Source organism: Acinetobacter sp. YH12145 (genome assembly GCF_013418335.1).
In the GTDB taxonomy this organism is placed as follows: domain Bacteria; phylum Pseudomonadota; class Gammaproteobacteria; order Pseudomonadales; family Moraxellaceae; genus Acinetobacter; species Acinetobacter amyesii.
This window is the reverse complement of sequence record NZ_VPCE01000013.1, coordinates 1-115,343: the sequence shown is the minus strand read 5'-3', so window position 1 is coordinate 115,343 and position 115,343 is coordinate 1. Positions and strand designations below refer to the sequence as shown.

At 41.3% G+C, this 115,343-nt stretch carries 99 protein-coding genes, 7 tRNA genes and 1 riboswitch (1 of these 107 running past the window's edge); of the genes, 57 read left to right on the top strand and 49 right to left on the bottom strand.

Features of this window, described 5'->3' with window-relative positions; translation table 11 throughout:
• The 3 genes from FTU80_RS13350 to radC form a co-directional block, all read right to left on the bottom strand.
• A protein-coding gene (locus FTU80_RS13350; RefSeq protein WP_180039851.1) for a hypothetical protein crosses the window boundary here: on the bottom strand, positions 1 to 696 show its 5' portion. 354 nt of this gene lie to the left of the window's left edge; 696 of the gene's 1,050 nt are visible here — the first part of the coding sequence; its start codon is at positions 694 to 696; the stop codon falls past the left edge of the window.
• 77 nt (positions 697 to 773) lie between these two features.
• A complete protein-coding gene (locus FTU80_RS13345; RefSeq protein ID WP_078191309.1) occupies positions 774 to 1,685 on the bottom strand; it encodes a bestrophin family protein in 912 nt (303 codons plus the stop codon).
• 63 nt (positions 1,686 to 1,748) lie between these two features.
• Positions 1,749 to 2,462: a DNA repair protein RadC gene (gene radC, locus FTU80_RS13340; protein WP_180085579.1), complete on the bottom strand. Its 714-nt coding sequence runs from the start codon at positions 2,460 to 2,462 to the stop codon at positions 1,749 to 1,751.
• Positions 2,463 to 2,574: 112 nt separating this feature from the next.
• On the opposite strand from radC, the gene coaBC reads away from it, so the two are divergent.
• On the top strand, positions 2,575 to 3,846 hold the full coding sequence (gene coaBC / locus FTU80_RS13335) for a bifunctional phosphopantothenoylcysteine decarboxylase/phosphopantothenate--cysteine ligase CoaBC (protein WP_180085577.1): 1,272 nt from the start codon (positions 2,575 to 2,577) through the stop codon (positions 3,844 to 3,846).
• Positions 3,847 to 4,235: 389 nt separating this feature from the next.
• Positions 4,236 to 4,757, top strand: coding sequence for a hypothetical protein (locus FTU80_RS13330; protein ID WP_180085575.1), 522 nt, complete (start codon positions 4,236 to 4,238; stop codon positions 4,755 to 4,757).
• Between the two features lie 118 nt (positions 4,758 to 4,875).
• Here the strand turns inward: FTU80_RS13330 and dusA are convergent, their stop codons facing one another.
• Complete coding sequence (gene dusA / locus FTU80_RS13325; protein WP_180085573.1) at positions 4,876 to 5,907, bottom strand: tRNA dihydrouridine(20/20a) synthase DusA; 1,032 nt, start codon at positions 5,905 to 5,907, stop codon at positions 4,876 to 4,878.
• Positions 5,908 to 6,191: 284 nt separating this feature from the next.
• Between dusA and FTU80_RS13320 the strand changes: the two genes are divergently transcribed.
• The 3 genes from FTU80_RS13320 to FTU80_RS13310 all read left to right on the top strand — a co-directional run bounded on the left by FTU80_RS13320 (position 6,192) and on the right by FTU80_RS13310 (position 8,946).
• Positions 6,192 to 7,607 carry a methylenetetrahydrofolate reductase C-terminal domain-containing protein gene (locus tag FTU80_RS13320; protein ID WP_180085571.1) on the top strand — a complete coding sequence of 472 codons (1,416 nt, stop codon included), beginning with the start codon at positions 6,192 to 6,194 and terminating at the stop codon, positions 7,605 to 7,607.
• Between the two features lie 186 nt (positions 7,608 to 7,793).
• Positions 7,794 to 8,204: a hypothetical protein gene (locus FTU80_RS13315; protein ID WP_180085598.1), complete on the top strand. Its 411-nt coding sequence runs from the start codon at positions 7,794 to 7,796 to the stop codon at positions 8,202 to 8,204.
• 97 nt (positions 8,205 to 8,301) lie between these two features.
• Positions 8,302 to 8,946, top strand: a complete 645-nt coding sequence (locus tag FTU80_RS13310) for a HEPN domain-containing protein (RefSeq protein WP_180059445.1) — start codon at positions 8,302 to 8,304, stop codon at positions 8,944 to 8,946.
• Positions 8,947 to 9,000: 54 nt separating this feature from the next.
• On the opposite strand, the gene FTU80_RS13305 is transcribed toward FTU80_RS13310, so the two are convergent.
• Together FTU80_RS13305 and FTU80_RS13300 are read right to left on the bottom strand one after the other, a co-directional pair.
• On the bottom strand, positions 9,001 to 10,197 hold the full coding sequence (locus FTU80_RS13305) for an MFS transporter (RefSeq protein ID WP_180085569.1): 1,197 nt from the start codon (positions 10,195 to 10,197) through the stop codon (positions 9,001 to 9,003).
• Positions 10,198 to 10,320: 123 nt separating this feature from the next.
• Positions 10,321 to 11,238, bottom strand: a complete 918-nt coding sequence (locus FTU80_RS13300) for a DMT family transporter (RefSeq protein WP_180085567.1) — start codon at positions 11,236 to 11,238, stop codon at positions 10,321 to 10,323.
• A 939-nt stretch (positions 11,239 to 12,177) separates the two neighbouring features.
• Between FTU80_RS13300 and FTU80_RS13295 the strand changes: the two genes are divergently transcribed.
• From FTU80_RS13295 to FTU80_RS13275, 5 genes are all read left to right on the top strand, one after another.
• Positions 12,178 to 13,305: a Re/Si-specific NAD(P)(+) transhydrogenase subunit alpha gene (locus FTU80_RS13295; RefSeq protein WP_180024569.1), complete on the top strand. Its 1,128-nt coding sequence runs from the start codon at positions 12,178 to 12,180 to the stop codon at positions 13,303 to 13,305.
• An 11-nt stretch (positions 13,306 to 13,316) separates the two neighbouring features.
• Positions 13,317 to 13,637 (top strand): proton-translocating transhydrogenase family protein, encoded by a 321-nt coding sequence (locus tag FTU80_RS13290; RefSeq protein WP_078191287.1) that lies wholly within the window; start codon positions 13,317 to 13,319, stop codon positions 13,635 to 13,637.
• A gap of 3 nt (positions 13,638 to 13,640) precedes the next feature.
• The gene (locus tag FTU80_RS13285; protein WP_180085565.1) at positions 13,641 to 15,095 is read left to right on the top strand and encodes an NAD(P)(+) transhydrogenase (Re/Si-specific) subunit beta; all 1,455 of its coding nucleotides are present in this window, start codon (positions 13,641 to 13,643) and stop codon (positions 15,093 to 15,095) included.
• Between the two features lie 347 nt (positions 15,096 to 15,442).
• Positions 15,443 to 16,774, top strand: a complete 1,332-nt coding sequence (locus FTU80_RS13280; RefSeq protein ID WP_180085563.1) for an ammonium transporter — start codon at positions 15,443 to 15,445, stop codon at positions 16,772 to 16,774.
• A 13-nt stretch (positions 16,775 to 16,787) separates the two neighbouring features.
• The gene (locus FTU80_RS13275; protein ID WP_180085561.1) at positions 16,788 to 17,405 is read left to right on the top strand and encodes a hypothetical protein; all 618 of its coding nucleotides are present in this window, start codon (positions 16,788 to 16,790) and stop codon (positions 17,403 to 17,405) included.
• 92 nt (positions 17,406 to 17,497) lie between these two features.
• Here FTU80_RS13275 and rsfS read toward each other — a convergent pair whose 3' ends face one another.
• The 5 genes from rsfS to FTU80_RS13250 form a co-directional block, all read right to left on the bottom strand.
• The gene (gene rsfS / locus FTU80_RS13270; RefSeq protein WP_086178424.1) at positions 17,498 to 17,890 is read right to left on the bottom strand and encodes a ribosome silencing factor; all 393 of its coding nucleotides are present in this window, start codon (positions 17,888 to 17,890) and stop codon (positions 17,498 to 17,500) included.
• Between the two features lie 73 nt (positions 17,891 to 17,963).
• A complete protein-coding gene (locus tag FTU80_RS13265) occupies positions 17,964 to 18,761 on the bottom strand; it encodes a hydroxypyruvate isomerase family protein (RefSeq protein ID WP_078191282.1) in 798 nt (265 codons plus the stop codon).
• 42 nt (positions 18,762 to 18,803) lie between these two features.
• The gene (locus tag FTU80_RS13260) at positions 18,804 to 19,673 is read right to left on the bottom strand and encodes an NAD(P)-dependent oxidoreductase (RefSeq protein WP_180085559.1); all 870 of its coding nucleotides are present in this window, start codon (positions 19,671 to 19,673) and stop codon (positions 18,804 to 18,806) included.
• Between the two features lie 32 nt (positions 19,674 to 19,705).
• On the bottom strand, positions 19,706 to 20,494 hold the full coding sequence (locus tag FTU80_RS13255; protein ID WP_180085557.1) for a crotonase/enoyl-CoA hydratase family protein: 789 nt from the start codon (positions 20,492 to 20,494) through the stop codon (positions 19,706 to 19,708).
• A gap of 111 nt (positions 20,495 to 20,605) precedes the next feature.
• Positions 20,606 to 23,413, bottom strand: a complete 2,808-nt coding sequence (locus FTU80_RS13250; RefSeq protein WP_180085555.1) for an ATP-binding protein — start codon at positions 23,411 to 23,413, stop codon at positions 20,606 to 20,608.
• A gap of 153 nt (positions 23,414 to 23,566) precedes the next feature.
• Here FTU80_RS13250 and cysM point away from each other — a divergent pair, with 153 nt between their 5' ends.
• The 5 genes from cysM to FTU80_RS13225 all read left to right on the top strand — a co-directional run bounded on the left by cysM (position 23,567) and on the right by FTU80_RS13225 (position 29,805).
• Complete coding sequence (cysM, locus tag FTU80_RS13245) at positions 23,567 to 24,487, top strand: cysteine synthase CysM (RefSeq protein WP_078191278.1); 921 nt, start codon at positions 23,567 to 23,569, stop codon at positions 24,485 to 24,487.
• A 32-nt stretch (positions 24,488 to 24,519) separates the two neighbouring features.
• The gene (locus tag FTU80_RS13240) at positions 24,520 to 25,338 is read left to right on the top strand and encodes a 3'-5' exonuclease (protein WP_180085553.1); all 819 of its coding nucleotides are present in this window, start codon (positions 24,520 to 24,522) and stop codon (positions 25,336 to 25,338) included.
• Positions 25,339 to 25,344: 6 nt separating this feature from the next.
• Complete coding sequence (gene rlmD / locus FTU80_RS13235) at positions 25,345 to 26,742, top strand: 23S rRNA (uracil(1939)-C(5))-methyltransferase RlmD (RefSeq protein WP_180085551.1); 1,398 nt, start codon at positions 25,345 to 25,347, stop codon at positions 26,740 to 26,742.
• A gap of 24 nt (positions 26,743 to 26,766) precedes the next feature.
• A complete protein-coding gene (locus FTU80_RS13230; RefSeq protein ID WP_078194183.1) occupies positions 26,767 to 29,073 on the top strand; it encodes a bifunctional (p)ppGpp synthetase/guanosine-3',5'-bis(diphosphate) 3'-pyrophosphohydrolase in 2,307 nt (768 codons plus the stop codon).
• 81 nt (positions 29,074 to 29,154) lie between these two features.
• Positions 29,155 to 29,805: a hypothetical protein gene (locus FTU80_RS13225; RefSeq protein WP_180085549.1), complete on the top strand. Its 651-nt coding sequence runs from the start codon at positions 29,155 to 29,157 to the stop codon at positions 29,803 to 29,805.
• 62 nt (positions 29,806 to 29,867) lie between these two features.
• Here FTU80_RS13225 and secF read toward each other — a convergent pair whose 3' ends face one another.
• The 8 genes from secF to queA all read right to left on the bottom strand — a co-directional run bounded on the left by secF (position 29,868) and on the right by queA (position 38,128).
• Positions 29,868 to 30,830, bottom strand: coding sequence for a protein translocase subunit SecF (secF, locus tag FTU80_RS13220; protein WP_180085547.1), 963 nt, complete (start codon positions 30,828 to 30,830; stop codon positions 29,868 to 29,870).
• A gap of 10 nt (positions 30,831 to 30,840) precedes the next feature.
• Complete coding sequence (gene secD / locus FTU80_RS13215) at positions 30,841 to 32,739, bottom strand: protein translocase subunit SecD (RefSeq protein WP_111885819.1); 1,899 nt, start codon at positions 32,737 to 32,739, stop codon at positions 30,841 to 30,843.
• Between the two features lie 54 nt (positions 32,740 to 32,793).
• Entirely contained in the window at positions 32,794 to 33,123 is a 330-nt protein-coding gene (gene yajC, locus FTU80_RS13210) for a preprotein translocase subunit YajC (protein WP_078191271.1), read from the bottom strand.
• Positions 33,124 to 33,229: 106 nt separating this feature from the next.
• Positions 33,230 to 34,360 (bottom strand): tRNA guanosine(34) transglycosylase Tgt, encoded by a 1,131-nt coding sequence (tgt, locus tag FTU80_RS13205; protein WP_078194179.1) that lies wholly within the window; start codon positions 34,358 to 34,360, stop codon positions 33,230 to 33,232.
• Between the two features lie 80 nt (positions 34,361 to 34,440).
• Positions 34,441 to 35,337 (bottom strand): DUF4303 domain-containing protein, encoded by an 897-nt coding sequence (locus tag FTU80_RS13200; RefSeq protein WP_180085545.1) that lies wholly within the window; start codon positions 35,335 to 35,337, stop codon positions 34,441 to 34,443.
• 79 nt (positions 35,338 to 35,416) lie between these two features.
• Complete coding sequence (locus FTU80_RS13195; protein ID WP_078191268.1) at positions 35,417 to 35,983, bottom strand: LemA family protein; 567 nt, start codon at positions 35,981 to 35,983, stop codon at positions 35,417 to 35,419.
• A gap of 54 nt (positions 35,984 to 36,037) precedes the next feature.
• A complete protein-coding gene (locus tag FTU80_RS13190) occupies positions 36,038 to 37,066 on the bottom strand; it encodes a hypothetical protein (RefSeq protein WP_078194176.1) in 1,029 nt (342 codons plus the stop codon).
• A 21-nt stretch (positions 37,067 to 37,087) separates the two neighbouring features.
• Positions 37,088 to 38,128, bottom strand: a complete 1,041-nt coding sequence (gene queA / locus FTU80_RS13185) for a tRNA preQ1(34) S-adenosylmethionine ribosyltransferase-isomerase QueA (protein WP_180085543.1) — start codon at positions 38,126 to 38,128, stop codon at positions 37,088 to 37,090.
• Positions 38,129 to 38,306: 178 nt separating this feature from the next.
• Here queA and FTU80_RS13180 point away from each other — a divergent pair.
• Positions 38,307 to 38,393, top strand: a tRNA-Leu gene (locus tag FTU80_RS13180).
• A 123-nt stretch (positions 38,394 to 38,516) separates the two neighbouring features.
• On the opposite strand, the gene FTU80_RS13175 is transcribed toward FTU80_RS13180, so the two are convergent.
• The gene (locus tag FTU80_RS13175) at positions 38,517 to 38,954 is read right to left on the bottom strand and encodes a hypothetical protein (RefSeq protein ID WP_180085541.1); all 438 of its coding nucleotides are present in this window, start codon (positions 38,952 to 38,954) and stop codon (positions 38,517 to 38,519) included.
• 161 nt (positions 38,955 to 39,115) lie between these two features.
• Positions 39,116 to 41,350, bottom strand: a complete 2,235-nt coding sequence (locus FTU80_RS13170) for an NADP-dependent isocitrate dehydrogenase (protein ID WP_180085539.1) — start codon at positions 41,348 to 41,350, stop codon at positions 39,116 to 39,118.
• 1,122 nt (positions 41,351 to 42,472) lie between these two features.
• Here FTU80_RS13170 and FTU80_RS13165 point away from each other — a divergent pair.
• The 8 genes from FTU80_RS13165 (at position 42,473) to FTU80_RS13130 (ending at position 52,932) form a co-directional block, all read left to right on the top strand.
• Positions 42,473 to 43,732: a sensor histidine kinase KdpD gene (locus tag FTU80_RS13165; RefSeq protein WP_180085537.1), complete on the top strand. Its 1,260-nt coding sequence runs from the start codon at positions 42,473 to 42,475 to the stop codon at positions 43,730 to 43,732.
• Positions 43,733 to 43,851: 119 nt separating this feature from the next.
• Positions 43,852 to 46,611, top strand: a complete 2,760-nt coding sequence (glnE, locus tag FTU80_RS13160; RefSeq protein WP_180085534.1) for a bifunctional [glutamate--ammonia ligase]-adenylyl-L-tyrosine phosphorylase/[glutamate--ammonia-ligase] adenylyltransferase — start codon at positions 43,852 to 43,854, stop codon at positions 46,609 to 46,611.
• Positions 46,612 to 46,629: 18 nt separating this feature from the next.
• On the top strand, positions 46,630 to 47,556 hold the full coding sequence (locus FTU80_RS13155) for a branched-chain amino acid transaminase (protein ID WP_078191262.1): 927 nt from the start codon (positions 46,630 to 46,632) through the stop codon (positions 47,554 to 47,556).
• An 83-nt stretch (positions 47,557 to 47,639) separates the two neighbouring features.
• Entirely contained in the window at positions 47,640 to 48,533 is an 894-nt protein-coding gene (locus FTU80_RS13150) for a mitochondrial fission ELM1 family protein (RefSeq protein WP_180085532.1), read from the top strand.
• Positions 48,534 to 48,620: 87 nt separating this feature from the next.
• Positions 48,621 to 50,099: a phosphoethanolamine transferase gene (locus FTU80_RS13145; protein ID WP_180085530.1), complete on the top strand. Its 1,479-nt coding sequence runs from the start codon at positions 48,621 to 48,623 to the stop codon at positions 50,097 to 50,099.
• A gap of 181 nt (positions 50,100 to 50,280) precedes the next feature.
• Complete coding sequence (locus tag FTU80_RS13140) at positions 50,281 to 51,300, top strand: glycosyltransferase (protein WP_180085528.1); 1,020 nt, start codon at positions 50,281 to 50,283, stop codon at positions 51,298 to 51,300.
• Positions 51,284 to 51,928, top strand: a complete 645-nt coding sequence (locus FTU80_RS13135; protein ID WP_180085526.1) for a YrbL family protein — start codon at positions 51,284 to 51,286, stop codon at positions 51,926 to 51,928. Before FTU80_RS13140 ends, FTU80_RS13135 begins: the two co-directional genes overlap by 17 nt.
• Positions 51,929 to 51,939: 11 nt before the next feature.
• The gene (locus FTU80_RS13130; RefSeq protein ID WP_180085524.1) at positions 51,940 to 52,932 is read left to right on the top strand and encodes a glycosyltransferase family 4 protein; all 993 of its coding nucleotides are present in this window, start codon (positions 51,940 to 51,942) and stop codon (positions 52,930 to 52,932) included.
• Between the two features lies 1 nt (position 52,933).
• On the opposite strand, the gene FTU80_RS13125 is transcribed toward FTU80_RS13130, so the two are convergent.
• Positions 52,934 to 53,827, bottom strand: coding sequence for a hypothetical protein (locus FTU80_RS13125; protein WP_180085522.1), 894 nt, complete (start codon positions 53,825 to 53,827; stop codon positions 52,934 to 52,936).
• A gap of 100 nt (positions 53,828 to 53,927) precedes the next feature.
• Between FTU80_RS13125 and FTU80_RS13120 the strand changes: the two genes are divergently transcribed.
• On the top strand, positions 53,928 to 54,812 hold the full coding sequence (locus FTU80_RS13120; protein ID WP_180085520.1) for a polysaccharide pyruvyl transferase family protein: 885 nt from the start codon (positions 53,928 to 53,930) through the stop codon (positions 54,810 to 54,812).
• A gap of 60 nt (positions 54,813 to 54,872) precedes the next feature.
• On the opposite strand, the gene FTU80_RS13115 is transcribed toward FTU80_RS13120, so the two are convergent.
• The 4 genes from FTU80_RS13115 to FTU80_RS13100 form a co-directional block, all read right to left on the bottom strand.
• A complete protein-coding gene (locus tag FTU80_RS13115; RefSeq protein WP_168378747.1) occupies positions 54,873 to 55,091 on the bottom strand; it encodes a hypothetical protein in 219 nt (72 codons plus the stop codon).
• A gap of 125 nt (positions 55,092 to 55,216) precedes the next feature.
• Positions 55,217 to 56,083, bottom strand: coding sequence for a lysophospholipid acyltransferase family protein (locus tag FTU80_RS13110; RefSeq protein ID WP_180085518.1), 867 nt, complete (start codon positions 56,081 to 56,083; stop codon positions 55,217 to 55,219).
• Positions 56,084 to 56,398: 315 nt separating this feature from the next.
• Positions 56,399 to 58,183 (bottom strand): aspartate--tRNA ligase, encoded by a 1,785-nt coding sequence (gene aspS, locus FTU80_RS13105; RefSeq protein ID WP_180085516.1) that lies wholly within the window; start codon positions 58,181 to 58,183, stop codon positions 56,399 to 56,401.
• 148 nt (positions 58,184 to 58,331) lie between these two features.
• The gene (locus tag FTU80_RS13100; protein ID WP_180085514.1) at positions 58,332 to 59,123 is read right to left on the bottom strand and encodes a DUF4184 family protein; all 792 of its coding nucleotides are present in this window, start codon (positions 59,121 to 59,123) and stop codon (positions 58,332 to 58,334) included.
• 146 nt (positions 59,124 to 59,269) lie between these two features.
• Between FTU80_RS13100 and znuD the strand changes: the two genes are divergently transcribed.
• Positions 59,270 to 61,354, top strand: coding sequence for a zinc piracy TonB-dependent receptor ZnuD (gene znuD / locus FTU80_RS13095; RefSeq protein WP_180085512.1), 2,085 nt, complete (start codon positions 59,270 to 59,272; stop codon positions 61,352 to 61,354).
• Between the two features lie 109 nt (positions 61,355 to 61,463).
• Positions 61,464 to 62,930, top strand: coding sequence for a phospholipase D family protein (locus FTU80_RS13090; RefSeq protein WP_180085510.1), 1,467 nt, complete (start codon positions 61,464 to 61,466; stop codon positions 62,928 to 62,930).
• 87 nt (positions 62,931 to 63,017) lie between these two features.
• On the opposite strand, the gene FTU80_RS13085 is transcribed toward FTU80_RS13090, so the two are convergent.
• Positions 63,018 to 63,476 (bottom strand): hypothetical protein, encoded by a 459-nt coding sequence (locus FTU80_RS13085; protein ID WP_111885397.1) that lies wholly within the window; start codon positions 63,474 to 63,476, stop codon positions 63,018 to 63,020.
• A gap of 183 nt (positions 63,477 to 63,659) precedes the next feature.
• Between FTU80_RS13085 and FTU80_RS13080 the strand changes: the two genes are divergently transcribed.
• Positions 63,660 to 64,124 (top strand): RcnB family protein, encoded by a 465-nt coding sequence (locus tag FTU80_RS13080; protein ID WP_373685226.1) that lies wholly within the window; start codon positions 63,660 to 63,662, stop codon positions 64,122 to 64,124.
• Positions 64,125 to 64,192: 68 nt separating this feature from the next.
• Here FTU80_RS13080 and FTU80_RS13075 read toward each other — a convergent pair whose 3' ends face one another.
• Positions 64,193 to 64,690: a phosphate-starvation-inducible protein PsiE gene (locus FTU80_RS13075; protein ID WP_078194156.1), complete on the bottom strand. Its 498-nt coding sequence runs from the start codon at positions 64,688 to 64,690 to the stop codon at positions 64,193 to 64,195.
• Between the two features lie 155 nt (positions 64,691 to 64,845).
• On the opposite strand from FTU80_RS13075, the gene FTU80_RS13070 reads away from it, so the two are divergent.
• The 3 genes from FTU80_RS13070 to FTU80_RS13060 are packed head-to-tail and all read left to right on the top strand — an operon-like array spanning position 64,846 to position 66,039.
• Positions 64,846 to 65,478, top strand: a complete 633-nt coding sequence (locus FTU80_RS13070; RefSeq protein WP_180085595.1) for an FMN-binding negative transcriptional regulator — start codon at positions 64,846 to 64,848, stop codon at positions 65,476 to 65,478.
• Positions 65,479 to 65,492: 14 nt separating this feature from the next.
• Positions 65,493 to 65,822, top strand: coding sequence for a GNAT family N-acetyltransferase (locus FTU80_RS13065; protein ID WP_180085508.1), 330 nt, complete (start codon positions 65,493 to 65,495; stop codon positions 65,820 to 65,822).
• Positions 65,815 to 66,039, top strand: a complete 225-nt coding sequence (locus tag FTU80_RS13060; protein ID WP_257221521.1) for a GNAT family N-acetyltransferase — start codon at positions 65,815 to 65,817, stop codon at positions 66,037 to 66,039. Before FTU80_RS13065 ends, FTU80_RS13060 begins: the two co-directional genes overlap by 8 nt.
• Before the next feature lie 111 nt (positions 66,040 to 66,150).
• Here FTU80_RS13060 and FTU80_RS13055 read toward each other — a convergent pair whose 3' ends face one another.
• From FTU80_RS13055 to FTU80_RS13045, 3 genes are all read right to left on the bottom strand, one after another.
• Positions 66,151 to 67,932, bottom strand: a complete 1,782-nt coding sequence (locus tag FTU80_RS13055) for an acyl-CoA dehydrogenase C-terminal domain-containing protein (RefSeq protein ID WP_078194153.1) — start codon at positions 67,930 to 67,932, stop codon at positions 66,151 to 66,153.
• A 193-nt stretch (positions 67,933 to 68,125) separates the two neighbouring features.
• On the bottom strand, positions 68,126 to 69,928 hold the full coding sequence (locus FTU80_RS13050; protein WP_078194152.1) for an acyl-CoA dehydrogenase C-terminal domain-containing protein: 1,803 nt from the start codon (positions 69,926 to 69,928) through the stop codon (positions 68,126 to 68,128).
• A gap of 318 nt (positions 69,929 to 70,246) precedes the next feature.
• On the bottom strand, positions 70,247 to 70,876 hold the full coding sequence (locus FTU80_RS13045; RefSeq protein ID WP_180085504.1) for a hypothetical protein: 630 nt from the start codon (positions 70,874 to 70,876) through the stop codon (positions 70,247 to 70,249).
• A gap of 134 nt (positions 70,877 to 71,010) precedes the next feature.
• On the opposite strand from FTU80_RS13045, the gene baeS reads away from it, so the two are divergent.
• The 4 genes from baeS to FTU80_RS13025 all read left to right on the top strand — a co-directional run bounded on the left by baeS (position 71,011) and on the right by FTU80_RS13025 (position 77,322).
• Complete coding sequence (gene baeS / locus FTU80_RS13040) at positions 71,011 to 72,681, top strand: sensor histidine kinase efflux regulator BaeS (protein ID WP_180085502.1); 1,671 nt, start codon at positions 71,011 to 71,013, stop codon at positions 72,679 to 72,681.
• A 12-nt stretch (positions 72,682 to 72,693) separates the two neighbouring features.
• Positions 72,694 to 73,380: a response regulator gene (locus FTU80_RS13035; protein WP_111885370.1), complete on the top strand. Its 687-nt coding sequence runs from the start codon at positions 72,694 to 72,696 to the stop codon at positions 73,378 to 73,380.
• A 243-nt stretch (positions 73,381 to 73,623) separates the two neighbouring features.
• Entirely contained in the window at positions 73,624 to 75,318 is a 1,695-nt protein-coding gene (locus FTU80_RS13030; protein ID WP_180085500.1) for a carboxypeptidase regulatory-like domain-containing protein, read from the top strand.
• Between the two features lie 648 nt (positions 75,319 to 75,966).
• The gene (locus FTU80_RS13025) at positions 75,967 to 77,322 is read left to right on the top strand and encodes an amino acid permease (protein ID WP_180085498.1); all 1,356 of its coding nucleotides are present in this window, start codon (positions 75,967 to 75,969) and stop codon (positions 77,320 to 77,322) included.
• Positions 77,323 to 77,489: 167 nt separating this feature from the next.
• Here the strand turns inward: FTU80_RS13025 and FTU80_RS13020 are convergent, their stop codons facing one another.
• The 7 genes from FTU80_RS13020 to FTU80_RS12995 all read right to left on the bottom strand — a co-directional run bounded on the left by FTU80_RS13020 (position 77,490) and on the right by FTU80_RS12995 (position 84,374).
• Positions 77,490 to 79,409, bottom strand: a complete 1,920-nt coding sequence (locus tag FTU80_RS13020) for an acyltransferase family protein (protein WP_180085496.1) — start codon at positions 79,407 to 79,409, stop codon at positions 77,490 to 77,492.
• Positions 79,410 to 79,573: 164 nt separating this feature from the next.
• A complete protein-coding gene (locus FTU80_RS16335; protein WP_218949054.1) occupies positions 79,574 to 80,044 on the bottom strand; it encodes a transposase family protein in 471 nt (156 codons plus the stop codon).
• On the bottom strand, positions 79,992 to 80,402 hold the full coding sequence (locus tag FTU80_RS16330) for a transposase family protein (protein ID WP_218949049.1): 411 nt from the start codon (positions 80,400 to 80,402) through the stop codon (positions 79,992 to 79,994). The genes FTU80_RS16335 and FTU80_RS16330 overlap by 53 nt, the downstream gene beginning before the upstream one ends.
• Before the next feature lie 120 nt (positions 80,403 to 80,522).
• Entirely contained in the window at positions 80,523 to 80,894 is a 372-nt protein-coding gene (locus tag FTU80_RS13010; protein ID WP_218949048.1) for an MmcQ/YjbR family DNA-binding protein, read from the bottom strand.
• A 34-nt stretch (positions 80,895 to 80,928) separates the two neighbouring features.
• Positions 80,929 to 81,534 carry a murein L,D-transpeptidase family protein gene (locus FTU80_RS13005; protein ID WP_180085494.1) on the bottom strand — a complete coding sequence of 202 codons (606 nt, stop codon included), beginning with the start codon at positions 81,532 to 81,534 and terminating at the stop codon, positions 80,929 to 80,931.
• A gap of 112 nt (positions 81,535 to 81,646) precedes the next feature.
• Entirely contained in the window at positions 81,647 to 83,092 is a 1,446-nt protein-coding gene (locus FTU80_RS13000) for a YdiU family protein (RefSeq protein WP_180085492.1), read from the bottom strand.
• Positions 83,093 to 83,213: 121 nt separating this feature from the next.
• On the bottom strand, positions 83,214 to 84,374 hold the full coding sequence (locus FTU80_RS12995) for an acyl-CoA desaturase (RefSeq protein ID WP_078191233.1): 1,161 nt from the start codon (positions 84,372 to 84,374) through the stop codon (positions 83,214 to 83,216).
• Positions 84,375 to 84,564: 190 nt separating this feature from the next.
• On the opposite strand from FTU80_RS12995, the gene FTU80_RS12990 reads away from it, so the two are divergent.
• A complete protein-coding gene (locus FTU80_RS12990; protein WP_180085490.1) occupies positions 84,565 to 85,098 on the top strand; it encodes an META domain-containing protein in 534 nt (177 codons plus the stop codon).
• A gap of 66 nt (positions 85,099 to 85,164) precedes the next feature.
• Here FTU80_RS12990 and FTU80_RS12985 read toward each other — a convergent pair whose 3' ends face one another.
• The 3 genes from FTU80_RS12985 to FTU80_RS12975 all read right to left on the bottom strand — a co-directional run bounded on the left by FTU80_RS12985 (position 85,165) and on the right by FTU80_RS12975 (position 88,548).
• Positions 85,165 to 85,878 carry a glycerophosphodiester phosphodiesterase gene (locus tag FTU80_RS12985; RefSeq protein ID WP_180085487.1) on the bottom strand — a complete coding sequence of 238 codons (714 nt, stop codon included), beginning with the start codon at positions 85,876 to 85,878 and terminating at the stop codon, positions 85,165 to 85,167.
• Positions 85,879 to 86,063: 185 nt separating this feature from the next.
• Positions 86,064 to 86,648 (bottom strand): cob(I)yrinic acid a,c-diamide adenosyltransferase, encoded by a 585-nt coding sequence (locus FTU80_RS12980; protein WP_180085485.1) that lies wholly within the window; start codon positions 86,646 to 86,648, stop codon positions 86,064 to 86,066.
• 46 nt (positions 86,649 to 86,694) lie between these two features.
• Positions 86,695 to 88,548 (bottom strand): TonB-dependent siderophore receptor, encoded by a 1,854-nt coding sequence (locus FTU80_RS12975; RefSeq protein WP_180085482.1) that lies wholly within the window; start codon positions 88,546 to 88,548, stop codon positions 86,695 to 86,697.
• A gap of 236 nt (positions 88,549 to 88,784) precedes the next feature.
• A riboswitch (cobalamin riboswitch) is annotated at positions 88,785 to 88,941 on the top strand.
• A 125-nt stretch (positions 88,942 to 89,066) separates the two neighbouring features.
• Here FTU80_RS12975 and FTU80_RS12970 point away from each other — a divergent pair.
• The 6 genes from FTU80_RS12970 to FTU80_RS12945 all read left to right on the top strand — a co-directional run bounded on the left by FTU80_RS12970 (position 89,067) and on the right by FTU80_RS12945 (position 95,497).
• Positions 89,067 to 90,887, top strand: a complete 1,821-nt coding sequence (locus tag FTU80_RS12970; RefSeq protein ID WP_180085479.1) for a TonB-dependent receptor domain-containing protein — start codon at positions 89,067 to 89,069, stop codon at positions 90,885 to 90,887.
• Between the two features lie 160 nt (positions 90,888 to 91,047).
• Positions 91,048 to 91,689: a phosphoribosylanthranilate isomerase gene (locus tag FTU80_RS12965; RefSeq protein ID WP_180085477.1), complete on the top strand. Its 642-nt coding sequence runs from the start codon at positions 91,048 to 91,050 to the stop codon at positions 91,687 to 91,689.
• Positions 91,673 to 92,899: a tryptophan synthase subunit beta gene (gene trpB, locus FTU80_RS12960; RefSeq protein ID WP_180024528.1), complete on the top strand. Its 1,227-nt coding sequence runs from the start codon at positions 91,673 to 91,675 to the stop codon at positions 92,897 to 92,899. The genes FTU80_RS12965 and trpB overlap by 17 nt, the downstream gene beginning before the upstream one ends.
• Positions 92,900 to 93,093: 194 nt before the next feature.
• A complete protein-coding gene (locus FTU80_RS12955; RefSeq protein WP_180085475.1) occupies positions 93,094 to 93,819 on the top strand; it encodes a CPBP family intramembrane glutamic endopeptidase in 726 nt (241 codons plus the stop codon).
• A 21-nt stretch (positions 93,820 to 93,840) separates the two neighbouring features.
• Positions 93,841 to 94,365, top strand: coding sequence for a DUF1543 domain-containing protein (locus tag FTU80_RS12950; RefSeq protein WP_180085473.1), 525 nt, complete (start codon positions 93,841 to 93,843; stop codon positions 94,363 to 94,365).
• A 139-nt stretch (positions 94,366 to 94,504) separates the two neighbouring features.
• A complete protein-coding gene (locus FTU80_RS12945; RefSeq protein WP_180022405.1) occupies positions 94,505 to 95,497 on the top strand; it encodes a DUF2804 domain-containing protein in 993 nt (330 codons plus the stop codon).
• A 50-nt stretch (positions 95,498 to 95,547) separates the two neighbouring features.
• On the opposite strand, the gene FTU80_RS12940 is transcribed toward FTU80_RS12945, so the two are convergent.
• Positions 95,548 to 96,423, bottom strand: a complete 876-nt coding sequence (locus FTU80_RS12940; protein ID WP_078191325.1) for a metal-dependent hydrolase — start codon at positions 96,421 to 96,423, stop codon at positions 95,548 to 95,550.
• 145 nt (positions 96,424 to 96,568) lie between these two features.
• On the opposite strand from FTU80_RS12940, the gene FTU80_RS12935 reads away from it, so the two are divergent.
• Positions 96,569 to 97,597, top strand: coding sequence for an AraC family transcriptional regulator (locus tag FTU80_RS12935; RefSeq protein WP_180085471.1), 1,029 nt, complete (start codon positions 96,569 to 96,571; stop codon positions 97,595 to 97,597).
• An 85-nt stretch (positions 97,598 to 97,682) separates the two neighbouring features.
• Here the strand turns inward: FTU80_RS12935 and FTU80_RS12930 are convergent, their stop codons facing one another.
• The gene (locus tag FTU80_RS12930; RefSeq protein WP_180085469.1) at positions 97,683 to 99,017 is read right to left on the bottom strand and encodes a Na+/H+ antiporter NhaC family protein; all 1,335 of its coding nucleotides are present in this window, start codon (positions 99,015 to 99,017) and stop codon (positions 97,683 to 97,685) included.
• Positions 99,018 to 99,380: 363 nt separating this feature from the next.
• On the opposite strand from FTU80_RS12930, the gene trpA reads away from it, so the two are divergent.
• Genes trpA through FTU80_RS12910 form a run of 4 tightly spaced genes read left to right on the top strand, consistent with a single transcriptional unit; the run spans position 99,381 to position 103,331 of the window.
• Positions 99,381 to 100,184 carry a tryptophan synthase subunit alpha gene (gene trpA, locus FTU80_RS12925; RefSeq protein ID WP_180009060.1) on the top strand — a complete coding sequence of 268 codons (804 nt, stop codon included), beginning with the start codon at positions 99,381 to 99,383 and terminating at the stop codon, positions 100,182 to 100,184.
• A complete protein-coding gene (accD, locus tag FTU80_RS12920; RefSeq protein WP_111885388.1) occupies positions 100,181 to 101,077 on the top strand; it encodes an acetyl-CoA carboxylase, carboxyltransferase subunit beta in 897 nt (298 codons plus the stop codon). The genes trpA and accD overlap by 4 nt, the downstream gene beginning before the upstream one ends.
• The gene (gene folC / locus FTU80_RS12915; protein WP_180085467.1) at positions 101,074 to 102,357 is read left to right on the top strand and encodes a bifunctional tetrahydrofolate synthase/dihydrofolate synthase; all 1,284 of its coding nucleotides are present in this window, start codon (positions 101,074 to 101,076) and stop codon (positions 102,355 to 102,357) included. Before accD ends, folC begins: the two co-directional genes overlap by 4 nt.
• Positions 102,354 to 103,331, top strand: a complete 978-nt coding sequence (locus FTU80_RS12910) for an SPOR domain-containing protein (protein WP_180085466.1) — start codon at positions 102,354 to 102,356, stop codon at positions 103,329 to 103,331. The genes folC and FTU80_RS12910 overlap by 4 nt, the downstream gene beginning before the upstream one ends.
• A gap of 20 nt (positions 103,332 to 103,351) precedes the next feature.
• Here the strand turns inward: FTU80_RS12910 and FTU80_RS12905 are convergent, their stop codons facing one another.
• The 3 genes from FTU80_RS12905 to FTU80_RS12895 form a co-directional block, all read right to left on the bottom strand.
• A complete protein-coding gene (locus FTU80_RS12905; protein WP_180085464.1) occupies positions 103,352 to 103,951 on the bottom strand; it encodes a dual specificity protein phosphatase family protein in 600 nt (199 codons plus the stop codon).
• Positions 103,941 to 104,768 (bottom strand): MBL fold metallo-hydrolase, encoded by an 828-nt coding sequence (locus tag FTU80_RS12900; protein WP_180085462.1) that lies wholly within the window; start codon positions 104,766 to 104,768, stop codon positions 103,941 to 103,943. Before FTU80_RS12900 ends, FTU80_RS12905 begins: the two co-directional genes overlap by 11 nt.
• A 294-nt stretch (positions 104,769 to 105,062) precedes the next feature.
• Positions 105,063 to 105,698, bottom strand: a complete 636-nt coding sequence (locus tag FTU80_RS12895; protein ID WP_078194127.1) for a peroxiredoxin — start codon at positions 105,696 to 105,698, stop codon at positions 105,063 to 105,065.
• A gap of 336 nt (positions 105,699 to 106,034) precedes the next feature.
• On the opposite strand from FTU80_RS12895, the gene secA reads away from it, so the two are divergent.
• The 10 genes from secA to FTU80_RS12845 all read left to right on the top strand — a co-directional run bounded on the left by secA (position 106,035) and on the right by FTU80_RS12845 (position 112,689).
• On the top strand, positions 106,035 to 108,758 hold the full coding sequence (secA, locus tag FTU80_RS12890; RefSeq protein WP_111885392.1) for a preprotein translocase subunit SecA: 2,724 nt from the start codon (positions 106,035 to 106,037) through the stop codon (positions 108,756 to 108,758).
• Between the two features lie 144 nt (positions 108,759 to 108,902).
• Positions 108,903 to 109,259 (top strand): hypothetical protein, encoded by a 357-nt coding sequence (locus FTU80_RS12885; protein WP_078194125.1) that lies wholly within the window; start codon positions 108,903 to 108,905, stop codon positions 109,257 to 109,259.
• A 160-nt stretch (positions 109,260 to 109,419) separates the two neighbouring features.
• Complete coding sequence (gene argJ, locus FTU80_RS12880) at positions 109,420 to 110,640, top strand: bifunctional glutamate N-acetyltransferase/amino-acid acetyltransferase ArgJ (protein WP_180085460.1); 1,221 nt, start codon at positions 109,420 to 109,422, stop codon at positions 110,638 to 110,640.
• 153 nt (positions 110,641 to 110,793) lie between these two features.
• Complete coding sequence (gene nadA / locus FTU80_RS12875; protein WP_180085458.1) at positions 110,794 to 111,861, top strand: quinolinate synthase NadA; 1,068 nt, start codon at positions 110,794 to 110,796, stop codon at positions 111,859 to 111,861.
• Positions 111,862 to 112,015: 154 nt separating this feature from the next.
• Positions 112,016 to 112,092, top strand: a tRNA-Pro gene (locus FTU80_RS12870).
• 45 nt (positions 112,093 to 112,137) lie between these two features.
• Positions 112,138 to 112,214: transfer RNA gene (locus FTU80_RS12865), tRNA-Arg, on the top strand.
• Positions 112,215 to 112,258: 44 nt separating this feature from the next.
• Positions 112,259 to 112,334, top strand: a tRNA-His gene (locus FTU80_RS12860).
• A gap of 3 nt (positions 112,335 to 112,337) precedes the next feature.
• A tRNA-Pro gene (locus FTU80_RS12855) sits at positions 112,338 to 112,414 on the top strand.
• Positions 112,415 to 112,519: 105 nt separating this feature from the next.
• Positions 112,520 to 112,595, top strand: a tRNA-His gene (locus tag FTU80_RS12850).
• 17 nt (positions 112,596 to 112,612) lie between these two features.
• Positions 112,613 to 112,689: transfer RNA gene (locus FTU80_RS12845), tRNA-Pro, on the top strand.
• Positions 112,690 to 112,803: 114 nt separating this feature from the next.
• Here FTU80_RS12845 and FTU80_RS12840 read toward each other — a convergent pair.
• The 3 genes from FTU80_RS12840 to FTU80_RS12830 are packed head-to-tail and all read right to left on the bottom strand — an operon-like array spanning position 112,804 to position 115,006.
• Positions 112,804 to 113,283 carry an OmpA family protein gene (locus FTU80_RS12840; RefSeq protein ID WP_111885395.1) on the bottom strand — a complete coding sequence of 160 codons (480 nt, stop codon included), beginning with the start codon at positions 113,281 to 113,283 and terminating at the stop codon, positions 112,804 to 112,806.
• A gap of 8 nt (positions 113,284 to 113,291) precedes the next feature.
• Positions 113,292 to 114,509 carry a diguanylate cyclase domain-containing protein gene (locus FTU80_RS12835; RefSeq protein ID WP_180085456.1) on the bottom strand — a complete coding sequence of 406 codons (1,218 nt, stop codon included), beginning with the start codon at positions 114,507 to 114,509 and terminating at the stop codon, positions 113,292 to 113,294.
• The gene (locus FTU80_RS12830; RefSeq protein ID WP_180024517.1) at positions 114,506 to 115,006 is read right to left on the bottom strand and encodes a YfiR family protein; all 501 of its coding nucleotides are present in this window, start codon (positions 115,004 to 115,006) and stop codon (positions 114,506 to 114,508) included. Before FTU80_RS12830 ends, FTU80_RS12835 begins: the two co-directional genes overlap by 4 nt.
• Between the last annotated feature and the right edge of the window lie 337 nt (positions 115,007 to 115,343).

Below are 115,343 nucleotides of genomic sequence, written 5' to 3'. Positions count from 1 at the left end.
GGGTTGATCTTCTTCACGAACGGCATGAATTTCCGATAAATAAGGTAAATCCAACGTAAGCCGTGTTGGAATCTGCTCAAAATAGATATTCCCCGTATAGGGCATGGCAAAGTAGTTTTTCATTTGATGAAAATCATCAAGCTGATCATGCGCATATAACTGCACGATGGTGCGCGTACGTGCCAAATAATGCACCCAAATCTGTTGCCCAATGAGGGCAGAATTCAATTGCACATGAATGTTTAAAAACAAAGTACTCGCAAAGACTTGATGGAGATCGACGCTAAACCATTTCGCCTCTTCAAGTTCATTGAGCTTTAAGAGCAATTGTTGCTGTTTGCCTTGCCACCAATGTTCACGCACCTCTCGATAATCCACAATCACAGCATCTGAACTGCGTAAGGCGTGTTCTTTTAAATCCAAAGCCAATTTGGGATCAATCAAATGCTGTTGAATCCAAAATGGAAATTTGATTCTTTGCGATTTGTCACGAAATATACTGATGACCAATAGAGCACTCATCAGGAATAAGAATTGCCAATTGCTTTGCCATGATGTGAATAATATGCCTTGCCATGCTAGGAGTAATGCGATGCTAAACAGCAACACAACGAACATGAAAATCACAGCAAGCGCTTTGCAAGGATGCAGAATCGGTTGTGGCTTATAAGTGAAAATCCGTTTTTTTATTTTCATGATTTTTCCTTATTATGGGTGTTGTATGGATCATGGATCTGAATGCGATCCGTGCATTCAGGCGAAACGCATACCAATTATAATAAATTATGATCTTTAGCTTGAATCGGTGGTGGGGTGGGTTTTCCTAAAGTTCCAAGTAGCTCAATTTCAATAGTTCGAACCATTGAGTCCAAAGGAAGGTCATTGCTTTGTGTACCAAAGGGCTCTTCAATCTCTGAACTCAGCGCATCTAAGCCTAAAAAGGTATAGGCCAAAATCCCGACCAAAAGGGGGGTCGCAAGGCCTAAAGTAGAACCCAAGCTAAAGGGTAAGACAAAACAGAAAAAATAAACGGTTCGATTCAGCAAGACCGAATAAGCAAACGGTAATGGCGTGGTGGCAATCCGGTCACAGCCTGTTTGTACGGTGCTGAGTTCCATCACATGCTGATTCATCTGGGTATAAATAATATCTGAAATTTCACCATCTTTAAGCGCCTGCATTAGCTCCCATTGAATCAAACTCAACGTGTACTGCGGTGCATTGGCTTGTTGGTATAACTGAGTGATGGCATTCGCGCTCATGCCGCTGGTTTCAACTAGTTCAGTGGGGTTGGCGGTTTGATGGCGGAGTCGGTCACGCAAAACATTGGCAAACACAATCACATGTTGGATCACACGTTCACGACGGCCTTGACTGAGTAAACGGCAGTCACGGTCAAAATGGCGTGCATTGGCAATCAAAATGCCCCATAAACGCCGAGCTTCCCACCAACGGTCATAGCAGGCTGAGTTTTTAAAGCCTAAAAAAATCGATAGCACGACACCAATTAGGGTAAAGCCGACCAAAGGAAATTCGGTAAAATGGAAGATATCGACATAGGATAAGCCGCCCACAATGGCAGACAGCAACATAACGATCCCGAGCGGTGGTAAAACCTTAGGTAAAATCGTTCCTCGCCAAGAAAATAGCAGTTTAAAAATACTCGGTTGGTCACGGACGATCATGTTCGAATGATAATTTCTAGTTTTAAAAAATTATGATGATCTTCGGGTTTGCTCAAGCACTTGTCAATAACTGTTTGATGCAGATGAGTGTGCTTGGAGCAAGCCATGTTCAGCAAAGGAAAAACTCCCTTCTGTGGAGATAATGCAATGATCGATCAGTCGAATTTCCACCAGCTGACAAGCCTGCTGAATGAGTCGAGTCAATTCCAGATCGGCAGCAGAGGGTTCTGCACGACCGAAAGGATGATTATGTGCAATGACGATACTGCTGGCGTGTTCAGAAATGGCATAACGCAGCAGTTGATTGATGGAAATTTCACAGGTATTGAGGCTGCCATAAAAAAGTTTTTTAAAGTTTATTTTTCTTAAATGCGCATCTAGACAAAGCACGCCAAAGACTTCTTGACGTTCCGCTAAAAATTCAAAGCGAAGAAAGTTTTGCAATTGTTCAGAATGTTGCAAGTGCAAGGCTTCATTTTGAAAATGTTGACTCACATAGCGTTTACCGAGTTCTTTTACCGCCATGAGCTGCGCATATTTACTATTTCCGATGCCATGAAACTGGCGTAAATCCTCAAGTGACGCATCCATTAGCGCTTGCAACTGACCAAAATGTTGAATCAGGACTCGTGCAAGTTCGACAGCAGAGTGCTGCTGGGAACCAGAGCGTAGGAAAATAGCCAGTAGCTCAGCATCGGATAAACTTTGTGCGCCTTGTTGAATCAGGCGCTCACGTGGGCGCTCTTGTTCAGGCCAATTTTTAATTGAATTATTCATTATTCTTAGACTTTTTTATTATCAGTCAATCGGCTTTTTCACAGCAGATTGTTGGGTCAGTGCATATTTAATGCTATTGTGAGCGCCACTGCAACAGATAGGTAGCCTGTTCGTGAGCTTTGATTTAAGTGTAATGCCCACAAAAAATATTCTTTTAGGTGTCACTGGTGGTATCGCAGCCTATAAAAGTGCCATTCTTGTCCGTCGGTTAAAAGATGCCGGATTTGATGTGCGCGTGGTGATGACTCAAGGTGCGCAAGCCTTTGTGACCCCGCTAACGTTTCAGGCGCTTTCAGGCAACCCTGTGCATACCGAATTACTCAATCCCGAAGCGGAAGCGGGCATGGGGCATATTGAATTGGCACGTTGGGCTGATTTGGTATTGGTTGCTCCTGCAAGTTGCGACACGCTGGCAAAATTTGCGGCGGGTTTAGCAGATGACCTTCTTTCTACACTTTATCTTGCAACAAAAGCACCCGTTTGGGTTGCCCCTGCGATGAATCAGCAAATGTGGGCAGCCAAAGCGACACAGCGTAATTTAAATACACTGGTTGAAGATGGCGTACATGTGATCATGCCCGATGCCGGTTCTCAAGCCTGTGGTGATGTGGGCTTAGGACGCATGCCTGAGCCTGAAGATCTAGCAGATCAAGTGACGGCCTATTTTCATCAAGCACAGCGAGCTATTGCTGAAAAATTTGGCATGCTTGCAGGCAAACATGTGGCGATTACAGCCGGTCCAACACGTGAGTCGATAGATCCTGTTCGTTATATTTCCAACCACAGCACAGGTAAAATGGGGTTTGCTCTGGCAGCGGCTTGTTATGCAGCTGGGGCTAAAGTAACGCTGATCGCAGGACCCGTAAGTTTAGATACACCAAATGGTGTACGACGGATTAATGTGCAGTCTGCAATTAAAATGTTAGACACCAGTTTGCAAATGTTAGATGAAGGCTGTGATATTTTTATTGCAACAGCAGCCGTTGCGGATTATCGCGTGGCAGAAGTTGCAGAGCATAAAATCAAAAAAGCTGGTGATGAACTCAATGTGGCATTAATTAAAAATCCAGATATCGTTGCAACGATTGCGCAGCAGTCAAAACGTCCATTTATGGTTGGATTTGCTGCCGAGACACGCAATGTCGAGGAGTATGCCGCAGGCAAACTTGTGGCGAAAAAACTCGATATGATCGCGTGCAATGATGTCTCACGTAAAGATATTGGTTTTGCTTCTGATGAAAACGCCATGACCGTGTTCTTCGCAGATCAATATCAAATGGACAAGCGTGATTTAGAGAAAGCGTCAAAACAAGAAATTGCACAGCAATTGGTGGAAGCCATACATGATGCGCTACATCATGAGCCTGAAACGGACGATGAATAATTTCAGTTGATTCCTCAAAATCCCCGCACTGTTCGGGGATTTTTTATGGCGCATTTAAGATGTTTTATTTCAGGATTTATATTGAATAAATCACAATAGGATCGATTTCATATTGAAAATTTGAAGGCTAGGAAACCACTACCAAAATGGTCATTTTCAACAAAAATATGTCAGCAAAAGACCAAGGCTGTCAGTGTTTTAAAACAGTAAAAATGCAATTTAAGTGATTGATATCAAAATTAAATATAAAATTGAGAAATCTTGATAATTTGGCTTGTACTGTGTGTTTTATTGGCTATTATGAAGCAAACAATGAGGAATGTTTGGATCGGAATCTGTGATCGGTCTGACTTTTTCATCAAGAATAAATGCATCATGGGGGATGCAATATGTTTCGATGGCTCACCATTTTTTTACTGTTGAGTTTGACTGGTTGTAGCTATTTTGTCTCGACAGATGAATTATCTCGGCAGATTGAGCAGCAGATGCAGCACGAGTTTGATCAGAATCCAAATTATCGGCAGTACCATTTACGGATTCAAAATATAAAAGTATTAGAGCGTAAGGGATTAAGCTTTAAGGCTCAGGCGACGTTGCAATACGATGGTCAGCCTTACACTGTTTTGGTTGAGATTTACAAAGATTTGCAAGGCTATGCATGGAAAATAGATGAAGAACAATTTGCCTTCATTGACGAAGCTGAAATTGCAAAATATCAGGCGCAGTTAGATCAAGAGTTGAATCATTTGGTTGAAGAATTGGAACAACCAACCGAGGAAATTGAACCTGTTAAATCGACGCCTGAGAGTTACGTGGGTTTGCGTGAGGAAGAAGATCCATCCGATTATCAATGGACTGGCTATGATGATGAACCTTTTCCCAAAGGGAACATTACGGTCAATAGTCATTGAGCAATGATGTGACTGTTTAGATGATTTAGCTGAGTTGTGACGATGTTGCTAAACACGTACTTTGTGAGGCATGAAAATAAAAAAGCCCGCAAAATAGTGGGCTTTTACTTTTAGAAGATTAATCTTCTAAAACGACTTTAGGATGATCACGTAAATAGTCTTCTGTGCGTTGCATTGCATCCTTAATATTTTGGATGGCATTTTCCACATCGGCAAAGGTTTTGGCATTGCCACCACTTAAAGCCTGACGCCATTTTCGAGCACCCGGTAGGTTTTGGAATAAACCTAAAATATGACGGGTAATGATAGAAAGTGGCGCACCTTCTTCCATGCGTTTAGCAATATATGGCAGCATCTGCTCGATAATATCGAAACGGTTAGGTAATTCGAGATCCCAAAGCTGACCGATCTCAGCCAATAAGTATGGGTTGTGATAAGCCTCACGGCCAATCATCACGCCATCAACATGTTGTAAATGTTGCTGTGTCTCAGCAAAGGTTTTCACCCCACCATTAATTTCGATCAATAAATTTGGACGTTCTTGTTTCAGACGATAAACATCTTCATAACGTAAAGGTGGTACATCACGGTTTTCTTTTGGCGACAAACCTTGCAGCAGGGCAATACGCGCATGCACGATAAAATTGTTACAGCCAGTCTTTGCCACGGTATCGACAAAATGTAGCATTTCTTCATAAGACTGCATGTCATCAATCCCGATGCGGTGTTTCACGGTCACTGGAATATCAACAGCATTTCGCATTTCAGTAATACATTCTGCCACCAAATCAGGCTCTGCCATCAAGCATGCGCCAATTTTATTGTTCTGAACGCGGTCACTCGGACAGCCGACATTGAGGTTCACTTCATCATAGCCCCAGTCCTGTGCCATCTTGGTACAGGTTGCTAAATCTTTAGGATTTGAACCGCCAAGCTGTAACACAATCGGGTGTTCTTCGTTGTTATAGTCCAAATGACGATTCGCACCACCAAATAAAATCGCACCTGTGGTGACCATCTCGGTGTAGAGAATCACATTAGGGTTAAACAAACGTGCAAAGAAACGATAGTCACGAGTCGTCCAATCCATCATTGGCGCAACACTGATTCGTGGTTGAAGTTTATTTTCAATGGGTTGGAGATCAGTCATTAAAAAAACACGCCTTAAAAGAACAAGATGGAAGAACGAAATGGAAAATGGTGAAGAAATACCAAAAGCTGTCTGAAATACGATGAAAAAAACCGCATTTCAAGACGCGCGCAATATTAGCATAAATTGTGGTTTGGGGCATGGTCTTGCTAGCGTGACATATTCAAGGTCAGGCTAGAAAAAGTCGGAAGTGTGGCTTAAGTAATTTAAATTTTTATGTGATTAATCTATAATTTTATAAACTTTATTGTATGGTTTCTCAGCAGATTTAACTGCCTGCCTTTATGTCTTTATTTTCCCAATATCTATTGCAACGCCAGTTTTGTATCTCGTTTGAATATCTAACGACGCAAAAAACGCATCTGGTCCCAACGACATTTGCAGGCTTTCCTGTGTGCATGACATTGACTGACCGAGTACAAAGTGACACGGATATTGCTCCTTTAGAAGCAATGCAAGACTACCCTCAAAGCATTGAAAAAATTCTGCATTATTCGGGGAAAGGTCGAGATATCTCAGATTTTCAAACTTTTCTGAAAGATGCTCAGCAGCACGGGGTAGAGAATTTACTTTTGCTCAGTGGTGATAAACTCAAGCAGCATCAGGATGGGGCAAATGATCCGACTCTACGGAGCCGTTATTTAGAGTCGGTCAATCAAGTCATGGCAGCCAAAGACTTTGGCGGGTTTTATTTAGGGGTAGCATTTAATCCTTTTAAATATGCAGAAGCAGAAAAGGATGCGCAGTTTTTTAAACTGGATAAAAAAATTCAAGCTGGCGCAGACTATGTGATTACACAGTTGGGCTTTGACATGGATGTGTTGAGCAGTTACCAACACTATATGCAGCAATACTATCCACATGTACCTGTATTGGCTTGTGTCATGCCGCTGACCTTTACCCGTGCCCGCTTTATGGCCAAGCAAAAAGTCGCAGGCATCGTGCTTTCAGCAGATGTATTAAATTTTTTGCAACAAGAACAGCAAACTGACGCCATACAAGCTGAACAAAATGTCTATGCCCGCTGCGCTTTACAAATATTAATGTGTCAGCATTTGGGCTATGCAGGGGTTCATTTATCGGCCTGTCATAAAGCGGAAGAACAAGAGAAGTTGCAAAAAGCAATTTTGCAATTTGCCACATTAACGTTTGAACAATGTTTAGCAAAATGGAAAATGCTTTGGCGCTCTAGTGTTGAGGTGAACTTCCAACCGACGGGCGCAAATAACCATAAGGCTCCAGTTGAACAGGTTTTGAAATATAAAAGTATGCATGTCATGCATGAGTTATTTTTTAGTTCAAAACTGGCCAAAGGGGCTGGATCTTATATTTTTTCGGCAAAATTATGGCAAAAACCGAAAGCCGATGCGGCCTTGCTGAAAACAGAATTTATTAGTAAACATGGCATTGTGGGCTGTGAAAGTTGTGGACAATGTCGTTTAGGCGAAACCTTATATATTTGTCCTGAAACCTGTCCCAAAGGATTAGCCAATGGACCCTGTGGTGGCTCCAACCTTGACCGCTGTGAGTTTGAAGACCGTGAGTGTATACACTCGGTCAAAGCGCGGTTGGCGAAAGCCGTCGGTCAAGAAAAAATGCTGAAGCAAGAGCTCATCCCTACCGTTGCAATTGAAACTCGGCACAGTAGTTCTTGGAAAAACTGGTTCGTTCCACTGACATCGCCACCAACAGAACATTGATTCACTTAAAGCATTATTCAGTCTGAAACTTTATAAATGTGAATCTTTCAGGCGCTAATCATTCTAAAAATCAGACGAATAGTCGTATAAAAAAATGAAAAAGATGAAAGAAACAATTAAGATCAACAGCAGATGAAAATCAAAAATTAAAAATAGAAATGTGAAGAATTTGGGGAATACCACATGATGAAAAAGACCTGCTTAGGAATAGCTTTAGTTTTTACATTGTCAGGCACAACAGGCTGTTCAGTTGTCATGGCAAGCAAGCAGCCAAACAAGAAAAATACCGAAATGATTCAACAAGGGCTATCTCGTAACTTGGTGATTGCTGAATTTGGTGCACCAATCACCTCTGAATATAAAAATGGCAAACGACATGAAATTTATACTTTTACCCAAGGTTATTCGACTGCCAGTAAAGTCGGACGTGCATTTTGGCATGGTGCTGCAGATGTGGCGACCGTGGGGTTATGGGAACTTTTAGGAACACCTGCCGAATCCGTTTTTAATGGAAAGAAAATGTCCTATGAATTGATTTTTGATGAAAATGATCTGTTAGAACGTTATACCTATCTTACACAAGATGAAACCAAATAGTTGAATACAGAGATATTTTGATTGCATGCCGGTAAACAATTGCGCTAAGTTCAAATGGTAGAAAAATAAACGAATTATCCATTGGAATTTAGCAGGCATGATGCTACTTGAAGAAATATTCAAAAGTAAAAAGTCGGAACATACCGACCAATTTAATTTACGCATTCATCGAGGTTTAAGTTGGCTGAAAAAGTCGATTGATCTTCAAGATGACCTCGATTTGCAATTTATCAGTTTGTGGGTGTCCTTCAACGCAATATATGCGCAAGACTTACAGATTGCGCAGGACAAGCAAAGCTTAAGACAGTTTTTATATGTGATTTGCCAAAAGGATGCAGAGCATAAAATCTATAATATTTTATGGGAGCGTTTTAGCCAGCCGATACGGTTATTTTTAGATAATCCCTATGTTTATCAAGGTTTTTGGGATTATCAAAATCAAAAAATTAGCCATGACGCATGCAAAGAGGGCTTGGCGCATGAAAAACAAAAAGTACTACGCGCGCTTAAAGAAAAAGATTCCGTTGATATTTTAATGGTGCTGTTCAATCGCATGTATACGCTACGCAATCAAATGGTTCATGGCGGCGCGACCTATAAAAGTTCGGTCAATCGCAAACAACTTCAAGATGGCTGCACAATACTGTCGGCACTCTTACCAGTATTTATGGTGATTCTTTTGGAAAATGCAGAAACCTTGGATTTAGGCAAACCCTTTTATCCTGTGGTGCAAGTCAGTTAATTTCAAAAACATAAAGCCACAGTAATGTGGCTTTAGAGTAATGATCCATACAGTTCATTGTGGATATTTTAGTTGCCGTGCAGTATAGAGTTGATCGATCAATACAAAAAATCCAGCAGTAATCACTAAGGCAATCCCTGTCATGCAGGTGGTGGTCCAGCCGCCATGATGCCATGCAAATACGCCCAAAGCTGAGCCACATGCACCACCGACAAAATAAAAAGTCATGTAAATTGAATTGATTCGAGAGCGTGCAATCGGGTTGAGTTGGAAAATAATATTTTGATTACAGCTATGCACCATTGCCAAACCGAGGTTGATTAGACCATAGCCCAAAATATAAAAGGCAAGAGACGATCCACCCATATACAGCAGTCCCCAACTGAGGGCTAAGATGCTGCAACCGAGCCAAGTTAATTTTCTATTGAAACCCAAATCCGCCCAACGCCCGATCCACTGTGTTGATAGGGCACCAAACACACCAACTAAAGTCACGACACCGACCCAAACATCTGCCAAATGAAAAGGTGGCTCAGTCAGTAACATGGCAATGGTGGAAAACAGCATACTCATCGCAGCAAAGACACAGCCCCCAATCAGAGATCGGAAAATTAACCGTGGCTCATGTTTGAGTAATGCACCCATGGACTGGAAAACTTGGCTGTAGGGCATCCGTGTGATGCTGACCACGGGCAAACGTTTTTTGAGTAAGACGGCTAATACCAACATCAAGAGCGCACTGAGGATGTAAATCGATTTCCAATGAAACAGATAGGACAATAAGCCAGAGAGACTGGTCGATAACAGAATGCCGACCAATAACCCACTCATTAAAAAGCCAACAACAGCACCAATTTTTTCGGGTCGTATCGCAACAGTGACCAAAGGGATAAGAACCTGAGCAGCTACGGAAAATAGCCCGGTGATAATGGTTCCGGCCCAAAGCATGTATAGATTGGTTGAAAAAGCACAGAGGGCTAAACCGACAGTTGCACCAAGCATGAGCAGAGGAATAAATTTGGCTTTATTCACAATATCGCCAATCGGCACAATAAACAGTAGACCCAAAGCATAAGAAATTTGCGCAAAGGTGACGGTTAGCGCCACCTCTGATTGTGGAATTTGAAAGCTTTGTTGGATAGAAGCGACTAAAGGTTGGCAATAATAATTGGCACCCGCACATAAACCACATGCAGCAGCCATAAGCCACAACAAAGTTTTATCATGGCTAATGTCGATCGAGGCTTTCATAAATTTTCCAGATTTTGGGCGGAAGCGTATGCAAAGAATTTGCTGCCACGCTGTTGTGGTCACTATAAGGAAAATCAAACAGGTCTTAAAGTGTTTCTCTGTGAATAGTATCCAAGTAGGGGTTTAGGATTTCTTACTGAGACTGATCATCAAGACACCCAGCATATTCAGACCGCAACCGACCCATTGCCATAGGTTTAAATGTTCATTCAACAACGCGACAGCCAGTAAAATCGTTAAAATGGGCCCGATAGAGGCAATCATAGCCGATTGTGCAGCCCCAAGTCGGACGATACTTTGCATCATCAAAATGGTTGGAAGTACGGTAACCAATAGTCCGAGCGCTAAACCATACAGCCAGACATGACTCGGGAGTTGTTGAAGCAAAGCAATGGGCTGCGATGTTGCAAATAGAAAATGAATAATCGTCCCAACGCAGGCAATGCTCAGGGCTAGACCGGTAAAGTGTAAAGAACCAAACTTTTGCATGAGGCCAGGCGTGAGCAATAAGTAAATTGCAAATAGCACGGCGCTGGCAAAAACCAAACTACATCCGAGCCAAAAGTACTGATCATGTGGTGTGGCATTTTGTTCTTGTAGCATCACTAACAATGTCCCGCCATAACTTAAAATCAGGGCAAGGATGGTTTTAAAACTCAGTGGCTTTTTGAATAAAACAGCGGAAGCCAGTACGGTTAATGTGGGATACAGGAAAAGTATAATTCGTTCAAGCGAAGCACTGATATACATCAAGCCACGGAAGTCGAGCCAACTCGAAAAGTAATAGCCGATTAATCCTGAAATGAGCAAGAGCACCCAATCTTTTCGTTGAATCGTTTGATAGGAACGTCGACTCAGCCATGCAATGACCAAGAAAAACGGCAATGCACTCATCATGCGTAAAGCCATGAGGACAGTGGCATCGACAAGAGGAGAAAGTGCATAGGCTTGCTTAATAAAAATCGCTTTGGTACTAAACAAGAAGGCAGCAATCAACGCAAAAATTGCACCGATGAAGTGCGGACTAAGGTTTCTTGACATAAGTTAAGGTGTGCCTCATGACGACTGAACGAATTCGACAGCATTGTTTCGATAAATTTGAACTGTCATTTTGATTATAAAAAATGCATCGTGTGAGTAAAAATGCAAAAAAAGAATAGGACTTATTCCTTTATGCATAAGGGATTGCTAGATCAAACATGAAAAACAGCGGAAGAAATGACCAATTTGGTTTTGAATTTTTTAATCTCAACATGACTCGGCAGGTCAAATATATCAGGCTGAAACATTTAAGGTGAAAATTGCACATAAATGGTGCAATAGTGTTTTTTTGGGATAGAAAGTCAGTAGCGATATCATGATGCTAAATATTCAAAAAATTATTTTTTTAGCTAAAAAAGGCAATTCTAAGTTAAGGCGAAGCATCAGGTGGGGAGAGCAAGATCTCAATAAACCCGAAATGTGCGCAAAAATCCATCGGATATTCAAGCTGACCGATTTGACGAGACTGTGGCAGAAAAAATTCAGTTTTCAATGCAGGTCAGCACGTCAAAACTGTCAAATGAGTCAACGAGCTGATGCAGTCTGCATGAAAGAGTGGCTTTACCTGACTTAAGTCGATTTTTCACGACACGTTCAGGTCATTAGTTGTCGAATGAAAATGTCACAATGATCAACGCACTGAAACAATCTGCACTAAAACCAGCGAAATTATTTATGTTTTTGGTCTTAAGTAATATTAAAAAGTTATAAATAGGATAAAAATGAGTAATAAATCGACAAATAAAACTGAATAAATGAAATATCGCACTATTCTTTTCATGAATCATGAGTTCAAAATATGGGTATTTATTAAATAAATATTGGGTAGTATTTTAAAAAAGTTCAATTAGAATCCAAAAATTGTACAAAAACACATCCTGAGGGGAGACATCGCGGATTGCGATGTTTACTTAAGAAAAATTAGCTTGAGGAACGCTCATGCAGATCGGAATTCCAGCCGAAACTGTTGTCGGTGAAAATCGCGTCGCTGCGACGCCTGAAACAGTAAAGAAGTTGATCAGCGCTGGTCATAGCGTCGTTATTGAACGTGGAGCAGGGGTAAACGCTGCTTACATCGATAGTGCCTATGAACAAGTTGGTGCCAAAATTACGGATGATGCCTATACCGGTAGTCAAATGATTTTGAAAGTTCGTGCGCCTAAAGGTGACGAAATTCAAAAACTCACAGCGGGTACCACCGTTGTGGGGATGTTTGACCCTTACCGCAACACCGAACTTGACCAATTTGCGTCACAAAACGTGTCTGCATTTGCATTGGAACTTTTGCCACGGACCTTATCTCGTGCGCAAAACATGGACGTACTTTCATCTCAAGCCAACCTTTCAGGTTATAAATCTGTGCTTTTGGCTGCGGCAGAATATCAACGTATGTTCCCAATGTTGATGACAGCAGCAGGTACAGTAAAACCTGCACGTGTTGTGATCATGGGCGTAGGTGTTGCAGGCTTACAAGCCATTGCAACAGCGAAACGTTTAGGTGCCGTAGTTGAAGCAACTGATTTACGTCCTACAGCACGTGACCAAGTTGAATCTTTGGGTGGTAAATGGTTAGACGTACCAATGTCACCAGAAGAGCAACAAAAAGCAGCCGATGCTGCGAAAAATGGTTATGGCTGGATGCCGGGTGAAGACTACATTCGTGATCAAGCGATTATTGTTGATAAAGCCGTATCGAATGCTGACATCGTGATTACGACTGCATTATTGCCGGGTCGTGACGCACCACGTTTAATCAAAGCAGAAACTATTGCCAAAATGAAACCGGGCTCAATCATTCTAGATATGGCGGTTGAAACTGGCGGGAACGTTGAAGGTTCTGTCTGCGGCGAAAATGTTGTGACTGCAAATGGCGTGAAAATTCTCGGTATTCCAAATATTCCTTCAACAGTTTCGACTGAAGCGTCGGCACTATACGCACGTAACGTTTTGAATTTCATTGAAACCCTGTTTGATAGCGAAAAGAACTTCGCAATTAACCCTGAAGAAGAAATTCAAAAAGCACTACTTGTCACTCATGGCGGCCAAGTGCTGCTGAAACGTGGTTAAGGAGAATCATCATGGTTGAAACGATTACTATTTTTGTCTTGGCAATCTTTGTTGGTTACTACGTGGTTTGGGGGGTAACACCTGCACTACATACACCATTAATGGCTGTAACCAATGCTTTGTCATCGATCATTATCGTTGGTGCGATGATTCAAACCGTTGGTATCCCAGGTATTGTGGATGCAAGCGTACAGTTCCAAAGCATTAACGTGGTGAGTATTTTAGGTGCGATTGCCGTTTTCCTTGCAAGTATCAACATTTTTGGTGGCTTTGCGGTGACTGCACGTATGCTTGAAATGTTCAAACCTAAGCAAAAGAAAAAAGAGGGTTAATCCATGGAATTCATTAAAGAATATGCGGATTGGTTCTACCTGATTGGTGCCGTTCTTTTTATCTTAACGTTGCGCGGTTTGTCTGGTCCAAAAACTGCGATTCAGGGTAACCGTTACGGCATGATCGCAATGGCGATTGCTGTAATCACCACATTCTTTGTCGCAGATCATCCCGTGATTTGGATGATTGTGGGTGCAATGGTGTTGGGTGCAGTCGTTGGTATTGCACGTGCAAAAACAGTTCCGATGACGCAAATGCCTGAAACTGTGGCACTGATGCACTCATTGGTCGGTTTGGCTGCGGTACTGATTGCGATCGCTGCGATTCTACACAATAACCTATTGACTGCGGCATTCGCGGAGAATGAAGCGGTATTAACAGCAGCGGGTGTAGAACATGCCCACATGAGCAAAGTTCATTTATTTGAATTGTTTGTAGGCTGTTTCGTTGGTGCGATTACATTCACAGCGTCGGTATTTGCTTACGGTAAATTGGCTGCGAAGAAATGGGCAAAAACCATTTCAGGTGGATGGGTAAAACCTGTTCAAGCCTTAATTTTCCTTGCGATGTTGGCGTGTGGTATCTACTTCTTCACTACTGGCAACATGAATGCTTTCTGGGCAATGACTGTTCTTGCACTTGCATTTGGTTGGGTATGGATTGCGCCAGTAGGCGGTGGTGATATGCCAGTGGTGGTATCGCTACTGAACTCGTTCTCAGGTTGGGCTGCAGCAGGGATTGGTTTCACGCTTGAAAACAACATGCTGATTGTTGCAGGTTCACTGGTTGGTTCATCAGGTGCGATTCTGTCTTACATCATGTGTAAAGCCATGAACCGTTCAATCATCAACGTTTTGTTTGGTGGTGCAATGGGTGGTACCGCAGTAGCTGCAGCGGATAATGGTGAAAAAGCACAGCGTAATCACCGTTCAGGTTCTGCAGACGATGCTGGCTTCTTGATGTCAAATGCGGACAGCGTGGTGATCGTACCGGGTTATGGTATGGCGCAAGGTCGTGCACAAAATGCCGTGAAAGAATTGTGTGAAATCTTAAAAGAGCAAGGTGTAAAAGTTCGTTTTGCGATTCACCCAGTGGCAGGTCGTATGCCGGGTCACATGAACGTACTTTTAGCTGAAGCTGATGTTGCATACGAAGACATTCTTGAAATGGACGAGATCAACTCAGACTTCCCAGCAACAGATGTAGTACTGGTGATTGGTGCGAATGACGTTGTGAACCCAGCGGCAAAAGACGATCCAAGTTCTCCAATTTACGGCATGCCAATCCTTGAAGCACATAAAGCACGTACCATTATGGTGATCAAACGTTCTATGGCTACAGGCTACGCAGGTCTAGATAATGACTTGTTCTATAATGATAAAACGATGATGATCTTCGGTGATGCGAAGAAAGTTGTGGAAGATATGACAAAAGCCATTAATGGCGGCGGTCATTAATTCATATTGCCAAAGTCCCGCTGTGATAAAGCGGGATTGAGGAAGATTTAAAACCACCTTCGGGTGGTTTTTTGTTTTCTTTGCTTTTATTTTCTTCGCTTTTGATTAATGGATGCTTCACACTAAAAGTGCACAAATATTTAGCGCATCAGGTGCTTGAATCAAATTGATGCGTATTTTGAAAACAAGGTGCAGATCGATGCGCTGTTTTGTTTCATTAAATTCAATCTCAGTGATTCAGAACATCGTTGCGAACTGATTTTGTGATGCAATGCATTGAAAAATAATTAATTGTCTGAAATTTGGTATTCTTTTTGCACAGCATGGTTATTCTTGGGGGAGTAATCATGAAAAAAACATACTTGATGGCACTGTTTCTGAGTGTTCTGACATCGACTGCATGGGCAGTTGACCCGCAAATCGCCAGTAATATTCAAGACATTCGTATTTCACTCGACAGTATTTGGGTGGTACTGGGCGGTATCTTGGTGTTCTTTATGCAAGCCGGATTTGCCATGATCGAAAGTGGTTCAGTTCGCAGTAAAAATACCGTGAACGTACTCATGAAAAACTACATGGATGCCTGCTTGGGTGGTCTGGTGTTTTGGCTGGTGGGTTTTGGTCTGATGTTTGGGGTTAATACCACGGGCTTGTTTGGCTTAAGTCATTTTGCACCCGATCAACTGGATGATTGGCAATGGAACCTTCTATTTTTCCAAATGATGTTTGCTGCAACGGCAACCACTATTGCCAGTGGTGCGATGGCAGAGCGGATTCATTTTGTCGCTTATGTGGTGAGTGCGGCCGTTGTATCCGGTTTGATTTATCCTGTCTTTGGTAGTTGGGCATGGGGCAGTTTATTTGGCGGAGACGGTTGGTTAAAAGCACTCGGGTTTATCGATTTTGCAGGTTCGACCGTGGTGCATTCGATGGGTGGCTGGGTGGCCTTAGCGGGCATTATCGTATTGGGTCCACGTTTGGGACGATTTGGACGCAATGGGCAAAGCCATTATTTACCGGGGCATAACTTACCATTAGTGGCATTAGGTGGTTTTATTTTATGGTTAGCATGGTTTGGTTTTAATGCAGGCTCGACCATTAATGCCAATGTCAGCGTAGGACGTATTGCTTTAAATACGCACCTTGCAGCGTGTGCTGCAGCGGTTGCATATATGTTGCTCTGTCTCATCCGATCTAAAGCCATTTTGATCCGCAGCACGATCAATGCCTCACTGGGTGGTTTAGTTGCCATTACGGCAGGCTGTGCAACGATGTCTCCACTGTATGCGGTCATCACCGGTTTATGTGCAGGTATTATGGTGACCTTCCTACCAATGCTCATGGAAAAAATGAAACTGGATGATGTGGTGGATGCGGTGACGGTACATGGTTTCTGTGGCGCATGGGGAACATTGGCTGCAGGGATCTTCCTTGAAAATAATATGTTTAATGGCGATGTCATCGCAATACAAGGGCTTGGGGTGATTGCAGCCTTTTTATGGGGCTTTGGTGTTGCGTTCATTGTATTTAAGGTCTTGGACAAATTGTTGGGTGGCTTACGTGTGAGTAAGCAACATGAACAACGTGGTTTGGATTATACCGAACATGCTGAATTGTCTTATCCCGAGTTTCAAAAAGATGTGACTTTTGAAACGGATGATATGACCAAGCGTCATTAACAGGAGTAAAGCAATGAGCACCGAACTGTTAAATTTGGCACAACGCCGCGAAGCTTTAGAAAAAGGCTTACAACAATTTATTCATGGGACTTTACTCGACAGTGCGCTACGGCACTGGGAACAGCAGTACAGCATGAAACCGTCATTTGTATTGAATCGCTTCTTAAATGATATCTGTACTACAGAAGAGCTACGCTTTTATCGTAAAGATATGCTGAAGCAAGTTTTGTATGAGTTATCTACCTTAGAAAAGCAGGAACTGTTAAGGGTTGAAAAACCGCAGGAGCAGGAGCAAGAAGACGAGCTCATTGCAGAGACCATTAGCGAAGCTTTTTTAGGCTTTATCGAGTCAGTCATGCTGACGGTGAAATCTACAGATCAGGCTGATTTCACCCAAGATGTGATTGAGCAATTAGAAGAAATCGGGCTGGCAATTGCGGCAAATGCACAAATAAATACGGCGAATTTTGTCGAGTTTTTGCCCTTGACCAGTTATGCCAAAGTTTTAACGAGCATTTATGAAGTGTATTGTGACTTTTATGGTCCGATGCGTGCGGACCAAGTTTATGCTCAAACCAAGCTGAAAATTAAAGCCAATTATCCTGAGGTAGATTTACATCAACTGCTTTAGTGTAGGGGGTAAAACACCATGAAGCTGATTGTCCGTGTATGAAATCAAGGGATAAAAAAAGCGACCTAATTAGGTCGCTTTTTTCTGGAAGCTTAAGCTACAGTTTCTGGAGCTGTACGCCATAAGCTTTCTAAATCATAGAATTTACGTGCTGTAGGTAACATCACATGTACCACTACAAAACCGAGATCAATCAGGATCCATTCTGCATCACGTTCGCCTTCAACGCCAATCGGGCGGAATCCAGCTTTACGTGCTTCTTCTGCCACGTTGTCTGCAAGAGACTTAATGTGACGAGTTGAAGTACCGCTCGCAATAACAATCGCATCTGCGACATTGCTGATTGCTTTGATATCAAGTTCAACAATATCTTTGGCTTTTACATCTTCAAGTGCTTCACGTACAACAGCTAAACAAGCTTGTACATCTTTGATATTTGCGAGATCGTGAGAATTAGAAGCGCTGGGCGATGGTTCTAAATTCATAGAGGGTATGATTTCCTGACAATTTTACATGTTCTAATATAGCGGTTTTGTTGATGAATTTCAAATCAACACGTCATTGACCATTGGCTAAATGAGGGAAGTATTTGTCTTTCCACGCAAAAGAATGTGATGAGTTGCTTCGTGGTCGGTATTCAGCCGCGATGTAACCTGTATATTGGCTTTGATCTAACCATTTAAAAATCTCTGCAAATGGAATCTGCGCTGAGTCAGGTTCATGTCGCCCCGGACAGTCAGCAAACTGTATGTGACCGATATCCTGAATATTTTCTGCCAAAGTACTGAGGATATCTTCACCCATCATCGCCATGTGGTAGCAGTCATATTGCATCTTCAAAGTAGAGTGTTGTACAGCTTCAAGCATTTCCTGAGCTTGGGCAATATTTTGCACCAAAAAGCGCGGCATATCAGTGCCATTAATCATTTCAAATACCGGTTGAATATGATGTTCAGACAACATGTGGCACGCCAGTTTGAGGTTGCTCGACAGGGTATTTAAACATGGGAGCAAGTCGGCATCTTGTGGCTGTTTTCCGGCTAAAATATTGACACTCGGTACATTTAACGCAGTGGCATAGCGAATGCATTGTTCTAAAGCCTGATGAAATTGATTTTCACGCCCCGGAACTCCCGCAAGACCATCACCGCCTTGCATCAAATCACCCGCAGGGACATTGATTAAACACAGGCTTAAATCATTGATGGTGAGTTGGGTTTGGATCTGCTCAATACTCAGCTCATACGGAAACTGAATTTCTACATGCTTAAAACCGTGTTCACGAGCCAAAGCAAAACGCTCTAACAACGGCACTTCGGTAAAAATCATGGATAAATTAACCGCGAGCTGTGTCATGTATATCGTCCTTGAAGCAATTCACTTCTAAAGTGGGAGTTGTTAGTTTTGTTCGACATGTTGAATGATGGTGGCTAAATCTTTTTCTGCAAAACCATTGTCCTGATGGGCTTTGAGTTGCGATAAAGCAAGGCTGGCAACAGGGATGCTTAATTCAAACTGGGCAGCCAGTTGAACTGCATTATTCAGGTCTTTAGATAAAGTTTGAACTTTCCATTGCACGGGTTCGAACTGATGCGTTGCCATACGTGGGGTTAAAATCTGAAAAGGTTTTGAGTCTGCAAATCCACCGGCAAGCGCTGGCGCTAATAAAGAGGTGTCTACACCTGACTTCTCGGCCAATGCGACAGCTTCTGCGATTAACGTGCTATTGGCAGCGACGATCAGCTGATTACAAATTTTGGTGGCTTGACCTGTACCTGAGTCGCCCATGCGAGTAACACGTTGAGATAAAACATTGTAGATCAGACTCAAATCTTGAATCGTTTGAGCATCACCACCGGCAAAGATGACCAAAGTGCCTTGTTCAGCACCTGCTGTGCCTCCAGAAACAGGAGAGTCAATCCAAGTGACTTGTTTCAACTTTGCAGCATGAGCCAATTGATGAGTTTGATTCACAGAAAGACTCGAAAAATCGACAATAATTTGTCCTGCCGCTAAATGATTTTCGATGCTTGCATATACCGCAGCAACAGCAGCATCGTCTGCGAGACAAGATAAAACCACAGGATAATGGGCAATCTTCTCCAATTGAAGCGCTGTCGCGCCAATCGCAATCAACTCATCACACGCAGCAGCAGTTCTGTTCCACACCGCAACTTCAAATCCTGCCTGAATGAGACGCGTGGCCATACGGCTACCCATCAGCCCCATACCTAGAAATGCAATTTTTGTATTACGATCAAAAGCCATATGCGGTACTCAATCTATCCTGTGTGACTATTTTACTTATATTGGCGTGGTAAAAACTGAACCTCTGGGTTCTTGTCTTTTTTACGTGCCAATTGGCTGTTTTTGCCGAGCAGTAATTTTAATTGCCAGATTTTTTCTAAGCGTAAAGATCGTTTTGGACTATGTTCCATGGCATCTAGCACTTGTTTTGCCGCTGCCAAGGCATCTGGTGAACGTTGTGATAATTCTTCGGCTAACTGCTGCGCTTGAAGCAAAGGCTGTTCATTTAAATGCGTCACTAAGCCAATATCCTTGGCATATTCTGCGTCAAAAATACGTGCTGTTAAGGTTAATTCTTTGGCTAAATCCAGTCCAATCACACCTTTGAGCGAGCGAGTTAAGCCCATATCAGGGACTAAACCCCAACGACTTTCCATAATCGACATTTGCGTTTTCGGGTGGGCAATACGGATATCGGCAGCCAAGGCAAGTTGCATGCCTGCACCAAAACAAAAGCCTTCAAGTGCGGCAATCACCGGCACAGGAAGTTGTTGCCAAATCAGAAAGGCTTTTTGAAATAAACTTTGACCGGGCTTTAACAGTTCCCACGCGGCGTAGGCACGATTTTTCGGATCATTTAGGTCAGCCAAATCAATGCCAGCACTAAATACATTGGCTTCACCCGTTAAAATGACACAGCGTAAGCTACGATCTTTTTTTAATTTTTCAGCGGTGCTGACCAATTCTTTGAGCAATGCAAAGCTCATTGCATTACGTTTTTCTGGACGGTTTAAGTAAACCGTTGCAATGCCATTATTTTTTTCTACACGTAATAAAGCCATGGTAATTACTCTTGTTGTTTCTGCGCCCGAGCATAGCATGCACCCTGACAGGATACATGACAGTGCAGTCACAACAGAAGCTAGACGGCACTGACTTTAGTCGGACTGCGCTTAATTATTTTGTTTGGCTAAGATTTGTTGAGCTGCGTGTTCAACTTGCGCCATGACATTTTTTAACTCATCAAAACGGTTCAGGGTTTCTTGGACAAAAGCGTCATCTGCTTTACGGCGTTCCTTACGTAAAGTCGAAACAAATTGCTCAAATTGACCTGAAACCTCTTGGAGGGTTGGAGCGCCCACATAGCGGGTTGCGCCATAAAGCCGATGTAGTACATGCTCTAATTGTGGGAAATCTTCATCTTCGATGAGCTGTGCCATTTCATGGATTTCTTGCTCAAAGCTATCGACGAGCATTTTCAGTAAATCGACTGCAAGATCTTCTTTATTCGCGGCCAACTGCAAGCTTTGCTGCCAATCTAAAATACTTGGCTCTAGGGCTTCAATCACCGAACTGCGCTCTAAAACCGGCACTTTCTTAAAGTTATCGGTAGTCCACTGGGTCAAGATTTGAATAATTTGATCCATTTGAATGGGCTTGGTGACATAGTCATCCATACCACTTTGCAGAAGCTTTTGTTTTTCATCAGAGAGCGCATGTGCCGTCAAAGCGATAATCGGAAGGCGCTTATGATTTTCAAAAGTCGACTCAAGTGAACGAATGGCACGCGTGGTATCGACACCTGACATCACTGGCATTTGAATATCCATAAAGATGAGGTCAAAAGCTGTCAAACCTTGCTCTTGGCGAGCTTGAATGATTTCAATGGCTTCTTGTCCACTCAAAGCCTTGGTGGTTTTCACATTCAACTCAGAGAGCAGGGCCTCAAGCACAATCAGGTTTGGTAAATGGTCGTCGACTGCCAAAATATGCAGACCTTGACCATTAAATTCTTCATGTTGCTCCTGATCAAACCACGGCTCATTACTCAACAACTGAATCAGCGCTGTACGGCTGAGCGGTTGATGCAATGGACGTGCACGGTACTCGTTCAACATGTTTGGATCGAGCATCATTTGGTAGCCATAAACTGCTAAGTTACCGCTATAACGATGACGAATTTCTTTCAGTAAGGCTTCGGAGTCACCACTGTGATCGACGATCAACCAGGTATTTTCATTGGTTTTTAGCTGATTGAGTCGACTAAATAAATCAAGGATCGACTGCGTTTCAATATGTTCAACATCATAATTTTCTAAGTAATGACGCAGGACATTGGCGGTTGCTGGATGTGCTAAGTAGGAAACGACTTGTAGATTGCTAAATTGTGGATGCACAATTTCAATTTCTTCATCGACCACAAAGCGCGCAGTAAACCAGAAGGTTGAACCTTTTTCCGTTGGGGCACGTTCTTGGTTATCTTCAAAACCAATTTGTCCATGCATCAGGCTGACCAATTGTTTGGAGATGGCAAGACCTAAACCTGTACCACCAAATTGACGGGTAACAGATGCATCACCTTGCGAGAAGGATTCAAACAGTTTCTTACGGTCGGTACCGCTTAGGCCGATACCACTGTCTTGCACACTAAAGTGCAGCAGACATTGACCGATGTCATCATGCTCCATACGGACACGGACAATAATTTCACCATCTGGAGTGAATTTAATTGCATTTGAAATTAAGTTGGTCAAAATTTGCTTGAAGCGTAGGACATCACCAACCACAAATTTCGGCACATTGTCCGCATAGTAGAAGGTCATATCGATGTGTTTTTGTGCTGCCAATGGCGACAACATATCCATCACATCAAAGACGGCTTCTTCTAAGTCGAATTGCGCAGTTTCGAGTTCTAGTTTGCCTGCATCGATTTTCGAGAAATCAAGCACGTCATTAATTAAAGCCAATAAATGCGCAGAAGATTTACGAATCGTTTGTAGATATAAATTTTGTTCATTACTGAGGTTGCCTTGGCGCAGTAAAAGATGAATAAAGCCATCAATACTGTTCAGCGGTGTGCGCAGTTCATGGGAAATATTGGCCAAAAACACTGATTTTGATTGGTTGGCTTGAATTGCTTGGTCACGTGCTTGACGGTAGGTAATATTTTGCACTTCTAAAGTATCAAGCGTGCGTCTTAAGTCATCTTCCGTTTGTTCGGTATGTTCACGTAGCTCTAAGAAACTGAAATGTAAGCGTTTAACCACATTGGCTATATCACGCTGTAATAACCGGAGTTCTCCAGTACTGTTAATGATCATGTGCTGATCTAGAGTGTCGGCATTTAAACGTTGTAACTGCATGCGAATTTCGTACATTGGTGCGATCCAACGACGTGAATAAAAATTCAAACACAGCAAAAGTAATAGGAGCGTCAATAAACCCGTTGCAATCAACACGATTAACACGCGATAGCGGGCAATTTGCAACGGTTGATTGTCCAGTTCAATGCTTAACCATGCTGGGGTCTGGGTTGAATCTGAAATTTTCAGGGCATAAATATGGTTACCCTGATGTGCAATCGGTCCAATAAAAGATGCTTTACTGTTTAAAGCAGGCCAAATATCTTGATCTTGAAAGCCAATGCTCAGGCGGTTGTTGCCTTTGAGATCTAAAATCGCGGCACGAATCAAATGTTTTTCGTTCAACATGCTTTGCATGGCATTACGAGCTTGATCAAACTGCCAAGGGTAATGATTCAGCAAATCAATCGCAGATTCTGACGTGGGTTGATAGCGTGTCAGAATCGCGACAGCCATTTGTTTTTGTTGTGCTTTGGCTGCATTGGAGGTTTCTGTTATTACCAACATCGCACCGACACAAGCCAAAATGGTGATCGGCACGAAAATAAGTGCAATCAACTGACCATAGGCATGATTTAAGTGTAGGCGTTTAAAAAGCTTTTTGTTGATATTTGACATGGTTTAAGCAGTTTATTCCTTATGCCCCGAATATTAGCATGGATTATTTAAAACTGATTGTGCTTTAATCACTTTCGCGAAAAAGCGAGGCAAATGGGTGCAGGCAAAGGCATTTTTTCATACAATAGGCGCACCTCGATATAGGTGTGAATAATGAGTAATACAACCCCTGATTTTCAAGCAGACGATTTTTTATTAGACCATTACGTCGGCAACACGCCGTTAGTGCGTTTACAGCGTCTGGCAAGTCATACTCAAGCAACAGTATTAGCCAAGTTAGAAGGCAATAACCCAGCGGGTTCGGTCAAAGATCGCCCTGCATATAACATGATTATGCAAGCGGAAAAGCGTGGTCAGATTAAACCGGGTGATACGTTGATTGAAGCGACGAGCGGAAATACAGGGATTGCTTTAGCTATGGTTGCAGCAATGCGTGGCTATAAAATGACCTTGATCATGCCTGCAAGTTCTAGCCAAGAGCGTAAAGATGCCATGCGTGCCTACGGTGCTGAACTGATCGAATCTGAAAACATGGAAGAAGCACGTGATCTTGCCCTTCAAATGGAAAAAGACGGCAAAGGTTTAGTCCTAAACCAGTTTGGTAACCCGGACAATGTGGAAGCACATTACCTCACTACGGGGCCTGAGATTTGGAAACAAACAGGCGGTAAAATTACACATTTCGTCAGCTCAATGGGAACCACTGGGACCATTATGGGGATTTCGAAATATTTAAAAGAACAAAATCCGGATATTCAAATTGTCGGTTTACAACCGTCTGAAGGCTCAAATATTGCTGGTATTCGCCGTTGGCCACAAGAATATCTTCCTACGATTTTTGACCCTTCACGTGTTGATCGCATTATGGATATTCCGCAAATTGAAGCGGAAAAAACGGCTCGTCGTTTAGCACGTACAGAAGGTATCAGTGCAGGTACCTCATCGGGTGGTGCGGTATGGGCTTCAGTTAAATTGGCTGAAGAAAATCCGGATGCCGTGATTGTTTGCATCGTATGTGACCGTGGTGACCGCTACTTGTCTACTGGTCTATTCTCTGTTGTTGATCCTGAATAATTACAGTGGCCGATCGGCACTGGTGAGTACTTATGCGTTTACCTGTTTTAATTTTTGATATCGAAACACTGACAGATTTGAAGTCAGGTGCGCATTTGTATGGACTGGATCTGCCTGAGGTGGATTTAGATGCAGCGCTGACTAAACTGCGTCGCCAAGAGGCGGGCACGGATTTTCAGCGTTTGGCCTTGCATGAAATTGTCTGTATCTCTGGACTATGGATTGATGAAAAGGGCATGAAGTTGTTTTCATTTAGCCGTGAAGACAATAGCGAAGCGGAAATTTTAAAAAAATTCGTTTCTATTTTTGAAAAGCGTCATCCGACCTTGGTCAGTTGGAACGGTTCGCAGTTTGATTTGCCTGTAATTTTGTTCCGTGCCATGTATCACGGACTATCTGCACCAAGTTTGTTCGATCAGGGCGAGATTGATACGCAAAAGCGCTATAATAACTACCAGAATCGTTATCATCATCGTCATGTAGATTTGATGGATGTCATGGCCATGTTCCATGGTCGTCATTTTCAAAAACTTGACGATGCAGCACATTTACTCGGTTTCCCCGGTAAACGTGGTGATGGTGGCTACCATGTGCCTGAATATGTACGCGAACAACAGTGGACGGAACTGACCAGCTACTGTGAAGGTGATGTGCTCAATACATGGTTGATTTATTTACGCTGGCTGTTGCTGAAAGGACAGTTATTGTTAAATGATCATCAGCACCTGATTCAAAGTACGATTCAATATTTACAAACTCAGCCGCAACACGCTGACTTTTTATCGGTATGGCAGCAAACCTCGCAGCGCACCGAATTCACCCAATCTGATTTCCTATCTTCCACACATTAGGTACGCATGAAACACAAAGCCAAACCCCAAAAAGCCCAACAACCCATTTATACATTTCAGGTTGAATCGCTTTCACATGAGGGGCGAGGCATAGCGCACTTTGGGACGCATCCAGATCATCCTGCAGAAAAACACGGTAAGAAAGTCTTTATCCGTTATGCCTTGCCGGGTGAAACCGTGCGTGCGCGTATTACCAATGTCGTTAAGCGCCTTGAAGAAGCAGACAGTCTGGAGTTGCTGAGTGAAGAGTCTACACTACGAGTAAAACCGGCCTGCCCACATTATGGGGTCTGCGGTGGTTGTAGCATGCAACATATCCATCCCGACGAGCAAATTCGTTTAAAACAAGATGTTTTACAATCACATTTGCAACATTTTGCTGGGATACAACCTGATCAATGGTTAGCTCCTTTACGTTCATTGCGTGAAGATTACCGTCGCAAAGCACGTATTGGTGTGCGTTACCTATCTGCAAAAGATAAGCTTGTGGTTGGCTTTCGTGAAAGCCAGTCAAATAAACTGACTTCGATTGACCGTTGTATGGTGTTGGATCGTGAGTTTGGCTCCATCACCACACTCAAACAATTGTTACAAAGTCTGCAAGGTAAAGCAGATATTGGGCATATGGAACTGGCCATGGGAGATCAAGAAATTGCCCTCCTAATTCGTCATACGGCGGAACTTTGCGCGGAAGATGTCAACCAATTAGTAAAATTTGCGTTACATAAAGAGTGGCAACTGTACTTACAACCTGAAGGGCCAGACAGCTTACATCGTGTGGATCATCCCGATGCACCGATGCGTCTGCACTATGGTCTAAGTGACTTTGCTGTGGAATTTGGCTTTAATCCTCAGGACTTCACACAAGTGAATTCCACGATTAATCCGCAAATGGTGAAACTGGCATGTGAATTGCTTCAGTTACAACAAGGTGAGCGAGTTCTAGATCTGTTTTGTGGCTTAGGAAACTTTTCTTTACCACTTGCTCAATGTGTGGGTTCAACGGGTCAAGTCATTGCAGTTGAAGGGAGTGAAGAAATGGTTCAGCGTGGTGCAGAAAATGCACAAAACAATGGCCTTTCGCAACTGAAATTTTATTCACAAGATTTAACAAAAGATTTTTCGCATCATTCTTGGGCAAAACAAGGATTTGATGCATTATTGATAGACCCACCACGTTCTGGTGCAGAAGAAATAATGCGTTATGTGCCCAAATTTTGTGCAAAAAGAATCGTTTATGTGTCATGTAATCCTGCAACACTAGCACGCGATGCTGGAATGCTGGTACAACAAGGCTACCGTTTGAAAAAAGCGGGTGTCATGGACATGTTTACCCATACAGGGCATGTCGAATCGATTGCTTTGTTCGAAAAAGAAAATCAGATAAACGATCAAAAGTTATGAAGCGTAGAAAACTAGGAGTAGGGTATGGTCACAGTACGTGAACAATTACCTGGACGTCTCAATGAGTTGTCACAGGAAACGACTGTAGAACATGCCGAGCAAGCACAGCATGATCTAGCTGAATGGCTAGAACGTGTGAGTGGCATGTTTGACGGGGCTCCTCTAAAGCAACTCGAAGAAGTTGCCCATCTGACCTTACAGAATGAACTTGAAACAACGGTCAACCATCGCTCGAATACCTTCTATACGGGTATTGAAATGGCGGATATTCTTGCTCATCTGTATGCGGATGAAGATACGTTATCAGCTGCCATGCTGTATCGAAGTGTTCGTGAAGGCGTAACCAGTTTAGAAGAAGTCCAAAGCAAATTTGGCGATCAAGTGCATGCTTTGGTGAAAGGCACGCTTGCCATGGGTAAGTTGTCTGACCTGATCGAGCAAAATAAACGTTTAGAAGATCATTTTAATAATAATCAGCGTGAACATTTGACCGGCATTTATAAAATGCTGATCTCTGTGACCGAAGATGTTCGTGTTGTATTAATCAAACTTTCTGAACGTACCTATGCATTACGTGAGTTGGCGCACTCAACCAAAGAGCGTCAAGAGCGTGTCGCACGAGAAATTTTAACTATTTACTCGCCGCTTGCGCACCGTTTAGGAATTGCACAGCTTAAGTGGGAGCTTGAAGATCTTGCTTTCCGTTATCTTGCACCTGAACGCTATAAAGAAATTGCCTCTTTACTGAATGAAAAACGTTTAGAGCGTGAACAATATATTCAGTTCGTGACAGAAAAGTTGCGTAAAGAACTCTTAGATCATGGCATTGAGGCCGAGATTAATGGACGGGTGAAACACATTTATTCGATTTATCGAAAAATGAAGAGTAAGAACCTGAGCTTTGATCAGCTTTATGACATTCGAGCAGTTCGCGTTTTGGTGGATAATGTACCTGAGTGTTATCACACACTGGGGATCGTTCATCAGATTTGGCGTCATATTCCGCATCAGTTCGATGATTATATTACCAACCCGAAAGCCAATGGTTATCGCTCACTGCATACGGCCGTGATTGCAGAGAACAAATCTTTAGAAGTGCAAATTCGTACGCACAATATGCACGAAGAAGCTGAACTCGGGGTGTGTTCGCACTTTAACTATAAAGAGGGTTCTAAAACCACAGATTATTCATTTAATCATCGCTTACATTCTTTGCGTGCAGTGCTTGAACATTATCAAGAACGAAATGATGCTAGCGCCCATAAAGAAGATGAGGCTTCTGAAAACTTCGAACAAATCCAAGAGTTTGAGGATTTTGAGAAAATCTATGTGTTCAGTCGTGATGGTGATATCAAAGAATTACCACGCGGTTCGACCGTGCTTGACTTTGCCTATCATGTGCATACTGAAGTGGGCAACAAGTGCTATGCAGCACGGGTGAACCAACGTTATGTACCTTTAACCTATACCCTAAAAACTGGGGAACAGGTCGAGATTTTAACCAAGAAAGATCGTGAGCCTAACCGAGATTGGTTGGTAAACTCGCTGGGTTATATCAAGACGGCTCGTGCACGTGATAAGTTGCGTCATTGGTTCCGTCAGCAAGACCGTAGTAAAAACTTGGAAGTGGGACGTGAGATTCTGAATAAAGAATTGTCACGTTTGGCGATTCACCCGAAAAGTATCGATTTGAATGATTACTGCAATCATTTTAATGTGAAATTGGGTGAAGATATATTGATTGGCTTGGTGAGTGGTGACATTAGCTTGCATGCTTTAATCAATCAGGTTAACCGTCATATGCACCTCGATCAGGATGAGCCTGAACTGGTGTTAAAACCAACCTTGAACCCACGTGCAAGTCATACGCTTTCGGCGCATGGTATTTTGATTGATGGTTTGGACAATGTAGAACTACACATTGCTCAGTGTTGTCAGCCTGTGCATGGTGAATCGATTGCCGGTTATATCACACTGAATCGTGGCGTAAGTATCCATAAGGTCGCATGTCCGGATTATATCCGTATGATTGGGCAAGAGCCTGAACGTGCGGTTGAAGCGGATTGGGAAATGCAGCCAACTCGTGGTCAAAGTGTGCAAATCGTGGTGGAAGCTTATGACCGTCGTGGTTTGCTTAAAGATCTGACTCAAGTGATTTTCTCAGACCAAATCAATATTCGTCAGGTGAATACCATTTCCGAGAGTGATGGTATTGCCAATATGAAGCTGTTGATTGAAGTGAAAGGCTTGGCGCAGTTGTCGAAACTGTTGGCACGTTTAGAGCAACAACCAGGCATTATTAGCGCACGTCGATTGGTACAAGGTAGCTAAAAATAAAGTTGTATAAAAAACCCGCTGCGCGCGGGTTTTTTTATTATATTGGGGGGAGAGAAATTATAAAATTGAGTGCTTATGCTGCCTTCAGAGCTTTTTGAAAAGCGTCGACAGAATTTAACACGAGCTATCGATCATTGGGTGTCAATTGGCCCTTTTAAAAATGGTAAAGCCGTATGTGAACATTTTGGCTTATCAGTTCCTTTAATTTCCCAATTATTAAATAGTCATCGGCAGATTGGAGAGAAATTTGCACGTGAATTAGAGTCACAATTGGGACTCATTAAGGGAAGTTTAGATCATGAAGTTCAGTTTATAGAACAAGACAAGTGCACTGAGGAGCAAGCAAGCTTGGTCCTTTTTGAAATGCAGGTGGTTGAGACACAGGCATTTTCGTTAAAACCGATTTCAAATGATTCATCTCAATATTCAGCATTATTTAAAAACACTCAAGACCTGTATTTCATTCGCATCACAGCGTCGTATTATACCCCTGTATTACAAGAGGGTTGGCTTGTGGTCTGTGATGAACGGCGAGGGGTAGAGAGATCGGATCTAGCCTGTGTATATTTGCGAAATGGCTTAAATTTAATTTTAAACGCGATACAGCAAACAGATGATACATGGCAATTTGCAAGTCTAGATCAAAAACGACAGGTAGAATTCCTGCAATCCGATATTAAAAAGTTACATCCTATTATTGCGATTTTGCCTAGCTCATTTATTTAAGGTAGTCGCATAAAAAAACCCATCCGAAGATGGGTTTTGATCTGAACTATAAGTTGAAAAGCTTAAGGAATCTCTTCTTCTTCAAATTCAGGCTTCACTTGTACAATGAAGTCTTGACGGTTCAGGCCACGCCATAACGCGAAGGCTGTACCAATGTAGATTGATGAATATGTACCCACAAATACACCAACAAACATTGCAACAGAGAACCATTTCAGACCATCACCGCCCAGTACCATCATCGCTACAACAACCAGTAATAGTGTCATTGAGGTATGAATGGTACGGCGAAGTGTTTCAGTTAATGCACTGTTGACAACTTCGAGAGGCTCAGCACCACGAATCTTACGGAAGTTTTCACGAATACGGTCAGATACAACGATGTTATCGTTGAGCGAGAAACCGATAATCGCGAGTAGCGCAGCCAAAACTGTTAAGTCAAACGGCCACTGCATCATGGCAAAGATACCAATGGTCACCACGATATCGTGGAATAAAGACAGTACAGCACCTATCGCAAGTTTGAATTCAAAGCGAATAGTGACATAAACCAGCATGAGCAGTAGGGCAAGACCTACAGCGCCAGCAGAACGCACGTAGAGTTCATTACCGACTTGACCGCCAACCACATCAACTTTATGTACTTCTGCTTTATTGCCCGGCAATTGAGCAGCAGTCGTAATGGCTTTGGTTAGGTCTTCAGCTTCAATGTCTTTTTGAACTGGCATACGAACCATCAGGTCGCGGTCAGATCCTAAGGTTTGTACCACAGGGTCTTTAAAACCAGCTTTTGTCAGCGCTGAGCTCACATCGGTAGATTTTACTGGTTGACTATAGTTCAACTCTGCTGCCACACCGCCAGTAAAGTCCAAACCGAGGTTTAGACCTTTGGTGCAAATAAAAAAGATACTTGCGAGCGTTAAAATAATCGATATCAAGGCTGCCGGTTTGGCAATCTTCATAAACGGAATAATGCGCTCGTTGTCAGGACGGCCGTATTGTTTCGGTTGAGTATTTTCAGTCATCTTAGATCTCCTAAATGCTCAACTTCTTCAGGTTACGTTTTTTACCATAAATGATTTGTACGATTGCACGTGTCACAGTAATTGCTGTGAACATTGAGCAGACAATACCAATCATTAGGGTAACCGCGAAGCCTTTAATTGGGCCTGTACCAATTGCGAACAGAATGAAAGCAACCAAGAATGTGGTTAAGTTGGAGTCAAAGATGGTGTTATACGCACGATCATAACCCGCAACAATCGCCTGTTTCGGCGAGGCACCCCATTTAATTTCCTCTCGTATCCGCTCACAGATCAGTACGTTGGCATCGACCGCCATACCAATGGTAATTACGATACCTGCAATACCCGGAAGGGTGAGGGACGCGCCAATCCAAGACATGATGGTTAAAATCATGGCAAGGTTAACCACGAGTGCAAAGTTGGCAATCAAACCGAACACACGGAAGAAGACGACCATCCAAATCGCAACCAATAAGAAACCGATTTGAGTTGATAATACGCCTTTGTCGATGTTTTCTTGACCGAGACTCGGACCAATCACACGTTCTTCCACGAAGTACATTGGCGCTGCCAAAGCACCTGCACGTAACATCAATGCAAGTTCAGATGCTTCTTGAGGTGAATCTAGACCGGTAATACGGAACTGAGAACCCAATACAGCTTGAATAGTTGCCGCATTGATGACTACAGATTCGGTATAAGGTGTACGAACTTCAGTTTGTGTACCTGTTGCAGGATCTGCAACATAACTAATTTTTTGTTTGTTCTCGATGAACAAAACAGCCATTCGTTTGCCTACAGCATTACGAGTAGCTTCAGACATCAACTTACCGCCCGCAGTATCTAAAGTAATATTTACTTCAGCACCACCTGTATCTTGGCTAAAGCCTGATGACGCATTTTGTACACGTTCACCTGTTAAGATACGGTTACGGTTAAGCAATAATTGACGACCGCTGTCCAAAGATTCATAAGCAAATGCTTCTGTACCTGGCGGTAATGAGCCTTTTGCTTGACCTGTGTAAGGATCGATATATTGATCATTTAAGTCAGAAACTAAGCGGAACTCAAGGTTTGCAGTACGACCAAGTACACGTTTTGCTTCAGCAGTATCTTGTACACCCGGTAATTCAACCACAATACGGTTGCTACCTTGGGTTTGTACCAATGCTTCCGCTACACCTAACTCGTTAATACGGTTACGTAAAGTCGTTAAGTTTTGGTTGACAGCATAAGACTGAATTTCTTGTTTACGTGTATCTGTGTAGCTTAAACGCAGTGTTGAACCTTCAGTTGTTGCAACCGCTTGTTGAGTATATTCATTGCCGTTACGACGAAGGAAATCCATAGCTGCAGAACGGTCATCATTATTTGCAAATTGCATCGTAATGGTGTTGTTGTTCAAAGATAAGCTATTGAATTTTAATTTATTGTCGCGAAGTTGGCGACGTAAGTCAGCCGCAGACGTTTCCATACGTTGTGAAATGGCTTTATCCATATCCACTTCGAGTAGGAAATGTACACCACCACGTAAATCCAGACCCAGCTTCATTGGTTTAGCACCAATTTTTTGTAGCCATTCTGGCGTAGTAGGCGCAAGGTTCAGTGCGACGACATAATTTTCACCGAGCCCACGACGCAGTGCTTCTTTTGCTTTTAATTGTTGTTCGCTCGAATCAACACGTAATAAAGCGGCATTATTGGTGAAGCTATTGTCATGGCTGGCAATATTTTCAGATTTTAAAATCTGCTCTGCTTTTTGTACGATGCTTTGGTCAATCTGGGTACCGGCTTTGGCACCTGAAATTTGAACAGCAGGTTCATCAGGATACAAACTTGGCAGGGCATATAATGTACTGATGACTAGTACCACTAGAATCAGTAGATATTTCCATGCTGGGTAACGCATTCGTTTTCTTCTTAAAATGAAAAAAGCCGTGCGGGTGCACGACTTATTTTTTGATTAAAGGTTATTTAGAGTGCCTTCAGGCAGAACTGAAATCACACTTGCGCGTTGTACTTTTACTTCTACGCCACGGTTCAGTTCAACAACTGCAAAATCACCTTCGATTTTTGTGATTTTACCCATTAAACCGCCCGCAAAAACAACTTCACTACCAACACCTAGGCTTTCAATTAGTGCACGATGTTCTTTTGCACGTTTTGATTGAGGGCGCCAGATCAAGAAGTAGAAGATTGCGACAAATACCGCAATCATCAACAGGTTTGCCATCATGCTTGGTTGCTGTGCAGCTTCACCTGCCGCGTGAGCAGTAGAAATAAAAAGGCTCATTTCATTTTCCTAAACTAAAAAAACTGGTTATCAATACTTTGATAAATAAATTGGACTTGTTCAGCAATTTACCTTGTCTTTTTCTTCAGCGCAAATACTGAAAGAATTAATCTTGAGGACAAGGTGGCACTTCCATGCCGCGACGACGATAAAAGTCTTCAACAAACTCATCAAAAGTGCCATGATCGAGAGCATCACGCATCGCTTCAGTTAGACGTAGGTAATAACGTAAGTTATGAATAGTACCGAGCATCGAACCGAGCATTTCGCCGCATTTCTCAAGATGGAAGAGATAAGATTTGGTGAAATTTGTACAGGTATAACAGTCGCAATGTGGGTCAAGCGGACTTTGATCATGACGATATTTGGCATTGCGAATACGCACTAAACCGTCAGTCACAAAATAATGACCATTACGTGCATTTCGTGTTGGCATTACACAGTCAAACATATCGACACCGCGACGAACTGCTTCTACGATATCTTCTGGTTTACCGACACCCATCAAGTAACGTGGTTTATCCGCAGGCATTTTCTCTGGAAGATAATCCAATACTTTGATCATTTCTTCTTTAGGTTCGCCAACAGACAAGCCACCAATGGCATAACCATCAAAATCAATTTCTTTCAGACCATTTAAAGATTCATCACGTAAATCTTCATACATGCCGCCTTGGATAATACCAAATAGTGCATTACGGTTTTTCAGCACGTCATGATGTTGAGTCTTACAACGTTTCGCCCAACGCAATGAAAGCTGCAGTGATTTTTGCGCTTCTTCATGTGTCGCAGGATAAGGCGTACATTCATCAAAAATCATAACGATGTCTGAATTCAGTGTGTGCTGAATATCCATCGAAATTTCAGGAGATAAAAAGACTTTAGAGCCATCAATCGGAGAGCGGAAAGTCACGCCCTCTTCTTTAATTTTTCGCATAGCGCCAAGACTGAAGACTTGGAAACCGCCTGAATCTGTCAAAATCGGGTTATTCCATTTCATGAATTGGTGTAAACCACCATGTTCACGAATGACATCTAGGCCTGGGCGAAGATATAAATGGAAGGTATTGCCCAAAATAACTTGGGATTTAATTTCTTTAATGTCACGTGGGAGCATGCCTTTTACAGTACCGTAAGTACCGACAGGCATGAACATAGGTGTTTCAACAACACCATGTTCAAGGGTTAAACGGCCGCGACGAGCACGGCCCGATTGCGCCAATTTTTCAAACTTCATACAAGGTCCAGATCAAGGCGAAAAAACAGTTCGCTGATGGTAAGAGTGCTAAAAGTGCTCTATTTTCCTTGATTCTGCGGTTAAACGCTAGCTTTGTCGGGTGTTAAGTCTGTAAATTTATAGATTGCGTCTTGTGACAAGGCTTCATCTGAACTCTTGGCATTAAAATAGAACTGGTTAATTCGCTGCAAAATTTCTTCTTTTTCCATCGCAAATGTGCCTTTCGGGTCCGATGTCATGGCCACGATACTGTCAATAAGCTTTTGAATATAAGGATTCGTGGTTGCATAGCTTTTTTCTAAGCTTAAAAGATAGACTTCATTAGCTACATGTAAATAGTTATAAGGTTGTATTTCAACGATTTGTGCTAAATCAATCAGCAGGTCTTTATCATACTGAGACAGCTTCATACGCTTGGGTAAACTGTCGAGCTTGAGGGGGTGTTTGGATTTGAGAAAATCGTCAAGTTGTGTACTTGGAGGATTTAAAACCTGAGCTGAATAAATTTCTATTTCGGGCTGTGTCGGGACCGTGATAAAAAACAGAATATTGTCCAGTTCTATGCCGTAGGACTGAACCAAGTCGAATTTTGTTTGTTGTATGGCATTGAGCAAGATTGAAAGATGGTTAGCCGATTCAGACTTTATCGTAATTTTTATAGAAGATGGATCAAGGTTTAAATGGCCCACTTCATTTACAGATGTCAGTTTAAACTGCGCCAAGTCTTGACTTAAAGCCAGTAGGCTACGATAGCGCCATTTCGACACATTCCATCGATCATGCGCTGCAAGATATTGAGCAGAATCTTCATCTTCGGCAAAAATACTACGCTGCGTAGAGACTGCGATATAGTCCATGGAAAAATAGGGATTGAACACCAACGTACATGCGTAAATATGGTCGTCTTGGTGCTGCTCATAGAGTTTGAAAAACGCCTGAATCAGCACATTTTTCAGTGCATTAATTTGATTTTGCATATTTTATTTTTCTTTCTAGTTTTGGAGGTACTTGAGCACCTCATCATTATTTTTTACTTTTGTGCATTAAAGCCCGAACTTAAAAGTTCGGACGATAATCAAAATTTTGGCTGGCAGCTTGATCGCGGAAAGGGCGAACCGCTTTTTTACTCAGCAATAGCGTATTAATAATATTGTTAGGAAACACTTGAATGTGGTTGTTGAACAACTCAACGTTGCGGTTAAAAATAGTAATCGCCGCACCGACATTTTCGTTTTGTTCTTCAATTTCATTCATCATTTTCAGATAAATATCATTGGCTTTGAGCTCTGGATAGTTTTCAACCACAACATTCAGGCTGCGCATTAGATCTTGATTTAAGGCTTCAATACGCTGTAATTGGCTGACATCGGTACTGTTTACGTTCAAATTCATAATGTTTTGACGGAGTTCAGTGACTTTTGCCAAAGTCCCTTGTTCAAAATTGGAATATTGCTCAACCAAAGGCTGTAATCCATCTAAAATTTTGATTTTTTGACGTTCATAGCTAGCTACATCTGACCATGCACGAATGGTTGCATTGTGATGTCGGACAATATTGTTGCGAATCATGATTGCACCAATCACCAATGCAATGATGATTAAAACAAAGATCAAAAGCCCCATAAAATTTTATCCTCAAGATAAAAGGTCGTAAGTTAAAACATTATTGTATGAAATCTATTTTAAAAACTGCGTTAAATCGTTTTTCAAATTTTCTAAAGCATTTAATTTAAAGGTTCTGAGATGTCCACGCAATGCCGAAACATCCTGAATTCGTTTTGCTTTACTACTGACTTTAAATAAATCTGTAGAGCCAAGATAGCACATTATGCGGTGGCTCGGATGAAATAGCAGATCACCTTCACGGTTTTGAAAAAAATCCGCTAGTCGGAGGACAAAGCCCGGGCTGAGCAATTTAGCGATTTCCATTTGGTTCTCGCCATAAAACTTTAATTTTTGATTGGTTTGAATGTCACTGCTGTGCCAAGGAAAACTATAGGGATAGCCAAAGTTTTTGCCTGTTGCAGATACGGCTAGTCCATGGATGCCAATATCAAAAACAAATACGCCCCACAGGTCTTTATGAATTTCTTTAACCGTGACTTCATCACCGTCTTTGTCACGTACTTTCAGTTCATTCACATAGTGATAATGAAAGACCATGACTTGATGCTGTTGCTGATTTTCATCTTCCCAAACGGTGCTCGCGAAGGTCTGAATATCATTCGAAAGGCTGCCTTGCTTAAATACGGGGAACATACGTTTAAGATTGCCAATAAATTGTAGATTATTCAGCGGCATTGAAATGTATTGAGGCTGTCGGTTAAAAGCCAGTTGGTATTTTTTTGCGATGCATTCGGTTTCTAAAAACGCAATAACATCTTCGAGCGGGTCATCTTTTTCATAGCTGATATAGGCCCAGAACACCATGGCCAACCCCGCAGCAAAGCAGAGCTGTGCCCAGCCATGATCGGGCTGAATCACAATAAACAGCATGAAGCCGATACCCAGCGCAGCTAAAGCTAAGGGGAGTAAATTTTCAAATTTGAGCGTAATGGGTGCATTCCATGGATGCAGCCCATCGAGGAGTTCTTGGTGAGTTTTGGCGTTTCGGCCTATATCCCAGAGCCGAGCGATATTCTGAAAAACCACAGCATTCTTTTTTCGACGAATATGGATGGAGTGCTTTACAGAATCTATCGGCATAGGGATGATTTCGGCGTAATTTTATTTGTGGTTAATATTATCAATTAACATCGCATCACCATAACTAAAGAATCGATATTGGCTTTCGACGGCATGGTGATAGGCATTCAAAATATTATCTCGACTGGACAACGCTGACACTAACATGAGTAAGGTAGATTCAGGTAAATGGAAGTTGGTAATTAAACGATCGACTACTTTGAACTCATAACCTGGGTAGATAAAGATCTGTGTATCACCAGTCCAACCCTTGAGTTCGCCGCCATTGGCTTGAGCTGCACTTTCAGTCGCGCGAGTCGCTGTAGTACCGACAGCAATGACTTTATTGCCACGTGCTTTTGTTTCACGGATTAAAGCCATAGATTCTTCTGATACGTCACACCATTCGCTGTGCATAATGTGATTTTCAATGTCATTGGTACGTACGGGTAAGAATGTACCAGCACCCACATGCAAGGTAACAAAGGTTTTATTTACGCCTTTGTCTGCCAATTTTTCGAGTAGAGCTTCATCAAAATGTAAGCTTGCTGTTGGTGCTGCAACTGAAGCCAATTTGGTCGGATCGTTAAAAACAGTTTGGTAACGTTCGGTATCAATCGCTTCTGCTTCACGGTTAAAGTAAGGCGGAATCGGTAAAGCACCGTATAAATCTAAAACTTGTAAAATAGGCTGTGAAAATTCCACAACAAATAAGTTTTCATGACGGCCTTGAACGGTCACTTTAACTTCGTCTGGACCAATAAATAATTCCGCACCTTCTTTAGGCGTATTGCTGGCTTTAATGTGGCAATGCGCGGTTTTTGGGTCAAGAATACGTTCAACCAAGACTTCAACTGCACCGCCAGTTGCTCGTTTGCCTTTCAAGCGGGCTTTCATCACTTTGGTATCGTTTAGTACCAATAAGTCACCTTCATTGAGCAAGTCTAAAATGTCAGTGAAATGATGGTCGTGATATTCGCCATTCAGGTCAAGATGGAGCAGGCGTGATGCACTACGTGTTTCAAGCGGATAGCGGGCAATGAGTTCGTCAGGGAGATTGAAGTTAAAGTCAGAAAGTTGCATGTTAAGAAATCTGAAAAGGGGATAATGAAATTTGGCTTAGTATAAGCTTTTTTAGGTTTTAACGCTGAAATTGATGGATTATCCATCTAAAAATTCTTATACGGTTTATTTTTAATCAAATGAGAACATCATGCGTTGACAAGTTTTTGAAACAGTTTATTATACGTTTCAACACCTTCCCGAGGTGGTGAAATTGGTAGACGCGGTGGATTCAAAATCCACTATCAGAGATGATGTGTCGGTTCGAGTCCGACCCTCGGGACCAAAATTCTAAAAGACCCCAAGCTTATTAAGACTTGGGGTTTTTTATTGCCTGAAGGAAATTAAAAATAAGATACTAATGGTGTTGGGTAAAATTTCGAAATCCTAATTTATTAGGCTTTATCTATTACTTGGAGTTTCTAAATTTAAAGATTTTATCAATAAGATCTTTTTGATTGAGATAAAGAATTTCAAAGATATAAATTGGGGACGCAGTAATTACCATAAGTAATATATAAGCTAAATTATGATTGGTTGCATATAATCTAAAATTCTCAGAAAGGATGCTAAGACCGACGATTAACCAAAAATATGCCATCATACTTAAAAGAAAAATCATCAGATATGCATAGTACTTGATAACTTCCCGGTTAATTTTAACTTCATCTTTTAGAGTCTTTCTTACATATAGTAGGGTCTTAAGATTTGATTTCCTAATGCATCTACCGATTTTCCCTTTTTTACCTAAATGGTGTTTTATAAAGTTAAAAACTTTAGGAATGCCTGTGACAATTAGGCCAGTTACAATGCTTACAAACCAATTATTATTGATTAAGTCATTCATATTACTTGATCTCTTTATTCTTACTTATGCTTTGCGCTAAGGATTAGGTAATTCGATTTCTTTGTTTTTTGTTTAAAAGTAATAAGTTATAACTGTAAAAAAAACCAGCGCCGAAGCGCTGGTTTTTTTACATCACTAACTTAGGTTAGTTTTGCATCAACTTATTGAGCAGCCTCAAGAGCAGCATTTAAAGTTGCGCTTGGACGCATTACAGCATTTACTTTTGCTGTATCTACAGCGTAGTAACCACCGATATCTGCGGCTTTACCTTGAACTTCAGCAAGTTCTGCAACGATTTTTTCTTCGTTTTCAGCAAGTGCTTGAGCAAGAGGAGCGAATTTCGCTTTAAGCTCTGCATCTTCGTCTTGCGCAGCAAGTTCTTCAGCCCAGTATTTAGCAAGGTAGAAGTGGCTGCCACGGTTGTCAAGTTCGCCAGTACGACGTGATGGAGATTTGTCGTTATCCAGCAGTTTGCCTGTTGCAGCATCTAAAGTCTTCGCCAGAAGTTTCGCTTTCGCGTTGTCTTCTTTGATGCCCATTTCTTCAAGAGAAACAGCAAGTGCCAAGAACTCACCTAAAGAATCCCAACGTAAGTGGTTTTCTTCTACAAGTTGTTGTACGTGTTTAGGCGCAGAACCACCCGCACCAGTTTCGTACATGCCGCCACCAGCCATTAGAGGCACGATAGAAAGCATTTTCGCAGAAGTACCCAATTCCATAATTGGGAACAAGTCTGTGAGGTAGTCACGTAGGATGTTACCAGTTACAGAAATTGTATCTAGGCCGCGAGCAACACGTTCAAGTGTATAACGCATAGCACGTACTTGAGACATGATTTGAATGTCTAAACCAGTAGTGTCGTGCTCTTTCAAGTAAGTTTGAACTTTCTTGATTAATTCGTTTTCGTGTGGACGGTACGGGTCAAGCCAGAAGATCGCAGGCATGCCTGAGTTACGTGCACGAGTCACAGCAAGTTTCACCCAGTCACGGATTGGAGCGTCTTTCACTTGGCACATACGCCAGATATCGCCTTCTTCCACGTTTTGTGACATCAACACTTCACCAGTTTCCAGATCCGTGATGTTGGCAACACCCGCTTCAGGAATTTCGAAAGTCTTGTCGTGTGAACCGTATTCTTCCGCTTTTTGCGCCATCAGACCAACGTTAGGAACTGTACCCATAGTGCGTGGGTCAAAGTTACCATTCCATTTACAGAAATTGATCATTTCTTGGTAGATACGCGCGAAAGTAGATTCAGGCATTACAGCTTTACAGTCGTACTGTTTGCCGTCAGCACCCCACATTTTACCGCCACCACGGATCATTGCAGGCATAGATGCATCTACAATTACGTCATTAGGTGAGTGGAAGTTAGTGATGCCTTTTGCAGAATCAACCATTGCAAGTGCAGGACGGTGTTCTTGGCAAGCATGTAAGTCAGCAATGATTTCTTCACGAAGAGAAGTCGGAAGAGTTTCAATTTTTTCGTAAAGACCAGACATACCGTTGTTGATGTTAATACCTAACTCATCAAACAATTTGCCGTGTTTTTCGAATGCATCTTTGTAGTAAATCTTCACACAGTGACCGAAAACGATTGGGTGAGACACCTTCATCATGGTCGCTTTTACGTGTAGAGAGAACAAAATGCCTGCTTCTTTACAATCATCTAATTCTTTTTCATAGAAGTCGCAAAGTGCTTTTTTGCTCATGAACATTGAGTCGATGATTTCGCCGTCTTGAAGCGCAACTTTAGGCTTAAGAACAATAGTTTCACCAGACTTCGTGATCAATTCCATTTTTACATTGCGAGCGCGGTCTAAAGTCATAGACTTTTCGCCGTGGTAGAAGTCACCTTCGTCCATGTGAGAAACGTGAGTTTGTGACCACTGTTTCCATTCGCTCATAGAGTGCGGATGTTTCTTCGCGTAATTTTTTACTGCAGTAGGCGCACGACGGTCAGAGTTACCTTCACGAAGTACAGGGTTTACAGCAGAACCTAGGCATTTGCTATAACGCGCCTTGATTTCTTTTTCTTCCTCAGTCGCTGGGTTTTCTGGGTAGTTCGGAACTGCAAAACCTTTAGACTGTAATTCTTTAATGCAAGCAGTTAATTGGCCAACTGAAGCACTGATGTTCGGAAGTTTGATAATGTTTGTGCTTGGATCTTGGGTTAATTGTCCAAGCTCTGCCAAGTTATTTGGCACCTTTTGTTCTTCGCTTAGGTAGTCTGAAAATTCAGCGAGTACACGTGCTGCAACTGAGATATCGCGTTTAACGATTTCAACGCCAGCAGGTTTAGTAAAGGTTTCAATGATCGGCAGCAGAGAGTAAGTCGCCAATAATGGCGCCTCGTCGGTCAGTGTGTAGATGATAGTTGACTTTCCACCAGCCATATATAGCCCCTTGCTTTAGATTGTGTCTTTGAGGTCCGAGCTTGTGGCTCGCCTCTATGAACCGATTTGCTTAAATAAAACTATGAAAGTATCGGGGTTCATTGCTTTTCAGTCAACGCAAGATCCTGTGATGTGGTCATTTCGTAGAAAAATGATACAAAAGAAGTGCAGTTTGACGCCCAATTTTAGCGCAAAACCGAGAAGGGAAATATTGAAAGCTTGTTATTCATAGCTTAAAGCTATTGAACAATTAAATTTATATCATTTTTTTGGGGCTGATCTGTTCTTTATGGCTCGTTCAAGTTTTAGTTGTAAAGCAAAGCGTTTGATAGGTCAAACCGAATGCCTTAACTTTTAGGTGTAGATTTGGTGCAGAAGTTCGAAAATTAGTCAGGATTGGGGACTTTATTAAAGAACGACGTGAGTTTGATGCTCCGTTTGACTTTGAACGGTCGCTGAATGTTTATGCGATAACTTATATATCTGATGAATAAGGCATGGCACTTTTTCAGCTTCAGTCATTTGGGTGAATGAGTTCATGTGCATTAGAAGCATGAAACGAATGTTTAGCTCAGTTTAATAAAGTAAAAGCGAGCAAGTATGGTTTAATGCTCAAATGACACACACAACTGATAAAAACTAATAAATTAGTCTAATAGAAAGGATTAATAATAGATTCATTTAGTGTAGCTGACTGAAACGAGCATCCTGATGAGTAATCTGGTCATAGAATAGTCATAAAACTCACTATTTTTTGTGATGTATTTAAAGAAAATTAAACCCAGTTTTTTAGGTCTTATGTAAATGAATATTTCTTTTGGTCATGTTTTTAGTTTGAATAAAACGCGAAAAGTGCGATTTAAAATAAACAGTCAATAAAATTTAAATTAATTTAAGTTTCTAATTTTATTGTTTTAATTTTTGTTTTACCTTTAATGTTATGTTCTTTATAGATATTTTTATTTTCTAATTGGATGAAAGTTCGATTAAATAGCGTATTCGTAAATGATGTTTGTCTTTTTGTTGGGTTTTGTTATTGAGTGTTTGGGCTATTTTTGCTATTAATCTTGAACATAACAGTTGGTTTTTATCTTTAAGATAAACCCTGAGGAGAGCAACGGGATGGCTTTACGTTTACTGGATATTGGTACACAAACCGAATTATTAACTGCCTGTCGTTTGTCTTTATTGATGGGGGTTTATACGGACGACAACCGCATTGCAGAATTTTTAAAGTTCGCGCGTGGTATTGTGCAAGTCGATAATGCTGTCCTCGCATTTAAAAATGAACCTTATATATGGTATTCGTCAGAGCACATATTTAAGGCCTTTATGGCCGAAGCTGATGATGATCGTCTAGATCAGTTTTTTGCTGAACATTCTCGTATAGACCGAGACGCTGAAAATTACCAAGCTTATTCCGACTATATGCAAGAACTGGGTTTAGGGCATCAGCGTTTAGTAGCTTTCGATTTAAAGTATGATCAAGAATCTATCGGTAAAGTTATTTTATTCGATGATCAAGTCACTGCATTTGAAGCCAAACAATTAAAGATCGTTGAAGAATTTGTACAAAGTCTAGTCAATATTATTCAACTTCGTGTTGAAAATGCCGAATTAAAAGAAGCCTATGAACAGCAGTCGGCACTGAATTTTAGTAAGACTAAATTTTTCCAAATTATTGCGCATGATTTAAGAGCCCCTTTTCATGGTCTACTTGGATTTTCTGAAGTTTTGGCACAGGAGCGTCATACCTTAGATGATTCGAGTGTGCAAAATATTGCAGACTATTTATATGACACCACACAGTCGACGTATAACCTCTTAGAAAGCTTATTAAACTGGGCTATGGCAGAAGGTGGTCGCTTTGTTTATCACCCGATTAATTTTGATTTACATCAGTCTGCAAAAATCGTCAGTGATGTCTTAAATAGCTTGGCTGTGAAGAAAAATATTCGACTGATTAATGCCGTGCCTGAAGGCATTAAGGTCAATGCAGATATCAATATGATCACATCAGTGATGCAAAACTTGGTGTCAAACGCATTGAAATTTACCCATACCGATGGTAGAGGTGTGGTGACGATTTCAGCCGATCGAGATGGAGAACGGGTTGTATTCACTATTCAAGATACTGGATTGGGGATGACCCAAGCTCAGATTGATGATTTATTTCAGCAAAAACTGACAGTTAGTATTAAAGGTACGGCAGGAGAACGTGGTACGGGGTTGGGTTTAGTCCTTTGTAAACGTTTTGTGGACTTAAATCAGGGTGAAATTGTGGTGAATTCGAAAGAAGGTGAAGGCACACAATTTAAAGTTTGGTTGCCACAGGCGACGAGCCTGCATCAAACCCTAAGTACCGAGAGCAGCAGTGCATAGAAAGATGCGACCTTAAGTGAACTTTAATGCGCATCTATTGGTATAAAAGCCTAAAAATACTTTTCCCTAAGCGTTATCAACTGTTATAACTAGAAAAAAATCACGCTAGGGTTTGTGAAATGAATACGGAGCAATTGCAGAAAACATTACGTGCCAGTCAATATGCTGAACAGGTGCTCGGAATCCATCAGGCCAGTTTAGAACAAGACTATGCAATTGATCAGTTTCAAACCTCGCTCAGTACAGCACAAATTCAACATTTTGTCGTAAGCAGCCTTGCCGATATCCAAGATGAAAATAGTTGGATGCGTGCAATTCGTGTGCTGCGCGCACGTATCATGTTTCGTTGGATTTGGCAAGATGCCAATCAACTCACCGATGTCGTCACCTTAACGCGAGAGCTTTCAGACTTTGCCGATGCGTCCATCTGTGCGGCAAAAGATTTTGCGCTGAATCCGTTGATTGCGAAATATGGCGAACCGCTAGGCTATAAGGGGAAAGTTCAAGACCTAATTGTGGTTGCCATGGGAAAACTTGGTGCACAGGAACTTAATCTTTCAAGTGATATTGATCTTATTTTTGCCTTTGATGAACAGGGCGAAACCAATGGGCGAAAATGTATTGATGTACAGCAGTTCTGTATTTTGTGGGGACAAAAATTAATTTACCTGCTTGACCATATTACCGCAGATGGTTTTGTCTTCCGTGTAGATATGCGCCTTCGCCCATGGGGTGATGGTTCTGCCTTGGCAATCAGTCATGCGGCATTAGAAAAATATTTAAGCCAGCATGGACGCGAATGGGAGCGCTATGCCTGGATTAAGGCACGGATCGTCACTGGCGGTAAAGAAGGCGCCGAGTTACTGGAAATGACCCGACCTTTCGTCTTCCGCAAATATGTCGATTACACCGCTTTCGAAGCTATGCGTGACATGAAAGCCATGATCGAACGTGAAGTGCTACGTCGTAATATCGAAGACGACATTAAACTTGGTGCAGGCGGAATTCGTGAAGTAGAGTTTATTGTTCAAGTTTTTCAGCTCATCTATGGCGGTTCAAAACTCGAGTTGCAAGATCGTCAGTGTTTGGTGAGTCTGCATCATTTAGGTGAAGTTGGATTATTAGAAAATACCGCGGTTGCTGATTTAGAAGATGCGTATTTATTTTTACGTCGTATTGAACATGCGATACAAGCGCTAAATGATCAGCAAACCCAATCGTTGCCCCATGAGCCTGAACCCCGCCAGCGCATTTTAGATACTTTAGGTTTTGCATCTTGGGATGACTTTTTGAATGTGCTCAATCAGAAACGTGCCAAAGTCATTTACCAGTTTGAACATCTTATTAAAGAAAAAGAACCCGATCCGTTATTGGAAAGCTTTAGTCATTTAGAAGCACAGTTAAATGATGTTTTAGATGATGATGCCAAAAATTTAATTCACGAATTTTGGTATGGGCATGCGCTGAAAAAATTACCTGCCAAAGCAGTACAGCGTTTAAAAACTTTTTGGCCACATCTCATTGAAGCGATATTACAGTCAGATAAACCTCAGGTGGCTTTACTACGTCTCATGCCTTTGGTGGAGTCGGTGCTGCGCCGTACGGTCTATTTGGTGATGCTGATTGAGAGCAAAGGGGCATTACAACGATTAGTGAAAATGGCAACAGTGAGTCCGTGGATCTGCGAAGAATTGACGCATTATCCCGTGCTGTTGGATGAGTTTTTATCGATGGATTTTGAGCTGCCAAAGCGTAAAGATTTAGAAGACTCTCTACGTCAACAACTGCTTCGAATTGAAATTGATCAAGTTGAAGATCAGATGCGTGTTCTTCGATTATTTAAAAAATCCAATGTCTTAGCAGTAGCTGCTAGTGATGTTTTGGCCGAAAGCCCGTTGATGAAAGTATCGGATGCATTGACCGATATTGCTGAAGTGTCTGTGAATGCAACCTTGCATTTGGCATATCAAATTGTTGCCAAAAAACATGGCTATCCAATTGATGCAGAAGGGCAGCGTTGTTCGATTGATCACACGGCTTTCGCGGTGATTGGTTATGGCAAGGTGGGTGGCATCGAGCTGGGTTATGGTTCGGACTTGGACTTGGTCTTTATTCACTATATGGACGAACAAGCCGATACCGATGGACAGAAACCAATTAGTGGCTTTGAATTTGCCATGCGGGTGGCACAAAAATTTATGTCCTTAATGACCACGCAAACCCTAGATGGTCGAGTGTATGAAGTGGACACACGTTTACGACCTTCGGGAGAGGCGGGGTTATTGGTGACCAGCTTAAAAGCTTTTGAGCAATATCAACATAAAAATGCTTGGGTCTGGGAGCATCAAGCTTTGGTACGTGCCAGAACCATTGCAGGCGAGCACAGTTTACGGATTGAAATTGAAAACTTGCGCTGCAATATTTTGACGCAGCCACGAGATGAGAACAATGTTCGTGCAGAAGTGCTCAAAATGCGCCAAAAAATGAAAGACCATCTAGGTTCTTCTAAAGAGCAGCAAAAAGATGGAATTTTTCATTTAAAACAAGATGCAGGTGGTATCGTTGACATCGAATTTATGGCACAGTATGCAGTATTAGCATGGAGTGGGTCGAATCCCGATCTCGCCCATTACTCTGACAACGTACGAATCCTTGAGGATGCCGCAAGAACGGATTGCTTATCCAGCGCCGATGCGACAGCATTGATTCAAGCTTATCTCCGTGAACGAGCCGAGAGCCATCGTCTAGCACTTGCGAATCAATCCATGCAAGTTTCAGCTGATGATTGGCACGATACCCGAGTGGTCGTTTGCAAGCTATGGCAAAGATTAATTGATCCAACTGCAACGTTTGCATTGGATAAAAATGACTGTGTATAAAAATTTGGAGTGTGTGCCATGAACTTGGCTGATCGTGATGGTTTTATTTGGCAAGATGGACAATTGGTTGACTGGCGTGAGGCGAAAACTCACGTATTAACACATACATTGCATTACAGCATGGGTGTGTTTGAAGGCGTCCGTGCTTATGAAACTCCGAATGGAACGGCTATTTTCCGTTTAAAAGAACACACTAAGCGTTTATTAAATTCTGCAAAAATTTATCAAATGAAAGTCCCATTTGATCATGCAGCATTAGAACAAGCTCAAATTGATGTGGTTCGTGAAAATAAATTGGCTTCTTGCTATTTACGCCCAATTATTTTTATTGGTTCAGAAAAATTAGGTATTGCAGCAACTGACAATACAATTCATGCCGTTGTTGCTGCATGGAGCTGGGGTGCTTACCTTGGTGATGAAGCGATGGCGAAGGGTATTCGTGTTAAAACGTCTTCATTTACGCACCATCATCCAAACGTGACCATGTGTAAAGCAAAAGCATCTGGTAACTATACTTTGTCAATTCTTGCACACCAAGAAGTGGCACATGCTGGCTATGACGAAGCAATGTTACTCGACCCACAAGGTTATGTATGTCAAGGTTCAGGCGAAAACGTATTCTTAGTTCGTGATGGCGTGATTCATACTCCTGACATCGCGGGTGGTGCACTTGATGGTATTACCCGTCAAACCATTATTACGATTGCGAAAGACCTTGGTTTTGAAGTGGTTGAACGTCGTATTACACGTGACGAATTCTATATTGCTGATGAAGCATTCTTCACAGGTACTGCTGCTGAAGTGACGCCAATCCGTGAATATGATGACCGTCAAATTGGTGAAGGTTGTCGTGGTCCAATCACTGAGCAAATCCAAACTGCATTCTTTAATGCGGTTCAGGGTAAAGACCCTAAATATGCGCACTGGTTAACTTACGTAAAATAAGCTGATCGGTTAAGATGAAAAGGCGAAACTAAGTTTCGCCTTTTTTATTGGCTTGAAGATATTGAATTTTTGGGAAAGTGACTATGCATATTGTTTATGTCAGTGATGGTAAAGCAGGACATCGCTCACAAGCTTTGGGTTTATTTAAGGCCATGCAGCGCCAATCTCAGGAAGCAGTCACATTTCAAGAAATTTCAATTGATGATTTGCCTATAGTGACACTTATTTCTGCGCTATTTAGCCATCAGCTTCATGCCGTAGAACACGAGCCAACTTATATTTTTGGCGTCGGCAGCCATACACATTTTCGAGTATGGCTGTTGGGCAAAGTGTATAACAAAGCCAAAACCATTATTTTAATGAAGCCAAGCTTGCCGTTTGCATGGTTTGATTATGCGGTAATTCCACAGCACGATGGTATTCAGGCATCAAATAAAGTACTGACCACACAGGGTGCGTTAAATCCTATTGTGAATGAGGAGCGGCATCAGCATGGTCGAATCCTGATCGCTTTGGGTGGCTCTTCAAAACGCCATCAGTGGAATGCAGCTAAAGTACTTCATGCAATTGGACAGATAGTCGAGCAGAATCCAAATTCAGAAATCATTTTGACCACTTCACGGCGCACACCAAAAGCGTTTTTAGCAGAATTAAAGCAGTTGAAAAATATTGAAAAAGTACAGATTTTCCCAGTTGAAGACACCCCGCAAGGTTGGATTTTTGAAGAAATGCAAAAAGCCGAAGCGGTTTGGGTGACTGAAGATAGTGTTTCAATGATTTACGAGGCTCTCACCGCGGGTTGTAAAGTCGGGGTGATTGAAGTGGATCGCTTGAAGGAAGACCGGATTACCAAGTCTGTAGATGAAATTTTAAGACAAGGTTTGGTGTCATTACAGACGACTTTAACTGACTTGAATCTCGCTAGCGAATTTAAAGAAACTGACCGTATCGCCAAAAAGATTGTACTCGGTCCCTAAAGTATAGATAATACCCGACGAAAAATTTCTACCAACATTTCAGTCTAACTAGACAATGTTTGAATAATATTAAAGGGTTGTCAGGTCATGCTAAAAACCTATTTGTTTCCGCTTTTGCTTTCGATTGGGTTTTGCGTTGGCTTAGGTTTTTGGGACTATTTATCTGAAATCAAAGATGCTCCTTTATTCTTTGTTTTGGTTCTTTCGAGTACGTTTTTTTTCATTGCAGTAAAACAACTACATAGTTCTATTTTTAAGTACATTTTCCTTGCGCTATTTTTTGTCATTAGCCTGTATATTGCAAGTGGGACAGGGTTCTTACAAGGGCATATGTCTTTGGGAATCGTGGCATCGATGTTTCAAAGTAATACCAATGAAGCCTTTGAGTTTTTATCTGTAGTCGATCCTAAATATATTGTTTTTGCCTTTGTTATTTTCTTAAGCCTTTGTTTTTATATTTTATTTTTTAATCAATCTAATCAGGGAAATTATCCCAAGCTGATTTTGACACTTATCTTTATTGCTAACGGCGTTAGTGTGTTTGGTATTCAAACTGCAATGGCGACGGTTAAATATAAACAAGAAGAGGCCAAACTCCTTGAAGATAATGTGCAAGATGTCGATTGGCAAATTCAGCAGGTGAATGCTAGCTATGATAATCAAGTGATTATCATTGGTGAGAGTGTTCAGCGAGACCATTTATCACTCTACGGTTCGAAAGACGATACCACACCTTTTTTAAATCAGATGCCGCTGGATGTTGTAGATCATTACATCGCAACTGCACCGAATACGGTAACTAGTCTGACTCGTACGCTGACTTTGGTTGATCAAAATCGTGAACCGCAGATTGCAAAAAATGTTGTAACGCTAGCAAAACAAGCGGGTTATAACACCATGTGGATTTCAAATCAGGGATTTATGGGGAAAAATGATACGGCGATTTCTAAAATTGCGATTCATGCCGATCATCAGTTCTTCCTGAAAAGTGGTAACTATATGTCGAGTAATATTGATGACGACAAAATGGTCGAAATATTACAGGCCCAGTTAAAAAAATATGCCAATCAAAAAAATGTAATTTTTATTCATATGATGGGTTCACATCCGGATGCGTGTGAACGTCTGTTTAAGGCACCACGTATGTATGCGAATAAACCTGAAACGATTAATTGTTATTTATCTTCTATCAATAAGTTGGATCACTTTATAGAACAGATATATACTTCATTGAAGGCTGATCAGCGTAGTTTCAGTGTGACGTATTTTTCAGATCATGGTATGACCGTGGATGAAGATTCATATCATGTAGATAATGATTTTAAAGATAATTATCAGGTTCCATTTTTTGTATTACGTAGCGATGCACAGGCAAAAAACCACTATAACAAGACTGTGAGTGCCTATGATTATATGCATATTTATGCAGATTTATTGGGGGTGAAAACACCATTATTAGATCCTAAAAAATCGTTGGCGATTATTGAAGATAATCAAAATGTCACCGTTTTTGATTGGGATGAGTATGTTTCTTATCAAGATTTAGATGAAAATGAAATGAGATGATCTGGAGTTAAATAAAAAAATAAATAAAATTAAAATCTTACTGTTTAGATCGTAGGAAAATTACACATAAATTTTTATTAAAGTTTGAAAGATTTTTTTGTAAAATAGTCTAGGTTTTTTATTGCTGGTAAGTTTTAGAAATCTGTTGTTCGATGCAGTTAGATCATTACTGAGTTAATTTATGAAAATATTACATATTAATAATTTTGCGTTTAAAAAGTCAGGTGCAGAATTCTACAATACTGATCGAAAAATCTCGGCAGGTTTGGTTTTAAATGGTCATCATGTTTATGATTTCTCTTTTCATGATATGGCGTACTATGGAACAGTATGGAGAACGAAAAAAATTGGGAAAAAGTGGGCGAATGAAGAAGTTATAAAAATTGTTGAAAACTTTGAGCCAGATTTAATTTTAATTGGACATTCTTCTTTATTGAACTGTGAAACATTAAAAACAATCAAATCAGTTTATCCACAAACTAAAATTGCATTTTGGTATGTGGACTGGATTTGTGTGGAAAAGAAAGCGAATTTTATTAAAGAATGGTCTCCATATTTAGATACTATTTTTGTGACAACAAGTGGTGAACTCCTCAAAACGTTGGGTCATGGAAATACAGTGGCTTATATGCCAAATATGAGTCTAGATACTATCGATAGCCTAAAAAATTTTGAAAAAAATGAATTTGAAAATGAGCTGGTATTCTGCGGTTCATCATCTGATCAAGAGCGAACCAAGTTTATCCGTAGTTTGCAAGCGAAAATTAAACATATTCCGGCGCGTTATTGTGGATTTGACCAAGATCCAAAGGTTTTTGGGGCGGGCTATTTTAAAGTCCTCAGTCAGTCTCGTATGGGATTAAATTATTCACGGGCTAATTCATTAGACTTATATACTTCAGACCGTATCACGCAACTTACAGGTAATGGTCTGTTGACCTTTACACCTCGTATTCCAGGATTTGAAACTTTATTTTCGGATAAAGAAGTGGTCTACTTTAGTCATGTTGATGAATTGGCAGATCAAATCAATTATTTTGCACATCATCCGGCAGAAGCTCAAGAAGTTGCAAAAGCAGGTTGGAGCCGGACACATTCTAGTTATAACTCTAAACGCGTAACAAAGTTTATGTTAGAGACAATTTTTAAGCAGCCTTATACTGAAGACTATGAATGGAAGGCACATGTTTTCAATTGCTGAGTTGGAATCTGCACAGTATCTGGGCGAAGGTGCAAATCGTTATTGTGTTGTTTCTCCATTTGACCCCAAGATATGTTTGAAAATAGATTTGCCTAAAGAACGCCGTCAAATTAAGAATTGGCGTCAAAGGCTACAGCGTTTTTTAAGTACTCAGTTTTATCGGTTTAATGAAAATTATATTGAATGGTCCGCTTATCAACGTTTACAAGCTCATATTGATCAGAATGAATTAAATAGATTTATTGCAGCGTGTTTAAAACTGGAGGTTATTGAAGATCAACTGATTCTAAGTTGTGAATTAATTCGAGATGAACATGGGGAAATTTCTTTGAGCCTACATCATTATTTAAAGCATAAAATGCCTTTAAATATAGATGGCGTATCTCAATCGATAGATCAATTAACCGATTGGCTGATTCAATATAATATTCCTCTGTTTGACTTAAATTCGGGTAATTTAGTTGTCCAACACCATCATGAAGGCATTCGATTAAAGTGTATTGATGTGAAATCCACATTCAAAAGCAAAGAAATTATTCCATTATCTTACTGGTCTAGAGTATTGATGCATAAGAAAATTCGTCGTCGTGCAGAGCGTCTTAAACAGTTAATACGAAAAACTATGTAGTCGGGGTAACCATGAAAATTGTACAAGTTATGGCAACAAATGGTGGTATGGGGGGGCTTGAAAAACATACCCTGGATTTATGTCATGGATTAGCACAACATCATGAAGTTCATTTAATTGCAGATCAATCTTATCAGCAAAAGCTCAGTGCGAATATTACATTGCACGCTGTTGATTTTTCAAGAAGCCGATGGAATCCATTTCTTATTTATGAGTTAGTTGAAAAAATAAAACAGCTGCAACCCGATATTTTGCATGTGCAGGCAAGTAAAGCAGCAAGCATTTTAGCCCCTTGGTTGAAGCAATTTTCGTGTAAAAATATTGTGACCGTGCATGGTATGAAGAGTAATTTAAAACCATTTATGGCCTTTGATCAGATCATTGCTGTAAGTGGAAAAATTAAAGAGAAGTTTCCTGCTTCACTGGCGGTTCAAGTGATTTGGAATGGCGGGAATCAACTCCTTAGCCCAGTCAAAGATATAGTTATAAAGAAAAATCAGCCTATTATTGCTTTAGCGATTGGACGTTTAGAAACGGTCAAAGGGTTTCATATCCTGATTGAAGCATGGAGAAACATCAATAGCGAACTATGGATAGTGGGGGATGGAACTCAATATCAAGTTTTAAAAACTCAAATTGCTCAGCTTAATTTAAATGACCGCGTGAAATTACTGGGTTTTCGTTCAGACATTCCAGAGCTATTAACGCAAGCAGACTGTTTAGTGATTTCTTCTTTGAAAGAAGGGGGGCCGATTACACTGGCCGAAGCATTATTGAGTCATACACCGGTGTTATCTTCTAATGTGGGAATGGTTGCCGACTTTATTGATGAGCAGTTTATATGTGAACCGGACTCTGTTGAACAGATGGCGAGTTTAATTTCTAGCGCGTTAAAACCAAAAGCACAAATGCTTCCTCTATTTGAGAAAGCATTTATAAAAGCAGAACAGAACCTAAAATTTGAGTCAATGTTGGCACAAACTGAAAATCTGTATCGAAACTAAGTTACAAATCTTTAGGCGTTTCACGAATTGCGTCTATCACCATATGCTGGTTAAAAATATTAAAGGTATGACAGCCATTATCATTTGGATGCCATTCACTATCTAATTTTATCCAAAATTTTTCTTCATAGTGCTCTGGGGAAAGTTTGGTAATCTCGTTGAGGTCTAAACTCCCACCATAGCGCTTGAGAGAATCCTGTGATGGACGGACTAACTTATCATTAATTGTGGTCAAGTGACCGCCTGGGCGATATTGCACAATTCCTTTTTTAACAGGGTTTTGGGGATGTGATTTCCAATCGCTGCTCAGTAGATGGTCACTATAAAAAATATGGAGTTCATTGCCATACTTTTTTGAATATTTATTTTTGATTGCAGTAAATAGATACCACATTCCATTTTGATAATAAGGGGTAGTATCCGCAGCGTTCACATCATTTACTAATATGCGATCAAATTCCCATGAAAATGGAAAATTTGTACATTTCCATAACTCGATACTTTTATTGGCTGCACTTTCAGGAATCATATACCACGTATCTTCGTGTTTGAATACACAGGGATAAGAGAGATGATAAGAACATTGAATAATTGGAGTAGGTGGACTGTATTGACCATCCTGAAAAACTTCCATGACAGATAAATAACCAACAGGATGCTCAGGTGAAACTTCTTCAATAAAAATATATGTACGTCCATTTTCTTCTACGATAAATGGATCGGCATAAACGTGCCCTTCTGGTGCATGAATTTCATGTAAGGATGGAATTTGCTGTGGTTCAAAAGGCTGGTGTAGTTTGCCAAAGCGGAGATACCAGCGTGATCTGAAACTTTTATCTCTCTTTTTTTCTAGAAAATTATAATATTTTTTTGCAACGCGACGAAACAAAGACATAATAGACTCGGATAAAGCATCTGATCTTTATTATATTAGATATTTATTCGGATTTATTGTTTTGTTATTCTTAAATTGAAACTGTGATGTAGTAAAAAGAATGAGTATTTTTTCTCGAAAAAAAAAGCCTTTAGGATTTGAACATCAAGCATGTTTGACAATCAATAAAGGTGGATTAATACATACACAACCCCCTTTATTTGCGTACTGGTGGGATGTCAATCAAAATTTTGGGGATTGGATCGGTCCATGGTTAATTGCTTTAATGACAGATCGAGTAGTTATCAATACACGAGAACAGCAGGTTTCTACAAGCTTATTTAGTGTAGGTTCTATTTTCGGTCATATTACGGCAGATCAGGGGACTGTTGATGTCTGGGGAAGTGGCATTATTGCACCCTTAGAACAAAAGAAAATTTTAAAACGCTTAAAGGCTTCTTCTACTCCTCAGATACATGCAGTGAGAGGGAAGCTCACCCAGCAGGAAATTCAAAATAAATTAAATTGGAAAGTACCGAATATTTATGGTGATCCAGCATTACTCATTTCTGATTATTATAAGCATCGCTCTTTAAATATCAAAATTGCTATTTGTCCTCATCATATACATTATCAAAAAGTTAAGGATAAATTATCAGGCTATGAGGATGTGCATGTTGTGGATGTAATGCAATCACCCGAAAAAGTCATTGATGAAATTGCAAGCGCTGAAGTTTGCCTCTCAAGTTCATTACATGGGTTGATTATTGCTCAGGCCTATGAAGTTCCATGGAGATGGTTACGGTTTTCTGAGGACCAATTGGTCGGTGATAAATTTAAGTTTTATGACTTTTTTTCGATTTTTGAAAATGGAGAAAAAATTCTACCCATAGATGTGAGTTATGAGCATCTTGATCAGGCTTTTATTCGACTACAAGCGAATACTGGAAGTTTGGGGAAAATGAATATTTCTTTAAATGATTTAAAAAATAGTTTTCCTTTATGAATATAAAGACTGATATTTAACAGTCTTTATAATTTTATCTGAGATAAAAGTGGAAGAGGATTATTCCTTTTCCGCATTACCTTTCAACACCATATAAATCAAACCGACAAAGATTAATAATGCACCTGCAAGGCTGCTGACACAGAATAAAACGATTCGATTATAGGTGGTTAAGTTGAATAATTCATTGGCTAAAATGTAGCGCATGAACAACCATTGTACGACAGAAAAAACAATCAACACGATTGCACGACGACGGACTTCAGGACGCATAGCCATAGGAGAATCACTTAAAGTGGAAATTGAGGCTATTATGCCACTGTCGATAATCGATCTCAATTCAATAAGATTAATCCAAGCCTGTGGAACACAACTCTAAAGGTTGAGATGTTCTTAGATCACCTTTATTTGCGGTATATATTGATATTGCCAAAGCAGACCCGAAAGCGTTTATAAGACCAGATATACTGTTCTGGTGCTTGGTTAATGATGTCTTGCATGGCAATGTTGAGCGTGTCGACAGAACATTGTAAGTCTTTAGATAAAATCTCGTCTGATAAGGTTTGGCAATGCACATCAAAGTACTGTAGGTTAGGTTGTCGGATACAACTTAATCCAATGACATTGCATTGGGTTTTTGCAGCAAGTTTTGAAACAAGTGTGATCGATAAAGTATTTTGCCCAAAAAAATTGGAATAAATACCGCCTGAAGGCTTCGGTAAATGGTCAGGTAAAATGACCGTCAGACCACCTTGTTTCAAATGTTTAAAAATGGCACGGATCCCAGTTTCATCTGTCGGGACTAAGGTCGCATTAAACTTTTCTCGTGCTTCTAACAGATAACGATTGATCCCTTTATTTTTATTCGGTTTATACATAATCATCGGTTCTGTATACAAGTTCAGCCATGCATTGAGTAGTTCCCAGCAGCCAAAATGGGGAACCACAACGATTACACCTTTTTTATTCGCAAGTGCTTCCATGAGGATATTTTCACCATAAATATTTTTCAGTAAGCTCAGGCTATAACTCGGCGGCATGCCCCAACATTTAATAAATTCAATATAGGTCAGGCATTGGCTGCGGATACTTTGACTGATGAGCTGTCTCTGCGCAGTCTCTGACAAATCTGGGTAGGCCACTTGAATGTTGATGCTAGTGATACGTTTGATCGATGAAGTAAATAGATTAAGAATAAACGCGATCATCAAAGCCAATTTTTGTAACAGCCAAAGTGGCAATAGTGCAATGATTTTGAATATGAAGTACATGAATCACAAGGTCTCAAAATTGACAGCATGGGATAAAATAAATTTTGCCAAGAGACCGGACTTATTCAGTGAAAAGTACAAAAAGATCTGAATCTAAAAACAAAATAATTGGAAGTGGAAAATTGAGCTATCCATTGCCCAAAGGATGTAGTGCAACATCATAACGCAGTTGAATCATTTTGATATTAGCAAAGTCAATCAAATCTTTAATTTATGTTTTGTAGGTTTTCAACCACCTTTTGTTGATCGAAATAAAAAACCCTGCATTGAGCAGGGTTTTTTTAAACCTTTAAATCTAAATCTAAAAATGTAAGATTATTTAGATTCTTCAGCTTTAGGTTTTTCGCGTAAACGAATACCTAGGTCACGCAATTGGGTTGCTTCAACTGGCGCAGGCGCTTGAGTTAAAGGACATTCCGCAGTCTTAGTTTTCGGGAATGCAATCACGTCACGGATAGAAGATGCACCAGTCATCAACATCACTAAACGGTCAAGACCGAATGCTAAACCACCGTGAGGAGGCGCACCGAATTTCAACGCATTTAACAAGAAGCTGAATTTCTCTTCTGCTTCTTCTTCAGAAATACCAAGCGCTTCGAAGATCGCTTTTTGCATTTCTAGGTTATAAATACGAAGTGAACCACCACCGATTTCAGTACCGTTCAATACCATATCGTAAGCAACAGACAATGCCGCACCTGGATTGTTCTTCACTTCTTCAACGCTTGATTTAGGAAGCGTGAATGGGTGGTGAACAGATGTCCATTTGCCATCGTCAGTTTCTTCGAACATTGGGAAGTCAACAACCCAAAGTGGCGCCCACTCGCAAGTTGCAAGTTTCATGTCGTGACCGACTTTAATACGTAAAGCACCCATCGCATCATTTACGATTTTCGCTTTGTCCGCACCAAAGAATACGATATCGCCATTTTCAGCACCAACGCGTTTCAATAGATCAAGTACGATAGGCTCGATAAATTTAACGATTGGAGATTGAAGACCTTCAATACCTTTTTCAAGCTCGTTGACTTTAATGTAAGCCAAACCTTTCGCGCCATAAATGCCAACGAATTTAGTGTATTCGTCGATTTGGCTACGTGGAAGCGCGCCAGCACCTGGTACGCGAAGCGCAACAATACGGCCTTTAGGATCTTTTGCAGGACCTGCGAATACTTTGAACTCAACGTCTTGCATCATGTCTGCAACATCAACAAGTTTCAAAGGAATACGTAAGTCAGGTTTATCAGATGCATAGTCACGCATTGCATCTGCATACGTCATACGTGGGAACTTGTCGAACTGAACGTTTAGAAGTTCTTTGAACATCTTAACCGTTAAACGTTCCATCAAATCCATAATGTCATCGTCACTCATGAACGATGTTTCAACGTCGATTTGTGTGAATTCAGGCTGACGGTCAGCACGTAAGTCTTCATCACGGAAACATTTCGCGATTTGGTAGTAACGATCAATGCCACCCACCATCAACAACTGTTTGAATAGCTGTGGAGATTGTGGAAGCGCATAGAAGCTACCGTTAGAAACACGGCTTGGTACTAAGTAGTCACGTGCACCTTCAGGCGTAGCACGAGTCAAAATCGGTGTTTCAACGTCTAAGAAACCATTTTCTTCGAAGTAGTTACGAATTAAGTTAGTCAATTTAGAACGGAAACGAAGACGATCTAACATTTCTGGACGACGGATATCCAAGAAACGATATTTCAAACGTACTTCTTCAGAAATATTTGTGTTGTCGTCATTCAATGGGAATGGAGGAGTTTCAGACGCAGCAAGAACTTCAATTTCTTTGCCTAAAACTTCGATTTGACCACTCACGATATTCGCGTTTTCAGTACCTTCGTAACGACGACGTACACGGCCTGTAATTTTTAATACGAATTCTGAACGTGATTTATCAGCAGTCGCGAAAGCTTCAGGAGTATCAGGGTCAATCACTACTTGAACAAGGCCATCACGGTCGCGCATGTCAAGGAAGATTACACCACCGTGGTCACGGCGACGGTGAACCCAACCGCATAATGTAACGGTTTGGTCGATTTGGGCTTCAGTAAGTGAGCCGCAGTAATGAGTTCGCATCATAGCGTTAGAAATCCAACTATATGGGTTAAGGTCAGCGAATACGTAAACAGCGTACCGCTTTTATTCGAATAGGGGATTATGCCTCTTTTTGGCTGTTTTGTCACAAGGACTTATTGCTAAAACAGCCAAATTTACAGCAAATTTTTGCTCAATGAAGGGCTTTAGCCGATGACGTTGAAAAAATGTTGCTGCTCTTGCTTAAGATCAGAAATATCAGACTACCGAGGCTAAACGTGGCCAAAAATGCACGAAAAAAATAATTAATAGCCTTGCCGACATAGGTATACAGGTCATGCATAAATGCATCTGAATAAATACTGTCAGCAAAATAAAAATAGCTTGCGATTCCCGCAGTTAAAGACAGGGCCGCTAAACCATATACATAGACTTTGATGGATGTGGGGACGCTTACAGTACTTCGATATTGAAGATGATGACGATAAATCATCCATGCCAAAACGGGGAGGGCCAATCCAGATAATCCAATTTGCAACACACGATGTAGGGGATATGAATGTCCAAAAAATTGAATCGGTAGACTCAATAGATCCTTAAATGCAAAGGTACGAAAGTCAACATGGGTCAATCCGTCCCAAATAATATGCGTCGAAGTTCCAATGATGAGTGCGAGGATGATACTTAGGATAAACCCACAGAATTGATTAAGACTCTGTAGATGCAGCGGCTTATTTAAACCAAAAAAAGCAAATAACATCGGGCGATAGAGCACATACCACAGCACACAAAACAGCAAACCAAGGATTAAGTTTGGAAAAATTAACCCCGACCATTGATGTGAACCTGCATAGTCAGCATTAGTAAATAAACGGAATAAATCTGGCACCATGCTACCAATTGCGAGTGCTGCAATAGGCAGGCGATTTCCGCTTAATTTGGAAATAGGCGGTGCGAGTACAGCATGGGATATGGTAAAAGGCATTGAATTAAAATAAATATATGAATAAATACAATGTGGTATAGGTGAGTGTATATGATTTGGGCAGATTAGACTGTTTTTTATTGCAAAACTAATGAAATGTTATATTATAACATTATTCAAAAATAGCCTGATTTGAGTCTCTCCAAATGTCCTTTCATAAGAATTTAATCACGATCTCAATTTTTGCAGTGATTGCACCCAATATTTATGCTGATGATCAGCAACAACAGGTACAAAAGCTCGAAGCGATTAATGTTCAGGTTCATCCTTTAAATCAAAGTGCTGCAGATTTTGCGGCTGCAGATAACATTATTAAGCATAAAGATTTGGCACAAAGTGGAGTCACTATTGGTGATGCCATTGCCGGACAGCCGGGTGTATATTCAAATCAGTTTGGTGCAGGTTCAAGTCGTCCTGTGCTGCGTGGTCAAGATGGCCCTCGTGTCAAAGTCTTAGAACACGCCTCAGAAACTGCAGATGTTTCGACCTTATCTCCTGACCATGCGGTTACGGTAGATCCGATTTTGGCAAAACAAATTGAAGTGATCCGTGGGCCATCAACGCTGTTATACGCGGCAGGCACAGTTGGCGGTTTGGTTAATGTGACGGATCAAAAGATTCCTACCTCTATTCCTGATAAAGGTTATGAAGGGCAAGTTGGGGTTCGTTATAACTCAGGCAGTGATGAAAAATTGGCGAGTGCCGGTGTGACGGCTGCTTTAGGTGAGCAATTTTCCATCCGTGTAGAAGGCTCGAAACGTAAAGCCAATGACTATATTGCACCCAATTATTTTCATGATCATGATGGCGAATTAGAAAAAGAACGCCGCGTTGGCAACACCTTTGCAGAAGGGCAAAATGTCAGTGTAGGCGCGTCATGGATTCATGATCGAGGTTTTGCTGGACTGTCTTATAGCAACCGTCAAGACCAATATGGTTTGCCGGGTCATAGTCATGAATATGAAAGCTGCCATCCACATGATGACCATCTACACTGTGATGGTCATGACAACCATGGGCATACCGATGAACATGATCATTCAGCGCATGACGAACATGATCACGATCATGATGCCGCAGGCCCATGGGTCGACTTAAAGTCAGAACGCTATGATTTCCGTACCGAACTTGCGAATCCGTTTGCGGGCTTCCAAAAAATCCGTGCACATGCAAGTTATACCGATTATCAACATGATGAAATTGAAGGTGATACAGCGGCAACGACCTTTAAAAGTCAGGGCTATGATGGTCGTTTAGAGTTGGTGCATAACCCGATTGCGGATTGGGAAGGGGTGATAGGCGCACAATACAATCAGCAAAAGCTTAATATCAGTGGCGAAGAGTCATTGATGAACCCAAATAAAACCCAAAAATGGAGTGTATTTGGTTTAGAACATAAACAATTTGGTGATTTTCATGTCGAGCTAGGCGCCCGTGTCGATCAGCAGAAAATTCAGATTGATTCTGCACAAAAAGATTATGACGATTATGGTATTTCCTATTCAGGTGCTGTGAACTGGGCGTTTGCACCCAATTATAAATTATCCTTGGTGGGTTCTCATCAAGAGCGTTTGCCATTGGCGCAAGAGCTCTATGCAGATGGTAAGCATTTTGCGACCAATACCTATGAACGTGGGAATGAAAATCTAGATGTTGAAAAATCTAATAATCTAGAATTAGGTTTCCATTATGAAAAAGATCAGTTGGATTATCACGTTCATGTGTACCACAACTGGTATGACAACTACATTTATGCTGCAACCAAAGATAATTTTGAAAACTTCCGCTTAGTTGATTACACCCAAGACAAAGCCAAGTTCTATGGTGCGGAAGCTCAAGTGGGTTATGCAGTAAATGACATGTATAAACTCAGTGTCTTTGGTGATTATGTTCGCGGCAAAATTGATGGTGAAAATGCGCCACGTGTGCCTGCAGGGCGCTTAGGAACCAAGGTCGATGTTGACTTTGCCGATGGTTGGTCAGGTCTTGCAGAATATTCACATGTATTCAAACAAGAAAAAATCACTGCATTTGAGCGTGAAACAGATGGCTACAACATGGTGAATTTGGGTGTGGCCTATAGTGGTCAATTGAAAGATAAAAATGATTATCGAGTCTATTTCAAAGCCAATAATTTATTGGATGAAGATGTTTACTCTCATACGTCATTCCTTGCCAATATTCCACAAGTCGGTCGTAATTTTACGGTTGGTCTTGAATTTGGTTTCTAATTGAATTTGCACAGACTTCTCTAAGTAAGTCTAGGTAAAGTCACAGAAATCCTCTTGAAAAATCAATGAATAAAACCTAGTCTGAGCGCATTAGACTAGGTTTTTTCTTATGCGCATCATTCAACGAATACATCACAAGCTCAATTGGTCACGTCGTCGCTATGTGGGTGTGGTCATTGGTTTATTGGTTTTAGGTTATTTGGCCTCGGCAACCTATCACACGCTAAAACCACTCCCTGAAGGGCTGAACTACACGGGGAAACTTCGCCATGCTGAAGTGAACTTTTTAGTGGATGAAACCTATATCGATGCGCAAGGAAAGCAGCAACAGGAACATCGCATTTTTAAAGAAATGCTGAAAATGATCGAAGAAGCGCAGTCGACCATTGTGTTGGATATGTTTCTCTTTAATCCTCAAGTTGGCGACTCTCAATTAAAACATGAACCATTAACACAGGAGTTGACCGATGCGCTGATTTTGAAGCGTCGTCTATCTCCTCAAGTGGAAATTTTTGTGATTACTGACCCAGTCAATTCGGTATATGGCGGCATTCAACCCGAACATTATCGTCAATTACGACAAGGGGGCATTGAGTTGATGGAAACCAATTTGGTACCGCTTCGTGCTTCCAATCCTGCATGGTCAGGCTTTTGGTATATCTGCTGTCAAGATATTGGCAATAATCCTGAACAAGGCTGGTTACCGAATCCATTAGGTACGGAAAAAGTGACGATTCGTAGTTATATGGATCTTTTCAACTTTAAAGCCAATCATCGTAAAACCTTGGTGGTCGATACCGTTGACGGTTGGAAAGGTTTGGTCACCTCTATGAATCCACATGATGGTAGCTCACGACATTCTAATGTTGCTCTGACTGTGAAGGGAATGACTGCAATTGACCTATTAAAAACTGAGCAAGCAGTCGGCATGATGTCGAAAGGCAATATACCATTTGTCGTGATTAAAGATGTTGAAGCCGCGAAAACTCAGCCACAGGTTCAAGTGCTGACTGAAAAAGCCATTTATGATGCCACACTCGACTTAATTGATAGTGCGAAGAAAGCTGGAACTGAAATTGATATTGCGATGTTCTACTTGTCAGAACGTAAAATTATCAAGGCACTCATTGCTGCGCATGAACGTGGCGTGAAAGTGCGTGTATTACTCGATCCGAATAAGGATGCTTTTGGACGTACCAAAAATGGCATTCCAAATCGACCTGTAGCATCCGAATTACATGAGGCGGGTATTGATGTACGTTGGTGTAATACCCAAGGTGAGCAGTGCCATAGCAAGATGATTTTAAAACGTACTGCTTATCAAGCCGATATGATTTTAGGTTCTGCCAATTTCACGGCGCGTAACTTGAAAAATTATAATTTAGAAACTGATTTACGAGTGATCGGTGTGAAAGATGCTCAAGTTTTTAAAGATGTATCACAGTACTTTAATACTGCTTGGTCAAATCTGGATGGTAAACAAATGAGTGTCGATTATAGTAAATATGCGGATGAATCGACCTTGAAATATGTGTTGTATCGCTTTATGGAATGGAGCGGAATATCTACTTTTTAGAATTGTCTTAATCTCCCAAATCCCTCTTTTAAAAAGAGGGACTTTCCTCTCTTTTTTAAAGGGAGGTTAGGAGGAATTTAATCAGTTTTAATTCTTCGGTACAGGATTCGGCGGAACGATTTGATCTAAATCTTTATCTGACATTTGATCTAATTCTTTAATATCCGTTTTGATTTTCCATTTATCTGCATCTTCTACCGGTTGAGGTAAACGAGCTTCTAACCAGTCGCAAATTACGTCTGGTGGAAAGTCAGCATGGTTACATTGAATCACCCAAGACAAGAATTGTTTTGCTTCGCCATTCATATATGGTGGCGGAGAAACCGGTAAAAATTGAGTCGGTAAGCGTTCATTTTTAGAAATATAGTTCAATACATGGCCCAATTCTTGAACAGTTTGCCATGCTAAAGGGTGATCTACATTAATTTGAAATTTGAACCACCACGCATTTTTGCCATCGGTGCCGTAGGAGTCGATTAAGGCTTCTTGGATACTTGGTACTTTCGAAAAAAATTGATGAAGTCGGTCAAAACTTAATTCAGACACAGCATTTGATCCACTACGAAATAAAATCAATCTTAGCATAATCCAATGAAAAACAGGCAAGCCTGAAGTGGCGATCAGCTTGGTCGGAAAATTAACAAATTCTTGCACTTGATGGATTTTTATTCATTTTTTCTCCTACAATGGAATTTATACTGAGCGTATAAACCGTCGAGGAGAGCTTAAGTGAAAACCACATTATTCTATGCGATTGCAGGTGTGATGCTGATCAGTGCTTCAGCCAGTACTTTTGCGGAAAACAAATGGGCAAACTACCAAGGTGTGGATACATCAAAACCACAACACCGCCCACCGTCGATGAATCGGCCCGGCTATCCGCAGCATGCGCCGAATTATCCTCAACATTATCCTCATTATCCAAGTCGCCCGCCGGTTTATCCGCAATATCCAAATCGACCTTATCCGCAGTATCCACAAAGTGGCATTAGTATTCAATACAATGCGCCGACCACGATTACTCAAAATTCGCAGAGCTATAGTTGGGTCAATGGCGATCCTGCCAGCGCTAGTATTTCGAGTTCGACCTATACCTTTATCAGTGATTGGCAGCGTTTAGGTTTACCTGCACCCCCAAGTGGCATGTACTGGATCTTTGAAAATGGTCGCTATGTATTGGTGCCAAATAGATAAGGTTTATAACCTCTCCCTTGCGTAGCAGTGCTACTCGTCTCCTAAAAGGAGAGGGAACGAATTAGTGTTTAAGCCAATTCATCATCTTGCGGACGTGGGGTTTTTCCTTCAGGTAATGGCTTCTCGGAATGCTTATCTCGAATAACCGAGGGGTAAGTCCAAGAGGCATAGCGCACAATCAAAATGGCCACTGCTAAAATTAGAATCGAACCTGTGGTAATGACCAAGCCCATATCTGCTTTATGGTCGTGTTGAATGTCCGAAATGAGCAAACGGGTTAGGGCAGTAATAGCAATATAAATCAGGAAGCGTACCGGCATGTGGTTAGTTTTAAAATAAATACCGACCATGGCACCGAGTTCAAGGTAAATAAACAATAATAAAATATCGTCAATCGTGGCGAATTGTTTAACCGTAATAATTTCAAAAATAGTATGACCCGCAGACCATAAAATCATACAGCCGATGACAAACAGCGCAAGATAATGAAAACCTTCTACAGCAATATTGCCAAGTCGGTCGAGGAGGGCTTCGATTTTTTCTACTTTGGGATCACGGTGTGTCATATATATTCCTCCTGTGCATATCACTTGAATGCCCATTAAATACCAAGCAAATTTCATGCACATGAAGCGAATATGACAAAAATATTTTTTAGGTTTAATAAAGGTTTTAATGTTAAGTTTGAGCTTAAATTTTGTCCTATAAGAATGAAGCGACGATGTATCAACCAACGCATTTTAAACATGATGAACTGCCTGATCTGATTGATCTTATGCGTAAGTATGCTTTGGCGACAGTAATACTGACTGCACCCAATGGTGAGTTGGAAGTGAATCATTTACCACTAGAATATCACGCTGAGTCAGGCGAATTGGGCATATTGCGCGGTCATATTGCCAAGGCCAATCCAATGTTTGAATTGCTAAATCAGTCAGCACAAGCCTATGTGATTTTTCATGCCGACGAAGCATATATTTCGCCAAGCTGGTATGAAGGAAAGCAGGAACATCATCGCGTTGTGCCGACATGGAACTATCGCGTGGTACATGTCAAAGGCACAATTCGTAAAGTTGACGATGAAAAATATTTACGAGGAGTTTTGGCTCGGCTGACTCGACAACATGAAGCTAGCCAACCCGTGCCATGGAAAATGGGCGATGCGCCTCATGATTTTATCGCGGAACAACTGGAAAAAATTATAGCGATTGAAATCGAAATAGACTCAATTTTGGGTAAGTTTAAAGTGAGTCAAAATCGCAGCGTTGTAGATGCACTGAATGTGGCAAAAGCTTTGGAAAGGTCGAATGCTGAAATGGTTGAGTCGATCAAAAAATTTTATCCCATGAAATAACAGGCTAAAGAATCATGCCCAATATGATTGAAACTGAACGTTTATGCCTGAGAAAGTATCAGTTAGGAGATGAAATTTCATTATTTGATACATATTTTTCGAATATAGAAGCAACTCGTTATCTGCAGCGGTTACCACATTTAACGATTCAACAGACCAAGAGTGTTTTAGAAAAGTGGGCAGATCATTGTTGGTCGACAGATAATACTGATTTTGCATGGGTGATTAGTGATAAGAATACGCAGTTAGCGATGGGCTTACAGTATTTCTTCAATCAAGACAACCATGGGGGAAATACATTTTGGGTTAGGGGTGAATTTTCATGGTTGTGGTTATATGACTGAGGCTTTAATTGGGGGAATTAAGTATTTAAAGCAGAATCATGTCACGAAGGTTGTTTCATCGTTTTGTGCTGAGGAACATCTAGCATCACAAAATGTCTTAAATAAGGCCGGATTTAAATTAGATAAAGATAAAACGCATTGGGCGAAATTTCCAATGCTAGACGATCAGTTCCATCCTTGTTTTACATATCGAATGGAATTGGAAGATTATGAATAAGTTGGTACGTTTATTATTTTTACTTAAAGAATCCTATTCATTGGTTATGTATGAAGAGTAATAAGTAAAAAATGCCCGATAAATCGGGCATTTTTGATTTTGTGTATTTAATTAAGCTTGGTTGGTAAAGTAATCTTCAGAGAAGTTCATGATCACTTCAGAACCTGCTTTCACTTTAGCAATGCGTAAAGCCAATTCAGGCAAAATACGCTGCGTGAAGTAAAGAGTCAGTGCAAGTTTGTTTTGGTAGAACTCGCCATCTTTGTCTTTTGCTGCATCTGCAATGCGGGCAAACATATAGGCAAAGCTGAGTAGGCCTACAGCATGTAGGTAATCAACTGCTGCTGAGTTCGGGAACTCAATGTTTTCACGAGCAGCTTCAAGTACATATTGAGTCACCGCTTCAACTTCAGCTGCTGCATCTAATGTTGCATCTTTAATGTAGTTCAAGCTGGCATCTAAGTTATTGGCAAAATCGCGGATTTCTTGGATATATTCAGCAATGAATTCACCATTGCACTTAATGGTTTTACGACCAATTAAGTCTTGAGATTGAACGCCGTTGGTCCCTTCGTAAATCTGTGCGATACGCAGGTCACGAATACATTGTTCCATACCCCATTCACGAATAAAGCCATGACCACCGAAGACCATTTGCGCATCGAGTGTTGCTTGGAAAGCTGTATCAGTTAAATACGCTTTCGCAATCGGTGTTAATAGCGCAACACGGTTATTGGCTGCTTTGACTGCTTCTGGGTCAGTAGAGAACTTGGTAATGTCCAGTTGTTGACCAACATAAACCGCAAATGCACGAGACGCTTCATTGTTGGCACGTGCGTTCAGCAACATACGACGTACATCACCATGAACTAAGATGCTGTCTGCAGGTTTTGCAGGCGATTGAACGCCAGAAGCGCTACGGCCTTGTAAACGATCAGTCGCATATTGCGCTGCATTTTGATAAGCAAATTCAGAAGCACCTAGGCCTTGAATACCCATAGACAGACGTTCGTAGTTCATCATGACGAACATCGCTGCAAGGCCTTCATTTTCTTTACCAACCAGGTAGCCTTTCGCGCCATCAAAGTTCATCACACATGTTGCAGACGCTTTGATCCCCATTTTATGTTCAATAGAACCAGGGCCTACAGCATTACGCTCTCCCAATGAACCATCTGCATTCACCAAGAATTTAGGTACGATGAATAGTGAAATTCCGCGTGAGCCCGCAGGCGCATCAGGCGTTTTCGCTAAAACTAAGTGGATGATATTTTCAGAAAGGTCGTGGTCACCGCCAGTGATGAAGATTTTCGTACCTGTAATGTTATAAGTACCGTCTTCATTACGTTCGGCTTTAGTTTTGATAATACCTAAATCTGTACCTGCATGCGGTTCAGTTAAGCACATGGTGCCTGACCATTCGCCTGTATACATTTTTGGCAAATAAGTTTCTTTTTGCTCTTGTGATGCATAGCTGTTTAACGCCATGCCTGCACCAACAGAAAGAAGCGGGTAGAGCATGAATGATGGGTTGGTTGCAAACAGCATTTCATCAGACAGAACAGTCAGCATTTTTGGCATGCCTTGACCGCCCCATTCTTCATCTGCGCCTAGACCAATCCAGCCGCCTTCTGCATATTGTTTAAATGCTTCTTTGAAACCAGCAGGAGTCGTGACATTGCCATTGCTATAGGTTGCGCCTTCTTCATCACCTGTGCGGTTTAAAGGATGAGTGACGTTTTGCGCAAATTTTGCCATTTCTTCAAGAATGGCTTCTGCAGTTGCAGCATCAACGTGAGCAAGATTTTCGTTGTTTTGCCAGAATTGTTCTGCTTTAAAAACATCATTTAAGATGAATTTCATATCTGCAAGCGGTGCATTATAAATTGGCATGTTCGTTCACCTGTTTATTGTTTGAATCTGTGGACTTGGGGCAATTTGTATCGACATAAAGCGTGGAGAAAATTGACCAAAGTAAAATTATGAGACTATTTATAAAGAAAAAGGACTGCCAATGCCATGACCGTCCTTTCTCTATTTCTGCACTCAAGAGTACAATTTTTTGAATATGTTTTAGATATTCACATTAGAATGCAAAGTGTTCTGCATCCAATGCCATAAGAGGATCTAGGCCACCTGCGATCACTTCTACATGAGAGCGAACGCGCGGTAAGATTTTCTTGAAGTAGAAGCGAGCAGTCGTTACTTTTGCATTGTAGAAATCAACATCTGTTGTTCCTGCAGCTAAAGTTTCTTGTGCAACTAAGGCCATGCGAGCCCATAAATAAGCAAGCGTTACATAACCAGAGAAGTAGAGGTAATCGACTGCAGCAGCACCTACTTCTTCAGGGTTTTGCATTGCTTTCATACCAATCTGCATGGTTAAGTCGCCCCATTCTTTGTTTAGCGCAGCAAGCGGCTCAACAAATTCTTTCATGGCAGCGTTGTCTTTGTTAGCTTCAACAAATTTATGGATGATCTTGGTGAAGTCTTTCAACATTGCACCTTGAGTACCCAATACTTTACGGCCTAACAAGTCAATTGCTTGAATTTCAGTCGTACCTTCGTACAAGCAAGAGATACGTGTATCACGTACGATTTGCTCCATACCGTGTTCTGAAATGAAGCCGTGGCCACCAAATACTTGAACACCGTGTTTTGCAGATTCAGAACCTGTTTCAGTTAAGAATGCTTTAGCAATTGGTGTTAGTAGAGACAAAATGTTGTCAGAGAATTTACGTTCTTCTTCCGTTGCACCTTGTTCCACGATATCGGCATGGAAAGACAATAAGTAAACCAGAGCACGACCAGCTTCAGCAAATGATTTTTGCGTAAGCAGCATGTTGCGTACTGCAGGGTGCACGATAATTGGATCTGCTTCTTTTTCAGGTGCTTTAGGGCCTGAAAGTGAACGCATTGCCAAACGGTCTTTTGCATAAGCAAGTGCACCTTGGAAAGCGCCTTCAGAAGCTGAAAGACCTTGTACAGCAGTACCGATACGTGCAGTGTTCATGAATGTGAACATGCAGTTTAGACCGCGGTTTTCAGGGCCAATCAAGAAGCCTTTTGCGTTATCAAAGTTGATGACACAAGTCGCGTTACCATGGATACCCATTTTGTGTTCAATCGAACCACAACGTACCGCATTGCGCTCACCAATTGAGCCATCAGCATTTACATTGAATTTAGGTACGATGAATAATGAAATACCTTTCGTGCCTTTTGGTGCACCTGGAAGACGAGCAAGTACGATATGGATGATATTTTCAGCCATGTCGTGTTCACCAGCAGAGATAAAGATTTTCTCGCCAGAAATTGCATAGCTACCGTCTGCTTGTGGTTCAGCTTTAGAGCGGATAATACCTAAGTCAGAACCTGCATGAGATTCTGTTAAGCACATGGTACCAGTCCATTCACCTGAAACAAGTTTAGGAAGGTAAGTGTCTTTTTGCTCTTGAGAACCGTGATGTTCTAATGTACGGACAGCACCATGAGATAGACCAGGGTACATACCCCATGCCCAGTTCGACGTACCCACCATTTCTGAAATGATGTTGCCTAAAGAAACCGGTAAGCCTTGACCGCCGTATTGCTCTTCAGCAGATAGAGATGGGAAACCGAGTTCGATATATTTTTGATACGCTTCTTTAAAACCAGTTGGTGTTGTTACAACGCCATCATTCCAAGTACAACCTTCACGGTCGCCGACTTGGTTAAGAGGAGAAAGTTCATTTTCACAGAAGTCAGCAGCAGCTTCTAGATATTGGTCAACCAACTCACGGCTTACGGTGTCTGAAAATGCAGGCAGTTGTGCATAGTGATCTTCTGCTTTTAAAAGTTCATGCAGAACAAATTGCATATCACGTAAGGGCGCTTTGTATTGTGGCATATCGTTTTCCTCAATACTGGTTTCTACCAGCGTTAGTAATCCTAAATAAACATTTGAACGTGTCTTCAATGACACGTATTGGAATGGTTCTAATCGTGCAACATCTTCTTATTGGGTACAAGCATTTCAGGGCGATTTGTTGGTGACTGTAAAGTCAAAGAAATATCCCTTGAAAATGCTAAGTGCATTGAGTGTAAACACTTTTGGCTGAAAATGAATGACACAAATAGTCAAAAAGCGTAAAAAGATATGTCCAATAAAAAAGGCACTCCTGGGAGTGCCTTTTTTTACGCAATGATATTGCGATCTAAGTTTGGATTATTTCACTGGTGCTGGCGTTGGGGCAACAGGAGCTTTAGGTTGGAAGCGAACTTCACATTTACCATTGATTTGCTGTTCGCCAACTTTAATGGCAACCGCACTGCCATCAGTCTTGCCTTGGCATGCTTTCATAATGGCTTGTTGCTTCGCTTGGCGTTCAGCTAAACGTTGATCAAACTGTTTAGTCAGTTCTGCACGTTTTGCATCAGTCAGTGGCTCACCGCGTTGCATCTGACCACGCATGTCGCCACGCATTGGACGATGTTCACCGCGCATTGGTTTGTGTTCACCACGTGCTTTTTTCATGTCTTGACGGTCTGCTTTGAACACCATGGTACATGTACCATCAATGTTTTTATCGCCAGCTTTTACTTGAACTGTTGAACCTGTAGCCTTGCCATTACAAGCTTTTTGCATATCAGCAAACACTTGACGTTGCTCTGCACGCATTTGTTTAAAATGTTCACGTTGCTCAGGTGACATACGACGATCGTGATCACCATGATGTTGTTTCATCATACGGCCATGATCGTTATCTTTTGGTGCGGTTGTCGATTGACAGGCAGTTAATGCACCCATGCTCAATACGCTTGCACCGATTAAAGCCATTTTGGTCATTTGTTTCATAGTCTTTACCCCACCAGATTAGATATTTTTCCGATGGTTAAAGATTAAATAATAAAGATGTAGAAACAATGGAGAGTTTTTTAGTTGCGTGTTCGCTACAATAATGAATATAGAAGAAAAATGAGAGCTCTCTTTTGAAAATACGTCGTATCCCGATTGCCCTACGCTTGTTTCTGACTGTGCTGTTGACGACGCTCGTCATCACAACGGTAAGTCTTGGCGTTTTGCATTGGAATATGCAGCGTAATTTCACCAAATATGTGGCCGATGTCGAGATGCAAAAGCTTGACCATGTCATTGAAAATTTAGCCGATGTGTATACGGTCTATCATGATTGGGGCAATGCGATTCAGGCACAGATTCTGCAAATTGAAGGGCAGGCAGCACCAGATGACTATGATCGTCTCTCTCGGTGGTGGTTACGTCGTCAATATGACATTGCATTGCAGCAGCGCTATTTTCAAGATCATAGTTTGAATGCAGCATCGATGCTGGCAACACCACAGCAAACGGCAGAGCAAAAAATTGAAGAGCTGAAATGGCTGGAACAAAACTTACCATCTGAGTTCCAACCCTTTGAAGGTTTAAAATTTCCTTTAAGTACGAACCAAAATGTATTCCGTCCAAAAGAGTCGAACACAGATGAAAAAGATGCAGATCAATCCTCACAAAGTAACAGTAATAATGGTGGTAAGAAACAATTTATCCAAATGCCTGACCGCTTGGGCTTGAGTTCGCGTTTATCTTTATATGATGCACATCGCCAATTTGTTGTGGGTGAGCCGACAGATGAACAAATCTCTTATCGTCCGATTATGGTGAATAATCAAATCGTGGGATATTTGGGGCTCAAACCTGTCCTCGATCAAGATGATGCGATCAGTATTAACTTCTTTAGTAAGCAAAAACGTTATTTATTATTGGTTTATGCGCTTACGTTTATTGCAAGTTTGATTGCAGCATTGTTATTGGCAACATACTTTAAAAAACCGATTCAGCGTTTGTTAATGGGAACACGTGAATTAACTAAGGGCAATTATCAACATCAAGTTGCGGTGAACCGTAATGATGAGCTTGGTGATTTATCGAATGAATTGAATCAGTTGGCCGTAATTCTCGATCAGCATGAAACCTCACGTCGTCAATGGGTGGCCGATACTTCACATGAATTAAAAACACCTTTAGCAGTATTACAGGCACAGATTGAAGCGATGCAAGATGGCATCCGCAAACCAACGCCTGAACATTTTACTTCGATGCTGAATCAAGTCAGTAGTTTGAAAAAATTGACCAAAGATTTGGCAGATTTGGCGCAAGCTGATGCACAGCAATTAAATTGTTATCTCACTACGATTAATCCGTGGGATGTCGTTGTGCAGGAAGTTGAAAGCTTTAAGCCGAAGTTTGAGCAAGCAGATTTGAAAATTACCGCAATGGGCGAAGGGACTTCATTACAATTAGATATAGACCGTTTTAAACAGATTATGGTCAACTTATTGGGTAACAGTATTCGTTATACGGAAGCTGGTGGTGAAGTGCATGTTCATACTGAGCAAGATGAAACCCAGTGGACCGTGTATGTTGATGATAGCCCATTTGGTTTAACTGATGAACAGTTGGCACGTTTAGGTGAGCGTTTCTATCGTGTGGATGATTCACGTACGCGTGCAACTGGTGGTACAGGATTAGGATTGGCGTTATCCGTAAAAATAGCTAGAGCATTGGGTGGAGAGTTGAGTTTTGATCATTCTCCATTGGGCGGTTTGCGTTGCAAATTGACATTTCCCCAACAGATGAAATATTAAAAGGAAGCATGCATGAAACATATCATGTTGGTTGAAGATGAAGTGGAACTTGCACAGCTAGTGCGTGATTATCTAGAGGCTGCAGGCTTTGAAGTCAGCATGTTTCATGATGGTCAAGAAGCCTATGAGAGCTTCACGCAGCGTAAGCCGAGTCTAATGATTTTGGACCTAATGGTGCCACGTATGGATGGCTTAACCATTTGCCGTAAAGTCCGTGAGCAGTCTGATTTGCCGATTATTATGGTGACTGCACGCACTGAAGAAATTGACCGTGTATTGGGGCTTAATATGGGTGCTGACGATTATGTCTGCAAACCGTTTAGTCCGAAAGAATTGGTGGCACGTGTGCAAGCAGTATTACGTCGTTTAGAACGTAAAGCAGAGCCAGAGGTGAATGATTTATTCCGTATGGACAAAGCACAGCAACGCATTTGGTATCAACAAAAAGCGTTGAGCTTAACGCCAACAGAGTTTCGTTTACTAGAGTTGTTTTTAGAGCATGTAGGGCAGGTGTATTCACGTGCGCAGTTACTGGATCATATTAACCCAGACAGTTTTGAAGTGGCTGACCGTGTGATTGATAGTCATATTAAAAATTTACGTCGTAAGATTTCAGATGCAGCGGAAACCGGCAACCGTCATGAGTGGATTCAAGCCGTGTATGGCGTTGGTTATCGTTTTGAATATCCAGAAGATTAAAATAGATTGTAAATACTGAAAGGACAGGCTTCGGCCTGTTTTTTTTTGCTACGTGTATAGCTAGTTGCATTAATTTTAAATACAAGAAGAACCGAAAGCCATAAAGACTTAAAATGCGAAATTTGCGCATTTAATGGAAATTGGTTATTATTTTGCTGGAATATTCACCAGTATGTTTGAGCTGGCAGAGTTCAATGTAGACATAACAATTTTTAAAAATGGAACAGCCAGAGGGCAGAACAGATGAAAAATAGCGTATTTGCAATAATAATGGTCACGGGTGTCTTGGGTTTAACGGCATGTGGTGGTAGTGATCGTGACGAGACAGGGAGTGTACCGCCAGAGCCAGTCGCCGATGCTATGGTACAAAAAAGTGTAGAAGAGCTGACGCTGTTGGATGTGAATAATCTTGCTTTAAATGCTGCGTCGATTCAGATTTTAACTGATGAAGAATGGCAGAAAGTACAAGCAGGCAGTCAGAAAATAGCAACGAATACAATTACAGCGGATGATTCTGAGCAGTTCTTTCCACCGATCAACAGTTTACCGACAGCGACTCATTTTAAAGGTCAAAGTTACCTTGCGAATGCTCAAGGCATCGTTAAACTGCCTAAATTGGCTGCAGGCACATATTATGTTTTGGTCACTAAAAATGGACAGTCTGCAGTTTCGGCATTCTTGATCCATCCTAAAAATACCAATAAGAGCATTGTGTTGAATGTGGTTCTCAACTGCTTAGACCAAGACTGTCAGACACTAAGTGATGCACCAGTCAATGATGCAGTGGTCGGAACATTGTCTGGTCAAGTGATTTTTAAAGGGAAGCCTTTGGCGAATGCGCAAGTGTCATTGTCTGGCGGTACAGCGACCAATGGCGCATTTGTTAGTGCTTTGACTGATGCCAATGGATATTTCACGCTTTCATTTAATGTATCCAGTGCGCTGCTTGAAGCATTGAAAAATGCCACGCTTACCATTAACGGTGCAGGAATTAACACTATTACGAAAAAAGTTACGGTCATTGCTTCTTCTGCATCGGGCTATCAATTTGAAGTGCTGCCTGAAACAGCATCTGTAGATGCGGTATGGCGTGAAACTTTTGAAGCGGATTCTGCTACTCGCAATGCATGGACAAGGTCACAGCCAAGTGTGGCCAATGTTGATTGGCAGTTGCTAAACAAAGGTCACAACATCCGTAATAATCAAGTGAATCAGCGTGTACGCTTAGCGCCGAATGACCAAAGTCAAGGCAAGGTGCCTGAGCCACTGCAAGGTAATACGGCATATTGGTATGGCGACAAAGTAAATGGCAACTTTATTGGCGCTTTAAGTGATTCATCTTTGGCTCCAGAGTTTGATGGCGGAACATCTAATACCCATAATATGGGTGAGTTAATCTCACCTGCCATTAATCTAAGCCAGTATCAAGCGCCTTTGAGTTTAAGCTTTAAAACATGGTGGGAAATTGAGTCGGTCAATCCAAATAATCAAGGGTTCGATTTGATGAATATTTTAGTTTCTACAGACGGTGGCAACAGCTTTAAGACCTTGGCTCGATTAAACCCGTTGGCAGATCCGTCCTCTGCATATGAGCGCGCGCCGATTCCATACAGTAATTTAGGCTTTAACCTCGCGCCGGCTGCTGTTCAGCAAGAAGCAATTTCATTGGATGAATATGCAGGCAAGGCCAATGTTCAACTGAAATTCCAATTCAAAACGGTCGATCAACTTTATAACGGTTTCCGCGGTTGGATGATTGATGATGTGGTGATACAGAAAAAAGCCGGAACTTTCCCATTATTTGATGGTGCGAGTTTTGATGAAAATTCAGATAGTTTCTCTCAGGACTATAGTGGCGTCGCTGCAAAACAAGCGGGCGTTTTGTTGAAAAGCACGAAGAGTTATGCACGGTGGGCTGACGAGCCACAGCGTAAATAAGCACTTATAGATGTTAATTATCTAAGTTACTGATGTTACGCACGTAAAAGTACTTATGCACTTTTAAAATGATTTTTAAGTCTATTCGACGGAGTCTTACATCTAAGGATTGAATAAAGGGATTAGCCTTCGGCTGGAGGTACTTTTGTTTCGGCAAAAGTACCCAAAACCATTGTCATCCGCAAAACTCGTTCACTACCGTCAAATTATTCAAAGCATCGCAAAAACATTTTTGATTAGAAGTAGTCCTGTCTCAAACACTTGCGGATGACGTTACCGCGTATCGCTGTTTTATTTGAATCAAATTGCACTTCTGGTGTTACTGCGTAACATCAGTAAGTTACATATAAGTGATCAATCACTGCGGATTCGCTTTTAAAACAGCGCTCAATTGGGCGCTGTTTTTATGATGTAGGGCATATTGCTGTGTGATGAAGCCTCAAAAATATTCAATAAAAGTATAAATTTGAAAAAAATAGGCAAAAGATTGTCTTGACCTAAGTTATTTAAACCAATCAATAAAACTTTACATTTGATGCTCATCTGATCTGTAAAAATACCTTTAAGTTAAAATTGTTGGATATCAAGATGTAGTTCTTAGCGGATGCACAGGCTACAATCCACTTTTTTATAAGATGAGAACATGTTGTGAGCAGCGAAATGCCTCAACTACAGCGCCGATTAAAGAACCGCCATATTCAGCTGATTGCTATGGGCGGGGCGATTGGTACAGGGCTATTTTTAGGTTCTGCGCATATTATTGAGTCTGCAGGGCCTTCGATCATTTTGGGTTATTTGATTGGCGGGTTAATTGCCTTTCTCATTATGCGCCAGCTGGGCGAGATGATTGTACAAGAGCCAGTCACAGGTTCATTCAGTCATTTTGCTTTTAAATATTGGGGCAAGTTTGCGGGCTTTTTAACGGGCTGGAACTACTGGATTCTGTATATTTTAGTGGTGATGACCGAACTGACAGCGATAGGTAAATATGTCAATTACTGGTGGCCGCATGTGCCTACTTGGGTTTCGGTTTTAGTATTTTTTGCAGTGATTACGCTAGCCAATTTAGCCAATGTAAAACTGTATGCAGAATCTGAATTTTGGCTGTCGATGATTAAGGTTGTGGCGATTGTTGCCATGATTATTTTTGGTGTGTATCTGCTACTTACAACAGGCGCAGATTCTACCGCTTCGATTAGCAATTTATGGGTACATGGCGGCTTTTTCCCGCATGGTTTTGAAGGCTTATTCTATATGCTGGCCTTTATGATGTTTGCTTTTGGCGGCATTGAACTGATCAGCATGGCGGCAGCTGAAACTGAAAATCCAGATCAAAACATTCCCAAAGCAGTGAATCAGACTGTAATCCGCGTGTTTTTATTTTATATCTGTTCCTTGGCAGTACTGCTGTCGCTGGTGCCGTGGAATCAGTTGAAACTTGGCGGTTTGGATCATAGTCCTTTTGTGATGATTTTTAATCAGATGGGGATTGATTGGGCGGCGCATTTGCTGAATTTTATTATTTTGACGGCATCCGTTTCGGTCTGTAATAGCGGCATGTATGCCAATAGCCGCATGCTGCTCGGTTTGGCAGAACAGGGCAATGCGCCAAAAGCCTTTAAACAGGTGAATAAGCACGGGACACCGATTGCTGCAGTTTTATTTTCTGCTTTGCTGATTTTTGGCTGTGTGCTGCTGAATTATTTCTTACCTGAAAAAGCATTGAGTTATTTGATTTATATCGTGGTGAGCGCTGCGGTGCTGAATTGGATGCTGATCAGCTTGATTCATTTGAAGTTTAGAAAAGCGATGCAGCAGCAGGGCATACAAACTAAGTTTCCTGCATTATTTGCACCGTTCACCAACTACTTTGTTTTGGTGTTCATGCTGATGATTTTGTACATCATGTGGAATCAGGGTTTTATGCTGTCGGTGCTGATGCAGCCCGTATGGATTTTACTGCTATATGTGCTGTTTAAAGTGATGCAAGCAAAGAAGGTTTAAGATAAGAAAGGCTTAGAGAAGAGCCTTTTAAAGTAAAGTTGTTTAACAACGATGTTGAAAGCGTTTGAAGAAATTGCCTTTAGAAGCAAATAGATTTTAAATTTTAGTTTGTAAATTGACCTAAATGACTTTAAAAAATTAAAGCCATTTAGGTCTGCTTTCATATTTTATGGATTGAAGGCTTCTTTAAACATTGGAACTAAAAGCTTATTCCCATATTCACTTAAATGATTACCATCACGATAAATCGGGCGTCCTTTATATTCAGAAATACATTCATTTCCTTTACATAAAAGTAATGCAGGGTCTAAGACCTTGGCCTGACATTTTGCTGCACTTCCCTGAATAATTTTGCGAATTTCTCCTGATCTTTTTAAATAGGCATCGTGCGAAATAAATATTTTTTCATTGCGCTTGTAGAATACATTCTTAATGATTCTTTGCGGTAAATTGAAACCTACTTCTGGAATCGGTTGCACGATATAAACAGGGTTGGTCTTAGAGGTTTGACATAAAACTTCCGTGAGATTTTTTTGAAATGAAATCATTCGATTCTTTTGAGTGATGTTTGGATTATCATCAAAGTAAACAATAGGTTTAGAACTCTGAGTATCCATGATATCAGGGTCATTTTCTCCAATTAAGTAGCTTGGGTACCTTGCAATGAAAACTATTGGAATATTTATATATTTTTTGGATGCAATTAAGTTCAATCGTTTCTGGTTAATTTCTGGGCAAGGACTTTTATCTTTATAAAACTGTAGATTGGGAAGAAATGGGCAGGCAGAAGTTGTAAATGAAATGATACCGTCAGCTTTCAAATTAAAAGAGGTTGCCACAGAGGTGGTCATTGCATCAGCATGGCTATCTCCAATAACAATGGCCTTAATTTTAGTTGGGTTTCCTATGACACATTCATGTAAATCTTGTTGGTCGCAATCATAAGGATTGGTGTTATTGATTTCTTCGTTGGCTATTTTAGCTGCTTCTGGGAGTCGCGAATCGACACCATCATTAGATTTGAGGAAATGGCCAAAGCCTAAAAGGAATAAAGCGGGATAAATTGCTTTCACTTTATAAATTTCTTTCCAAGATGAATAGCGTGGGAAACGATGCTTTTCAATAGCGTGATAACTTAAGAAACCGCATAAAATTGACAGTGGGATTCCATAGAACCACCAATTTTCGATGCCAAGATAGAAACCCAAAACAACCAAGGGCCAGTGCCAAACATAGATGGAATAAGACCATTTACCAATGTGCCTAAAAACAGGATTGTTAATGAAAACATTCTGTTGGTACTGACTCACAATAATTAAATACGCACCAAGGACGGGAATAAGCGCCATATAACCTGGCCAAAGAGTATCTTTAGAGATAAAGATATACGATGCTAGAATCAGCACGAGCCCTAAGCACTGGGTCATAAGCTGTGATTTTTTGGTGTTTAAGGACCAAGGATAGAGGAATGCTAAACCACCTATGAGCATTTCCCATGCACGGCTAGTCAGTAAAAAATAGGCAGTTTTGCTGTCTTTATAGGTTGCATATATACAATAAATAAAGCTGACTAAAAACAGCCCAAGCACTACACGTTTTAAATTATGAAGGCTTAAATATTTTTTTAGAATCAAAATGATAAGTGGAAAAAATATATAAAATTGCCACTCAACAGACAAAGACCATGTATGTAACAACCATTTAGTATGCTCAGCAGTATCGAAATAGCCCCCACCTTTTGAAAAAAGAATATTGGAGATAAAGAAAGAGCTTTTTTCGATTTGTCGCCCTAAATCTTTATAATCAACAGGGGCTAGATAGAACCAGCCAAATATGACTAAAACGATAGTCATCGTGGCTAAAACAGGAATAATTCGGTTTGCACGTGCGGTATAAAATTTAAATAGATTAAATGTATTTTTTTCAATTCCAATAAAAATAATGGCTGTCATCAAAAAGCCAGAAATGACAAAGAAGACATCTACACCAGCAAAACCACCAGTTAACCAGTGTGGACAAAAGTGAAAAAGTACAACTGCCAATACAGCTATTGCCCGCAGTCCATTGATATCGTGTCTAAATTGCATAAATAAAATTATTAATTATTAAACTTGTGGGGATTTTAACTTTAATTGGAGAATGATCGATTGAAATTTTAAAAGTTTTTTGGATGCTATTAAACGTATGATGAGATTTTTGATTGGCCCTATACTGTCTTGATAGAGCTAATATATTAGACTTCTTTCATAATTCATTTTTTGCTCAGCTCTAAATTATAGATTCCCACAATTAAATTGAATCTTAAGCCCAGTCTTTTTCCTCGATTACGATATCGCTCGGCAAGGATTTTGAAAGTTTTTAAACTACCAAATACATGCTCAACCCCAATTCTTCTTTTGTTGATTTCTTGATTATAGATTTTTAGTTCTGGATCCAATTTACAGCGCTTTTTTGCTTTTAATGGCAACAAGCTATTTGGATACATTGCATAAATCCCTTGATAGCCTTTATCTGCAAGGATAAAGGCACCTGCCGGAATCTGATGTAAGTTTCGTTTGAAGAGTTCGAAATCATGTACAGCACCACGATCAGTGCATAAACTCAGAATTTGCTGAGTTCTATAATGAATGATGGCCTGGACTTTGAAAGTATGTGCCTTCTTTTTGCCACTATAGCTTTTCTTCTGTTTTTTTAGGTCTTTGTATTGGAATTTCTGTGGCATCAACAATCACCACGTTCCAGTCGATGCCTTCGCCCTCAGGCAAATGCTTCGGTAAATTAAATAAATTGGACTTGATCAGGCAGTCCTCTACATGACGGACAATTCTTGAAGCAGTCGGCTCTGACACACCATAACTTGTTGCAACATGGAACAAGGTTCGGTATTCGCGCCAATAACTTAAGCACAGAAGGATTTGATCTTCTATGCTCAATTTAGTTGGTCTACCTTTAGCAGGAACACGCATTTTCAGTTGTTCAACCATTAAATCAAAGGTTGACCATGATATGCCGGTGTATCGCTTAAACTGTGTTTCAGAAAGCTTCTTTGAATCGATATATTTCATCCGCAGATTATGCATGAATATTTAAAATTCTTCGGTACAAATAATCAGCAAGAGACTGTTCGTTTTTTGATTTATGAAAGAGGCTTATTGTATCTATTAAAAAATTTAGATGTTTATAAATTGTAGTTAGTGTATTCATATTAAACGGAGCAATTCAATCCTCTGCCGTTGTCCTTTCTTTAACTTCGACACCACCAATTCATAAGAATTTAGCACCAAATCCTGCAGCAGTTCTTCTTCCAATTCTTCATCTGCAAATACAGAAATCCAATGCTGCTTATTCATATGCCAGCCTGCACGAATAAAGGGATAAATATCTCTAAGCATTGAGCCATTGTCTGGCAGCACTTTTAAATTGATGACTGCTTTGCCTTCTAAATGAAAACTCAGCATAAAAACCTTATCCATCACCTTAAACACATCACAGCCTTCACCAAATGGCTGGCTGCACGTGGTTTCAGGCAGGGCTAAGGCCGTCTTAGCTGCTACAGCATGTAATGCAATCATAAGGGATAACCAAAATAAGCCTGAGCGTTAAAGCCTAAGGATGAATATGAATAACGGTATCATTATTTACCAATTGCCAAATTTCATCCATATCAATATTACGCACTGCAATACAGCCCCAAGTCCAATCTTTTTGTGGGAAATAAGTCATCAGTTGTGGTGCAGCTTTCATTTGTAAACTGGTCGCCGAACCATGAATCATAATGTCACCACCTGCAGAAACCCCTAAATCTTTAGCTTTCTGTTTATCGGTCGCATTGGGGTAAGAGATATGCAAGGACTTATAAAATGAACTTTGCGGATTGCGCCAATCAATCATATAGCTGCCTTCAGGCGTTTTGCCATCACCTTCTTGAACTTTATGTCCAAGCGGTTGAAAACCCAGACGCATCGGGTAACGCCGAATGACTTGATCCTGATGTTTTAATTCCAAATAACGCTGAGCTTTATGTACCTGAATATTGTCGATCGGCGTTTCTGTGCGAATTTTTTGAATTTGTGCATCGCTTAATTCAGGTGGAAAGGCCAGTGCATTGGCAGGTGTAGGCAGATATTTTTCAAATTTTTGATAGGCAAAGTAGGCTACCGCAATACAGAGGAGGGTAGCGAAACTAAAGATCGTGATATTTTTTCTTGTCATTGTAATTTAGTGGATAAACTGCTTTCGCAGTCCATCGATTTCTGAATTGTGGATAATGTTTAAATTATCCACAATTTTGATTCGAGTGAAATGTGGATTTGTGGATAATTTTTTAAGACGAGCAGCTGACCATCACTTCAGGCACATCACTTGGTAAAGGTCCTAAATCTTCAGTTTTTTCTAGGTCAGGTTGTTTAGTAAATGGTTGGCTCAATAATGTAAACAAACGCTCAACTTCTGAAAAATCATTGCGTTCAGCAAGCTCAATCGCCTTTTGCGCCATATGGTTACGCAAGATATATTGCGGATTGGCCTGTGCCATTGCTGCATCTAAAGCATCGGTGTCCTGATGCGCACGGATGCTTTCATATTGTGCCAAGAAACTTTCAAATGCACGTCGGTCAAGGCAATCATCTTTAATGGCTTCATATTCATGATTTTGCAGACGGATAAAGCTTTGCGTGTAATCCAGCTGCTCACTTTGCAGAATACGCAAAAAGGCCATGGCGCAGTCGAAGCTGTCTTTATGGAAACTTGGCAGGCCCATTTTCTGAGCTAAGCCCAATTTATAATGTTCCAAGAAGGTCAGTTCAAAATGCTCTAAGCACTTAGCTAAATCGTCTTTCCATTGCTCTTTGTCATAGTCTGTAGGGCAGAGCGGAACGAGATTATTCAGCCATTGCCAGAGATTCCAATGACCAATGCTCGGCTGCTGCTGATAGGTATAGCGGCCTTGGTAGTCCGAATGGTTATTGATCCAGTTTGGACGGAAGCGCTCCATAAATCCATAAGGTCCAAAATCGAGCGTTGAACCAGTAATATTCAGATTGTCAGTATTCATCACGCCATGTGCGAAACCAATGAGCTGCCATTTGGCAATCATCACTGCGGTACGCTGAATGACTTGAGTGGCAAAAGCTAAAATCGGTTGTTCGGCATCCAAGCATTCAGGGTAGTGCCATTCAATGCATTTTTGCGTGAATTCAGGTAGTAAATCACCCTGATATTGATTGATCCATTCAAAATGTCCCAATCGGATATGACAGTCAGATGTACGTAGCATCATCGCGCCAAGCTCGAGTTTTTCACGCTGTACGCCTTGCTCAGAACTGGTAAAACCTACTGAATTACTCGATGCAACACCTAAGCTGTTCAGCGTATGTCCTGCCAAATATTCACGAATGGTCGAGCGCAGCACCGCACGGCCATCACCCATGCGTGAATAAGGTGTAGAACCTGCACCTTTGAGATGGAGGTCAATGGTTTGCCCATGTTTATCGATGATTTGCGCAATCAATAAGCCGCGTCCATCGCCTAATTGGCCTGCCCATTGTCCAAACTGGTGACCTGCATAGACCATGGCCAAAGGTTCAAATTCAGCAAAGGTTTTTTGTCCGCTACAGATGTCTACCCAAGCCTGTTTATCTGCTTCTGACCATTGCAGCTCATCTGCAAGAGCGGCATTAAAATGCCCAGCTTTTGCGCCTTTTAAAGGTACAGGCTGCTGATGATGGTACAGGCGAGGTGGCAGGGTGTTATAGCGGGCATTGAACAGCATAATGATCTTTAAAAATTCAAACTATGTTGAAACTATAGCAAAGACCAGATAGAAAAACTGTAGCTTAAAATCAATAAAGCCCCCACTAGGGAGGCTTTATCATTTGAGAGGCTTAAAAGAATTAAGCGGTTTTCTTTTTCAAGTTACGCATCAATTGATTCAGTGTTTCACGGTGCTGTGACAAACGCTGTTCAACTTGTAGGAATTCAAGTTTGAGTTTGTCATCCATCTGATGAATTTTTTCAGCAACTGCTGTTTTCTTCGCTTGAATTTCCTGTTCTTTTAATTTTGCCCAGTCATTCAAAGTTTGCGAAAACGCATCATATTCTTGAGAAATACGTTGCTTAGCGGTCGCAATATCATCGGTCATGTTGAGACCATAGATCGCAAGGTCTTGTTCCGCATACTTGAACTTCATAGCCAACTCAGCTTTTTTAATATTAAAGCTAGGAATACGGCGTAAATTTTTGGCAAGGCCTAATTTAGAGCAGCTCCAAATCAACCATTTTGTTGGATCGTATTGCCACCATTTCACACCATTACGGTAGTCGTATTGGAAAATATGGTGATAGTTATGATAACCCTCACCCCAAGTAGCAATAGCTAACCAGAAGTTATCACGCGCGGTATTTTCGTCAGTATATGGACGTTTACCCCACATGTGGCACAGTGAGTTAATAAAGAACGTCACATGATGGCTCAAGATTAGACGCATTAAACCGCCCAATAATAGAACGCCCCACATATCGCCTACAGCCCAACCAATTGGCACTAAAATCGCTGCATGTACAGCAATCACCAATGGAATGTAGTATTTATCTTGGAACAAAACGACTTTATCTTTTAAAAGATCTGGCGCGTTTTTGTAGTTCGGTTCTGCTGCTGGATAATCACGAAGCATCCACCCGATATGGGCATACCAGAAACCACGATTAATCGAGTATGGATCTTGGTCAATATCGTCTACATGACGGTGATGTGTACGGTGACCTGAAGCCCAGAACAAAATACTGTTCTGAACAGCAAAAGTACCCATGAGCATTAAAATGATTTTTAAAGGCAAGGTTGCTTCATAAGCACGGTGTGCCCATAAGCGGTGATAACCTGCGGTAATACCTAAACTGCTGACACCCAGTAAAACAAACATACTGATCCAAGCAGCGGCACTAAAATCATGATTAATGGCATATAACGGAATTGCAATAACTGCGACAATAGGTAAAAACACCAATGCAAAAATAGCAATCCAGTTCATTGGGGCTTTGGGTAGGGGAGCATTCATCTCCAACAGCACTCCTGAAACCTTGGGAGGTATAGATAGGACAAATCCCATTAATTTTTTAAGGGATTTTAAACGTACAGAATAGTAGCACGGGAAAACCCGTTTTCACCACTGTTATTGTACAGTTGTATTGTTCTAAACAGTAACATAATACGACTGAAGTTATTTGACTTTTTGTGGGGTAAAAAAGATGCTAAAAAAACAGCAAAATCGTCAAAATAATCCGCAGCTTTTGGTCAAACACTGTATCTGGGGCGGCTTTCTGATCAGTTGTCTGGGACTCATGGCCTGTCAAAGTTCTCCGACGCAGAAGGTGACTACAAAGTCACAAGGGGAGTCACATGGCAACAGCGTTGAACAGCCATTAAAAGTCATTCGCGTGAATGATGGGGTACAAGATATTCCGTGGACGATTGTGCAAATTGCAGGGCAAAAAGCCAAGTTCTTTCATCATCAACCTTATTTGCAGTTCAGTTCACAATTTCGCCAAATTCAAGGTAATACAGGATGTAATAACATCAGTGGCACTTATGTGATTGATACCTTAAAACACAGCATTGATTTGAATGCGCGAGCAGGCTATTTCAGTTGTGATTCGGCTTTGGCTCAAGAGGCTGAACTTTCAGATGCATTGCAATCCGCAACACGGTTTCAAATTCAAGCGAAACAGATGACGATGCAAAACAGTCGGGGTCAAACTGTGTTGGTTTTAGAACGAAAATAAATAAGTTGAGAAAGCCGCGTGTTGATCGAGAAGTACATTACACAAATCTAGGGGAATAAAGCAGCATTAAAAATGCTGCATCATCAATTTAGGATAGTCGGTAATTAAGCCGTTAATGCCCCAATCTTTAAGCTGTTTAGCACGATCAACGTCGTTGACAGTCCACACGCTCACATTTAATTTTGCCTGCTGTGTGGCCTGAATAATGTCTGAATTGGCGAGTTGGTTCATCCAACCAATTTGAATACAACCCAATTCGAGTGCTTGTTCAATCGCTTTAAATTTCACGTCTGTTTCAACCAGTAGCCCGCGTTTGAAGCTAGATTTTTTCTGTTGCAAAGCAAGATGAATTTTAGGGTCAAAACTGGTAATCACAGCGGAATGTTCAAAGCCTTGAAGTTGTTGTTCTAATGTTTCAGTCAGCGCTTCAGCTTCAGCTTGTGTCTTCACCGCTTTCACTTCAACTTCAATATGATCGAAGTTATGAATAATTTTAAGCGTTTGTTCGAGCATAGGCGTCGGTTCAACTTTGTTCCATTCTGACCAAGTCACAGCATGGTTATAGGGTTCTAGTTCAGAACTTTCGCATTCATATAGATGTTTATCTTGACCTGCCGTTCGCATAAATTGGTCATCATGCATGATCACTAGGGCACGATCTTTCAGTTGCCGAACGTCAAATTCGACAGCACGAATCCCTAAATCTTGAATATATTGAAAACCGCCAAGGGTGTTTTCAGGTGCTTCGCCACGAGCGCCACGGTGTCCGATTATGCGCATAAAGGGCCTGCAAAATTGAAAGATAAAAACATAGTGTCCTGTAAGCATGACAGGGAGATGACACTATTATTTTGAGCCGATCATTTTGAATTACAAGAATGATCGGACGAAATGTTTCAATTTATTTCAATGTAAAATAGACTTTTAATTGGTCAAAGGATTTGAGCAATTCTTGAATCCAAAACTTATTGATCAATCGTGTCATTAATATTTTTCTGCCACAGCACCTCAGAACCACCTTCAGCGCGTTGTAATGTACGCGATGCGACAAATAACCAGTCAGAGAGTCGGTTAAGTAGCTGCAATGACGGCGCTTGAATGTTCTGGTCACGGTTATGTACAGCCATTAAACGACGTTCTGCACGGCGGCAAACTGCACGAGCTTGATGGGCAAAGCTGCACACCAATGTTCCTGATGGCAGGATAAAGTCTTTGAGCATTGGCAGCGCTTCATTCATACGGTCAATGTCATTTTCCAAAAACTCAATTGACACAGGTTGTACCAAGTTGAAGTTTGGAATGCAGACTTCACCGCCAAGGTCGAATAACCAATGCTGAATCAGGCTGAGGGATTTATCCCAAGTCGCTTTGTCTTCAATACTGCTAAGTGCGATGTGCGAACGCAGAATACCAATGCTTGAATTGAGTTCATCGACATCGCCTAAGGCTTCAATGCGTAAATCATCCTTAGCAATACGTGATCCGTCGCCTAAACCTGTCGTTCCTGAATCGCCTGTGCGGGTATAAATTTTACTTAAACGGTGGCCCATTTTAATTGTCCATTTTTTGATTAAAAGTTGAATAAAGTGATGTGTATTAATATTTAACAGTGACGCCGATAGAGGCTAAACGCCCGCCATTTAAATAGAATTTGCCGTCGAAATTGCCAGCAGAAGCCGTTTTATATTGAACATCGCCGACATTTTGAATATTGCCAAAGAAGCGCAGTTGCTCGTTGGGTTGGTAATAACTATTGAAATCAATCTGAGCATGTCCAGGGATCACATCCTCATCATAATTACTGCTGTCTGAATGGCTGTTCGCACTCAGCGTTGTTGACAGCCCATAATGTTCATCAGCCCAACCAGCTGACAATGCCAGTTTTTGACGTGGGCGGCGGCTCAAATCCAAACCTGTTTTATCATTTTTTGCTTGATTGTAGCTATAACTGGCCTTTGTAAAAAATGCCTCATTGCTCCAATTCACATAGACTTCTGAACCTTGAATGGTCACTGCATCAATATTGGCAAACTTCCAGTTATTGTTGGGATCAGAATCAATAAGGTTATCAATTTCAGTTCTGTAGATAGACAAACCAGTTTTTAGTTGTGGTGTCATTTGTAGGTCTAGCCCAATTTCATAGGATTGACTTTCTTCGGGTTTTAAGTCAGGGTTTGCATAGTCGCCATAATATAAGTCGTTCATGGTTGGCGCTTTAAATGCTGTACCAATATTGGCATAGCTACTAAACAACGGCGTGAAAAAATAACGCGCAGCAACTTGTCCGACCGTGTGTTGACCATATTTTTCATGGTCTTCACGACGAATACCCGCTTGAGTTTTTAATTTATCAGTTTGATATTGGTGCTGTAGATAATAACCCGTACTGTTTAAGTCTTGATGAAAAGACTCTGCAGTTTTTAGCGTTGATGTTTCTAGCTGCCGATGGGTAATGCCTGCAATGATGTTCTGAGACGGCGTCATTTGCTGTTTTGCGGTCAGTTCATATTCAGTGGATTCATAATGGGTCTGTTCAAAGATTTTGAGCTGTTCCAACTCATCTTTAAAATAAGACACGCGAGCATTCAGGGTCAGCTGATCTGTGGGGTTGAAGCGTGACTTCAGGGTTGCAATTTGATTTTTAAAATCTTGCGACTTTTGCTCATATTGCAGTGAATTCCAGCTGTATTGCTCATATTGAGCATTACCTTGGTTTTCAGAATAATCCAATGAAGTGCCAAAGCGTGTTTCTTCATAGCCAAATTTGGCAGACACGCCTTTTTGATTAAAGCTAGAAGCTCTGGCATTTTCATGTTCATGAATCAGTGTGCCGTCGGTTTCTAAACGCTGTCCACGAATTTGCGCATAAAAACCTTGCTTGGCTAGGTCTACCCCGACAGTACTTTTATAGGTTTGATTTTCACCTATTTCAGCGCTGATAAAAGCTGCATTTTTTTCAGGGGTTTTGCTAATGATTTGTACCACACCACCAATGGCATTGGTGCCATAAAGGACAGATGCTGGGCCTTTTAAAACCTCAATCTGCTTAATGTCTGTGGTATCTATAAAATTATTTGGCGCTAAACCGCTGGCATCATTATTTAAACGGACACCGTCACGCAATACCAAAGTGTGGTCTGACTCTGTGCCACGTAAAAAAAATGAAGCTTGTTGTCCATAGCCACCCAGCTGCACCATATTGATAGAAGCATCACTCATTAATAAATGTGGAAATGATGCAATTGGTGATTGATCTATGAGCGACTCATCAATAATGGAAATACGTGCTGGCACATTTTCTAATTTTTCTTGTGAGCGTGTTGCCGTGACGACAATGGTGTCCAATTTAGGTTGTGCAATGGAATCTGCTGCAACAGATATTTGGGAGCTAAAAATACAAAGGGCAGATATGCCAGCTGCAAGAGCAGTCGGCTGAAAAGGAAAAGGCATACAAAGCTCCATGCATTTACCCCACGTAAATGATTGAGTGATAGAACACAGTGAGCAGGTATCGGACTGGCAAGGCATTGCTTGCACACCGTTGCGGGGGCAGTGTTGTGGAAACTTCCCATGCCAACTGTTGTGAATGGCTTAAGTATAGAGAACTCCGATTTATCGAACAATCAAATCTATCGGGCATTTTAGTGTTGCTGCATATTCAGCTTGACTTGCTGTGGGGCAGAAACTAATCTGCCCATGCTTCAGGTGCTTCCTTAATTGAGAAGTGAAACTGGGAAGTCAGTCCAGCAGTATAGAGCTGTTGTTATCTGACACTGCCCCCGCAACGGTGAATCGTTATTCATAACGTAAGTCCGGAGACCGGCCTGATGCAGACCTATTCATAATGCGGCGGGCGTTATAGCGGGATTGCATCATTGCGCCAATATTGGCCTTGCATTGCTGACCCTGAATCCGCCTGCGTTATCCATTTTATTATTCGCACGGGCGGTGCGATCGGGGAATACAGCATGCATTCTTTTTCTAAGACTCTTATCGGGTCGCTTTTTGTTTTATCTCCACTTTCTGCTGCGATGGCAGTAGACCAAGTTTATCAACTTCCAGTGATTACCAACACGGTTGCCAATATTGTTGAGCAAGACGCACAAAAAACCTTGGCGGCAGTCACCGTAATCAACCGTGAAGAAATTGAACGCAAGCAATTTACTTCTTTACAAGAATTGCTTCGTACAGTGCCGGGCGTAACGTATACCAACTCTGGTGGTTTAGGTCAGCCAACCAGTATTTCAATTCGTGGTACAGGTTCTACTGCGGTATTGGTATTGGTGGATGGTCAAAAACTGGGTTCGGCAACTTCTGGCCAAACTTCATTTGAGCATTTGCCAGTTGATCAAATTGAACGTGTAGAAGTGGTCAAAGGTCCGCGCTCAAGTTTATATGGTTCTGAAGCTGTAGGCGGTGTGATTCAAATCTTCACCCGTAAAGGGACGCAAAATGGCGTAAAACCATTTGCTTCGCTCAAGTATGGTTCACATGAAACTTACGATGCAAATGTCGGTGTGAATATTCTTCAGGATAATTCTTGGGCGACGCTGAGTTTGGCAGGCTTGAAAACACAAGGTTTAGATGTAACAACTTTGCCGACTGAAAAAGATAAAGATGGTTATGAAAACTATTCTGCGTCAATTAAAGCGGGTCATCAGTTTAATGATCAATTTGCAGCTGATTTTAATGTTCTCTATGTAAATGGCGAAACAAATTACGATAGTCCATATAACCTAAATCCTTATAACAAGGTTGAACAAAATGTGTATGGCGTTGGCTTTAGCTATTCTCCTGTAGATCTTTGGAAAACGCAGCTTAAATTTGGCCGTTCAGAAGATAAATACGAAACCTTTAGTGCAGATAAATCAACTGGTGTATTTGATACCACAAAAGACAGCATCAGCTGGTTAAACACATTATCTTTCAATGCAAACAACACACTATTGGTGGGTGTGGATTACTTAAATGATCAAGTCGACAGCACCACCAATTACGATGAAAAAGAGCGTGATAATGTCGGTTACTATGCGCAATATCTTGGCGATTTTGGTCGAGTTAACCTACAAGCTGCTATTCGTTTAGATGATAACGAACAGTTTGGTGATCACACCACAGGCAATGCCGCTGTTGGTTATTCATTTAATGACAACTACAGCACTTTTGTTTCATACGGTACAGCTTTCCGCTCACCGACATTTAATGACTTATATTATCCGGGTTGGTCAAATCCAAATCTAGTACCTGAAGAGTCTGAAAACATTGAAATTGGATTCAAAGGGTCGCAATGGCTGAACTGGTCTGTTTCTACCTTCCATAATGAAATTGATAATATGATTTCAGGCGGAACCAATATTGCAAAAGCAAAAATTAAGGGTGTGGAAGCTGAGTTCGGACAGTCACTGGGCAACTTCACGTGGAACTTAAACTATACTTATCAAGAGCCTGAATATAATTCTGGGGCGACCAAAGGTAATCAAATTGCGGGTCGTGCAGGCCAATTATTGAATGTATCTGCAGATTATACGATGGATAAATGGACGCTAGGTGGCTCTGTACACGCAGAAGACCAGCGTTATAAGGATGCCGCTAATACAACAAGCTTTGGCAGTTTTGCGACAGCAGATGTACGTTTAACCTATCAAGCGACCCCTGAATTTTCTGTACAAGCCAAACTTGCCAATATGTTTGATAAAGAATATTACACCGTGTATGACTCATTTGATGACTATTACTACCGTCAAGACGGCCGTACTGCTTGGCTAACCTTACGTTATGCAATGAAATAATTGAATCAATTATTCAAAAAGCTCTGATCATTCAGGGCTTTTTATTTTTGCGCAGTAATCATGCTGAAAATCCACGCAATGCATGAAAATTGCATTACAATGATTCGCCTTCATATTCATAGATGGGCTATGAATAGGGCGGAGTTAGAGCCAAAACAACATGCGAACCCGTGCCAAAATCTGCGGAATTACACGTATTCAAGATATTCAATCTGTCGTCCAAGCTGGCGTAGATGCGATCGGATTTGTATTCTTTGCGCCAAGTCCGCGCAGTGTAACGGCAGTGCAGGCTGCTGAACTGATTCAGCATGTGCCGCCGTATGTGCAGACCGTCGGTTTATTCGTGAATGCATCGGCTGCAGACATACAGGATATTTTAAAAAATTCGCCTGTAGACATCCTGCAGTTTCATGGTGATGAAAGCCCTGAACAGTGCCAAACGATTGCGCAGTCCGTTGGGCGCCGCTGGTATAAAGCCATTCAGATGAAACCTGAACTGGATGTGATTGCCGAAATCCAAGCCTTTCAACAGGCTGGGGCAAGCGCCGTACTATTGGATGCATGGCATCCAGAACTGAAAGGCGGTACAGGGCATAGCTTTGACTGGGCACAGTTCCCAAAACTCGATATTCCTTTAATTTTGGCAGGCGGTTTAACTCCGACCAATATTGAAGATGCGATTCAGACCACAGGCGCTTACGCCGTAGATGTGAGTGGTGGTGTAGAATCGGCAAAAGGTATTAAAGACCAACAACTCATAGAACGCTTTATGCAAGGAGTCCATCGTGGATCAGCAAAATAAGATTGACTATACCCAATTCCCTGACGCACAAGGGCATTTCGGTATTCATGGCGGGCGTTTTGTGTCAGAAACTCTAATGGCAGCACTTAAGGACTTAGAAAAGCTCTATTTCCGCATGAAAGATGATGCCCAGTTTTTGGCAGAATTCGACCGTGACTTGGCGTATTACGTCGGTCGTCCTAGTCCTTTGTATTATGCTGAACGATGGTCGAAAGAGTTGGGTGGTGCGCAAATTTATTTAAAACGTGAAGACCTGAACCATACAGGTTCACATAAAGTGAATAACACCATTGGTCAGGCTTTGCTGGCTAAGCTTTCAGGTAAAAAACGTATTATTGCCGAAACAGGTGCGGGTCAGCACGGTGTAGCAACGGCAACGATTGCAGCGCGTTTAGGCCTTGAGTGTGTGGTGTTTATGGGGGCGGAAGACGTAAAACGTCAAGCCATGAACGTGTACCGTATGCGTTTATTGGGTGCGACTGTTGTACCTGTGGAAAGCGGTTCAAAAACATTGAAAGATGCGATGAACGAAGCAATGCGTGACTGGGTAACCAATGTTGACTCTACTTATTATGTGATTGGTACTGTGGCTGGCCCACACCCATATCCGCAATTGGTTCGTGATTTCCAATCGATCATTGGCCGTGAAGCACGTAAACAGATTCAAGAACAAGCAGGCCGTCTGCCAGATGCCTTGGTGGCATGTGTGGGCGGCGGTTCAAATGCAATGGGCTTATTCTATCCATTCTTAAATGATGAAGATGTGAAAATGTACGGTGTTGAAGCGGCAGGCTACGGCATTGAAACGGGCAAGCATTCTGCACCATTAAACGCAGGTCATGTCGGTGTACTTCACGGTAACCGTACGTACTTGATGTCAGATGATCAAGGTCAAATCATTGAAACACATTCAATTTCTGCAGGTCTAGATTATCCAGGTGTAGGCCCTGAGCATAGTTTCCTCAAAGATATGCACCGTGTGAACTATGTGCCAATCAATGACACTGAAGCGCTACAAGGCTTCCGTGATTTAACCCAAATTGAAGGTATTATCCCTGCATTGGAAAGCTCACATGCGATGGCTTATGTGACGAAACTTGCGCCGACCATGGACAAAGACCAAATCATTATTGCGACTGTATCAGGCCGTGGTGATAAAGACTTAATGACCGTTGCCCGCATTGATGGCGTGGAAATGGTTGAGATGTAAACTCCTTTAAACCTCTCCCTTTGGGAGAGGTTTGGAGAGGGTGAATTAAAAATCGCGAAGAAGTCATTCCGCGCGATTTTTTTTGGGCTGAAAATTTTATTAAGGCAAATCACTACAAAACTGATGCAGAATAAAAGTGTGAAATAAATCACAATACTGTGTAAATTTTATTGCTTTAGAAAGACTTTATAACAATGACGTTTACCCAATTGGTTCGTGCAGAATCCTTTCCAACCCATATTTATTGGCAATGGCGTGATACTTTTGCGCTGTGCATTCTTCCGCTGATCTTGTTCAACAGTTATGTCTTAGACCAATATTTTGGTGTTTCAGCTCAGGTTGCTTTGGGTGATTCGATCTTTCGCGGTATTTTATTTATTGCCGTGTGTTGGCTCTATAAAACGATGCTGTATACGCACTGGCAAAAGTATAAACAGGCCTTTTGGCGTTCAAGCCTGTTGGTGGTTGTCGGTGCAGTCGTCTTACAAGTAGTGATTTCTTTTACACGCAGTCTGTTGCCAGTGGGAGAGAGCATTGAAAAAGAATCGACCATTGATCCTAATACGATTGCGTTTTTTAGCTTGCTGATCATCAGCCTTGGGCCATTATTTACCGCTTTGCTTGAAGATATTATTTTCCGCTATACCTTGCTGCAAAAGCTGTTTGTACAGCCGTGTCTATGGCGAGTGATTTTGGTCTTACTGAACTCAATCTTATTCGGCTTGATTCATTATCATAATTTCGATGGCGATTTGATTGCGACCATCAGTTTTATGGCGGCAGGCCTATTTCTCAACCTCATCTATTTGTGGACGCGTAACATTTGGCATGTCTTACTCATTCATTTCGTTAACAATGCAGTACTATCGCTAGGCGGCGTGATTTTATTGAAATTGCTTCAGCCCTATGTGGGCAGTTGAAGTCAAAATAGGGGGAAGATTGTGTCCAGTTTATTTATGGTGATGCTCGGCGGACGCCATCCAAGAGCAAATATTGAAGTGCATGACGTCATTCTTGCAGTGGGTAACGCATTAGAAGAGGTTTATCCGCAACTGAGAACGGCATGGTTTGGTGAGCAAAAAGGCTTACATATTGATGCTTGGGCACAAGTACATACAGTCAGCACTGAAAATCGACATTATCGCATCCAATTTTGTGATGCTGCGCCCCGAGCTGAAGATGAAAAATTATGGCTGATTAATCTCGGGGGATATGATGCTCGCGAATTTGGTGAATCACATCGTTATGTTTTGGTGACAGGACAAAATGCCAGCGTTGCAAAACAACGGGGCAAAGCTTTTTTTGAGTCACATTGGCAAAAACAACATACCGACCGAACCCTAGATGTCGATGATTGTATTGCGATTGATCATGTCTATGGGCGCTATATCGAATTGGTTGAAACGCCGCATAGCCAACAAAATTCATGGAAAAATGATTACATCTTAATAAATGAACATTTGTGATGATTAAGAGCTGAAATGTCAGCTTTTATATTTTTTTGTGATATTCGCCTGAAATCAGATGGATTGTCTTTTCAGGCGTTAAATAATAGGCATAATAACATTCAGGATTTAGACCTTAAACCTCAATGGAATGGCGTATATGGATTTAATACGGCCGAATGGACAGCCGCATTATGGGCGTTTTAGTGAACTTCCCAATCGCATCGATTTAAGTAAGTATGAATATAAGACACCGTATGGAAAACGACTTGAAGGTTGGCGTAAGCGTTTAAAATATAAAAAATTTAAATTTTGTTGTATTCAGCATGAACATTATACGATTGGTCTAGCAATTGCCGATATCGCGTGGGCGGGGCACGGTTTTGTCTATGTGTATGATCATATTACGAATGAAGTGTTGGAATGGAATTCGATTAATTTCCTGTCACGTAATACCGTTTTAGATGAACAACCTTTATTTAATCAAAGTCATTTTATTAAGTCAGGGATTCAACTGGATATTCAGCATGCCAATGGTGTGCGATACATTCAAATGTCAAAACATGGCGAACTCAAACTGAGCGCTCGAGTGTTTTGCGCAGGGACTGATCCGCTGAGTATGTGTAGCCCCACAGGGATTAATGGTTGGACCTATACTCAAAAATTGACGACGTTAGGGTGTGAAGGTTTCTTTATCAATAAGCAAGGCAAAACCATTCAATTCCATGACCGGACATTGGTGTCTTTAGATGATACCTGTGGTTTTCTTCGTCCTGAAACCGCATGGTTTTGGTTGTCGTGTAACTTTTGGGATAGTCAAAATCGACGCGTTGGGATCAATCTTGCCTCTGGTGTAAATGAAAGCTTTGGCAATGAAAATTGTCTGTGGGTCAATGGACATCTATATGCCATGTCTGATGTGCTGTTCCAGCAACAAGGCGATAATCAATGGAATATTAGTTCATTAGACAACAGCTTAAATTTGATCGTCAGCACAGGTTGGCGGCGCTATGAAAACCTGAATTTAAGATTGGTCGGTAGTCAGTTCAGTCAATGGCAGGCAAAAATTAGCGGTACAATTCAACGTGATGGCGAAGAAATTGTATTCTTAAATGAATATGGTTTACTTGAGCAGCACTATGCCAAATGGTGAGTGTAAGCCTATAAAAAAGCCGCAATCGATGCGGCTTTTTTATTCAGTTTTTATTTTGCAGCTTGCCAAAACACTTCAGCAGCTTGAATTGGATCATTGGTTTCTTCATAAGTTTTTAACCAAAGATCATAATTTTGCACAATGGGATGCTGACTCGGATGGAAGTCTTTTTTAAACCAATCTCGATATGGTTTGCTCATTCGGGTGAGGGTGCCATTTTTACCAAAGAACCACGGTAAGCCTTTCATGTTTAATTTTAAACGTTCAGTGAAGCTGAACCCGTCATGTTTCAGCATCACATTAGCACGGTATAAGGTAAAGCCGAGCATCAATCCACTGGTCCAAACCAAAGTGAATTTCTTTAAATTTTCATCGACCTTAGCCACATCTTTCATCACATCAAAAGCCACATCGCGATGTTCCATTTCTTCTATCGCATGCCAAATAAATAATGCACGGACATAAGGATGCGCAGATTCTAGTACGGACTTTTGGCTACAGAACGTTTCAGCCATCAGCGCAGTCAAATGCTCGGCAGAAGCCGTCATGGCAATGTTGTATTCAGGTGAGCGCTTGCTCAGTTCAAATTTAAAAATTTTATTTAGACGTTTAATGAACGCATCGACAGGCATGCCTTGTTGTTTCATCAACATATTCATTTTGTCATGCGCCATACCGTGCTGCGCTTCTTGACGAATAAAGTCAGCGACACGTTGCTGTAAATCAGGGTCTTGAATTTGACTGCGGAACAGACGTACAGATTCAATAAAATAGCGCTCGCCATCAGGAAAGGTCAGGCTCAAGGCATCAAACATACGAGTTAAAAAGGGGTCTCCGCCAAACCAATAGCGCGGGATTTCTTCTAACTTAAAATTCAGTTTTGTGCGAACAATAGGTTCGACTTGATATTTGACGATAGCATTCATGATATTTTTTCTGTGCGAGTCGTATTGATTGCAGTATGTCGGAGAAATTGCACTTTGTTTTGACAGATATTGCCAATTTTTATACATTTTACGCCATGATGAAAATATAAAATGTCAGAATTGGCAGGTCAGAAAGAGGGGCGAGATGGCTGAAATTCAGATCCCAAATGGTTACTTCCAACTGTGGAATATGGTCTTAATTGAGCGTGAATTAAACTATACACAGCTCGAATGGATTGCGCCGTATGCTGCGCAAATTCAGCATGTGCTGTCTTTGCCGATCGACTCTCAATCGCCGAATTCTTTTTTTAATACCATCATGCAACTGACTCAGCAGCATCTGGATTGCCCGCAATTGGTCTTTGAAATGGCCAAGTATATTCGTGCAGAGCATTTTGGGGTGTTAGGCTATATGGCGACACTGAGTAATAGCGTAGCAGATGCTTTGCAATATGTGATGCGCTTTAGTCGTTTGGTGATTGATGGGGCGCAAATTGTGCCGATGAATATGAGCCATCAAGATCATCAAATTATTCTGTCTTGGCCACAGCATGATGATGAATATGCTTTGGTGAATGAATTAACGATGGCCTGTATGGCACATTTGGCCAAGCAAATTTTTCCAGATTCTTTAAAGTTACTCCGCATTCATTTTGCCCATGCGCCGCGGATGGCACGTTATCACTATGAAAAGTTTTATGGCTGCCAAATGGAATTTTCGACCCTTAAATATTCATTTGTGATTCATGCCGATAGTTTGGATTTAAAGTCAGAACTTGCTGATCCGTCACTGATGCAATTGTTATTACGTCAAGCCGAAGAGGCGATAGCCGCGCGTCCGCAACATGCAGATCCAATTCTACAGATGCAACAATGCATCGCAGATTATCTCAAATTACAACAGCAAGCCCCTAAAATAGAGTGGTTAGCAGAAGAGTTACATCTGTCAGTGAGAACCCTGCAACGACAGCTACAGGAGAAAGACACCTCGTTTAAACGACTTTTGGAGATTGAACGGATGAAACGCTGTGAATATCTACTTTCACAACAAACCCATTTGACAGATATCGCTTTACAGCTAGGTTATTCAGATCAGTCTGCTTTGGCACGTGCTTTTAAGGCATATAGTGGAGAGACATTGTTGGCGCGAAAAAAAGCCTTGAGATTAGAATAAAACGTGCAGATTGCTCGTTAAGAAAAGCCTTTCAAACAACATTAAAAAAAAGCGGTCAAACGACCGCTTTTCTTTTAAGCCAAGCTTATGCCGCGGCTTTTAATTTTGGATAACGCAGTAAAATGGCAAGGATGGCAAAGATCGCCAAAACCCAACAGTAATACACACTACCAATCAGTTCTACAGGCGAAAGTTTTGCGATCGAACAAGCCAGTAACAGTTGAGCGCCATAAGGAATGAGACCTTGGACTACACAAGAGAAAATGTCCAAGAGCGCAGCAGCACGTTTAGGGTCTACACCATATTCTTTGGCGACTTCACGTGCCATGTCACCAGATAAAATAATTGCGACAGTGTTGTTTGCCACAAATAGGTTGGAGAAAATCACCAAGAAACTGATACCAATTTCACCTGCGCGTTCAGCACCAACTTTAAAGTAGCGTGTCATGCTGTAAATGCGTTGAATTAGCCATTCTAAACCGCCTTCTTTTTGCATAATGGCAGAAATACCACCTAAGAAAATAGAAAGCAGGGCAACTTCAAACATGCCGGTAAAGCCGTCATAAATAGAATTATTTAAGCTTAAGAAATTAAATTCAGGTTGAATCACCATACCAATCAAGCCAGACAGTAAGACACCAATGGTCAGTACAGCAAGCACGTGCAAACGTGAAAAGGCCAAAATAAATACGGCTAAATACGGCAAGATCAGCCACGTATTATAAGCTTTGTGTTCAATCGCTTGTGAGCCTTGACTCATAAATAAATAAATACAAATGCTAACGATCGATGCAGGAACAGCAATCCAAACATTGACCTTAAATTTATCGCGAAGCTGAACTTTTTGACTGTTCGTTGCAGCAATGGTGGTATCTGAAATCATCGACAGATTATCACCAAACATAGCACCGCCGACCACAGCACCAATGGCATACACCACTTCAATTTCGGTGACTTGTGTAAAACCAAAGGCAATTGGTGCACAGGCTGCAATAGTGCCCATGGAGGTTCCCATCGCTGTGGCAATAAAGGCCGCAATAATAAACAGCATAGGCAGCACGAACTCAGGCGCAATCACCGATAGTCCCAATTGCACTGTTGCATCGACACTACCGATGGCACTGCTGACACTGGCAAAAGCACCAGCGAGCATAAAGACTATGAACATTAAGATCAAATTCGGGTGACTGGCACCTTTCATAAATGTATCAATCGCGTCATTGATCTTGCCGCGATAGAGCAAAATTGCCAATACAATTGCAGGAAGAGCAGCGACTGGGGCTTTCACTTGATAGAACGCAAACTCAGTTCCAATGATGGAATGGTAAATACCACTGCCCAAAAAAATGGTCAGAAAAACAATAAGCGGAAGCAGTGCAAATGCCCGAGCAGGCACTTTCACTTGTGAATCGGAGGACATAGGAGATAAAAAAATAAAAGTATGCGGCTAGTATAAAGCAGGTTTTGCAATTTAAGGAAAATTAAAATGTAAATGCTAAGCCTGTTATTTTTAACATTTTTTTGATGATAAAATTAAGTTAGTCTAAAACCTTATAATTTTGCCAGATCCTAAAATTAGGCATCTTTGATCATTGTGAAAAAAACTGAAATATCGGTAAATGATGCTTTCGGGTTGTTCTGGAAAATTATGTTTGCATGAGAAATGCCGACTGAGGATTGTATACCCTGTTCAATGGGTAAAAAATAGCGTTACAATGCGATGTCTTGTATTTCGACAAAACCCACATCATAGTTTTGATTCATTCAAGGAAAGTATAACCCTATGTCACGTTTAGCCACTCGATTTGGAACGCTTAAATCTCAACAGCGTAAGGCCTTGGTTTCTTATGTTATGGCTGGTGACCCTCATCCACAAGTAACGGTACCTTTGTTACATCAAATGGTTGAGGCAGGTGTAGATGTGATCGAATTGGGTCTTCCATTTTCAGACCCAATGGCGGATGGTCCTGTTATTGCACTTGCCGCTGAGCGTGCGCTTGCTGCAGGAACCAATACTCTAGATGCCTTGAACATGGTGAAAGAGTTCCGTAAAAACGATACAGAAACACCCGTGGTACTGATGGGCTATTTAAACCCCGTTGAAGTAATCGGCTATGAAAAGTTTGTTGCCTATGCACATGAATGCGGTGTAGATGGCGTGCTCTTGGTGGACCTTCCACCAGAAGAAGCAAAAGATCTAGATGTAGTATTGAAAAAATATGACATGGATCAAATCTTCTTACTTGCGCCAACATCCACTGATGAACGTATTCAGCATGTGGTGAAACAAGCCAGTGGATTTATCTACTATGTTTCTTTGAAAGGTGTGACAGGTGCAGCGACTTTAGACGTTGCTGAAGCTGCGGCACGTATTCAAAAAATCAAATCGTATACTCAGGTACCTGTCGGCGTTGGCTTTGGTATTAGTGATGCAGCATCGGCGAAAGCCATGGGTGTTGCTGCAGATGCGGTGATTGTAGGTAGTGCTTTTGTTAAACAATTTGCAAACTTAGCGCCAGAACAAGCTGTAATCGAAACAGTGAATAAAGTGAAGGAGCTTCGAGCTGCGCTCGATGAGTTAGTATGAGTCAAGACGCAAAAACAGGCAAAATTCTGAGCGCATCTACGCCATGGACAGAGCGTGCGGTACCAGGTATTCATGTACCTGATGAACAGCAAGCATTAAAGGCGACATTTACTGAGCCGACGATTGAATGTCCTGAGTGTCATGCACTTGTGACTCGTACTGCGATGTCATTTAATGCCTACGTTTGTCCACAGTGTGATGAACACTTGCGAATGAAAGCACGTGATCGTTTGAACTGGTTCTTTGACCAAGTACAAAAAGAATTGGGTCAAGAATTTAAAGCCAAAGATCCACTTAAATTTGTAGATAGCAAAGCGTATCCAGACCGTATGTCTGAAGCGCAGAAAAAAACCGGTGAAACAGAAGCTTTAGTGGTAATGCAAGGTACGCTGAAAGGCATTCCAATGATTGCTACCGCTTTCGAATTTGATTTCATGGGCGGTTCAATGGGTACTGTTGTAGGTGACCGTTTTGTTCAAGCGGCTGAACTTGCAATTAAATCGAAACAACCGCTTATTTGCTTCGCTGCTTCTGGTGGTGCGCGTATGCAAGAAGGTATGTTGTCATTAATGCAAATGGCGCGTACTTCTGCAGCCATCCAAAAAATGAAAGATGCAGGCTTGCCTTATCTAGTGGTATTGACACATCCAGTTTATGGTGGTGTGACTGCATCATTGGCAATGCTCGGTGATGTTCATTTGGCTGAACCGAAAGCCATGATTGGTTTTGCTGGTAAGCGTGTGATTGAGCAAACTGTACGTGAAAAATTGGAAGAACCATTCCAACGTGCAGAATACTTGCTTGATCATGGTGTAGTCGATCAAATTGTTCATCGTCATGCATTACGTGATACAGTTTATCGTATTGTAGCGAAATTGATGAACTTGCCTTGAACACAGCACCACTTGCAACTGATTCTTTAAACACATGGCTCGATTATTGGAGCCATGTTCATGTTACGGGTATTGATTTAGGACTGGAGCGGGTAATTCCTGTTGCAGATCGATTGGGCGTAACTCGGCCTGATGCCAAAGTTCTGACGGTTGCTGGAACCAATGGGAAAGGCTCAACCACAACGACATTGGCTGCCATTTTAAATGCGCAAGGTTATAATGTGGGTTTATACCAATCACCGCATATCTATCGATTCAATGAACGTGTAAAGCTTCAAGGTGTTGAAGTGGCCGACCAAACCCTGATTGATGCTTTTGTAGCTGTTGATCAGGCGCGTCGTGAATGTGAATTAAGTTTATCTTTTTTTGAAGCGACCACTTTGGCCGCTTTTGTTATTTTTAAACAGCAACATTGCGATGTATGGGTCCTCGAAGTGGGCCTCGGTGGCCGACTTGATGTGGTCAATGTCGTCGACCCAGATGTTGCAGTGATTACTAATATTGGTTTAGACCATACCGATTGGTTGGGCGACACCATTGAAAAAATTGCTTTTGAGAAAGCAGGGATTATTCGTCCAAATATTCCCGTAATTTTTGGCGGGCAGCAAGTTTTGCCTGAAGCCATTCGTCAAAAAGCAGAAGATTGCCAAGCTGCTTTACATGTACTCAATCGTGATTATTTTTATCAGTACAGTGATGACGGACAATCTTGGATGTTTGCCTCATCAGGTTCAACCTTAAAACTACCCGTGGGTTCTTTGGCACTCGAAAATATCTCTACGGCTGTAGCAGCAATATTGGCCAGTGGTTTAGTGGTCTCTCAGCAGTCGATCGCTCAGGGGATTATCAATGCCAAGTTACAAGGCCGTTTTGAAGTTAGAGAAATCGAAGGTAAAACGGTGATTTTCGATGCGGGACATAACCCGCATGGTGTTGAATTTTTGTTAAAGCAATTGCGAAATTTCCTCCAGTACAATAAACAATACACAGAAGTGATCAGCGTTTTCTCCATGCTGACTGATAAAGACATAAATTCTGTCGTTAACTTATTGAAAGATACGGTAAGAATGTGGAAAATTGCACAATTAAATGTGCCACGTGCGGCATCTATCACACAATTAGATAGCGCACTACAGCATCAAGTCGTAGAACATTATGACAATGTGCAATTAGCTTTTAAGTCCGCGCTGGAAGAAACAAAGAATAATCAGCTGATTCTGGTATGTGGTTCATTTCATACCTTAGAAGCGGTATGGGAGTATCTGGAAGAATGTCAATGAATAACAAACAACGCTGGATGGGTGGTGTTGTTTTATTAGGTGGTGGTGTACTGCTGGCCGCACTTTTACTTAAAGGCAAAGAAGAAATACATCAAAATCAAAGCCAAACCCCTGAAATGGCTCAAGTTGAGCAACAAGGTCAGGGTGCGGGTAAAATGTCATCATTGACTGTTGATGTTGAAACTGAAAAGCGTTTGCTCGAAGAACAACGACGTACCCGTGAAAAATCGGTTGCGGAGCAAGAAGCACGTGCAGCAGAATTTTTAGAGATGCAACAACAAGCGGAGGCTGATGCAGCACGTAAAGCAGCAGAAGAATATGCGGCTTTAAACGCACATCGTTCAGCTCAACAAAGTTCGGATAATATTCCTCCCGAATTGGTTGAAGATGAAAAAGCCAAGCAAAAGCGTTTAGCTGAGGATAAGTTGGCGGCTCAAAAAAAGTTAGAGAGTCAGTCGGCGCAGCAAAAGGCTGATCAGGCACGTATCGCAGCAGATAAACAAAAAGCTGAAGCAAAACGTAAAGCGGATGCTCAAAAAGAAGCTGAACGTAAAGCACATGCTGAAGCTGAGAAAAAAGCAGCAGATAAGAAAGCAGCCGAAGCGAAGCAACAAGCTGAAGAAAAGCGTAAAGCCGAAGAAAAACACAAGGCAGAAGAAAAGCGTAAAGCCGAAGCCAAGAAAAAAGCTGAAGCTGAAAAAGCACGTGATCTGTTGGAAAATGGCGATAAGCAATGGATGGTGCAAGTTGCACTGGCTGCCAATGAAGCCAATGCAGATGCTGTCGCTGCAAAATTACGTGCAAAAGGCTATAAAGTGACGAAGAGTCCTACATCTAAAGGCATTCGTATTATGGTCGGCCCTTCGAAGGACCGTGATGCTGCGGACGCAACACGTAAAAAGATCAATTCAGATGCAAGTTTAAATATGAAATCTGCGTGGGTGATTGATTGGGTACCACTCGATAAACGCTAAGTTTATTTGAGGAATGACCTTTAATAAGATGGATTCAGTAGTTGCTGCTGAATCCATTTTACATTTTCAGGGCTGAATAAACGGTCAATATTTTTCCAAATAGGGTGGAAGCCATAGCCACCTTGTTTCATTTCACGTTTTGCTTCCTCAATGGACCAATGCTGAAAAATAATACGGTACATGGCCACACTCGCGCCTGTACGGTCTGAGCCGTGGTAGCAATGGATTAAAACTTTTTGCTGCTGTTGTTCAGCTTCTTTTATGGTTTTCATCACCGTCAGTAAATTTTCACGATCGATTTGCCACGTGTGTATCGGAATATGTACAAATTTAATCTTTTGCATATCAATAGCATTTTTTAAGCGTTCTGGGTCATGGTGCCGTGAACGTAAATTTATGATCACATCGATTTGCTGTTCTCGTAGAACAGGGGCGAGATCTGTATCAGGTTGTTCACTGCGAAATAGCGTTGGGCTGATTTGATAAAAATTATGCTGTTGATGAACGACTTTCCCCCAATGCTGAGGACGTTCATTTAACGGTAATGGATTTGATGTCATGCAACCCGTGAAGCTGAAGCTAACACTGAGTAGGATCATTGGTAGGATTTTAGCGGTCATAGCTTGTATTCTGATAGCGAGCGAATTCGAATGGGTCATGTGCACAGATGAGATCGATGTCCGGATGCTGCGCTAACTGCTGAATCTTATGAAGGGAGTGCAGTCGCTGTGTATTGTCGGTGGCAAATAAACGCTCAAGCTGATTTAAGGCCCGCGAATGAAAATTTGGATTTAATTGATGCTGTGAGTAATAAGCATCGCCACAATATAACAACCAGCGCTGGTTATTTTTAATCGCAATACCGGCATGACCCGCGGTATGTCCCAAAAGTGGAAGCATTAAAATGTCATCTTGAAAAATGGACAGACCGGCAGTGTGCTCTAAGTTAAACCATGCCTGTGTCCCGATGTTTTCAATAAAGTTCCAATAACGATGCTGTTGGAACTGCTGTGGTCGATAGCGCAGTCGTGATTTAAGGCTGTGAAGATTTTGAGTGGCATTATATTCACTGGCTAAGACATGCACGGTCGCCTGCGGAAAATCTGAGATCCCGCCAGCATGATCAAAATCTAAGTGTGACAACAAAATGTGTTGAACATCTTGAGCCTTAAAACCTAATTTTTGAATTTGATGAATCGCACTTAGTTGCGGATTAAATTTAATCTGCGCTGTGCGTGAAATAAACAGACCTAAACGATTTTGTGGATGCAAATAATCTTGTAAGCCCAGTCCTGTATCGACTAAGACGAGCCCTTTATCGGTTTCAATGAGCAGGCAATGACAGACCAAATGTGCACGAAAGCCTTTCTGTCCAAATAAAGGGGCACACGTTGGACAAAAACTACCACAATGTAAATGATGAATTTGATGAATCACGGTTTGTTGTTTTCAAGTTTTTCTTAGTTATAACGGAATTGTGATGTTTAACCAATCTAATCCCAGAGAGGAATTTGTAATCAAAAAAAAGCTCATCCGAAGATGAGCGGGTTGGAGGCTGCTAGAACGGGCTCGTCATTCGTTCTGAGGGGAAAACTATAAGTAACTATGGTTGTGATTCTGAGTTGGGTCAGGTGCTGCACTTAAAAATAGTTAAATTTGTACCTTCGCTTTGGTCACTCACAGCAGAGCTTCTTATCTTGCGCTCGGACAGCGTAATGCTCCGTTTTATCCTCACTTAGGTTGAGGCGTTAAACGAAGGTAAGGCGTAACTGCGTTATATCCTTGAGGAAAGCGTTGTTTGATTTCCTCTTCATCTTTTAATGACGGCACAATCACCACATCTTCACCTTGTTGCCAGTTGGCCGGTGTTGCAACTTTATGGTTGTCTGTCAGTTGCAAAGAGTCAATGACACGTAAAATTTCATGGAAGTTACGCCCTGTAGATGCAGGATAAGTAATGATTAAACGGACTTTTTTATTTGGATCGATGATCACCAAAGAGCGAACAGTTAATGTTTCGCTGGCATTGGGGTGAATGAAATCATAAAGGGTGGACACTTTACGGTCTTTGTCTGCAATGATCGGGAAGTTGACCGTGGTATTTTGAGTATTATTAATGTCGTTAATCCAACCATGATGCGACTCAACATCATCAACAGACAGGGCAATGGCCTTGACACCACGTTTGCTAAATTCATCTTTTAGTTTTGCGGTAAATCCAAGTTCTGTGGTGCAGACTGGGGTGTAATCGGCAGGATGCGAAAATAAAATGCCCCAACTGTCACCTAAAAAGTCATAAAAATGAATGCTGCCTTCGCTTGAGTCTTGAGTAAAGTCTGGTGCAGTATCACCTAAACGAATCGTCATGGAATATCCCCGTATTTATTGAATTTGTTTAACTTGAAAATAAATATGAAGGATTTTTTTATGATTAAAAATAGTGTTTTTTCATTTCTTTATGAATATATTTCATATAAAACAGTTTTATTGGGGGATAAATGCGAAATATCTCACGACAGAGTCACTATGTTGTCTGCAGAAAATTTGTTACATTAGCTTGCCTTAAGTCTCCGGGGCTAGAACCCGAGCGCAGAATATTTAAGGGGATTTTTGTGCAAAACCCTTGTACTTCGAATTTCTAGCACCATAATAACGACTAAGAAAATATATTCATTTGACAAGCAAGATTTAGAGAGTCTATTCATGTTGGCAAGTCTGATCGGAGGAATCTTCGGTACCAAAAATGAGCGCGAACTCAAACGCATGCGTAAAATCGTAGAGAAGATTAATGCGCTCGAGCCGACGATATCTGTTCTAAGCGATGCAGACTTATCTGCAAAAACTGAAGAATTCAAAGAACGTTATAAAAAAGGCGACAGCCTTGATAAATTATTGCCTGAAGCGTTTGCTGTTTGTCGTGAAGCTGCAAAGCGTGTCATGGGCATGCGTCATTATGATGTACAGCTGATTGGTGGTATTACTTTACATGAAGGTAAGATCGCAGAGATGCGTACCGGTGAAGGTAAAACCCTCATGGGAACGCTTGCTTGTTACCTCAATGCGATTAGTGGTGAAGGTGTTCACGTGATTACGGTGAACGACTATCTCGCACAGCGTGATGCTGAATTAAACCGTCCATTATTCGAATTTTTAGGTTTAAGCATTGGGATTATTTACTCAATGCAAGACCCAACTGAAAAAGCTCAAGCGTATCGTGCTGACATTACTTACGGTACCAACAACGAATTCGGTTTCGATTACTTGCGTGACAACATGGTGTTTTCTGCTGCTGAGAAAAAACAGCGCAGCTTAACCTATGCCATCATCGATGAAGTCGATTCGATCCTGATTGATGAAGCGCGTACACCGTTGATCATTTCTGGTCAATCAGAAGACTCATCTCAGTTGTATGCTGCCATTAACAGCATTCCACCAAAACTTCATGCACAAAAAGAAGAGAAGGTACCAGATGGTGGTCACTTCTGGATTGACGAAAAACAGCGCTCTGTAGAAATGACCGAAGTCGGTTATGAAACTGTTGAAGCTGAATTGATTCAAATGGGCTTGCTTGCTGAAGGTGAAAGTTTATATTCATCTGCTAATTTAAACTTGGTACACCATGTTTCTGCGGCCATTCGTGCGCATTACCTATACCAACGCAACGTGCATTACATCATCCACGAAGGTGAAGTGATCATTGTCGATGAAAACACTGGTCGTACCATGCCGGGTCGCCGTTGGTCAGAAGGTTTGCATCAAGCAGTAGAAGCAAAAGAAGGTTTGGAAATTCAACCTGAAAACCAAACACTAGCAACCACAACATTCCAGAACTATTTCCGTCTTTACAAGAAATTATCAGGGATGACAGGGACTGCAGATACTGAAGCTGCAGAAATGAAAGAAATTTATGGCTTGGATGTTGTACTTATTCCAACCCATCGCCCAATGATTCGTAATGACCAAAACGATTTAATCTATTTAAACCGTGAAGGTAAATACAACGCCATCATTCAAGAAATTCAACGTATTCATGAAGCGGGTGTTGCGCCGATTCTGATTGGTACAGCAACCATTGAAGCCTCTGAAATTTTATCAGATAAGCTGAAAGAAGCTGGTATTCAACATGAAGTACTTAATGCGAAACAACATGAGCGCGAAGCAGATATTATTGCGCAAGCGGGTTCACCTCGTGCAGTAACCATTGCGACTAACATGGCTGGTCGTGGTACTGATATTCTGTTAGGTGGTAACTGGAAAGCGTTGCTGGCGAAGATTGAAGAACCGACTGAAGCAGACGAAGCACGTTTGAAAGCAGAGTGGGAACAAAATCATGAAATGGTGCTGAACTCTGGCGGTTTACATATTATCGGTTCAGAACGTCATGAATCTCGTCGTATCGATAACCAGTTACGTGGTCGTGCGGGCCGTCAAGGTGACCCAGGTGTGTCACGTTTCTACTTGTCGCTTGAAGATGACTTGATGCGTATCTTCGCAGGTGATCGCGTAGTTGCAATGATGCGTGCCATGGGGCTGAAAGAAGATGAAGCCATTGAGCATAAAATGGTGTCACGCTCGATTGAAAATGCACAACGTAAAGTTGAAGCACGTAACTTCGATATTCGTAAAAATTTATTGAAATACGATGACGTAAACAACGAACAACGTAAGATTATTTACTCTCAGCGTGATGAAATTCTTGTTGAACCGTCTTTACAAGATTACATCGAAACGATGATTCAGGATGTGACTAAAGGCATGATCGAAATATATATTCCACCTGAGTCTATTCACGATCAGTGGGATATAGAAGGTCTTGAAAAGGCGCTACGTGAAGATCTATCGATTGAACTGCCAATTTCGCAGTGGTTAGAGCAAGATCGTCGTTTGGATGAAGAAGCTTTGGTTGAACGTATTACTGATGAAGTTCTTCAGCACTACCGTTCACGTCGTACGCAAATGGGTGACGAAACGGCTGCAATGCTCGAACGTCACTTTATGTTGAATTCATTGGACCGCCATTGGAAAGAGCATTTGGCAGCAATGGATTACTTACGTCAAGGGATTCATTTACGTGGTTATGCGCAGAAAAATCCTGAGCAAGAATATAAAAAAGAAGCCTTTAACTTATTTGTAAACATGCTTGCTGTGATTAAGTCGGATGTCGTGACAGATTTATCTCGTATTCATGTGCCTACAGCCGAAGAGCTTGCAGAAATGGAAGCTCAAAAACAGGCTCAAGCTGAATCAATGAATCTTCAATTGTCACACAATGACTTTGATAATTTGTTGGCTGAAGCCAATGGTAATGATGTTATCGATGCGCAATACACACCTGCAGAGCAAGTGATTGTTCCGCCAGAAAGTCGTAACTCGCCTTGCCCATGTGGTTCAGGTCTAAAATATAAACAATGTCACGGTAAAATCTAAACAGCATTTTTTAATTTCAAATAAATCAGAGCCTTCGCGCTCTGATTTTTTATTTACACTACTAATCTGACCTGAATAGTATTTGCAGTTCAGTAGATTAAATGTTATTTAGTTTCTATCAATAACCGTAAGACGGAAAAGACAATGAAAAAAGTACTAAAACCGTTCATGATTGCTGCTTTGGCTTTGCCAACTTTTGCCTTTGCAAACGCTCCTCAGACGACTTCTTTAGAGAAAGTTCAACAAGCAGTTGGTCCAACAACAACTCAAGTACAGGTTGGTACTGACGGTCAAGTGACTGTAGCAAGCCCGCGTACGGGTATTCGTTATACCTTTGCCAATCCAAATCGTCCAATCGTATTGCAAACTGCAAAAATTGCAGCAGCCAATGCGGCGAATGCTGACCGTATTGTGGCTGAAAACCCAGCCCTTTCTGCTGCGAGTCAACAAAAAGCGAAACAAGTGCTTCTTGATGAAGCAACTCAGCTTGCGCGTAACTAATTTACGACGAACATCGATAAAGACCAGTCGAAAGGCTGGTTTTTTTATGTGCAAAAGAAATCCACAATAAAATTACAGCAAAACCGTGCTTCTGCTCGATTTTTTATAGATTTTGCACTAAGCTGTATTTTTTATAACTCATATAGTTGGACGTTGAAAAATGGCAGTTGGTGACGTATCTATGCCACAGATGCATGTGGTGAAAGGTGTAAAAATCGGTTCGGCTGAAGCATATGTGCGCTATCAGAACCGACGTGACCTTGTCATTTTTGAATTTGCTGAAGGTTCTAATGTCGCAGGCGTTTTTACTCAAAATGCATTTTGTGCAGCACCGGTCCATATTTCGAAAGCGCACTTATTGGCAGGTAATCCACGTTATTTAGTGATTAACACCGGAAATGCCAATGCCGGTACTGGCAAAATCGGAATGGCAAATGCTGAGGCGACGTGTGCGAAACTGGCAGAACTGACAGGTGTTCAAAATACAGAAGTTCTTCCATTTTCAACAGGTGTAATTGGTGAGCAATTACCTATTGATCGTTTGGTTCAAGGCTTGCAACCAGCATTAGATAGTTTGCAGGAAGATGCATGGTTGGATGCGGCAACGGGCATTATGACCACTGATACAACACCTAAAGGTGCATCTGAACAGTTCGAACTAGATGGCGTTCTGTATACTATGACAGGTATTTCTAAAGGCGCAGGAATGATTCGTCCAAATATGGCGACCATGTTGAGCTATGTGGCAACTGATGCACCCATTAGCCGTGAGCTGGTGCAACAGCTTTTGAAAACCACAGTTAACCTGTCGTTTAACCGTATTACGGTGGATGGTGATACCTCAACGAATGACTCATGTATTTTGATTGCAACGGGCCAAGCTGGTGGCGTAGAAATTACTTCAGAATCAGATTCACGTTATGCTGCTGTTTTAGACGTGTTAACACGTGTAATGAAACGTCTTGCACAGCTCATTGTCCGTGATGGTGAAGGTGCGACGAAGTTTATTACTGTGGCAGTAGAAGGCGGCGCAGATACTCAAGAATGTTGTGATATTGCTTATAGCATTGCACATTCACCGTTGGTTAAAACTGCAATCTTCGCATCAGATCCAAACTGGGGCCGTATTTTGGCAGCTATTGGTTATGCAGGTGTGCCAAACTTAGATGTTGAAAAAATTCAGGTCTGGTTAGGTGATGTTCAAATCTGTAAAGACGGTGGTGCCGCAGCAGATTATACCGAAGCAGCAGGGGCTGCAGAGATGGAGAAATCTGAGATCACGATCCGTGTAGATTTAGGACGTGGCAGTGCTCGAGATACTGTGTATACCTGTGACCTGTCGTATGATTATGTCAAGATTAACGCAGATTACCGTTCATAAAATATTTGGTGTTTTTGAAAAGCCTCCGTTGTGAGGCTTTTTTATAAGTGGAACTTTTTAATGACCGGTAAAAAATAGCCAAGTGCCATATTTATGGGTCAGTTGTGAAGCACCTGTGTAGTAGCAGGCATTAAGGGTAGAGAAGACGTTGTGATGAATAATGCAAACAACTTAATTGCAAATGAAGCAAAATCAATTGTACAAGCGCATTTGGATCGTTTGGGTGATGTTAAAGAGCATCACTTAACGGAAGCTGCAAAGCTTGAAAAGTTTGAATTAATTAAAGCGGAACTCAAAAAGCGTAACGCTGTCCTTGTTGCACACTATTACTGTGATCCTGAAGTGCAGGAACTAGCAGAACTGACCGGTGGATGCGTTTCGGATTCACTTGAAATGGCACGTTTTGGTCGTGACCATCAAGCAACGACGTTGGTGGTTGCAGGGGTGAAATTCATGGGTGAGACCTCAAAGATTTTATCTCCTGAAAAAACCGTACTGATGCCTACTCTGGAGGCAACATGCTCACTTGATTTGGGCTGTCCGGTCGATGAATTTACCAAATTTTGCGATGCACATCCGGATCATACGGTTGTGGTATATGCCAATACCTCGGCGGCAGTGAAAGCACGTGCAGACTGGGTGGTAACCTCGAGCTGTGCTGTTGAAATTGTTGAGTATTTAGATAGTTTAGGCGAAAAAATTATTTGGGCACCTGATCAGCATCTCGGTCGTTATATTCAAAAGAAAACCGGTGCAGACATGTTGCTGTGGGATGGGGCATGTATAGTTCATGAAGAATTCCGTGCACGTGGTATTGCCAATATGAAGGCGTTGTATCCTGATGCAGCAGTTTTGGTGCATCCCGAGTCACCAGAATCTGTCGTGGATATTGCAGATGCCGTCGGTAGCACCTCGCAATTGATCAAGGCTGCACAAACCTTGCCACACGAACGTTTAATCGTGGCAACAGATCGCGGTATTTTTTATAAAATGCAGCAAGCTGTGCCGAATAAAATTCTCATCGAAGCACCGACGGCAGGTGAGGGAGCGACTTGTCGTTCATGTGCGCATTGCCCTTGGATGGCGATGAATGAATTGGATGGCATTCTGGAAGTTTTACAAAAAGGCGATCAGGAAATTTTTGTAGATGCGGCATTGGCTGAGCGTGCTAAATTGCCTTTAGATCGGATGTTGAATTTCAGCGCCAGTTTAAAACGTTAATTTTTGCTTGAAAAATGATTAAAGTGCTTGATAAATAATCGCTTGAAATGATTTTTTATGTTTTTTTGAAGATAGGTGTTGACGTTAATCAACGTCACGCCTAGAATGCACACCGTACCGCACGATATGCGATACAGCGAAAGCTGAGATGAAACGGAGCATAGCACAGCCTGGTAGTGCACCTGGTTTGGGACCAGGGGGTCGTAGGTTCGAATCCTACTGCTCCGACCAATTTCTCAAGGCAAAAATCGCGTGATAGTCTATGTCATCGGTAATGCGCCTGTAGCTCAGTTGGATAGAGCATCCGCCTTCTAAGCGGATGGTCACAGGTTCGAATCCTGTCAGGCGCGCCATTTTAATGGTGTTCTGATACTAGAATCTGAAACTTGTTGTGATGGTGGATGTAGCTCAGTTGGTAGAGCCCCGGATTGTGATTCCGGTTGTCGTGGGTTCGAATCCCATCATTCACCCCAATTCGGAGCATAGCACAGCCTGGTAGTGCACCTGGTTTGGGACCAGGGGGTCGTAGGTTCGAATCCTACTGCTCCGACCATTTTCTCAAAGAAAACGGTCGATAAAAGATACCGCATACAGCGGTTTTTTTATGCCTGTAATTTAAAATGCGTTATATTGGTTATTCACAAGCAAGAACACGATGGTGGATGTAGCTCAGTTGGTAGAGCCCCGGATTGTGATTCCGGTTGTCGTGGGTTCGAATCCCATCATTCACCCCAACTTTTAAAGTTGAAAGCGGAGCATAGCACAGCCTGGTAGTGCACCTGGTTTGGGACCAGGGGGTCGTAGGTTCGAATCCTACTGCTCCGACCATTTATTTCAAAAACAATACTGTAAAAGATGCCGCATATAGCGGTTTTTTTATGCCTAAAATTTATAAACACAATAAAAAAGCCACCATAAGGTGGCTTTTTTATATTCAGCTATTTAGGGAATGATGGTGACATTTACGCGACGGTTGATGGCACGATTGGTCTCAGTGTCATTAGAGACCATCGGCTGTTCAGCACCACGGCCAATAATTTGAATATTTGAACTGTTATAACCTTGCTTTAAAAAGACGTTTGCGACGCTTTGCGCACGTTTTTCTGACAGTTGTTGGTTGTAATTGGCTTGTCCAACATTATCCGTATGACCAATAAACTTAATTTTGTTTAGGTCATATTTAATCAGTTGAGTGGCAAGTGTATTTAATTTGACTTGTTGGTGGGGTTGAATTTGATAATCATCAAAACCAAATAAAAGTCGTTCTGGTAGAGCAAGTGTCCAACCATCATTGGTCAAGACAAACCCTTCTTTTTTAAGCATGCGTGCTTGTTTGTAGCTTAAGTTACCTAAACTCATGCAGGCTGTCATAGTGGCCGTGAATGCAAGTATAAATAAAACTTTAAATGCGTTCTTTAACATAGCAAATCCTATGAGTTGGGGCGTTGTGGTGCAATGCACCAATGATTATTCGAAAGTTTAGCATCATACATAGCGCGATCCGCATCTGCGATTAGATCTTCTGGCGATTTCGCATTTTGGATCAGTGCCACACCAATATTAGCTTGTAATGCAATATTATGTTGCTCATAAACAAATGTGGAACCATAGCATTCATATATTTTGTGACAAAAGACTTCGAGTTCTGTTAGGAAATTTAAACGATTGATAATAATTGCAAATTCATCACCACCGAGTCGCGCAACGAAAGCATCATCTGGCAGTGCTTGTTTTAAACAATGTGATGAGGCACGCAGTACTGCATCCCCAGCTAAGTGACCATATTGGTCATTCACATGTTTAAAATTTTCAATATCGACAAAGAACACGGCAGCGTTCGCTTGTAAGTCAAATAGCTCAAACAGCTTTTCATAAAAATAATTGCGATTTGGTAATTGGGTTAATGCATCATGACGTGCTAGATGAATTAGCTTGTCATTTTCTGAAATTAAGTTTTTATTTGACTGTTCAATTTCACTAAGTAAACCATTAAAGGCGGTACTGAGTGCGTGTAATTCTTGAATATCAGAGTTTGAAACCCGCATTTTATAATCTTTCTTAATACTAATGGTTTGAGCTGATTCAACAATAGAGCGAACGGATTGCATTAAGTATTGATAAACAGAATTAACCGACCAAAACACGGTAGCCAATAAAAGTATAAAACCTAAAAATAAACCCAATAAAATTTTATGGAAGAAACTAACTAAATCTGAAGAGTTACCATATACGACCAGTTCGCCATAACTTTTCTGATCATGATAAATATCTAAACGAATCGGTTGGCTAAAGAAGAAATAATCTAAAATCGCTTGGCTAGAAAATGTTGAAATTTCTTGTTGCTCAGCATGTGCAAGTGACGCTTTTTGATGGTTGGTAATTTCTATCGATCGAATGGGATACAGTTGAGTGTATTCGTTTAAAATTTGACGCATCGTTGTTTGGTCATTAAACACCACAGCGGGTTGAACACGTTCGTTTATCGCATTTGATAAAATCGTTAAGCTGTTTTTTGCATAGGTGTGCATAGTATAAGTGGAAATAACCAAAAAAATCGCAGAACAAATCGTAAAAGTTAAAGCAAAGATAGTGAGCTGCGAACGCGTAAATAATTGGTGTAATGTAATTGGGTTATAGAGTTGTTTCATTCAGCTGACTCCGATGACTTCGCCAGTAATAAAACGCGTGGATCAATATGTATTTGTGACTGCGTTAAGCTTTCCATATTAACTTTAAACGAATAACTCTGATTTTTTTTATACAAACAAAATGCACTGCCAGACTCACACTCACTATTGTTACTACTTAGAGAGAGGGCGGGGAAATTAACATGGTTGTTTAAAATACTTTGTTCTTCTTTTGCTGATAGATTGGAAAAAAATAAAACTTGGCAATGACTAGATTTGATGTCATTCACATTGATGGCTGTAATTTTATAAGTGCTGTGGGTTGGCGCAAGTTTTTTAAAATCATTGACTAAACTTGAATTATTAATCACACAAAATTTGGGTGAAGTGGTTTCCCACTTGGCATAACTCAATATAGAGAAAGTGGTTGTGAAAATATTTGCTGTGGGAGCTGCATATAATATGGGTGAAATGGAGCACGCCATTATTAAATAGGCAGTTTTTTTAAAAACAACCATACGAAATCAAAAATTCTTAAATTAAATGGAATGAAAATTGGGTTTATATACGTTTTATTATATGAAATAGGGCGTATATAGCCCAATAATAATACAAAAGAATGTTTATGTGTTTAAAAAAGCGACATGCGTAAAATAAATCATAAAAAAGGTGTTGCGTTGGAACAGAAATGCTGTAGAATGCACATCCATCGGCGGTGATGAAGATTGAAACTTCTGATAAAACAATGACTTGGTTGAATTGATTAAGTTAGGTTTTATTTGATAAGTTTAAAAATAATTTGAATTACCAGTTGACTCTTTAGAAATAAAGAGTAATATAGCCGACCTAGCTTGC

Bases quoted from the DNA above. Each gene is read 5' to 3' on its own strand.
- FTU80_RS13345 (WP_078191309.1), bottom strand. From the start codon at position 1,685: ATGATCGTCCGTGACCAACCGAGTATTTTTAAACTGCTATTTTCTTGG.
- radC (WP_180085579.1), bottom strand. From the start codon at position 2,462: ATGAATAATTCAATTAAAAATTGGCCTGAACAAGAGCGCCCACGTGAG.
- FTU80_RS13330 (WP_180085575.1), top strand. From the start codon at position 4,236: ATGTTTCGATGGCTCACCATTTTTTTACTGTTGAGTTTGACTGGTTGT.
- dusA (WP_180085573.1), bottom strand. From the start codon at position 5,907: ATGACTGATCTCCAACCCATTGAAAATAAACTTCAACCACGAATCAGT.
- FTU80_RS13320 (WP_180085571.1), top strand. From the start codon at position 6,192: ATGTCTTTATTTTCCCAATATCTATTGCAACGCCAGTTTTGTATCTCG.
- FTU80_RS13315 (WP_180085598.1), top strand. From the start codon at position 7,794: ATGAAAAAGACCTGCTTAGGAATAGCTTTAGTTTTTACATTGTCAGGC.
- FTU80_RS13310 (WP_180059445.1), top strand. From the start codon at position 8,302: ATGATGCTACTTGAAGAAATATTCAAAAGTAAAAAGTCGGAACATACC.
- FTU80_RS13305 (WP_180085569.1), bottom strand. From the start codon at position 10,197: ATGAAAGCCTCGATCGACATTAGCCATGATAAAACTTTGTTGTGGCTT.
- FTU80_RS13300 (WP_180085567.1), bottom strand. From the start codon at position 11,238: ATGTCAAGAAACCTTAGTCCGCACTTCATCGGTGCAATTTTTGCGTTG.
- FTU80_RS13295 (WP_180024569.1), top strand. From the start codon at position 12,178: ATGCAGATCGGAATTCCAGCCGAAACTGTTGTCGGTGAAAATCGCGTC.
- FTU80_RS13290 (WP_078191287.1), top strand. From the start codon at position 13,317: ATGGTTGAAACGATTACTATTTTTGTCTTGGCAATCTTTGTTGGTTAC.
- FTU80_RS13285 (WP_180085565.1), top strand. From the start codon at position 13,641: ATGGAATTCATTAAAGAATATGCGGATTGGTTCTACCTGATTGGTGCC.
- FTU80_RS13280 (WP_180085563.1), top strand. From the start codon at position 15,443: ATGAAAAAAACATACTTGATGGCACTGTTTCTGAGTGTTCTGACATCG.
- FTU80_RS13275 (WP_180085561.1), top strand. From the start codon at position 16,788: ATGAGCACCGAACTGTTAAATTTGGCACAACGCCGCGAAGCTTTAGAA.
- rsfS (WP_086178424.1), bottom strand. From the start codon at position 17,890: ATGAATTTAGAACCATCGCCCAGCGCTTCTAATTCTCACGATCTCGCA.
- FTU80_RS13265 (WP_078191282.1), bottom strand. From the start codon at position 18,761: ATGACACAGCTCGCGGTTAATTTATCCATGATTTTTACCGAAGTGCCG.
- FTU80_RS13260 (WP_180085559.1), bottom strand. From the start codon at position 19,673: ATGGCTTTTGATCGTAATACAAAAATTGCATTTCTAGGTATGGGGCTG.
- FTU80_RS13255 (WP_180085557.1), bottom strand. From the start codon at position 20,494: ATGGCTTTATTACGTGTAGAAAAAAATAATGGCATTGCAACGGTTTAC.
- FTU80_RS13250 (WP_180085555.1), bottom strand. From the start codon at position 23,413: ATGTCAAATATCAACAAAAAGCTTTTTAAACGCCTACACTTAAATCAT.
- cysM (WP_078191278.1), top strand. From the start codon at position 23,567: ATGAGTAATACAACCCCTGATTTTCAAGCAGACGATTTTTTATTAGAC.
- FTU80_RS13240 (WP_180085553.1), top strand. From the start codon at position 24,520: ATGCGTTTACCTGTTTTAATTTTTGATATCGAAACACTGACAGATTTG.
- rlmD (WP_180085551.1), top strand. From the start codon at position 25,345: ATGAAACACAAAGCCAAACCCCAAAAAGCCCAACAACCCATTTATACA.
- FTU80_RS13230 (WP_078194183.1), top strand. From the start codon at position 26,767: ATGGTCACAGTACGTGAACAATTACCTGGACGTCTCAATGAGTTGTCA.
- FTU80_RS13225 (WP_180085549.1), top strand. From the start codon at position 29,155: ATGCTGCCTTCAGAGCTTTTTGAAAAGCGTCGACAGAATTTAACACGA.
- secF (WP_180085547.1), bottom strand. From the start codon at position 30,830: ATGACTGAAAATACTCAACCGAAACAATACGGCCGTCCTGACAACGAG.
- secD (WP_111885819.1), bottom strand. From the start codon at position 32,739: ATGCGTTACCCAGCATGGAAATATCTACTGATTCTAGTGGTACTAGTC.
- yajC (WP_078191271.1), bottom strand. From the start codon at position 33,123: ATGAGCCTTTTTATTTCTACTGCTCACGCGGCAGGTGAAGCTGCACAG.
- tgt (WP_078194179.1), bottom strand. From the start codon at position 34,360: ATGAAGTTTGAAAAATTGGCGCAATCGGGCCGTGCTCGTCGCGGCCGT.
- FTU80_RS13200 (WP_180085545.1), bottom strand. From the start codon at position 35,337: ATGCAAAATCAAATTAATGCACTGAAAAATGTGCTGATTCAGGCGTTT.
- FTU80_RS13195 (WP_078191268.1), bottom strand. From the start codon at position 35,983: ATGGGGCTTTTGATCTTTGTTTTAATCATCATTGCATTGGTGATTGGT.
- FTU80_RS13190 (WP_078194176.1), bottom strand. From the start codon at position 37,066: ATGCCGATAGATTCTGTAAAGCACTCCATCCATATTCGTCGAAAAAAG.
- queA (WP_180085543.1), bottom strand. From the start codon at position 38,128: ATGCAACTTTCTGACTTTAACTTCAATCTCCCTGACGAACTCATTGCC.
- FTU80_RS13175 (WP_180085541.1), bottom strand. From the start codon at position 38,954: ATGAATGACTTAATCAATAATAATTGGTTTGTAAGCATTGTAACTGGC.
- FTU80_RS13170 (WP_180085539.1), bottom strand. From the start codon at position 41,350: ATGGCTGGTGGAAAGTCAACTATCATCTACACACTGACCGACGAGGCG.
- FTU80_RS13165 (WP_180085537.1), top strand. From the start codon at position 42,473: ATGGCTTTACGTTTACTGGATATTGGTACACAAACCGAATTATTAACT.
- glnE (WP_180085534.1), top strand. From the start codon at position 43,852: ATGAATACGGAGCAATTGCAGAAAACATTACGTGCCAGTCAATATGCT.
- FTU80_RS13155 (WP_078191262.1), top strand. From the start codon at position 46,630: ATGAACTTGGCTGATCGTGATGGTTTTATTTGGCAAGATGGACAATTG.
- FTU80_RS13150 (WP_180085532.1), top strand. From the start codon at position 47,640: ATGCATATTGTTTATGTCAGTGATGGTAAAGCAGGACATCGCTCACAA.
- FTU80_RS13145 (WP_180085530.1), top strand. From the start codon at position 48,621: ATGCTAAAAACCTATTTGTTTCCGCTTTTGCTTTCGATTGGGTTTTGC.
- FTU80_RS13140 (WP_180085528.1), top strand. From the start codon at position 50,281: ATGAAAATATTACATATTAATAATTTTGCGTTTAAAAAGTCAGGTGCA.
- FTU80_RS13135 (WP_180085526.1), top strand. From the start codon at position 51,284: ATGTTTTCAATTGCTGAGTTGGAATCTGCACAGTATCTGGGCGAAGGT.
- FTU80_RS13130 (WP_180085524.1), top strand. From the start codon at position 51,940: ATGAAAATTGTACAAGTTATGGCAACAAATGGTGGTATGGGGGGGCTT.
- FTU80_RS13125 (WP_180085522.1), bottom strand. From the start codon at position 53,827: ATGTCTTTGTTTCGTCGCGTTGCAAAAAAATATTATAATTTTCTAGAA.
- FTU80_RS13120 (WP_180085520.1), top strand. From the start codon at position 53,928: ATGAGTATTTTTTCTCGAAAAAAAAAGCCTTTAGGATTTGAACATCAA.
- FTU80_RS13115 (WP_168378747.1), bottom strand. From the start codon at position 55,091: ATGGCTATGCGTCCTGAAGTCCGTCGTCGTGCAATCGTGTTGATTGTT.
- FTU80_RS13110 (WP_180085518.1), bottom strand. From the start codon at position 56,083: ATGTACTTCATATTCAAAATCATTGCACTATTGCCACTTTGGCTGTTA.
- aspS (WP_180085516.1), bottom strand. From the start codon at position 58,183: ATGATGCGAACTCATTACTGCGGCTCACTTACTGAAGCCCAAATCGAC.
- FTU80_RS13100 (WP_180085514.1), bottom strand. From the start codon at position 59,123: ATGCCTTTTACCATATCCCATGCTGTACTCGCACCGCCTATTTCCAAA.
- znuD (WP_180085512.1), top strand. From the start codon at position 59,270: ATGTCCTTTCATAAGAATTTAATCACGATCTCAATTTTTGCAGTGATT.
- FTU80_RS13090 (WP_180085510.1), top strand. From the start codon at position 61,464: ATGCGCATCATTCAACGAATACATCACAAGCTCAATTGGTCACGTCGT.
- FTU80_RS13075 (WP_078194156.1), bottom strand. From the start codon at position 64,690: ATGACACACCGTGATCCCAAAGTAGAAAAAATCGAAGCCCTCCTCGAC.
- FTU80_RS13070 (WP_180085595.1), top strand. From the start codon at position 64,846: ATGTATCAACCAACGCATTTTAAACATGATGAACTGCCTGATCTGATT.
- FTU80_RS13065 (WP_180085508.1), top strand. From the start codon at position 65,493: ATGCCCAATATGATTGAAACTGAACGTTTATGCCTGAGAAAGTATCAG.
- FTU80_RS13060 (WP_257221521.1), top strand. From the start codon at position 65,815: ATGACTGAGGCTTTAATTGGGGGAATTAAGTATTTAAAGCAGAATCAT.
- FTU80_RS13055 (WP_078194153.1), bottom strand. From the start codon at position 67,932: ATGCCAATTTATAATGCACCGCTTGCAGATATGAAATTCATCTTAAAT.
- FTU80_RS13050 (WP_078194152.1), bottom strand. From the start codon at position 69,928: ATGCCACAATACAAAGCGCCCTTACGTGATATGCAATTTGTTCTGCAT.
- FTU80_RS13045 (WP_180085504.1), bottom strand. From the start codon at position 70,876: ATGAAACAAATGACCAAAATGGCTTTAATCGGTGCAAGCGTATTGAGC.
- FTU80_RS13035 (WP_111885370.1), top strand. From the start codon at position 72,694: ATGAAACATATCATGTTGGTTGAAGATGAAGTGGAACTTGCACAGCTA.
- FTU80_RS13030 (WP_180085500.1), top strand. From the start codon at position 73,624: ATGAAAAATAGCGTATTTGCAATAATAATGGTCACGGGTGTCTTGGGT.
- FTU80_RS13020 (WP_180085496.1), bottom strand. From the start codon at position 79,409: ATGCAATTTAGACACGATATCAATGGACTGCGGGCAATAGCTGTATTG.
- FTU80_RS16335 (WP_218949054.1), bottom strand. From the start codon at position 80,044: ATGCCACAGAAATTCCAATACAAAGACCTAAAAAAACAGAAGAAAAGC.
- FTU80_RS16330 (WP_218949049.1), bottom strand. From the start codon at position 80,402: ATGCATAATCTGCGGATGAAATATATCGATTCAAAGAAGCTTTCTGAA.
- FTU80_RS13010 (WP_218949048.1), bottom strand. From the start codon at position 80,894: ATGATTGCATTACATGCTGTAGCAGCTAAGACGGCCTTAGCCCTGCCT.
- FTU80_RS13005 (WP_180085494.1), bottom strand. From the start codon at position 81,534: ATGACAAGAAAAAATATCACGATCTTTAGTTTCGCTACCCTCCTCTGT.
- FTU80_RS13000 (WP_180085492.1), bottom strand. From the start codon at position 83,092: ATGCTGTTCAATGCCCGCTATAACACCCTGCCACCTCGCCTGTACCAT.
- FTU80_RS12995 (WP_078191233.1), bottom strand. From the start codon at position 84,374: ATGAATGCTCCCCTACCCAAAGCCCCAATGAACTGGATTGCTATTTTT.
- FTU80_RS12990 (WP_180085490.1), top strand. From the start codon at position 84,565: ATGCTAAAAAAACAGCAAAATCGTCAAAATAATCCGCAGCTTTTGGTC.
- FTU80_RS12985 (WP_180085487.1), bottom strand. From the start codon at position 85,878: ATGCGCATAATCGGACACCGTGGCGCTCGTGGCGAAGCACCTGAAAAC.
- FTU80_RS12980 (WP_180085485.1), bottom strand. From the start codon at position 86,648: ATGGGCCACCGTTTAAGTAAAATTTATACCCGCACAGGCGATTCAGGA.
- FTU80_RS12975 (WP_180085482.1), bottom strand. From the start codon at position 88,548: ATGCCTTTTCCTTTTCAGCCGACTGCTCTTGCAGCTGGCATATCTGCC.
- FTU80_RS12970 (WP_180085479.1), top strand. From the start codon at position 89,067: ATGCATTCTTTTTCTAAGACTCTTATCGGGTCGCTTTTTGTTTTATCT.
- FTU80_RS12965 (WP_180085477.1), top strand. From the start codon at position 91,048: ATGCGAACCCGTGCCAAAATCTGCGGAATTACACGTATTCAAGATATT.
- FTU80_RS12955 (WP_180085475.1), top strand. From the start codon at position 93,094: ATGACGTTTACCCAATTGGTTCGTGCAGAATCCTTTCCAACCCATATT.
- FTU80_RS12945 (WP_180022405.1), top strand. From the start codon at position 94,505: ATGGATTTAATACGGCCGAATGGACAGCCGCATTATGGGCGTTTTAGT.
- FTU80_RS12940 (WP_078191325.1), bottom strand. From the start codon at position 96,423: ATGAATGCTATCGTCAAATATCAAGTCGAACCTATTGTTCGCACAAAA.
- FTU80_RS12935 (WP_180085471.1), top strand. From the start codon at position 96,569: ATGGCTGAAATTCAGATCCCAAATGGTTACTTCCAACTGTGGAATATG.
- FTU80_RS12930 (WP_180085469.1), bottom strand. From the start codon at position 99,017: ATGTCCTCCGATTCACAAGTGAAAGTGCCTGCTCGGGCATTTGCACTG.
- trpA (WP_180009060.1), top strand. From the start codon at position 99,381: ATGTCACGTTTAGCCACTCGATTTGGAACGCTTAAATCTCAACAGCGT.
- accD (WP_111885388.1), top strand. From the start codon at position 100,181: ATGAGTCAAGACGCAAAAACAGGCAAAATTCTGAGCGCATCTACGCCA.
- FTU80_RS12910 (WP_180085466.1), top strand. From the start codon at position 102,354: ATGAATAACAAACAACGCTGGATGGGTGGTGTTGTTTTATTAGGTGGT.
- FTU80_RS12905 (WP_180085464.1), bottom strand. From the start codon at position 103,951: ATGACCGCTAAAATCCTACCAATGATCCTACTCAGTGTTAGCTTCAGC.
- FTU80_RS12895 (WP_078194127.1), bottom strand. From the start codon at position 105,698: ATGACGATTCGTTTAGGTGATACTGCACCAGACTTTACTCAAGACTCA.
- secA (WP_111885392.1), top strand. From the start codon at position 106,035: ATGTTGGCAAGTCTGATCGGAGGAATCTTCGGTACCAAAAATGAGCGC.
- FTU80_RS12885 (WP_078194125.1), top strand. From the start codon at position 108,903: ATGAAAAAAGTACTAAAACCGTTCATGATTGCTGCTTTGGCTTTGCCA.
- argJ (WP_180085460.1), top strand. From the start codon at position 109,420: ATGGCAGTTGGTGACGTATCTATGCCACAGATGCATGTGGTGAAAGGT.
- nadA (WP_180085458.1), top strand. From the start codon at position 110,794: ATGAATAATGCAAACAACTTAATTGCAAATGAAGCAAAATCAATTGTA.
- FTU80_RS12840 (WP_111885395.1), bottom strand. From the start codon at position 113,283: ATGTTAAAGAACGCATTTAAAGTTTTATTTATACTTGCATTCACGGCC.
- FTU80_RS12835 (WP_180085456.1), bottom strand. From the start codon at position 114,509: ATGAAACAACTCTATAACCCAATTACATTACACCAATTATTTACGCGT.
- FTU80_RS12830 (WP_180024517.1), bottom strand. From the start codon at position 115,006: ATGGTTGTTTTTAAAAAAACTGCCTATTTAATAATGGCGTGCTCCATT.